The 90,869-nt window shown below is 43.0% G+C and carries 95 protein-coding genes, 2 tRNA genes, 1 other RNA gene, 1 pseudogene and 2 riboswitches; of the genes and pseudogenes, 35 read left to right on the top strand and 64 right to left on the bottom strand.

Annotated features, from left to right (window positions below):
* Positions 1-45: 45 nt before the first annotated feature.
* The 3 genes from HY035_09280 to cobA all read right to left on the bottom strand — a co-directional run bounded on the left by HY035_09280 (position 46) and on the right by cobA (position 2,385).
* Entirely contained in the window at positions 46-480 is a 435-nt protein-coding gene (locus HY035_09280) for a hypothetical protein (protein MBI3378571.1), read from the bottom strand.
* Between the two features lie 11 nt (positions 481-491).
* Positions 492-568, bottom strand: a tRNA-Arg gene (locus HY035_09285).
* A gap of 263 nt (positions 569-831) precedes the next feature.
* Positions 832-2,385: a uroporphyrinogen-III C-methyltransferase gene (gene cobA, locus HY035_09290; protein MBI3378572.1), complete on the bottom strand. Its 1,554-nt coding sequence runs from the start codon at positions 2,383-2,385 to the stop codon at positions 832-834.
* Positions 2,386-2,972: 587 nt separating this feature from the next.
* On the opposite strand from cobA, the gene HY035_09295 reads away from it, so the two are divergent.
* From HY035_09295 to HY035_09335, 9 genes are all read left to right on the top strand, one after another.
* Complete coding sequence (locus tag HY035_09295; protein MBI3378573.1) at positions 2,973-5,213, top strand: vitamin B12-dependent ribonucleotide reductase; 2,241 nt, start codon at positions 2,973-2,975, stop codon at positions 5,211-5,213.
* Between the two features lie 96 nt (positions 5,214-5,309).
* The gene (locus HY035_09300; GenBank protein ID MBI3378574.1) at positions 5,310-5,921 is read left to right on the top strand and encodes a hypothetical protein; all 612 of its coding nucleotides are present in this window, start codon (positions 5,310-5,312) and stop codon (positions 5,919-5,921) included.
* Between the two features lie 3 nt (positions 5,922-5,924).
* The gene (locus HY035_09305) at positions 5,925-6,785 is read left to right on the top strand and encodes a tetratricopeptide repeat protein (protein MBI3378575.1); all 861 of its coding nucleotides are present in this window, start codon (positions 5,925-5,927) and stop codon (positions 6,783-6,785) included.
* A 152-nt stretch (positions 6,786-6,937) separates the two neighbouring features.
* Complete coding sequence (locus HY035_09310) at positions 6,938-8,335, top strand: site-specific DNA-methyltransferase (protein ID MBI3378576.1); 1,398 nt, start codon at positions 6,938-6,940, stop codon at positions 8,333-8,335.
* Positions 8,335-9,291, top strand: a complete 957-nt coding sequence (locus tag HY035_09315) for a restriction endonuclease (protein MBI3378577.1) — start codon at positions 8,335-8,337, stop codon at positions 9,289-9,291. Before HY035_09310 ends, HY035_09315 begins: the two co-directional genes overlap by 1 nt.
* Positions 9,292-9,438: 147 nt before the next feature.
* Positions 9,439-9,750: a hypothetical protein gene (locus tag HY035_09320; GenBank protein ID MBI3378578.1), complete on the top strand. Its 312-nt coding sequence runs from the start codon at positions 9,439-9,441 to the stop codon at positions 9,748-9,750.
* A 58-nt stretch (positions 9,751-9,808) separates the two neighbouring features.
* Positions 9,809-10,378, top strand: coding sequence for a four helix bundle protein (locus HY035_09325; GenBank protein ID MBI3378579.1), 570 nt, complete (start codon positions 9,809-9,811; stop codon positions 10,376-10,378).
* A gap of 67 nt (positions 10,379-10,445) precedes the next feature.
* Positions 10,446-11,048: a tetratricopeptide repeat protein gene (locus HY035_09330; protein ID MBI3378580.1), complete on the top strand. Its 603-nt coding sequence runs from the start codon at positions 10,446-10,448 to the stop codon at positions 11,046-11,048.
* 138 nt (positions 11,049-11,186) lie between these two features.
* Positions 11,187-11,402, top strand: a complete 216-nt coding sequence (locus HY035_09335; GenBank protein ID MBI3378581.1) for a hypothetical protein — start codon at positions 11,187-11,189, stop codon at positions 11,400-11,402.
* A gap of 9 nt (positions 11,403-11,411) precedes the next feature.
* On the opposite strand, the gene HY035_09340 is transcribed toward HY035_09335, so the two are convergent.
* On the bottom strand, positions 11,412-12,248 hold the full coding sequence (locus tag HY035_09340) for a ParB/RepB/Spo0J family partition protein (protein MBI3378582.1): 837 nt from the start codon (positions 12,246-12,248) through the stop codon (positions 11,412-11,414).
* Positions 12,220-12,999: a ParA family protein gene (locus HY035_09345; protein MBI3378583.1), complete on the bottom strand. Its 780-nt coding sequence runs from the start codon at positions 12,997-12,999 to the stop codon at positions 12,220-12,222. Before HY035_09345 ends, HY035_09340 begins: the two co-directional genes overlap by 29 nt.
* A 114-nt stretch (positions 13,000-13,113) precedes the next feature.
* Between HY035_09345 and HY035_09350 the strand changes: the two genes are divergently transcribed.
* The gene (locus HY035_09350; protein ID MBI3378584.1) at positions 13,114-14,448 is read left to right on the top strand and encodes a transglycosylase SLT domain-containing protein; all 1,335 of its coding nucleotides are present in this window, start codon (positions 13,114-13,116) and stop codon (positions 14,446-14,448) included.
* Positions 14,449-14,474: 26 nt separating this feature from the next.
* On the opposite strand, the gene HY035_09355 is transcribed toward HY035_09350, so the two are convergent.
* From HY035_09355 to HY035_09440, 18 genes are all read right to left on the bottom strand, one after another.
* Complete coding sequence (locus tag HY035_09355) at positions 14,475-15,167, bottom strand: tetratricopeptide repeat protein (GenBank protein MBI3378585.1); 693 nt, start codon at positions 15,165-15,167, stop codon at positions 14,475-14,477.
* Positions 15,167-15,823 carry a histidinol phosphate phosphatase domain-containing protein gene (locus HY035_09360; GenBank protein MBI3378586.1) on the bottom strand — a complete coding sequence of 219 codons (657 nt, stop codon included), beginning with the start codon at positions 15,821-15,823 and terminating at the stop codon, positions 15,167-15,169. The genes HY035_09355 and HY035_09360 overlap by 1 nt, the downstream gene beginning before the upstream one ends.
* 18 nt (positions 15,824-15,841) lie before the next feature.
* Positions 15,842-16,567, bottom strand: coding sequence for a ComF family protein (locus tag HY035_09365; protein MBI3378587.1), 726 nt, complete (start codon positions 16,565-16,567; stop codon positions 15,842-15,844).
* A complete protein-coding gene (locus HY035_09370) occupies positions 16,531-17,034 on the bottom strand; it encodes a PilZ domain-containing protein (GenBank protein MBI3378588.1) in 504 nt (167 codons plus the stop codon). The genes HY035_09365 and HY035_09370 overlap by 37 nt, the downstream gene beginning before the upstream one ends.
* Positions 17,034-18,320: an adenylosuccinate synthase gene (locus HY035_09375; GenBank protein MBI3378589.1), complete on the bottom strand. Its 1,287-nt coding sequence runs from the start codon at positions 18,318-18,320 to the stop codon at positions 17,034-17,036. Before HY035_09375 ends, HY035_09370 begins: the two co-directional genes overlap by 1 nt.
* Before the next feature lie 22 nt (positions 18,321-18,342).
* Positions 18,343-19,920, bottom strand: a complete 1,578-nt coding sequence (locus HY035_09380; protein MBI3378590.1) for a phosphoglycerate dehydrogenase — start codon at positions 19,918-19,920, stop codon at positions 18,343-18,345.
* Positions 19,921-20,011: 91 nt separating this feature from the next.
* Entirely contained in the window at positions 20,012-21,103 is a 1,092-nt protein-coding gene (locus HY035_09385; GenBank protein ID MBI3378591.1) for an aminoglycoside phosphotransferase family protein, read from the bottom strand.
* Positions 21,100-22,032, bottom strand: a complete 933-nt coding sequence (locus HY035_09390) for a carbohydrate kinase family protein (GenBank protein MBI3378592.1) — start codon at positions 22,030-22,032, stop codon at positions 21,100-21,102. The genes HY035_09385 and HY035_09390 overlap by 4 nt, the downstream gene beginning before the upstream one ends.
* Positions 22,033-22,060: 28 nt before the next feature.
* Entirely contained in the window at positions 22,061-22,594 is a 534-nt protein-coding gene (locus tag HY035_09395) for a hypothetical protein (protein ID MBI3378593.1), read from the bottom strand.
* The gene (gene uvrC, locus HY035_09400; GenBank protein MBI3378594.1) at positions 22,591-24,366 is read right to left on the bottom strand and encodes an excinuclease ABC subunit UvrC; all 1,776 of its coding nucleotides are present in this window, start codon (positions 24,364-24,366) and stop codon (positions 22,591-22,593) included. The genes HY035_09395 and uvrC overlap by 4 nt, the downstream gene beginning before the upstream one ends.
* A gap of 67 nt (positions 24,367-24,433) precedes the next feature.
* Positions 24,434-25,432 (bottom strand): sodium:calcium antiporter, encoded by a 999-nt coding sequence (locus HY035_09405; protein MBI3378595.1) that lies wholly within the window; start codon positions 25,430-25,432, stop codon positions 24,434-24,436.
* 35 nt (positions 25,433-25,467) lie between these two features.
* Positions 25,468-26,799 (bottom strand): ArsB/NhaD family transporter, encoded by a 1,332-nt coding sequence (locus HY035_09410; GenBank protein MBI3378596.1) that lies wholly within the window; start codon positions 26,797-26,799, stop codon positions 25,468-25,470.
* Positions 26,800-26,834: 35 nt separating this feature from the next.
* Positions 26,835-27,323, bottom strand: a complete 489-nt coding sequence (locus HY035_09415) for a CBS domain-containing protein (GenBank protein ID MBI3378597.1) — start codon at positions 27,321-27,323, stop codon at positions 26,835-26,837.
* 122 nt (positions 27,324-27,445) lie between these two features.
* Positions 27,446-28,300, bottom strand: coding sequence for a universal stress protein (locus HY035_09420; protein ID MBI3378598.1), 855 nt, complete (start codon positions 28,298-28,300; stop codon positions 27,446-27,448).
* A 2-nt stretch (positions 28,301-28,302) separates the two neighbouring features.
* Positions 28,303-29,391, bottom strand: coding sequence for a sulfite exporter TauE/SafE family protein (locus tag HY035_09425; protein MBI3378599.1), 1,089 nt, complete (start codon positions 29,389-29,391; stop codon positions 28,303-28,305).
* Position 29,392: 1 nt separating this feature from the next.
* Complete coding sequence (locus HY035_09430; protein MBI3378600.1) at positions 29,393-29,695, bottom strand: hypothetical protein; 303 nt, start codon at positions 29,693-29,695, stop codon at positions 29,393-29,395.
* Entirely contained in the window at positions 29,676-29,867 is a 192-nt protein-coding gene (locus HY035_09435; GenBank protein ID MBI3378601.1) for a hypothetical protein, read from the bottom strand. The genes HY035_09430 and HY035_09435 overlap by 20 nt, the downstream gene beginning before the upstream one ends.
* 17 nt (positions 29,868-29,884) lie before the next feature.
* Complete coding sequence (locus tag HY035_09440; protein MBI3378602.1) at positions 29,885-30,367, bottom strand: universal stress protein; 483 nt, start codon at positions 30,365-30,367, stop codon at positions 29,885-29,887.
* Between the two features lie 260 nt (positions 30,368-30,627).
* On the opposite strand from HY035_09440, the gene HY035_09445 reads away from it, so the two are divergent.
* Positions 30,628-31,134 carry a DUF4375 domain-containing protein gene (locus HY035_09445; GenBank protein MBI3378603.1) on the top strand — a complete coding sequence of 169 codons (507 nt, stop codon included), beginning with the start codon at positions 30,628-30,630 and terminating at the stop codon, positions 31,132-31,134.
* A gap of 76 nt (positions 31,135-31,210) precedes the next feature.
* Here HY035_09445 and HY035_09450 read toward each other — a convergent pair whose 3' ends face one another.
* The 28 genes from HY035_09450 to HY035_09585 all read right to left on the bottom strand — a co-directional run bounded on the left by HY035_09450 (position 31,211) and on the right by HY035_09585 (position 54,959).
* The gene (locus tag HY035_09450) at positions 31,211-31,633 is read right to left on the bottom strand and encodes a PIN domain nuclease (protein ID MBI3378604.1); all 423 of its coding nucleotides are present in this window, start codon (positions 31,631-31,633) and stop codon (positions 31,211-31,213) included.
* Complete coding sequence (locus HY035_09455; GenBank protein ID MBI3378605.1) at positions 31,590-31,856, bottom strand: hypothetical protein; 267 nt, start codon at positions 31,854-31,856, stop codon at positions 31,590-31,592. Before HY035_09455 ends, HY035_09450 begins: the two co-directional genes overlap by 44 nt.
* A 77-nt stretch (positions 31,857-31,933) precedes the next feature.
* Positions 31,934-33,262 carry a sigma-54-dependent Fis family transcriptional regulator gene (locus HY035_09460; GenBank protein ID MBI3378606.1) on the bottom strand — a complete coding sequence of 443 codons (1,329 nt, stop codon included), beginning with the start codon at positions 33,260-33,262 and terminating at the stop codon, positions 31,934-31,936.
* The gene (locus HY035_09465) at positions 33,259-34,815 is read right to left on the bottom strand and encodes a HAMP domain-containing protein (GenBank protein ID MBI3378607.1); all 1,557 of its coding nucleotides are present in this window, start codon (positions 34,813-34,815) and stop codon (positions 33,259-33,261) included. The genes HY035_09460 and HY035_09465 overlap by 4 nt, the downstream gene beginning before the upstream one ends.
* A gap of 58 nt (positions 34,816-34,873) precedes the next feature.
* On the bottom strand, positions 34,874-35,467 hold the full coding sequence (locus HY035_09470) for a DedA family protein (protein MBI3378608.1): 594 nt from the start codon (positions 35,465-35,467) through the stop codon (positions 34,874-34,876).
* A 17-nt stretch (positions 35,468-35,484) separates the two neighbouring features.
* Positions 35,485-35,799, bottom strand: a complete 315-nt coding sequence (locus HY035_09475) for a hypothetical protein (GenBank protein ID MBI3378609.1) — start codon at positions 35,797-35,799, stop codon at positions 35,485-35,487.
* Positions 35,800-35,812: 13 nt separating this feature from the next.
* On the bottom strand, positions 35,813-36,307 hold the full coding sequence (locus HY035_09480; GenBank protein MBI3378610.1) for an HAD family hydrolase: 495 nt from the start codon (positions 36,305-36,307) through the stop codon (positions 35,813-35,815).
* Positions 36,308-36,432: 125 nt separating this feature from the next.
* Positions 36,433-36,939 (bottom strand): GNAT family N-acetyltransferase, encoded by a 507-nt coding sequence (locus tag HY035_09485; protein ID MBI3378611.1) that lies wholly within the window; start codon positions 36,937-36,939, stop codon positions 36,433-36,435.
* Between the two features lie 3 nt (positions 36,940-36,942).
* Complete coding sequence (locus tag HY035_09490) at positions 36,943-37,392, bottom strand: universal stress protein (protein ID MBI3378612.1); 450 nt, start codon at positions 37,390-37,392, stop codon at positions 36,943-36,945.
* A 10-nt stretch (positions 37,393-37,402) separates the two neighbouring features.
* Positions 37,403-37,987, bottom strand: coding sequence for a rubrerythrin family protein (locus tag HY035_09495; protein ID MBI3378613.1), 585 nt, complete (start codon positions 37,985-37,987; stop codon positions 37,403-37,405).
* 59 nt (positions 37,988-38,046) lie between these two features.
* On the bottom strand, positions 38,047-38,601 hold the full coding sequence (locus HY035_09500; GenBank protein ID MBI3378614.1) for a DsrE family protein: 555 nt from the start codon (positions 38,599-38,601) through the stop codon (positions 38,047-38,049).
* 307 nt (positions 38,602-38,908) lie between these two features.
* Positions 38,909-39,007, bottom strand: coding sequence for a substrate-binding domain-containing protein (locus HY035_09505; protein ID MBI3378615.1), 99 nt, complete (start codon positions 39,005-39,007; stop codon positions 38,909-38,911).
* A 12-nt stretch (positions 39,008-39,019) separates the two neighbouring features.
* A complete protein-coding gene (locus HY035_09510) occupies positions 39,020-39,376 on the bottom strand; it encodes a DsrE family protein (GenBank protein MBI3378616.1) in 357 nt (118 codons plus the stop codon).
* Between the two features lie 110 nt (positions 39,377-39,486).
* Entirely contained in the window at positions 39,487-39,888 is a 402-nt protein-coding gene (locus tag HY035_09515) for a DUF202 domain-containing protein (protein ID MBI3378617.1), read from the bottom strand.
* A gap of 15 nt (positions 39,889-39,903) precedes the next feature.
* Positions 39,904-40,608 (bottom strand): DUF1003 domain-containing protein, encoded by a 705-nt coding sequence (locus HY035_09520; GenBank protein ID MBI3378618.1) that lies wholly within the window; start codon positions 40,606-40,608, stop codon positions 39,904-39,906.
* A gap of 68 nt (positions 40,609-40,676) precedes the next feature.
* Positions 40,677-40,862 (bottom strand): twin-arginine translocase TatA/TatE family subunit, encoded by a 186-nt coding sequence (gene tatA, locus HY035_09525; protein ID MBI3378619.1) that lies wholly within the window; start codon positions 40,860-40,862, stop codon positions 40,677-40,679.
* Between the two features lie 51 nt (positions 40,863-40,913).
* A complete protein-coding gene (locus tag HY035_09530) occupies positions 40,914-42,833 on the bottom strand; it encodes a sulfatase-like hydrolase/transferase (protein MBI3378620.1) in 1,920 nt (639 codons plus the stop codon).
* A gap of 143 nt (positions 42,834-42,976) precedes the next feature.
* Positions 42,977-45,547, bottom strand: a complete 2,571-nt coding sequence (locus HY035_09535) for a hypothetical protein (protein ID MBI3378621.1) — start codon at positions 45,545-45,547, stop codon at positions 42,977-42,979.
* Positions 45,544-45,915 carry a response regulator gene (locus HY035_09540; GenBank protein MBI3378622.1) on the bottom strand — a complete coding sequence of 124 codons (372 nt, stop codon included), beginning with the start codon at positions 45,913-45,915 and terminating at the stop codon, positions 45,544-45,546. Before HY035_09540 ends, HY035_09535 begins: the two co-directional genes overlap by 4 nt.
* Positions 45,912-47,342, bottom strand: a complete 1,431-nt coding sequence (locus HY035_09545; protein ID MBI3378623.1) for a HAMP domain-containing protein — start codon at positions 47,340-47,342, stop codon at positions 45,912-45,914. The genes HY035_09540 and HY035_09545 overlap by 4 nt, the downstream gene beginning before the upstream one ends.
* A 3-nt stretch (positions 47,343-47,345) precedes the next feature.
* Positions 47,346-48,254 carry a sulfite exporter TauE/SafE family protein gene (locus tag HY035_09550; GenBank protein MBI3378624.1) on the bottom strand — a complete coding sequence of 303 codons (909 nt, stop codon included), beginning with the start codon at positions 48,252-48,254 and terminating at the stop codon, positions 47,346-47,348.
* Between the two features lie 24 nt (positions 48,255-48,278).
* A complete protein-coding gene (locus HY035_09555; GenBank protein ID MBI3378625.1) occupies positions 48,279-48,704 on the bottom strand; it encodes a universal stress protein in 426 nt (141 codons plus the stop codon).
* A 5-nt stretch (positions 48,705-48,709) separates the two neighbouring features.
* Complete coding sequence (locus tag HY035_09560) at positions 48,710-49,567, bottom strand: universal stress protein (GenBank protein MBI3378626.1); 858 nt, start codon at positions 49,565-49,567, stop codon at positions 48,710-48,712.
* Between the two features lie 2 nt (positions 49,568-49,569).
* A complete protein-coding gene (locus HY035_09565; GenBank protein MBI3378627.1) occupies positions 49,570-50,394 on the bottom strand; it encodes a TIGR02186 family protein in 825 nt (274 codons plus the stop codon).
* Positions 50,394-51,311, bottom strand: coding sequence for a sulfite exporter TauE/SafE family protein (locus HY035_09570; GenBank protein MBI3378628.1), 918 nt, complete (start codon positions 51,309-51,311; stop codon positions 50,394-50,396). Before HY035_09570 ends, HY035_09565 begins: the two co-directional genes overlap by 1 nt.
* 25 nt (positions 51,312-51,336) lie before the next feature.
* Complete coding sequence (locus tag HY035_09575) at positions 51,337-51,810, bottom strand: hypothetical protein (GenBank protein ID MBI3378629.1); 474 nt, start codon at positions 51,808-51,810, stop codon at positions 51,337-51,339.
* A 223-nt stretch (positions 51,811-52,033) separates the two neighbouring features.
* Complete coding sequence (locus HY035_09580; protein ID MBI3378630.1) at positions 52,034-53,365, bottom strand: sigma-54-dependent Fis family transcriptional regulator; 1,332 nt, start codon at positions 53,363-53,365, stop codon at positions 52,034-52,036.
* 37 nt (positions 53,366-53,402) lie between these two features.
* On the bottom strand, positions 53,403-54,959 hold the full coding sequence (locus tag HY035_09585) for a GHKL domain-containing protein (GenBank protein ID MBI3378631.1): 1,557 nt from the start codon (positions 54,957-54,959) through the stop codon (positions 53,403-53,405).
* 433 nt (positions 54,960-55,392) lie between these two features.
* On the opposite strand from HY035_09585, the gene HY035_09590 reads away from it, so the two are divergent.
* Positions 55,393-57,003, top strand: coding sequence for a helix-turn-helix domain-containing protein (locus tag HY035_09590; protein MBI3378632.1), 1,611 nt, complete (start codon positions 55,393-55,395; stop codon positions 57,001-57,003).
* Positions 57,004-57,012: 9 nt separating this feature from the next.
* Here the strand turns inward: HY035_09590 and HY035_09595 are convergent, their stop codons facing one another.
* The 3 genes from HY035_09595 to HY035_09605 form a co-directional block, all read right to left on the bottom strand.
* Complete coding sequence (locus HY035_09595; GenBank protein ID MBI3378633.1) at positions 57,013-57,759, bottom strand: hypothetical protein; 747 nt, start codon at positions 57,757-57,759, stop codon at positions 57,013-57,015.
* A gap of 183 nt (positions 57,760-57,942) precedes the next feature.
* On the bottom strand, positions 57,943-58,266 hold the full coding sequence (locus HY035_09600) for an HNH nuclease family protein (protein ID MBI3378634.1): 324 nt from the start codon (positions 58,264-58,266) through the stop codon (positions 57,943-57,945).
* Between the two features lie 95 nt (positions 58,267-58,361).
* The gene (locus tag HY035_09605; GenBank protein ID MBI3378635.1) at positions 58,362-58,763 is read right to left on the bottom strand and encodes a hypothetical protein; all 402 of its coding nucleotides are present in this window, start codon (positions 58,761-58,763) and stop codon (positions 58,362-58,364) included.
* Positions 58,764-59,212: 449 nt separating this feature from the next.
* On the opposite strand from HY035_09605, the gene HY035_09610 reads away from it, so the two are divergent.
* The gene (locus HY035_09610) at positions 59,213-59,884 is read left to right on the top strand and encodes a hypothetical protein (GenBank protein ID MBI3378636.1); all 672 of its coding nucleotides are present in this window, start codon (positions 59,213-59,215) and stop codon (positions 59,882-59,884) included.
* Here the strand turns inward: HY035_09610 and HY035_09615 are convergent.
* The 8 genes from HY035_09615 to gatA form a co-directional block, all read right to left on the bottom strand.
* A complete protein-coding gene (locus tag HY035_09615) occupies positions 59,858-60,193 on the bottom strand; it encodes a YbaB/EbfC family nucleoid-associated protein (protein MBI3378637.1) in 336 nt (111 codons plus the stop codon). The genes HY035_09610 and HY035_09615 overlap by 27 nt on opposite strands.
* The gene (gene dnaX / locus HY035_09620) at positions 60,186-61,943 is read right to left on the bottom strand and encodes a DNA polymerase III subunit gamma/tau (GenBank protein ID MBI3378638.1); all 1,758 of its coding nucleotides are present in this window, start codon (positions 61,941-61,943) and stop codon (positions 60,186-60,188) included. Before dnaX ends, HY035_09615 begins: the two co-directional genes overlap by 8 nt.
* 117 nt (positions 61,944-62,060) lie before the next feature.
* Positions 62,061-62,158, bottom strand: an RNA gene (ffs, locus tag HY035_09625) — signal recognition particle sRNA small type.
* A 112-nt stretch (positions 62,159-62,270) separates the two neighbouring features.
* A tRNA-Ser gene (locus HY035_09630) sits at positions 62,271-62,361 on the bottom strand.
* A gap of 95 nt (positions 62,362-62,456) precedes the next feature.
* The gene (locus tag HY035_09635) at positions 62,457-62,825 is read right to left on the bottom strand and encodes a DUF5615 family PIN-like protein (protein MBI3378639.1); all 369 of its coding nucleotides are present in this window, start codon (positions 62,823-62,825) and stop codon (positions 62,457-62,459) included.
* A 5-nt stretch (positions 62,826-62,830) separates the two neighbouring features.
* Positions 62,831-63,070, bottom strand: coding sequence for a DUF433 domain-containing protein (locus HY035_09640; GenBank protein MBI3378640.1), 240 nt, complete (start codon positions 63,068-63,070; stop codon positions 62,831-62,833).
* A 126-nt stretch (positions 63,071-63,196) separates the two neighbouring features.
* Positions 63,197-64,624, bottom strand: a complete 1,428-nt coding sequence (gatB, locus tag HY035_09645; protein ID MBI3378641.1) for an Asp-tRNA(Asn)/Glu-tRNA(Gln) amidotransferase subunit GatB — start codon at positions 64,622-64,624, stop codon at positions 63,197-63,199.
* Entirely contained in the window at positions 64,621-66,075 is a 1,455-nt protein-coding gene (gatA, locus tag HY035_09650; GenBank protein ID MBI3378642.1) for an Asp-tRNA(Asn)/Glu-tRNA(Gln) amidotransferase subunit GatA, read from the bottom strand. The genes gatB and gatA overlap by 4 nt, the downstream gene beginning before the upstream one ends.
* Before the next feature lie 94 nt (positions 66,076-66,169).
* A riboswitch (cobalamin riboswitch) is annotated at positions 66,170-66,377 on the top strand.
* 169 nt (positions 66,378-66,546) lie between these two features.
* On the opposite strand from gatA, the gene cobU reads away from it, so the two are divergent.
* The 22 genes and pseudogenes from cobU (at position 66,547) to HY035_09760 (ending at position 89,287) form a co-directional block, all read left to right on the top strand.
* Positions 66,547-67,101, top strand: a complete 555-nt coding sequence (gene cobU / locus HY035_09655) for a bifunctional adenosylcobinamide kinase/adenosylcobinamide-phosphate guanylyltransferase (protein MBI3378643.1) — start codon at positions 66,547-66,549, stop codon at positions 67,099-67,101.
* A 133-nt stretch (positions 67,102-67,234) separates the two neighbouring features.
* Entirely contained in the window at positions 67,235-68,290 is a 1,056-nt protein-coding gene (gene cobT / locus HY035_09660; GenBank protein ID MBI3378644.1) for a nicotinate-nucleotide--dimethylbenzimidazole phosphoribosyltransferase, read from the top strand.
* A gap of 27 nt (positions 68,291-68,317) precedes the next feature.
* Positions 68,318-69,127, top strand: coding sequence for an adenosylcobinamide-GDP ribazoletransferase (gene cobS / locus HY035_09665; GenBank protein MBI3378645.1), 810 nt, complete (start codon positions 68,318-68,320; stop codon positions 69,125-69,127).
* Entirely contained in the window at positions 69,106-69,762 is a 657-nt protein-coding gene (locus tag HY035_09670) for a histidine phosphatase family protein (protein MBI3378646.1), read from the top strand. Before cobS ends, HY035_09670 begins: the two co-directional genes overlap by 22 nt.
* Positions 69,755-71,278, top strand: coding sequence for a cobyric acid synthase (locus HY035_09675; GenBank protein MBI3378647.1), 1,524 nt, complete (start codon positions 69,755-69,757; stop codon positions 71,276-71,278). Before HY035_09670 ends, HY035_09675 begins: the two co-directional genes overlap by 8 nt.
* On the top strand, positions 71,275-72,303 hold the full coding sequence (gene cobD / locus HY035_09680; protein MBI3378648.1) for a cobalamin biosynthesis protein CobD: 1,029 nt from the start codon (positions 71,275-71,277) through the stop codon (positions 72,301-72,303). Before HY035_09675 ends, cobD begins: the two co-directional genes overlap by 4 nt.
* Positions 72,300-73,424: a threonine-phosphate decarboxylase gene (locus HY035_09685; GenBank protein MBI3378649.1), complete on the top strand. Its 1,125-nt coding sequence runs from the start codon at positions 72,300-72,302 to the stop codon at positions 73,422-73,424. Before cobD ends, HY035_09685 begins: the two co-directional genes overlap by 4 nt.
* Before the next feature lie 30 nt (positions 73,425-73,454).
* On the top strand, positions 73,455-74,999 hold the full coding sequence (locus HY035_09690) for a cobyrinate a,c-diamide synthase (GenBank protein MBI3378650.1): 1,545 nt from the start codon (positions 73,455-73,457) through the stop codon (positions 74,997-74,999).
* Positions 74,999-76,015, top strand: coding sequence for a precorrin-8X methylmutase (locus tag HY035_09695; protein MBI3378651.1), 1,017 nt, complete (start codon positions 74,999-75,001; stop codon positions 76,013-76,015). The genes HY035_09690 and HY035_09695 overlap by 1 nt, the downstream gene beginning before the upstream one ends.
* A gap of 36 nt (positions 76,016-76,051) precedes the next feature.
* Positions 76,052-76,229: riboswitch (cobalamin riboswitch) on the top strand.
* Between the two features lie 11 nt (positions 76,230-76,240).
* Positions 76,241-77,017 carry a transporter gene (locus HY035_09700; GenBank protein ID MBI3378652.1) on the top strand — a complete coding sequence of 259 codons (777 nt, stop codon included), beginning with the start codon at positions 76,241-76,243 and terminating at the stop codon, positions 77,015-77,017.
* A gap of 8 nt (positions 77,018-77,025) precedes the next feature.
* A pseudogene (locus HY035_09705) lies at positions 77,026-78,134 on the top strand (energy-coupling factor ABC transporter permease).
* 97 nt (positions 78,135-78,231) lie between these two features.
* Positions 78,232-78,984, top strand: coding sequence for a cobalt ECF transporter T component CbiQ (gene cbiQ / locus HY035_09710; protein ID MBI3378653.1), 753 nt, complete (start codon positions 78,232-78,234; stop codon positions 78,982-78,984).
* A 26-nt stretch (positions 78,985-79,010) separates the two neighbouring features.
* Positions 79,011-79,841 (top strand): ATP-binding cassette domain-containing protein, encoded by an 831-nt coding sequence (locus HY035_09715; GenBank protein MBI3378654.1) that lies wholly within the window; start codon positions 79,011-79,013, stop codon positions 79,839-79,841.
* A gap of 20 nt (positions 79,842-79,861) precedes the next feature.
* On the top strand, positions 79,862-80,002 hold the full coding sequence (locus HY035_09720; protein MBI3378655.1) for a hypothetical protein: 141 nt from the start codon (positions 79,862-79,864) through the stop codon (positions 80,000-80,002).
* A 95-nt stretch (positions 80,003-80,097) separates the two neighbouring features.
* Positions 80,098-81,435 carry a peptide-modifying radical SAM enzyme CbpB gene (cbpB, locus tag HY035_09725; protein ID MBI3378656.1) on the top strand — a complete coding sequence of 446 codons (1,338 nt, stop codon included), beginning with the start codon at positions 80,098-80,100 and terminating at the stop codon, positions 81,433-81,435.
* On the top strand, positions 81,428-81,946 hold the full coding sequence (gene cobO / locus HY035_09730; GenBank protein ID MBI3378657.1) for a cob(I)yrinic acid a,c-diamide adenosyltransferase: 519 nt from the start codon (positions 81,428-81,430) through the stop codon (positions 81,944-81,946). The genes cbpB and cobO overlap by 8 nt, the downstream gene beginning before the upstream one ends.
* A gap of 41 nt (positions 81,947-81,987) precedes the next feature.
* Positions 81,988-83,202 carry a cobalt-precorrin-5B (C(1))-methyltransferase gene (locus HY035_09735; GenBank protein MBI3378658.1) on the top strand — a complete coding sequence of 405 codons (1,215 nt, stop codon included), beginning with the start codon at positions 81,988-81,990 and terminating at the stop codon, positions 83,200-83,202.
* Positions 83,195-84,532, top strand: coding sequence for a precorrin-6y C5,15-methyltransferase (decarboxylating) subunit CbiE (gene cbiE / locus HY035_09740; protein ID MBI3378659.1), 1,338 nt, complete (start codon positions 83,195-83,197; stop codon positions 84,530-84,532). Before HY035_09735 ends, cbiE begins: the two co-directional genes overlap by 8 nt.
* The gene (gene cobI, locus HY035_09745) at positions 84,532-85,293 is read left to right on the top strand and encodes a precorrin-2 C(20)-methyltransferase (GenBank protein ID MBI3378660.1); all 762 of its coding nucleotides are present in this window, start codon (positions 84,532-84,534) and stop codon (positions 85,291-85,293) included. The genes cbiE and cobI overlap by 1 nt, the downstream gene beginning before the upstream one ends.
* Positions 85,293-86,048 (top strand): precorrin-4 C(11)-methyltransferase, encoded by a 756-nt coding sequence (cobM, locus tag HY035_09750; GenBank protein ID MBI3378661.1) that lies wholly within the window; start codon positions 85,293-85,295, stop codon positions 86,046-86,048. The genes cobI and cobM overlap by 1 nt, the downstream gene beginning before the upstream one ends.
* Positions 86,032-87,909, top strand: coding sequence for a cobalamin biosynthesis protein (locus HY035_09755; protein MBI3378662.1), 1,878 nt, complete (start codon positions 86,032-86,034; stop codon positions 87,907-87,909). Before cobM ends, HY035_09755 begins: the two co-directional genes overlap by 17 nt.
* Before the next feature lie 88 nt (positions 87,910-87,997).
* Positions 87,998-89,287 (top strand): hypothetical protein, encoded by a 1,290-nt coding sequence (locus HY035_09760; protein MBI3378663.1) that lies wholly within the window; start codon positions 87,998-88,000, stop codon positions 89,285-89,287.
* Position 89,288: 1 nt separating this feature from the next.
* On the opposite strand, the gene HY035_09765 is transcribed toward HY035_09760, so the two are convergent.
* Together HY035_09765 and HY035_09770 are read right to left on the bottom strand one after the other, a co-directional pair.
* Complete coding sequence (locus HY035_09765; protein ID MBI3378664.1) at positions 89,289-90,038, bottom strand: RNA methyltransferase; 750 nt, start codon at positions 90,036-90,038, stop codon at positions 89,289-89,291.
* On the bottom strand, positions 90,031-90,869 hold an 839-nt coding region (locus HY035_09770; protein ID MBI3378665.1), incomplete at its 5' end, for an ATP-binding cassette domain-containing protein. The genes HY035_09765 and HY035_09770, both read right to left, overlap by 8 nt.

Consider the following 90,869-nt stretch of genomic DNA (forward strand, 5'->3'; position numbering starts at 1 on the left):
CCATACTGATAGAATGCTATAACATGCCTGCCTAAAAATCAAGGCTCAGGGTTTTATTTTTCTAAAGCTGTCCAGTGAAACTATCTTCCCTTTAGTCACAGCATCTTTTTTGCCGTTCCGGATTTTTTGAGATTCTGACAGAGAATCTTTAGTTTCCATCATATCCCACCTGTCAAATTTTATCTTCGCATCAGGAGAGTATACAGAGATTATATCATCGGAGTGCAGAAAGCAGTTCTCCACTTTATTGGTAGAGCCGAATCCGAGCGTTGTTACTATGCTCCCGTCTTCAGTCCACTGAAGGGTTTTATAGTTTTTGCTGTTAAAAGCCAGTACAAGCCCGTTTTCTTTTTCTTCGTCAGTAAACCCCCTGCTGCCTATCATGGTGCGTTCAGACTGCTTGATTACGACAAAAACCCTGCCGTAGTCATTCATCATGTCATAAAATAAATTCTGGAGATATTTAAGTTGGTTTTTCATTTAAATAAAAATGGTGCCCCCTGCAAGAATCGAACTTGCGACCCCAGGTTTAGGAAACCTGTGCTCTATCCTACTGAGCTAAGGGGGCATTAACAGAAATCCAAAATTCAAAAATCAAAATTAAAAGTGAAAATTACCAGACACAGAAACTGTAGTTGTTATGATACCATTTCATAAAACAGACAGTCCAGTTGCGACGGGAATGTTTATCCCAAATCCCGATTTAGAAATTGTCATTGCGAGTGAAACGAAGCAATCTCAAGCTTTTGCAGAAAGATTGCCACGAACCCTTCGGGTTCTCGCAATGACAGCAAAGACGAGCCGTTAGCAAGTCTAAATCGGGATTTGGGTTTATACAGCAGTTTTCGTCTTTGCCGCCCATTTAATAATATCTTCAACCATTGCCTCAATTGTCGCGGTCTCAGGCATAATCTCAACTTTGAGCCCTGCCTTTTCAACTGCCCCTGCAGTTACAGGCCCGATAACAGCGATCGCAACATCCCTGAGAAGCTCATCAGCATCTTCCCCGATAATCTCCATGAAGTTGTCGAATGTTGACGCGCTTGTGAATGTCGCAACTGATATGCGCCCTTCTTTTAAAAACCGCTTTAACCGTTTGCCGTGCATCTCCGGTTTGACTGCGCGGTAAGTTACAGGGACATCAATCTCTCCGCCTGATTCTCTCACCTTCTCAGGGAAAATCTCTCTTGCCTTCTCAGCGCGCGGCAGTAAGAACTTTATCCCCTTTAAACTTTGAATTTTGAATCTTGAATCTTGAATCTTGATAAATGTTTTTATCAGTCCTTCCGCATTAAATTCCTCAGGTATTAAGTCAACCTTAATTCCGTATTTTTTTATTTCCGCTGCTGTCTTTGTTCCAATGGCGCATATCTTTATGCCCTTCAAATCCCTGATGTCCTTGTCTTTCTCCATCATCCTTTTAAGGAAATACTTCACGCCATTGCCGCTTGTAAAAATAATCCAGTTATACACCTCAATTTTATTTATCGCTCTGTCAAGCTCATCATAGTTTTCCGGCGGCGCTATCTCTATAGTCGGAAATTCGATCATCTCCGCTCCCAGATCTTCAAGAGGCTCAAATCCTCCGGCATGCTCTCTTGTCACAAGCACTCTGTGTCCGAACATAGGTTTCTTCTCATACCACATGAGTCTCTCTCTTAATTTCACGACTTCGCCGATAACCATAACGGCAGGCGGCTTTATATCTTTTTCTTTCACAATGTCGGCAATGTCTCTCAGAGTGCCTGTTATGGTCTTCTGGTCAGGCCTTGTGCCCCACCTTATCACCGCAACAGGCGTGTCCGGGCTTCTGCCGTTTTCCATAAGTTTTTTTATGAGGACATCCATATTTTTCACAGCCATTAAAAAAATCAGAGTGCCGGCTCCTGTTGCAAGCTTTGCCCAGTCTATCGCAGACTCTTCTTTTGTCATGTCCTCATAACCCGGGATTACCGCAAATGAAGATGAATATCCCCTGTGTGTGATAGGTATTCCTGCGTATGCAGGCGCTGCCACAGCAGAACTCACGCCGGGCACAACTTCAAAATCAATATTGTTTTCAGCAAGCGCCTCTGCCTCTTCTCCGCCCCTGCCGAATACAAAGGGGTCGCCGCCTTTAAGCCTGCATACAACTTTTCCTTCTCTTGCCTTTTCAACAAGGACCTTGTTTATTTCATCCTGCGTCATTGTATGGTGTCCGCCTCTCTTGCCGGCGTATATGAATTCAGCATCATGTTTTATGTAATTCAAAACCTGAGCATTTAAATGGAAATCATAAACCACCGCATCTGCTCTCTGGAGGCATTTCATACCTTTGACTGTCAGCAGTCCGATATCGCCGGGGCCTGCGCCAACAAGATAAACTCTGCCTTTTTTCTCTTTCATAGACAGATAATTTTAACACAAACACATTGCCGAATATCTTTGAGCGACATCAGAGAATTTTTGGTAACAAATCTCGGCGAAGTGGAAGATAAGCAATTTCAATTGTTTGAGTTCCGAAAGCCTTCGGAACGAGTTTTGAAATTGCCTGTAACGAGCCATAGATTTGTCAAAAAGTCTCTGCAAAAAGCGAAAATGTTGTTCGGCAATGTGTTTTAATTTTACTTGACAATCTCTCAACACTGATTTCACCGATAAAATCCTTGCAAATCATGCAGTTACAAAAAAACAACTTTCCGCTTGACATACACAAGATATTGTGGTTTAATTACTGAAACTTCATTTAACAACACAAATTATTGTCCCGATAATATCGGGGAAGGAGACTCCTATTCGTGGAGATTTGCAAGGGCTTTGAAGATTGGTTTGCCTGCTTGAAATGCCCTGATATCTGTACAAAAGCCTGTCCTATAGAAAAAGAAAGTGCCGTTGAAGAATTCAGACAGCGGATGAGTTTGCGTGAAAGTTATAACAGCCAGACGGAATTTAAAGAAATACTATAAATAATATAATTTTACGGGGAGGAATTTATGAAGGTCTTAAATGGTCTCAGCCTTACACAGAATGCGATGAAAGTCCTTGAGAAAAGGTATCTCAAAAAAAATGAGGAAGGGAAGATTGTAGAGACGCCTCATGAGCTTTTCAAAAGGGTTGCGCGGAGTGTTGCAGCTGCCGACCTTCACTATGGAAAGACAGAGGCGGAAGTCAATGCATTAGAGTCATCTTTTTATGAGATGACAACCTCTCTGGATTTCCTCCCTAACAGCCCCACACTGATGAATGCTGGAAGAAGGCTGGGACAGCTCTCTGCATGTTTTGTGCTTCCTGTTGATGATTCAATGGAATCCATATTTGATGCGGTGAAGAACGCCGCAATAATACATAAATCAGGCGGAGGAACAGGATTCAGCTTTTCAAGGCTCAGGCCCAACGGAGATGTCGTGGGTTCAACCAAAGGCGTATCATCAGGCCCGATATCGTTCATGACAGTCTTTGATACAGCAACAGAGGCGGTAAAGCAGGGCGGGACAAGAAGAGGCGCAAATATGGGCCTTTTGAGAGTTGACCATCCTGATATCATAAGCTTCATCACATGCAAGGATGAAAATACAAAGCTTACCAATTTTAATATCTCGGTCGGGCTCACGGAAGAATTCATGAAGGCCCTGTCAGAAGACAGGCAGTATGACCTTTTAAACCCGCGCGCGCAGAAGGTTACTCAAAGGCTCAAGGCAAAAGAAGTTTTTGACCTGATAGTAAACCATGCATGGAAAAACGGAGAGCCGGGCATTGTGTTCCTTGACAGGGTAAATGAATCAAACCCCACTCCGCATATAGGTTCGATAGAATCAACAAACCCGTGCGGAGAACAGCCATTGCTTCCATTCGAATCATGCAATCTCGGTTCAATCAATCTGGCAACCCATGTCAGGCATGACAGTGAAGCGCAGGTGGACTGGCAGAAACTAAAAGACACCGCATGGAAAGCAGTGCATTTTCTTGACAACGTCATAGACGTAAACAAATATCCGTTGAAAAAAATAGAGGAGATGACAAAGGCAAACAGAAAGATAGGGCTCGGCGTTATGGGATGGTCAGACATGCTGATTCAGATGAACATACCTTACAACTCCGAACGCGCAGTAGAGCTTGCCGGGGAGGTTATGGGATTTATACAAGCAGAGGGCAAAAAGGCATCATCAGCGCTCGCGGAAGAAAGGGGAGTTTTCGAAAATTACGAAGGAAGCATCTATGACGGAAAACTCAGGGTAAGAAACGCAACAGTTACAACCATTGCGCCGACAGGCACATTATCCATAATCTCAGGATGCTCATCAGGCATAGAGCCTCTCTTTGCAGTCTCCTATGTAAGGACTGTTATGGAAGGCACAAAACTTATAGAGGTAAATCCTCATTTTGAAAAAGTCGCCAAAGAGCGGGGCTTCTGGAACAGGGAATTGATGGAGCAAATCGCTGAGAAAGGGACGATAAAAGATTTTAAGGAAATTCCTGATGATGTTAAGGCTGTGTTTGTCACGGCGCATGACATAACGCCTGAAGAGCATATAGTGATGCAGGCTGCCTTCCAGAAATATGTTGACAATGCAGTATCAAAGACAGTCAACTTCTCACATGAGGCAACGCCAAAGGATGTTGAAGATGTATACCTGCTTGCATACAAACTCGGCTGCAAGGGGGTCACTGTTTATCGCGACGGCTCAAGGGAAGAACAGGTGCTTACAACAGGCAAGTCAAAGGAAAAACCTCAGGCAGCGGATGCAGCGCACACACAGAAGATAATTCCGAGGAAAAGGCCGGAGATGATTAAAGGCTCCACGCGCCTTATGAAAACAGGATGCGGACATCTATATATAACAATCAACGAGGATGACAAAGGACAGCTCTTTGAACTCTTTACGTCAATGGGCAAGGCAGGCGGGTGCGCTTCAAGCCAGGCAGAGGCAATCGGCAGGCTCATTTCACTTGCTTTGAGGTCGAATATTGAGCCTGAAGTAATAACAAGTCAACTTAAAGGCGTGCGCTGCCACCAGCCGGCATGGCATAGCGGAGGGCAGATCCTCTCATGTGCTGACGCAATTGCAATGGCTATCGAAAAACATAAGACAGACGGCAAGAAAGGAAACGGCAACGGACACAAGGACGTTTCGGCAATCATGCTGATAGGCGCATGCCCTGAATGCGGCGGCGCAGTTGAGCACGAAAGCGGCTGCGCAGTCTGCCACAACTGCGGATTTACAAAATGCGGGTAAAAGGAGAAGTTGAGCTTAGTTATTTTATCATCATCTTTTTAATCTATAATAAGTTTTTACGTACTTAAACAAAAATACGCAAGGCGGCGTTGCTTAATGGGAAACACAGAAAATGAACAGACAATCACCAAAATTAAAAGATTAGGCTTGTTTTTTACAAATACTAAGACAAAATTACGTCCAATATTTAGTGTTTTAGCATATATCTTGCCTTTTATAGTTGCAGGGGTAGTAATTCATAGCAATTTTTTTACTGAACCAGGAAATGGTGATATTGAAACCAAATTCGCAAAATATGAAACAGGTAGCATCGTTGCATATCATGGCGAATTGCAAAACAAATCAGCTTACCATGCAAAAGAGTTCGTACTTAAAGGAAGATTCAACTCAAAAATACTTGATTCACGCATAAATACAAGTGATAGTCTTGAGAAAAAAGAAAGCAATCATAGTGGTTCTTTTGAGTTTTCTTTAAAGCATCTCTCAGGGAAAAATAGATGTGATTTTTATATCATAGTCGATAAAAATAGTTTAATTACAGAGAAATTTAAAGTCTCGTGGGGCAAAAAAGGAACGTTGGAATTAAATCTTCAAGAGCCAAATGAATATATAAAACGAGGCATTGAGTTAAGAGAAAGAGCATCAGACTTATCTCACAAAGCAAGGCAGAAGTGGTTTGAAGATAATGCAAAAAATATTAGGAAATAGAATATGAAACCAATAAAAATAAGATACTCTTTAATAATAATAGTATCATCATTAATAATTCTATATCTTGGTGGAAATGTTCTCATCAATAAATTTTATGATAGAAATCATAAAGACGACTTCACTATTATTACAGTAGACGAAGACAAGAATTTTTCCTCAAATTTAAATTATAGAAATGCAACAGATGCCTTCAACAAAAAAGATTACGAGTTAGCAATTGAGGAACTAAAAGAAGAAATCAATAAATATCCCAGCCATGCTCAAGCTTATTTTTTATTGGGTAGAATATATGAAGACATAGAGTTTCAGGGAGGAAAATATTATTCAAGGATGTTAAATAATTATGAAAGATATATAGAGCTTAAGCCAAAAGGTAAAAGAATAGAGCATGTAAAACTTAGGGTTGCACAATACTATATCAAGGAGGGATTAGCACAACAAAATACAAATTATTTAAATAAAGCTGAGAAACATTTAAAGTCTTTAGATCAAAATAATGGTGACGTCAAAATGGCACTTGGTGCTATTTATCTGGACTATCAAAATTATGATCAAGCGATAGCTCAATTCGAAAAATCTGCTAACTTGAGCCTCAGTGAATTAAAACTAAAATATAACAGCTTGGGATTGGCTTATATAAAAAAAGGGATGTATGCTAAAGCAGAAAAAATCCTTGAGATTGCAGTTAAAATTGACCCAAAAGACAAATATGCACATAACAACTTAGGATTTGTTTATGCTCAACAGGGAAAACTAAATAATGCTAAGGTTCATTTTGAAGAGGCATTAAAACTTGATCCTACTTATAGGAATGCAGAAAAAAACTTGCAATGGGTTAAAGATGAAATAACTAAAAAATGAATCTGGGTGCACATAATTGAACAATGATATGAATCCTAAACCCTTCATAATCATCGGAGGCAGGCGTGACTAACATTACCAGTCCATATCTTTTTGAGAGAGCATCAGTTGATTTGCTTGATGAGAAGCTTGATGACAAAACACATTATTCTATTAAACAGCAGACCGCTTTAACCGAAATAGAAACTCTCGACAATAAATTGATGCAGCGCTTTCATAATAAAATCAAGCTTCAGCCGGAATTAACACGGCAGCTTGTAAGTTTTCAAGCCAATAAACCAAGACCGACCTACCGCTGGTATAAATACAAAGAGGCGTTTTCCGCATCTCTTATTGAACTTCTGTTGTCAAAATATGGAATTACATCCGGTAAAGTGCTCGACCCGTTTGCAGGCAGCGGCACTGCCTTGTTTGCGACAAGCGATGCAGGAATTGATGGTGATGGCATTGAACTGCTTCCTATCGGACAGCAGATTATCCTTGCAAGGAAATGTTTAGAGAGAGAATTTACAAAAGATGATTTTGCTTGCCTTAAACGCTGGGAGATTGAGCGGCCTTGGTCTCAATCACAACTCAGAATATCTCTTTCTGAGTTACGCATTACAGCAGGCGCATATCCTAAGAAAACTTTTGAATTAATCGAGAAATATATGGGTGCTTTGCAGAGAGAAAATAAACAGGTTCAGTCTGTTTTAAGATTTGCCTTGTTATGTGTGTTGGAATCGGTCAGCTTTACGCGAAAGGATGGGCAATATCTCCGTTGGGATTATCGTTCAGGCCGCAGGCAAAGCGCAAAACCATTCGATAAAGGGGAAATACTCAATTTTGATAAGGCAATCTGCGCCAAAATAAATGAGATTTGCGATGATTTAGAGGCAGGCAAGGATACCTCTAAACTATTTTCCACAAAAGTTTTACAGGGAGATATAAATCTTTTTTGCGGTTCATGCCTTGATATAATGCCTACCTTGCCAGAGAACTTATATAACGCAGTGGTGACATCCCCGCCTTATTGTAACCGCTATGATTATACAAGAACGTACGCATTAGAATTAGCGCTTCTTGGCATAGGAGAAGAGGAAATAAGCAGGCTTAGACAGGAAATGTTAAGTTGTACGGTTGAAAACAGGGCAAAAGATTTATTGAAAATTAATCCGAAATGGCGAGACGCCATAGTAGCCGCAGACAATCAGAGATTGTTACAGGCTATCTTGCGTTATCTTGAGGCAGAAAAAGAAGAAGGCCGCTTAAATAACAACGGCATTCCGAGGATGGTGCACGGCTATTTTTATGAAATGGCGTGCGTCATTGGCGAGTGCGCACGTGTCTTGAAACCAAATGCCCTTTTATTTATGGTAAATGACAATGTGCGTTATGCAGGCGCAAGCATTTCAGTTGATATGATCCTTTCTGACATAGCCGAAAATCTGGGATTCCATGTAGAAAATATTCTTGTTTTGCCAAACGGCAAGGGCAACAGCAGCCAGCAAATGGGTAAACATGGACGTGATCCATTAAGAAAATGTGTTTATGTCTGGAGGAAGATATGATGATTAAAAACAAACCGCATCATAAACATCTGTCCAGTAGTTCAGACCTTGTAACTACGTATGAAGAAGTTAGAGCCGGGTTTGTCGCTCTGGCTCTTGAAAAAAACCGTAGAGCAACCCCTTTTGTGGAGCAAGCGCGTTCTTTAAAAGCAGCAGCATCTCAAGCCGCAACTCCTGTTGATTTGCTTAACATTGAAACCATACAACCTGCCCTATTGACAGCATCGGGCGTGTCAGACAAAGCAGTTAATTATCTCCTGCCTGAAGACAAGATAGAGGCAATCCATGGATTGATTGCAAAATACCTTGAACCAGCGGGGCCTGCTTTTGTTGAAGAACTGGTTTTTAGGTTTCTGTTAACAAGGGGCGATACCTTGGGTGGTTCAATGCGAAATATCGGCGGAGTCATGGGAGAGCGCAAACTGACTCGTGCGACTCTTGCGAACCTTGCGCTTGCTAAAATCCCTTATCAATGGCTTCACTCTGACAGTAAGGAATGGATAATCGGTAAAGATGACGATGCTGACATAGAACTGTATCTTACCGCACTCAGTTGGTCATTCAAAGACAGAACTCGCACTATGATTTATAACCGGACGGTGCCTTTTATAAAGAAAAATATAGATTTGTGCCTTCTTGATTGTAAGCCTCAAGAATTGAAAACCGCCTTTACTATGCCATCTCGTTACGTTGCTCTCGGAGAACTCAAAGGCGGTATTGATCCTGCCGGAGCAGATGAACATTGGAAAACAGCAAGAACATCTTTAACCCGTATACGCAAAGCGTTTTCTAATAAGCGGCTTTCTCCTTATATATTTTTTGTTGGTGCAGCAATTGAAAACAGCATGGCCGAGGAAATATGGAATCAGTTGGAAGATGGGACATTGGCTAATGCTGCCAATTTGACCAATGCGGATCAAGTTGCATCCTTATGTGGATGGTTGTGTAGTTTATAAAACCATAATCACCGGTGACAGCCTCGAAATGAGAAAGGGTTAGCTTGGAAGAATACGAATGTATCCATTGTGAAGGTATCAGTCAAATTCTGATACTTAAAGACACCGAAAAGGCAACAGAGCCGACGATAGAGTTTTGCCCTTTCTGTGGAATGTCAAACGAATATCCAAAAGAAATTGAAAGCGAAGACTGAGAAAAATAAAAAACTCTATCTCGCCACTTTTGAATTCATCAGCGGTGAATATGAGCAAAGTTTTCACAGGCTTTTATATGCAAAAAATGCAAAAGATCTGTATAAGCAAATTCACAGATATTTAAAAGACTATTACGGTCTGGGGAATACCTCAGAGATTGATGATGATGTTTATTATTACTGGCATGGTGAAATCGCGGTTAGGTATTGCGGCTGGGAAGAAATCACGGACTCTAAGCAAATTATTGATAGGCTTCTTTGGTAAGAAGCAAGACTACCGGGAGTCTTGGGACTGATAAGACGCATAGGACAAATGGGACAATATGATAAATAAGAAAGATGAAAAACCTGCCCTAATCCCTCCTCACGGCGGATACCGCAACCTAAAATCCTATCAGACTACAGAAATCATTTATGACGCCACAGTTGTATTCTGCGATAGATTTATCGGCAAGCGGTCGCGCACGCATGACCAGATGGTGCAGGCAGCGCGCAGCGGCAAGCAGAATATTGCAGAAGGCAGCATGGCTTCAGGCACTTCAAAAAAGACCGAGCTGAAACTTATCGGAGTAGCCCGCGCAAGCCTTGAAGAGCTGCTGCTTGACTACCATGATTTTCTGCGGCAAAAGGGGTTACTGCTCTGGGAGAAAAACAATCCAGAGGCACAAGCCATTCGAAAGCTTGCTTGGGAAGAGAATAGGTCGTATAAGACCTATAGGACATATATCGAGCAAAGCTCACCTGAAGTCGCTGCCAACACCCTTATTTGCCTGATTCATCAGGCAAATTACCTGCTTGACCAACAGCTGCGGCAACTTGAGAAACAATTCCTCGAAGAAGGGGGATTCACGGAAAAACTTTATCAGGCGCGGCTGCAGGTCAGGAGAAAATAAAAGCGGAAGGATTGACTAAAAGGATAACGGTTAATTAATATTTGAGAGGATTGAAAAGGAGCTGAATATGAAAATCAGGATTATTCTTTTAGGAATTTGCCTCATCATTGCATGGAACTCCCATACGGCGATGGGGGCTGACGCCCAGATTTATTTCGACAGGGGCAACAACTTTTACAACGAAGGTGATTTTGACAAGGCTATTGCAGATTATACAAAAGCCATCTCAATAGACCCTAAATACGCTGAGGCTTACTATAACCGCGGACAGGCATATTACAGAAAAGAAAAATATGAGGAGGCAATTAAGGATTACACCAAGGGCATTGAGTTACAGCCCAATGATGCCGAGATATACCACCGCCGGGGGCTTGCCTACTTCAACAGAGGCCAATACAACAATGCCATTGAGGACGCAACCAAGGCCATCTCCCTGAGCCCGAATTTTGCCCTGGCCTATTACAACCGCGGGCTTGCACACGCCAAAAAAGGACGCTATGACGAAGCGATTGAAGACTATAACAAGGCTCTCACTATAATCCCAAGCTACGGCGAGGCTTATTTCTTCCGCGGCGTTGCTTATACAAGGAAAGCTGCCGCTGATTTTAAAAAGGCATGCGACAAAGGGAATAAATATGCGTGCGATAACTATAAACAGCTTTCTGAGTAATCTGTATCTATGAGTTAAGCAGGGGACACTAAAGAACCTTATCGGCCCTGACTGCGCATATCACCTTTATAAAAAATTTGACACAGCTGTTGAAAGTGATACAATTTATTTAAAGACTGCTAAAAAAGGAGGAATGTCATGGCAAGATTCATAAGGTATGAGTGTGATGAATGCGGCTGCGAAGTCACTGTTAGAGAGATGCCTGAAACACAGCTGCGCCCCATCTATTGCTGCGGAGTGGAGGTGGAAGAAATCTCCACTGCCAAGCAGAAGGCTGTAAAGACAAAGAAAATAGCAGCCAAAAAGAAGGTTGCAAAGAAGAAAAAGGCAGTTTCAAAGAAAAAGAAGAGATAACGCCTCTTTTTAGATCATCAGTATATCAAGCAAGCGGTCAAGTTCATCGAGGGAATAATATTCTATCTCTATCCTGCCGCCCTTTTTGCCTTTATGATGAATCCTTACCTTTGTGCCAAGACTCTTTATAAGCTTGTCTTCGAGGGATGCTATCTGCGGGTCTTTAGGCCCTTTGTGTGTTTTTGATTTTTTTGTCCCTGAAAGAGTGATGCTTTTAGCCAGCGTTTCTGTTTCCCTGACGCTTAACCCCTTCTTTATAATCTTTCTTGCGGCATCTGTCTGATTGGCCCTTCCTTCGATAGAGAGGATGGCCCTTGCATGTCCCATGCTCAAAGAGCCGTCAGAGATTAAGGATTTTATTTCTTCGGGCAGTTTCAGAAGCCTGAGGTAATTGGCAACAGTAGCCCTCTCCTTCCCGACCTTCTCCGAGAGAGCTTCCTGAGTAAGGTTGAAATCCCTCATTAGTTTATGGAATGCCTCTGCTGTTTCAACAGGATTAAGGTCCTCCCTCTGTATGTTCTCTATGAGCGCTATCTCCAGAGAGTCTCTTGATGCAACATTCTTTACGATTGCGGGAATCTTTTTAAGCCCCGCAAGCTGCGAAGCGCGCCATCTCCGTTCGCCTGCGATGAGCCTGAACGAACCGTCTCCTGCCCTTGAGACTATAATCGGCTGAAGCACGCCCCTTTCCTTTATTGAGGCCGCAAGTTCCTTGAGAGAGCCATCCCTGAAGACCTTTCGCGGCTGTTCTCCGCCGGCAGATATACGGGTGACTTCCAGATGAAGTATTTCTTCGCCCTTCTCAGGAATTAATGCGTCAAGTCCTCTGCCTAATGCCGTTTTCATTCAGTATCTCCTTTGCCAGTGATACATAACTCTGCGCGCCCTTAGACCTTGCATCATAAAGCAAGGCAGGCTTTCCGTGGCTCGGCGCTTCAGCAAGCGCTACATTTCTCGGAATTACAGTATTATATACCTTGCTGCTGAAATGTTTTCTGACCTCTTCCGCAACCTCATTTGCAAGCGTATTTCTTGAATCAAACATTGTAAGGACTATGCCTTCAATATCAAGGCCTGAGTTAAAAGAATTTCTCACAAGCCTGATGGTGTTTGACAGAAGGCCGAGCCCTTCAAGCGCATAGTATTCGCACTGCACAGGAATAAGAACAGAATCAGCGGCTACAAGCGCATTCAGCGTCAAAAGACCGAGAGAAGGCGGACAGTCGATAAATATATACCGGTATTTATCGCGTATGGCAGCTATCGCATGAGAAAGAATATGCTCCCTGCCTTCGCGTCCGACAAGTTCCACCTCAACGCCGAGGAGATCTACGGTTGAAGGGATAATGCCGAGATGATCTACTTCTGTTTCCCTTATCGTTTCTCGTATCTTGCACTTTTCGGAATAAAAATCATAAAGAGTCTTCTCCGTATTGTCTCTTGATATGCCAAGTCCGCTGGTAGAATTTCCCTGAGGGTCAGTGTCTATTATGAGGATATCTTTTTCTGCAAGGGCAAGAGAAGCAGCAAGATTTACAGCAGTTGTGGTCTTGCCGACACCGCCTTTCTGATTGGCTATTGCGATTATTTTACCCATAATACGGAAGCTTTCGTATTATACCAGTTTCACTATGAGATTTTGGAGAAGAATATGGATGAATAAAAACTTTTACTTGACAAAAACATCAGGTTAGGTAAAAATTAACCAATTATGGGCAAATTGCGTTTGTTTTCTGTTTTATGCTTTATATTGTTTTTGTTTGCGCCGCTTTATGCCTCCGGGACTCCGGAGGAAAAATCTGCGGACGGTCAGCCTCCGCCTGTAATCTCGGAGAAGCCTGCTGAAAAAACAGAACCGGCCATAAAAGCAGAATCCGTAACAAAGGCAGAACCCGTAATAGAAGCAGCGCCTGAGGCAAGACCCACTGTAGCAGAAACTGAAACCGTCCCGTACAAATCAAACCCCATGGCAGTAAAGGCAGTAGAGAAGAGCACTGCTCTCTTTGCCGAGAGGATAAGGGAAAGATTTGCCATGTGGCTGAGCCGTTCAGGGAAATATGTGGAACTGATGAAGGAGATATTGAAAAACAAAAATGTCCCTGAGGATATAGTATTCCTTTCCTTAATAGAGAGCGGTTTTAATCCCTATGCATATTCGGTTGCAAGGGCGGCAGGGCCCTGGCAGTTTATTTCCGCAACCGCAAAGAGATACGGGCTTGTAATAGACTGGTGGAGAGATGAAAGAAGAGATCCTGTAAAATCAACAACTGCGGCGGCAAATTATCTCAGTGACCTTTATGAAATGTTCGGTTCATGGAACCTTGCAATGGCTGCATACAATGCAGGCGAGGGCAAGATACTCAAGGCATTAAAACGCTCCAAGAGCGATGATTACTGGCCATTGCTTAATACCCGCCATATAAAAAGCGAGACGAAAAACTATGTCCCGAGATTTATAGCAGCAAGCAATATTGCCGCTAACCCTGAAGAATTCGGATTCAGAAATATTGTATATCATCAGCCGCTGAATTACGATGAGGTCAAGGTAAACGGGCCGATTGACCTTGAGGTTGCGGCAAAGTGCGCTGATACTACAGTAGAGACAATAAAAGAGTTGAACCCTGAACTCAGAAGATGGTGTACGCCTCCCGGCATGCCTGTTTACATCCTCAGGATTCCATCTGGGACAAAGGAAATTTTCCAGAAAAACCTTTCTGAAATTCCTGAAGATGAAAGATTCACTGTTGCTGCATATACTGTCAAAAAGGGTGACACCATAGAGAAGATTGCCAAGAAATCAGGCCTGTCTGTAAAGGCAGTCCTTGCGCTAAATTCAATGGAGAGAGTAAAACCCCTCCAGCCCGGAACCGAAATAAATCTCCCTCCAAAAGAAAAATTCCAGCCTGACAGGGAAGACAGGTATGACAACAGAAAGGCATCCTATAAAAAATCAAATAAAACCAAGACTGTAAAAACCAAGAAGCCAAATAATAAAAAGGTGCTGGTTACAGCCTTGAATAAGAAAAAGAATATCGCTAACGAGTAGTTGTGTCTCCTATCGTAAACAAACCTCTAACCCTTCTTCCTTTCAACCCTCGCCTTTGCCTCTTCGGAGAATGGAGACTGAGGGAAATCTTTTATAAGCTCTTCGTATTTCTTCTTTGCCTCTTCGATATTACCCTGAGCTTCAAGTATCTTGCCTGACTCTATGAGAGAGAGGTCTTTGTATGTTCCTGTCTTATAATTGTAAAGCACGGCGAAAGATTTAAGAGCTTCTTCGGCGCTGCCTTTCTTCAGGCTGATCATAGCCATCTTATAATATGAAAGCGGGACAAACTTCTCATCATCAGGGAATTTCCGGTTCAATTCTTTCAGAGCATTTAATGAATCTTCGTATTTCCCAAGTTCATAATAGCAGTTCGCAATATAATACAGGGATACAGGTGATTTTCTTACATCGTATGCCTTTTTGAATATCTCCGCTGCCTTTTTATAACGCTCCTCGCCTGCAGCAGGCTGTTTTTGATAAAGCCCGTAGTATATTTTATATGCCTCGTATTCAAGCTTCTGAGCTTTGTTTTTCTGGGTATTGCTGTAAAGGAAAAAGCCTCCGATTGCAATAACTGACAAAACAACGGCAGCAAGTGCAGTTATTAAAAAACGCTTTCTCTCCTCTGCGGATTTCTTAAATCTTGAAAGAGTTCCGTTTGCCTCTGTCCCGGATGTTGTTTTCTTTGCAATCTTTTTCTTTATAGGCTTTGGCATTAATCCCTCCTGAGCGCCTTTTCCACAAGAGCCTTGGAATTTTCAAAGACATATTCTATCCTATTTACATCTATTCCTGCAGAAAGCAGTATCTTTTTCGCAGTCTCACCGGTTATTAAATCAGCGGGGCCGTGGGCATCTGTATTTATTACAAGGTGAACGCCAAATTTTATTGCCTCTTTTGCAACATGCCCATTGGAAAGCGAATGCCCTTTCCTCGATGTAATCTCGAGGGCGACGCCTTTCTCTTTTGCAAGGAGCAGGTCTTCTGTTGAGATAATGCCTGGATGCGAAACTATGTCCGCGCCTGCCTCTATTGCCGCCCTGTTTGTCCCCTCTGCAACAGGCTCTGCTATTGTCTCTCCGTGAACAACAACTATCCTTGCGCCAAGCTGCCTTGCCTCTTTAACCATGGAAGGAATCAGCGCAGGCGGAACATGTGTAATTTCAGCGCCGGGGATTGCTATGATTGAGACAAAATCTTTTAAAGCTTTAAGCGCCTTTACAACCCTCGGTATCACAATATCAATATTTGACTGGTCCACATGGTCTGTAATAGCAATAGCCTTGTAACCCATTACCGATGCCCTTTGTATCAATTCAGCGGGCAATAGTTCTCCGTCGCTGAATAAACTATGTGTATGCAGATCAATCATAACTGAAACAATATGATACTACATCATGCCTGCCCGTGCAAGAGTAATAACAATAACCTCTTTTGCTCCGGCGCTCATTAATGTCTTTGAGCACTCTCTTGCTGTCGCGCCTGTTGTCATTACATCATCAAGAAGAAGCAGTCTCAGGTTGTTTATTTTTCCGTTGGTTTTAAATGCTCCCCTGAGATTTTTCATCCTCTCCTTGGCGCCCAAACCTACCTGAGGCAGAGTATCCCTTACTTTTAAGAGCATATCCATATAAAGAGGCGTCTTTATATTTTTTGAGATTACCCTTGCCATGAGAAGCGACTGGTTAAAACCCCTTGCTCTAAGAGCATTTTTGCTGAGAGGAACAGGGATTATGCCGTCGCATTCAGGCATTTCAAGATTCAGAAGCAATTTCCCCAGAGGATTGGTAAATCTTCTCAGTCCTGAGAATTTCATCAGATTAATTGCCTCTGCCAGCGCATCGGAGTAAATGCCATAATTTAAGACCACTGAAAATGAAGGCAAATGTGTGAGGCATTCCTTGCAGACAGCGGCATACACCGACACCAAGGGAACAGCGCATATCCTGCATGAAGGCCCTGAATAACGCTTAATCCCGCGCCAGCAATTTGTGCATATCGGTGAATGCTGAAAACTGTCAGAGAGGTTGCTGCACAACGGGCATATTGAAGGATAGATTAAGTTCACCAGCCGTGAGGCTACAGCGTATCCTCTGCTCTTAAGAATGTCCCGCACTTCCCGCACCTCGGGTTTAATGAAAGTTTTTCCCTTGCCACTTTATTTTTAACATTACAATCCGAGCAGGTTATTATCAGGTATTCAGGCGGTGGTGATGCGCTGGAATTCTCCTGTGGGGCAGAAGGATTATCTTTATTGCCTTCATCCATTGCATTTAAAAAAATTGTATAGCTTGAATCCTTTTCTATTATCTCAATCCCCATACCATTTTTTAAAGATACAATTGGAGTTCTTATGGACCTTTTCACCTTCCCCTTGAGTTTTGAAATTTTGTTATCAGGCAGATAGAGTTCTATTTTTATTACTGTCCCCGGCACAAGCCCATAGCGGGTTCTTATAAATATGCCTCTCTCAGAAATATCGCTTGTTATCCCTGTATATACCACCGAATCCGCTGCCATCGAATCCACTTCAAATTTAGTCTCAAGTCTCTTCCTGTGACGGGTAAGTTGTCTTTTTGACATCAGAACACCTCCTTGAGAATTATTAGTTCGTCTCTTTTCTGGCCTGAAGAGATGATCCGGACTTTGACATTAAGCATGCTCTCTATCTTTTTAACATACGACTGCGCTGCTGATGGAAGTTTCTCAAAACTTTTTACGCCGCCTGTATTTTCCTTCCAGCCGCGAACCTCTCCATAGACAGGTTCGCACTTTTCCAAAATGTTCAGTTCCTTCGGGAATTCTTCATAGAGCTTTCCTTCACACCTGTAAGCAGTGCATATCTTAATATTCTCAAGGCCGTCAAGTATATCAAGCTTTGTCAGCACAATCCCGCTGAACCCGTTTACCCTTACAGCATACCTCAACGCCACCATATCAAGCCAGCCGCATCTCCTCGGCCTTCCTGTGGTGGCTCCGTATTCGCCGCCCTTTTCCCGTATCTTTTCTCCGAGGGAATCTTTTATCTCTGTGGGGAAGGGACCTTCACCCACCCTTGTAGTGTAAGCCTTAACAATACCGATAACGCTGGAAATCTTTGTTGGGCTGACGCCAAGCCCTGTACATGCTCCTCCTGCGGCAGCGCTTGAAGATGTGACATACGGATACGTTCCGTGATCAACATCAAGGAGCGTTCCCTGCGCGCCTTCAAAAAGCAGGTTTTTATTTTCATCAATCATCCTGTTGACGATTACATCCGTGTCAGCAATACAGCCTGCAAGCCTCTCTGCGTATCTCATGTATTCGCTGTATATATCATCAACATCAAATGAAGGGGCATTATAGAGAACCTTAAGGAGATGGTTAACGCCGGCAAGATTGTTTTTAAGTTTTTCTTTGAAAATCTCAGGATAAAGCAGTTCGCCTGCTCTTATTCCTGTCCTTGCTGTCTTATCAACATAGGCAGGCCCTATTCCTTTGCCTGTTGTCCCGATTTTTTTTGAGCCCTTAAGCCTTTCCTGCTCTCTTTCAATCGCGGCATGATACGGCATTATCAGGTGAGAGCTTTTGCTCAGGAAAAGATTTTTTCCTATATCAATCCCGCGTTTTATCAACCCGTCCATTTCTTCAATCAGGGATTTCGGCTCAACAACCACTCCGTTGCCGATTATGCAGGTTTTTCCTTTATGAAGAATTCCGGAAGGGATGATATGAAGAACAAATTTTTCATTGTTTATTACAACGGTGTGCCCTGCATTGTGCCCTCCCTGATACCGGGCCACTGCATCGGCTTTCTCCGTGAGCACATCAACAATCTTTCCCTTGCCTTCATCGCCCCACTGGGCGCCAACTATCACTACAACAGACATTTTATCCTCTTCATATTAAATTTTAGAGATTCAGCACCTTTACAGAAAGGATATTCGGCATCTTTTTTATCTCATCAAGCTGACAGGATGTCACGGGAGAATCAATGCTCATTACAGATATCGCCGTGCCTCCTGCGCTCTCCCTTCCAAAATGCATACGGGCTATATTGATATTGTTCTTGCCGAAGAATGAGCCCAGATTCCCGATTACTCCGGGTTTGTCCACATTATATATAAACAGCATTATCCCTTCAGGCGCTATCTCCACTGCAAAGTTGTCTATCTGAACAATCCTCGGGTCTTTTTTGCTGAATAATGTTCCGGCGAAATACCTCTCCTTATCTTTTGCTTTAATTCTTAAGGCAAGCATGCTCTGGTAATCGCCTGCCCCGGCAGTCTTCGTCTCTTTAACCTCTATGCCGCGCTCCTTTGCAATAAAAGGAGCATTAACAAAATTCACTGTCTCTTCCAGTATCGGCGTGAGCAAGCCTTTTAATGCCGCTATTGTGACAGGAGCAGTGTTAAGCTCCGAAACATCTCCCATATATTCTACCGTAACTCCAGTAATGCCGCCTTCGAACACCTGCGCTGCAAAACTCCCGAGTTTCTCCGCAAGATTCAGATAGGGCTGAAGCCTTGCCACCTGATCCGCAGGGATTGAAGGGAAATTTACAGCGTTTCTTATTGTGCCGCGCACAAGGTAGTCTGCAATCTGTTCCGCAACTGCGATTGCAACATTTTCCTGAGCCTCTTCTGTAGCTGCGCCGAGATGCGGCGTGCATATTACATTATCAAGCCCTATCAGTGAAAAATCCTCAGGAGGCTCGTTTTCAAAGACATCAAGCGCAGCGCCTGCAACCTTGCCGCTTTTCAATGCCTCATACAGATCCTTCTCGTTTATTATCCCTCCCCTTGCGCAGTTGATAATCCTGACCCCGTTTTTCATTTTTCCGAGGGTCTCTGAATTTATGAGGTTCCTTGTTTCAGGGGTCAGAGGCGTATGTATCGTAATGAAATCCGACCTGCTGAAAAGCTCATCAAGCGAGACTTTTTCTATGCCCAAAGCCTTTGCCCTGTCATCGCTGAGAAACGGGTCATAGGCTATCACAACCATCTCAAGCCCCTGCGCCTTTTTAGCAACCTGATTGCCGATGCTGCCGAGGCCCATAATACCGAGAGTTTTGTTGAAGAGCTCAACCCCCATAAATTTTTTCTTTTCCCATTGCCCTGCCTTCATAGAAGCAGTCGCCTGCGGGACCAGTCTCGCAAGTGAAAATAAAAGGGCAATTGTATGCTCTGCTGTTGTAATCGTATTGCCTCCCGGCGTGTTCATTACAACAATACCTTTTTTTGATGCGGCAGCTTTGTCTACATTATCAAGCCCCGAACCTGCCCTGCCTATTACCTTAAGGTTTTTTGCAGCCTCAATAATCTCTGCCGTGGCCTTTGTAGCGCTCCTTATGACAAGGCCGTGATATTCACTGATGCATGCCTTAAGCTCATCAGGCTTCATGCCTGTTTTGACATCAACATCAAGACCTGCTTTCTTAAGTATCTCAACTCCTTTGTCTGAGATCTTGTCGCTTACCAGAACCTTCATCTTTCCTCCGAAAATTTATAACTTTTTGAACTCTTAAGGATAACACAGCCGTAAAAACCTTGACAAGAGCAGGATTCTGTGCGCTTATAGGCTAAATAAGATCCCTGGCCTTTTCAGGATTAAATCTCTCAGAGTCTAAGACGCCGTGGACAAATCTGAATATCATCTTACGCTGTTTAGGTGTCACTTCGGGGTAGAACACAGGGTTTGCAACAACAGCGCCCCTGAACGCAAAAAACGGCGCAAGCATTTCATAAATCTCATCGTCTCCGGATAATCTCACATATTCATTAAAAAATAACTTTAGCCCTTCAAGATACGGCCCCGCAATGTCATTGTGTTTTTTGATGGAGAAGAAGATATAGTTTATTGCAAGGGCGGTCACATCATCCGCAGGCTCGCCCCACGGTCCGCGGCTCCGGTCAAGCAAGATAAAATCAAGTTCGGAGTTTATTGCCCGAAGTTTTGAGTTTTGAATTTTGAATTTTGAATTTTCAGTTCTAAACCATATATTCCCCGGATGGAAGTCTCCGTGAATCTGTGAAAGCCGTTTATATCCCGGCTTCAACTTATAAATCCAGTCAACTGATTTTTTGATTATATCCGTCATCTCACGATATGAGACAACCCCATCGGGATATGTATCAAAAACACCCATAAGGCACTCGCCGTGTCCCACGGTATCCCGCAACTTTCTCCAATAGAGTGTTTTTGAATCTTTTTTTATTGAATGGATATTTGCGAGATAAGACGCCATTGCCTTTATCTTTTTTATGTCAATCTCATTGAGTCTTTCTTTGCCTGCAAATTCATTAAGGTCATTGAAATAATGCCTGCCCTCTCCCTTTTCCATCAGGAGGTAATACTCCTTTCCGCCTCCGATTGATTTAATTGAACCGTCTTTCAATTCAGAAAGCACATCAACAGCTTTCACATGTTTTGAAAGGTTATTGAATTCATCAAGGTCCAGGAGGAATATGCCTGCCCTGTCCGAGGGATACTCATGCCCAAAACCTTCAGGAGCGAGGGTCTTAACCACATAGGATTTAATCCCTTTATTTGTTGTAATCTCTATGAGGAAACCAGAACCGTGGACACCTGAGCCGAGCTTTTTGATTTTTATCCGCGAGACATTCCTGAATTTCTTCTTAAGATATGCCTTTAATGCCTTTTCGTTAATCACATCTCTCCAAAATTACTCCTATACCTCTCGTTAAACTCTTCATAAGTATAGCCATGCTCCTGAGTTCCGTATTTCTCTATGGCATATACCGCTGCAACAGCGCCCATTTTAGCTCCTGTTTCGAGGTCTTTCCCTATTGCAATTCCCTTAAGCAAACCTGCCCTGAATGCATCGCCTGCGCCCGTAGGGTCAACAACATCACCCGCCTTTGCCGGAGGGATTTTGATATCGGACTCGCCTGTGCTGATTAAAGCGCCTTTTTCTCCCAGTGTTGTGATAATAGTCTTTGTCAGGCGCAAAAGTTCCTTTTTATTCATTCCTGTCATCTTCATTACCATCTCAAGCTCATAATCATTGGAGACAAGCATCATTGAGCCGTCAATCCATTCTTTCAGCGGTTCCTTTTCCCATGCGGTCAAAGACTGTCCTGGATCGCAGATATATCTGATTCCTTTCTCTTTACATTCCCTTGCATATTCAGCCATGTCCTGAAGATTTCCCGGCGCGATAAGTGCAATTGAATCACGAGGAGCAGCGCTGTTGAATTTATATCCCGACTGATATTTCATTGCTCCGGGATTAAACCCTGTTATCTGGTTGTCTGCCCTGTCAGTAGTGATATATGCGCCTGCAGTGAACTCCTCATCTATTATTTTTATGCCTTCCAGCGAGATCTTATTCTTCTTTAGCCATTCAAAATAATTTGCATAGTCTTTGCCTATTGTCGCAAGAATAACCGGCTTCTCATTGAGCAGGTTCAGCGAATAGGCAACATTGCCTGCCGTGCCTCCGAATTTTTCCCGCATCCCGTTAACCGTAAAACACACATTCAATATGTGTATCTTGTCAGGTAGAATATGGTCTGAAAATCTCCCCGGAAAATCCATAATCCTGTCATAAGCCATTGAGCCTGAGATGTAAATATTCATAGTGCTTTTGCAATTCCTTTCTGTTTAATTATTGTTTTTCACGCAGCAATTTCAACTCTTCTATCAGTATATCCCTCTGCCTTTCAAGTTCCCTTCTCTGCTTGATAAGCTCCTTGTATTTTGCCCGCTTCAGATCCTGCTCAATCTTCTTAAGTTCTGCTTCTTTCTGGGTTATCTCATCGGATTTCTTATCTCCATCGTCTGCCTGTTTTTTGACATCGGCAGTCTCTGCAGGCGTCTCATCCGGCCTCTCAACCTTTGGCGGTTCAACTGATTTTTCGGTTACCGAAGGTTTTGCCTTTTCTTCATCGAGAGTTTCCTTGCTCGTTTCTATCTTGAGTATGTCAGTTTCCGGTATGCCTATGACGCCGCCTTCAAAATAAAACTTAATCTCTCCGCCTGTTTTTTCATAATGGCTGACTCCTTTTATCACAGAGCCGTTTTTGAGATAAATTTTATAAGCGGCATCAGCGCTTGAGACAGATGCAAGATACAGGATGCAAAATGCAAGAAAAAAGGATACGTTAATTTTGAATTTTAAATTTTGAATTTTAAATTTCATTCTCTTTCCATTAGGGCATTGAGCAGCTTTTCTGCAATTTTTTTATTAAACCCTTTTATCCCTGCAATCTCATCAATGCCTGCTCCTCTTATACCTTCTATACTACCAAAATGCCTTAAAAGAGCAAGCCTCTTTTTTTCTCCTATGCCCGGAATTTTCTTGAGCGGGGATTCCATGAGCCTTTTATCCCTCAATTTTCTGTGGAAACTTACAGCGAATCTGTGCGCCTCGTCCCTTATTTTTTTAAGGAGCAGTGCTGATGGAGTTTTATCCTCAAGGCCAACGGGCTTATCAAGAGACACGGCAAAGGCCCTGTCAGGTTTTTTTGCCATGGAGATTATTGCTGTGTTCTTAATGCCGGATTCGTCAACTGCCTTTTTTGCAGCTTCAAGCTGTCCTCTGCCGCCGTCAATTATTACGAGTGACGGAAGTTTTTCGCCGAGATTTTTTATAACCCTTCCTGTTATCTCTTCAATCATTGCGTAATCATCCATGCCTTCAACTGTCCTGATTTTCATATGCCTGTACATATCTTTTTTGAACCCGCCTTCCGCCCAGTATACAAATGCGCCGACCGATTCGCTCCCTGAGATTGTTGATACGTCAATAGCGCCGATGCTGCGAGGGACATTTTTAAGAACAAGTCTTTCTTTCAATGTTTTTAGAATCTCTTTAATATCTGTCTTTTCTCTGCTATTAAATATTATCCCCGCATTCTCCTCCGCCATTTTGAGGAGTTCAAGTTTTTTGCCTTCAGCCGGCATTGTAATCTTTACTTTCCTGCCTTTTTTATCTTTAAGCCACGCTGTCAGCGTCCTCATCTCATCAGGACGCTGCTTGAGCACAATCTCATCAGGAGGAATTATCTCCTTTGCATAAAACTGCTCTATGAAATTGTGAAAAAATTCTCCTGTTGGAATTCCTGCTGTCTCCTTCAAGTGAAAATCCTTTGTCCCAATCATAACCCCGTTCCTTATGAAAAAAATCAGCGCTACAGTCTCTTTGCCCTCTCCATAAAAACCTATAACATCAATATCCCCGAGTTCAGGAGCTATGACCTTCTGTGATTCCCATGCACGCTTAAGATTATTTATGCTGTCCCTTATCTTTGCAGCGTCTTCAAATCTTAATTCCTCTGAAAACCTTTCCATCCTCTTTTCAAGCTCATCAAGAAGCTCCTTTTTCTCGCCCTGAAGAAAAAGCCTCACATCCTCTACAATCCTCATATAGTCTTTCTTGCTTATAAGCCCGTTGCATGGCGCCGGGCATTTTCCCATCTGATACTGGATGCACGGCCGCATATGTTTGTCGAGGGAATATTTGCACGGCCTAACCGGGAAATTCCTCCTTATGAATGCAACTGCCTCCCACATGCCACGCGCAGGGACATAAGGCCCGAAATAGAGCGCTCCGTCCTTTTTAATCCTTCTCACAACTTCAAGCCTTGGCCATTCCTCATTAACTGTGAGTTTCAGATAAGGGTAGTTCTTGTCGTCTCTCAGGATTACGTTAAAGCGGGGTTTGTACTGCTTTATCATATTTGCTTCAAGTACAAGCGCCTCAAGTTCGTTGCCTGTTACGACATAAGAGAAGTCCTTTATGTTTTTAACCATTGATGTTTTTCTCGCATCAAGTTCAGCAGACTTCTGGAAATAACTTCTCAGCCGGCTGCGGAGGTTTTTTGCCTTGCCTACGTAGAGGACATCCTCTTTAGCGCCTTTGAGCAGATAGACTCCGGGCCTTGGAGGGATAAGTGAGAGTTTCTCAATCATAATAAATACTAACTATGGATAGTATGACACGTCAAGAACGGAAGAGACTGAATGAATGCCCCTGATACTATCTGAGCATATAAAGCAGCATTATATTTGCGATATAAACTAACAATATCCCTACCGAATCCCATGCAAGCAATAATGTTTTTTTCTCGGCACGGTAGGTCAAGCCGATAATCGCAATGGCTGTCATCAATATAGCAGATAAAGCAGAGATTATATGGCTTGCATTGACGAATGACAGAATCGGGCCTTTCACAAAAAATATATCATCAACAGCGAGTATGAGTATATTGAAAATATTGCTTCCAAATAAATTTCCGACTGCAAGGTCTATCGCGCCCATCTTTACCGCTGAAATGGAAACTACCACCTCCGGAAGCGATGTGGAAAGCGCTATAAAAATGTTGCCTACAAATGTCTGGCCAAGTCCTGTTGTTTCGGCAATCCCCTCGCCTATCTTAGGGAGAAAAATGGCGGCAATAATAACAACCATCGCATTGATTCCATAATTGATAACCGCAGTCCTTGTGGAAATCTTTTCGTATCTCAATTCCTCAACCCTCTCTTTTACAAATTCCGCAATTCTCTTTCTCTCATAAACAAACAGCAGTCTCATCGCCACGAAATAAATAACCGGAACTATCAAACTATAAGGCCCAATCCACCCGAGAGGAGCAATACGATTTCCAGAAAACAGGCCTATGCTGATAATGCTCAAAAGAAGGATTCCAAATCCCGCAGAAAGGATATGCCCATGATGGGCTTTGGCTGATATTGGCATCGGCTTGTAAATAGCATCAAGAAAGGCAAGAATAAGCATATTAAAAACACAGCTTCCAAGCACATCTCCTGCCGCAATATCAGGCACACCCGCATATGTGACCGAGCTTATCCCTGTAACAAGTTCCGGAAGCGATGTAACAGACGCCATGAGAACAATACCTATCCACGTCCTGCCCAACCCTGTTTTTTCAGCGATAATATCGCCGTATTTCGCAAGCTTTGTGCCGGAATAGACAATTAAAGACGTACATGCTATAAACCCAGTCCAGAGAACCATTAAAACTCCCTCCAAATATTTTCGCCAGTCCAAATCTATATCTTCAACACATAATATCTAAGCCAGACATATATCGTAGCAATAACAACAGTCATTATCATAATCGGCATTCCGTATGCCATGAACTTCATGAAAGAAATTCTTTTGCCTGCCTTTTCAGACATACCCACAACAATAACATTCGCCGATGCGCCGATTGCAGTGCCGTTGCCGCCAAGGCATGCGCCTAATGCCAGAGACCACCAGAGGGGCATTAAATCAGGATGGTGCAGAAGCTGAATTCCTGACACATTGGGCCAGAGCTGTTTTGCCATGTCAATTATCAACGGGTTCATTGTTGCAACATAAGGGATGTTATCAATAAAGGCTGATGCAAATGCAGAAAACCACATGACAACCATGCTTGTTGCAAAGAGGTTGCCTTGTGTTATCTCGAGCACTTTTATAGACATCCATTTTATGAGCCCTACTTTCACAACCCCGCCAATGATGATGAAAAGCCCTATGAAGAAAAATATTGTAGGCCATTCAACTTCTGCAAGAATATGGTGAGGCTCGCCTGTCTTTGAAAGCAGCAGCAAAAGCCCTGCTCCGAATAAAGCGATTGTTGCGGGCTGGAAATGGAGAACGCCGTGAAAAACAAAACCTGTCAGAACTATTCCCAGAACTACGAGCGATTTTGTAAGCATGACAGGGTCTTTTATCGCCTCATTCTCGTCCATGGACATAATCCTCTGCTTGAGCTCTTCTCTTGTCTTGAGCTTTTTACCCCAGATAAGTTTTATTGCGAAGAGATAGAAAACCATTGTTATAACAATTACCGGAGACAGATGGTATATAAAATCCATAAAATCGAGCTGAGCCTTTGAGGCGATCATTATGTTCGGTGGGTCGCCGATAAGGGTTGCAGTGCCTCCGATATTGGATGCGAATGCGCATGAAATCAGATAAGGCAATGGATCAACCTCAAGAGCGTCTGCAATAAGAATTGTAACAGGCACAATTAAAAGCACAGTAGTTACATTGTCAAGAAAGGCGCTCACTGCTGCTGTTACGATTGCGAATATCACCAGTATCCTGAACGGCTCTCCCTTGCCCCATTTTGCGCTCTTGATAGCAATAAATTCAAAAACTCCTGTAGGCCGCATAAGATTGATTATTACCATCATTGAAATGAGAAGGAATATGACGTTCCAGTCCACGCCAAATTCTTCTAAATGGAAGGCCTCATGCTGTTGTAGTATCTTTAGAACAAGCATAAGACCTGCGCCGAACAAAGCAATTATTGTCTTATGAATCTTCTCAGACACTATTACTGCATAGGCGAGCAAAAATATTGTCGTGGCTGTCCAGAAGGCTGCATCCATAACAAACGGCTGTATCTGAACTGCTGCTTCCTGTGTCATGTATTACCCCCGCTGCTTTCATTAAGCATTGCCTTTGTAATGGCAAAGAATACTTCCCTTTCATAAAGTATCCCTGAAACCTTGCCGTCTTTGCTTATGACAGGAAGTTTTCTGACATTGTTTTTAATCATATGGTCAACACACTCCATCAAAGGCGCATCCTCGTTTACGCTGATTACCTTCTTTGTCATAAGCTCTGAAACTTTTTTCCCCCCTGCCTTTTTTGCCAAATCCTCTACCATACCGTCCCATGTGAAATCTCCAAGATTCATCAAAGACATATACGAAGGGAATACTGCCTTTAAAATATCACCTATAGAGAGAAACCCTACCATCTTGCCCTTTTCGTCAAGGACTGGCAACCCCTTAACTCCCATCCGCTCCTCATCCCTTTTTGCAGTCCTCAGAATATTCGCTGCTTCTTTCAAAGTCGTGTCTGGCTTCAGATATTCTTGAAGCGGTATCATCAAATCTTTTGCTTTCATTTTACCTCCCGGCAGCCTATCTGATATTTTGCTATTTAGTATAGAATATTTGCCTCAAATTACAAATAAAAAAGCCCCTGAAAAATTTTCAAGGGCTTTTCATAAAACACTCTGTATTTAGATTACGCTTTAACAACAAGCACAGGGCACGGAGAATAGCCGATGACCTTTTCGGTGACACTGCCCATGAGAAGCCTTTTCAGCCCTGTCCTGCCGTGAGAACCCATGATGATAACATCTGATTTTTCTTTTTTGGCGAGGTCTGTTATTACCTCATAAGATTCGCCTTCGCCTGTAAAAGTTGATGTTTTGATATTAAATGTCTCTGCTTTTTTCTTAATTTCCGCAACAAATTCTTTTGCCTTTTTGGACATATCATCAACAACCTGCGGAGCCTCTGCATAGAACTCTGAAGGCACATCCACTACGGAAATAACGAGCAGTTCGCCACCGTATGATTTTGCAAAATCTATGGCTTTATTTGCCGCAATATCGCTGTGTTTTGAACCGTCTGTTGCAAGGAGGATATTCTTCCATCCAACTGTAGTTCCTCCGGGCACGACAAGGATATCCTTTTTAGTATGCCCTATAACTCTTGCTGTTACGCTTCCTACAAAAACCCTTTCAATTCTCCTGAGTCCTCTTCTGCCCATCACTATTAAATCGCAGTTCTCCGCATCGGCAAGGTCTACAATCCTTTCATGCGCCTCGCCTTCTTCACACACCGTCTTAAGCAAAACTTTTGCTTCCTTTGCCATTTTATCAGCCACTAAAAGAGCTTCATCGCATGGCTTTCTCATGGATGCCATGATATTACCAACTGCTACAAGGTCAAGGTCTCCCTGATATGGCGGGATAACGGAAACGGCTGTTATCCAACTCCCCTCATTCTGAGCAAGTTTAAATGCCTCTTTCAAGGCATGCATACTGCTTGCAGAGCCGTCAACTGCAGCTAAAATCTTTCTGTATCTTCCCACAGCTACGCCTCCCCGTGTTTCAGAACTTCTTTAGACATTTTACGCTCTGCCATAAGACCACTCCATATGGATTTTATAACAATGAATGCCCCGCTAAACAGCGCTAATATCATTATAATAAAACTTGTGTTTTTGAGTAATGTTATAATGCCTTCGCTTAAAGGCTGAATCAGACCGAGCTGCGATAGATATACAGGCACCATTAAGGCACGGCTGAAAAGCACGATGACCATAATAACGCCCATGACCATCTTTATCATAAACGGCTTTACATATGTTGTGCCTATTGCTCCAAGCTGGATTCCAAATAACGAGCCGGCAAGTATTATCATCGCAAGGCGGATGTCAACCAGACCATGAAGGGCAAATTTAAAAGAGCCTCCCATCCCCATAACAAACGCAATAACAAGCTCTGATGCAGATGCCATAAGGCTCGGCGCCCCAAGGACATATATCATAGCCGGCACTCCAATAAAACCTCCAACTGCAATCGTTGCAGCAAGCATGCCTGTTGCAAATCCAAGAGGTATTGTGAAAAGCACTGAAATACGGGCATCCAAGCTCTTGAAATAGACCATTGTGCCCGGAATGTTGACGGACTGCACCCATTTTGCGAGTTTCGTTACCTTTTCCTCTTCACTGGTATTGCCGGATTTATATGTCTTCAATGCATCACGAAGGACAAAACCGCCCACTATCGCCAATATTACAACAAAGGCTGCGCTGACATAAAGATTTGAACCGGCATCTCCAAATGCCTTTTTGATATTTTCCTGTATGTGCGCTCCATAAAGAACGCCTGCCTCGGCTGATATTCCAAGCACTATGCCAATCTTCACATCCACCTGCCCGTATTTTGCCCGCTTGATTGCGCCAACTAATGCCTTCGGAAACTTATGGCACATATTGCTTGCAACAGCAACAAGCCCCGGAACTCCGAGGCTCATCATGGCAGGTGTAAGGACGAAGGCGCCTCCGGAACCTATGAATCCGCTTACAAGCCCCCCCACAAATCCGACAAAAAACAGATATGCAATCTTCATTGCATCAAGGTCAACAAAATTAGTTAATGCTCCAACCACATCATGCATATTATTTCACCTCCTTTTTCTTCTTTGCGGCCTTGATACCCAGCACTGTCCAGAAGCTTCCTGTAAACGCGCCGTGAAAATATGAGAAGACAAATGCCGTTATAATAGGAAGAAATGCGTACATGCCGCCCTTCCCAAAATTGCTGTTAATAACATCCTGATTAAGCAAAAGCTCTGCATAAAGCGCTATTGAAACAATCCCCATGAAGATCATCTTCCCGATGGGTTTCTTCCTGACATTTTTGTTGTATCCTGACGCCATCTCTCCTCCGTTAATCTTTAAGTTATTTGCTGCCTGCAGCATTCACTGCGAGATCAGCCGTATAGTCTCTGCCGGGCCTCCCGGCTGTTTTCTCCGCGGACTGTGCATCTTCCTTGAGTATCTCCCTTGCCGTTTCAAACTCTCCTGCCTCTGCAAATGTTGTTGCAGTCATGAGCGTCTCAAATCTTTTTGTGAGTTTCTTCAGTCCTTTCATTTTCCCCTCCTTTTTTGTTACGCCTCAGCCTTTGCAGCCATCATCGTAACGATTGGTTTTGTTATGTTTTTGAGCATCTTTCTGCTGTCCAATGCTTTTTTATCACCTGAAAGATTAGGGCTTAATAGAATCATGTCAATGCAGGGCTTGTCTTTGAGGAAGTCTTTCATAACCTGTATTGCTTCGCCTGTTTTAACCTCAGATGAGAAATCAATGCCTGCATCCCTGCATTTTTCGGAAAACTCGTTTATCTTTTCCTCTGCTGTTTCTTTTATCTCTTTCTCCTGTCCATGCATAAGCTCCCTCATTGTTTCAACATCTCCAGCCTCTGCAAATGCTGCCGCTGCCATTACATCTTCAAAAGTCTCCATTGCGCGCTTGCCGTAAACCATCAGCACAGCCACCCCTGCATTCAGAGCCTTTGCAAGTTCAAGCACGTACGAGAAGCCCTCATCACAGTCTTCACCGCCTTTTGTTACAAATAAAAGTTTTTCCTTCATTTCCATTGACTCCATTTGATGCCTATTCGCTGATTCTGATAGACATATACCAAGAGGCGTGCCAGAAGGAAATGTGTTGAAATAAAAGGATTATTTATTGGGGATGGAACAACTTACTGTTTCAGGTTTAAACAGAGATGAACGCTTTAAGGCAGTGGTTAGAAAGTGAGATTTCGCTTGACACGTTTTTAAAATTTACCTAAAGTATCACAAAAAGACACATGCAGCATAAAAAATAATGTTAGCTGGAGATAAATAGAATGAAGAAAGATTATAGAATTTCAAAGGCCTCCGTTGAGGGAATGAGCGACGCGGACTATTTTGGGGCTTTAATCGAACCGATATGGCCCGATAGTTCAGTGGAAGATGAACTTGAACACATTTCCTACGGCACACCTGGTCAGCGCGCACTTTATGCTACAACTCTATTTATGCGCGAGGCTGACAATGGCGGCATAGAACAATTCTTTTGGAACAGCAGCAGTCTTTATTCCAACGAAGTATTGGAAGGATTTAAACTTCTCGGCATGACGGAATATTATGAAACGCCGAATAAGGCTCTAACTTTCTTCCCTGACAGCAAGGGCCCATCTGACTGGATAGAGCGGCAAAAATATATAGATAACAGAAAAGCTGAAATCAAGTCATTTTTTGAACCTCTGAATGATGTCATTTACGACGAGGAAAGGCTATATCCGTATTTCCACAAGTATGTCGACACTCATCCCGAGGATTTCTTTATTGAAAATGAAAACAACAGCAGCTAACACTATGCTTCACTTGGCCGGGAATAGCCTCTGTTTGAAATTCAAGGCTGGTTGGCCCGGCAAGTGAGCCATCTCGTTATGCCTTAAGAATTTTCAAAAGTTTTGCAGTTGTATACAATTCAACTCCTGAGCCTTTGAAATCGCCGTCGTTGCTCCAGACCGGCACATTCAATTTCATTGCAAGGGCAAGAAGTTCCACATCATCTTCATCCCTTCCAGACATCTTTTTTGCAGCCTTAGGAATAAAATCTTCATAGAAATGCTTAGGATAAATTTTCAGCGGAAGCAGTTTTAATTGTGATTCAAGGATTTCTTCGCTCAGACTGTATTGCTCCGCAATAACACCCAGATATTCTCTCACTTCATCAATATTGAACTGTGCAGTTACTACCTCTATTTCTTCTATGAGGAATATACGGAGCGCTGCCTTGCCTGCAACAGCCGACAAGATTACATTAGCGTCTGCGGCGAGTTTTCTTAAATGAGCCGAAGCCTGCAAGAAGTTTTTCCTCGCTTATCCCCTTTTTTGCAAAGGACCGGCTTATGGATTCGCCAAGGCGGATAAGCAGTTCTTTTCTGAGTTCCAAAGGAAAGCTTTCAGGATGTTCTATCGGCAGGTAAAGCCCCGTCACCTTCCCGTGTCTTGTAACAAGGATAGGTTCTTCATCCTTAAAATAACTTGTTGCCTTATCCCTGAATTCCCTTACCGTTGCTACTTTCATTGTGTCCCTCTCCTGCAATAATTATAGCAACCGAAGTTAAATTGTGTCAACAATTGTGACCACAAATATGCAAACTATTACTCCTTCAGCACCCTCCACAAACTCGTCCTTGAAATCCCCAAAAGCTCCGCTGCCTTGGATTTGTTGCCGCCCACAAATTCGAGAACCTTCTCTGCATACTCCCTGTTAAGCTCATCTATTGTCTTAATCCTGTTCGGGTCTATCGCCTTTACCTGAAAGAGCTTTATGGATTGCGGCAGGCTTTCGGCTCTGATGAGTGATGTGTTTTCGAGAATTATCGCCCTTTCGATTATGTTTTCAAGCTCTCTCACGTTTCCCGGAAAACCGTATGAGAGAAGCATGTCCATTGCATCCGTTGTGAATCCTTCAATTTTCTTGTTCGCCTTCCTTGAATATTTCTCGAGGAAATGCTTTGCAAGCGGCACAATGTCTTCTTTGCGCTCCCTTAGCGGAGATATATGAATGTCCATCACATTAAGCCTGTAATACAAATCTTCCCTGAATCTTCCGTTAGATATAAGCTGTTTTATATTCTGGTTTGTCGCGGCAATGAACCTTACATCAACCCTTATTGTCCTTGTGCCGCCGACCCGCAGAAATTCCTTGTCTTCTATGACCTTTAAAAGTTTTGCCTGAAGATTGGGTGACATCTCTGCAATCTCATCAAGGAAAAGCGTGCCGTTATTTGCAACCTCAACCAGTCCCTGCTTTGCGGCCACTGCTCCGGTAAATGCTCCTCTTTCATGTCCGAAAAGTTCGCTTGCGAGGAGTTCCTCTGTGAATGTTGCGCAGTTTAATGCAAGGAAAGGCTTATCCTTCCTCAGCCCGGTGTTATGGGTGAGCTTTGCAACAAGGCCTTTTCCTACGCCGCTTTCTCCTGTGAGCAGAACATTGCAGTCAGAGTTTCTTATCCCGGATATGACGTCAACGATCCTCTTCATCGCCTTGCTCCTTGCTATGAGAGGCGTGTCCTTATCAAGGCCAAGGGATATTTTAAGGGCTGTGTTTTCCTTCTCTAACCTTTTTTTTTCCTGAAGCTTTTTTATCTTGAGAATTAGTTCACCGAGATTGAACGGCTTGGTTATATAATCAGAGGCTCCCCTTTTCATCGCATCAACAGCAGACTCTATGCTTCCGAATCCTGTGATTATCATCACATCCATGTCGGGGTATTTCCCCCTCACTTCTTTAAGGAGTGTCAGCCCGTCCATCCCCGGCATTTTTATATCAGCAATGAGAAAATCAAACGCCTCTTTCTCGAGATGTTTTAAGGCGTCAAGCCCGTTCTTTACGCCTGTGACAGCATAGCCCTCTTTATCAAGGGCGTAGCTCAGGTGCTTCAGCGTTATCTCTTCATCTTCTGCAATTAAAACCTTGAATGTCATGACCCTTTTGGCAGGGTTATTGTAAATACAGTGCCCTTGCCGTCCTCGCTTTTCACGTCGATCCTTCCATTATGTTTTTTTATTATACTGTAAACAATCGCAAGTCCCAAACCCGTGCCCCTGTCCTTTGTCGTAAAGAACGGGTCGAATATGCGCGGGATATCAGACATGGGAATGCCCTTGCCGGTATCAGATACCACAATTCTGACATCGTTATCCTGAGAATGAACATCTATATTAAGCATCCCTTTAGCCTCCATCGCATCCCTTGCATTAGTGAAGAGATTTATAAAGAGCTGTTCCATCAGATGGCTGTCGGCTGACAGCTCTATTATATCCTCTGAAATAAAATCGCACTTCATCCCGTCAATTTCTCCTGATGCCTTCATCTGCTCAATCACATCTCTTATAATTTCTATGATATTAATCCTCTTGCGCTCAGGCGCCTTCTCCCTCGCAAATTCAAGAAGGTCGCTGACAATCCTTTTTACTCTGAGCGTCTGCGAAGATATATCGCCAACAGTCTCTTTAACTACCGCCGGACATATCTCATGGCCTATCTCCTCTGAGAGTATCTGGGCGGCAAGATAGATGTTGTTCAGCGGATTATTGAGCTCATGCGCGACGCCTGATGCAAGGGTTCCAATTGACGCGAGCTTCCTGCTCTGGAGAAGCTCTTCATTCTTCCTGTTCAGTTCCTCGTCCCTTGCAATAAGGTCAGATTCCATCTTATTGAATGTCTTTATGAGCACGCCTACCTCATCCTGTTTTTCAGGAACAGGAAGGGCTAAAAAATCTCCTTTGCCTGTCTTTTCAATCGCTGCTGTAAGGATCTTAAGTCGCTTGACAATGCTGTGGCTTATCGCAAAAAGCGCCGCAAGTCCGACAATCAAAAACAGCGGGAATAATACCAGCGCAGCTGTCTGGGAAAGGCTTATTGCCCTTTCTGCTTTCTCCCTTGCCGACTTGTCGAGGTCTTTTGAGAGCGTTAATATCTCCTCGCCGTTTTTCCTAAGACTGGCAATCTCATCGTTCAATTCCATTAATTCCGTTATAACAGGGCTGCTTACTTTTGGAGAGAATATCTTTTTAATTAGTTCTGCATTTACAAGCGGCCTTTCGAGGAATGTGGATTCTATCAAGGGGAAGAACAAAGAATATTCCTTTCCCAGCGGTTTAAGCCCTGCGAAATCCTTCAAAAAATCCCGATAAATAACCTCTATCCTGTTGAACCTCCGGCTGTATTCATCAATCTTGTTTTCGAGGCCGAGGGGTTTTTCCGTGTTATAACTCTTTCTCCCCTGTTCGAGGGTCGTCTTCAGGTCTCTGAGATATGTATGCACCTCTTCAATCTCTTTTGAATCTCCATAAAGGAAAAAGTTCTTCTCATGCCTTCTCAACTGAAGGGATTTGCTCCGGACAGTATCAGCAAGTTCAAGATAGCGGATCTCCTTTCTCACTTCCAGAAAATTCACATATGATGAGACCGTAAAAATGGCAATAATCGTTGCGCTTATGACAAAACTGAGAATTATCTTTCGTTCAAGGGACATACTGTCCTATATTATCACCAACAGGCAAAAAAATAAAAATGCTCTATCAGCAGGGCTTCTAATTATTCCTGCCCTTGAAATATCTGTAAGTCATATATATGGCAAAAAAAACAACAGCTCCAAGCATTGCAATATGCTCAACCCTCGCAAATTCTTTTCTTATGACCTGAAGGCTGTTCCCTCCTGCATAACCTGCCCCGACCATTATCGCCATTGTAAAAATTGAGGATATAGCATCTGCCATCAGAAATTTTAACGCAGACATCCTCATAACACCTGCAACAAGAAATATCTGCGCCCTCAGGCCGATCAGATGTCTTCCCAGCAATATAATGAGAGTCCCCTTTTTGTTAAATTTGTCCTCAAGCATGGAAAGCCTTTCAGGAGATATAATTTTATGAAACCTTTTGTGGGTAACAATCTGGCGACCGTATTTCTTTCCGACAAAATATAAGGAAAGATCTGCAATCAACAATCCTGAGTAAACAGCAAATAAAGCAGGGATAGGCTTCACAACTTTCGTGGAGATTAAGAATCCGCATAATATAAGTGTTGCATCCTCTGGAAATGGAAAGCCGATGCCTCCGAGGATGAGGAGGATAAAGAGTCCGAAATATGGGAAATGTTCAACGAGCGTTGAAATGTTAGACATTTAATGCATATTCCTTCTTACAGCACCTCAAAGGCTATCAGCAATGAAATGATCGTTATAAAGAACAACCCAATCAGAAAAACAATGTCCGCAATTCTTTCATAAAATACTGCCTTCTTCCTGGCACGCATGGACATATAAGAGAATACACTGGCGACAAGAAACAGGATTATTGATATTCCAACAAACTTATCAATGATGATATAAACCTTGCTATCAAGTTTCCATAACTTCAAAAAACTAATCAATACGAAGCATAATCCAAGCAAGTTTGAGGCTGTTGGCAGAATATGCTTTGATACATTTTTTCTATCATCGGAAATTTCAGGCATTTTAAAGTCCTCCTTATAATGCAAATTTTCTGAATAAATAATACTTTGGAAAATCTATGCAAAGCGTAAAAAGCGCCGAGAATCCCAGAACCATAAGAACCTGATGCAATGTCAGTGACGGGACAAAGACGCCGTATATGCCCAACAATGCAAACCCGTCGCTTTCTCCGACAACCTTCATCTGCTCATCGTCGGTCAAGCCCTTGATATCTGCCATCCGGATAATGTTGCCGCCGATCCCCGCCTGAAGGGCTATCTCTTGAGCTATGGCCATGCTGTCGCCGGTAAGCAGTATCGGCTTTATTCCCAGCTTTCTTGCCTGTTCTATCATGCTTTTTGAGTCCGGCCTGGGTGGATCAGCCAATGACAGCAATCCTGCAAGTTTAAGATTATCCAAGTCGTTGCCTGCCGAACGGGCAACTGCTATCGTTCTGTATACTTTCCGGGAGAACTCCTCTATTGTCCCGTTCGCCTTCTCAGTATCCTCTTTATCCAATCCCCTGCACATTGATATTACTATCTGGGCTGCGCCTTTTTTGTCACCTTATCTGATGAAAATGTCATTCCTGCGGAAGCAGGAATCTATTCTCTTTTTCTGGATTCCCACTTTCGTGGGAATGACAAAAAGTATTTTCACGGTAAATGATAACTATCTAAACCAATAGACATATTGATTATATCATTCAAAGTTTTTATTTCAACGAAACCAGCTTTCCTCCAGAATGAGAGAGCGCCATGGTTGCCTACCGTAACCTTTGCGCGTATCTCCTTCACAAGAGAATGCCTTTGCAAACATTGCGCAAGGAGCTTAAATGCCATGGTTCCATAACCCATTCGTCTGTTATTTCTGTCGAATATCACCAGGGTCATCTCAGCAGATTTACCGAGTATCAGGTTATACAGGCCGATAAACCCTATCCGTCCTGAAGCACACTCTATACAGTAGGCAGGCATAAAGGTCTTTTTCATCCACCACCAGGCGAAAAACCATGATGAAGCTATGTGTTTGTTCAGGCCGTTTGCCGATAGGATGTCTTCATCCTTTAATCCGCCCATTAAAAATGGACCATCAAAAACCCTCAGTGGTCTCAGCCTGATACGTCCATCTTCTATAAATCTCGGGGTTTTAGCACAGAACATTCGTCACCTTCTTACCACGAGCACAGGAACCTTCGTCTCCTTATGAATGACTCCGTAGGTAACGCTGCCGAGGACTGCGGCTGCTAAAGCGCTTCTGCCATGGGAACCCATAACAATAAGATTTGCCTTCGACCTCTCAGCCTCTTTCACAATATCCTCAACAGGATGCCCTGTTGTTATGATGGTCTTTGACTGAACACTATTCTTATCGCAGAGTTTCTTTACTTCACCGTCATACCTCTGGGCAGCCTCACGTAGATAATCCTCCATAGGCTCTATTACATGCATTGCAGTCTCACGTGCAGGAACTGTCTGGCTTATAAGTGAGCGATTATCGATAACGCTCATGATAATTACTGAGGCATTCAACTGTTTTGCAAGGTCAATTGCATACCTTGCTGCCTTTTGAGCTGTCTCTGAACCGTCTGTTGGCACAAGAATCTTTGAAATCATAAGTCCTCCTTTAATATTCTTCGCATTTAATCTGAAAATAATTTGACTCATGATCGCACGAAGGACATTTCTTAGGGGGGGCTTCGCCTTCATGGATATAGCCGCATTTCCTGCAGACCCAGTAGACCTTTCCGTCTTTCTTGAACACTGTGCTTCCTTCGACTTCCTTCAATAATTTTTTATATCGTTCTTCGTGATGTTCCTCTGCCTTAGCGATTGCCCTTAAGCGTCTGGCAATTTCAGGGAATCCCTCTTTCTCGGCAATATCCGCAAATTCAGGATACATTTTGGCATATTCATAATGTTCTCCTGCAATTGCTGCCTTTAGATTCTCGGCAGTATCTCCAAGCACTGTGGGCGCCGCTGCTCCAACAATTATTTCGCTTAAGTCCTCATTGCTTTTTTTCTTCAGCTCATTGATTAACCTGAACAACCAATTGGCATGCTCCCTTTCATTATCTGCTGTTATGAGAAAAATCTCCGAAATCTGGTCGAAGCCCTCTTTTTGCGCGATTTTTGAATAAAATGTGTAACGATTTCTTGCCTGACTTTCACCGATAAACGCCTTTGCGAGATTTTCAATCGTCTTTTGCACAAATCCTCCTCATTTTTTAAAAGTCTGTTAACCTGAAAATACCTGCAGTTTACTCCTTATCACGGAGTTATCGGCAGGTAGCCGGATTTTTCGAAATCAACTACGGCCCCGATGCCGGTCACCACGATGCGGCTAAAAGGAAATATGTCTTCCGGTTTATAGCCCTTCAATTTCATGGCCACATGACACTCGTACATTTTCACCCTGCCTTTGTACATGGTTTCAATCATTGCCTTGTTGGGATTGCCTTTAGGATGAGGCTGTTTCACTTTGAGGTCATACGCCTCGTCGGTCAATAGAAACTGCGCCCCGTCGGCCCTGAAGACCATAATAATCTCATAGTCTTTTCCGGGTTTCATGCCAAGGTCTGTATACTGATCGTAAAGGTTTTTAACAGCCATGACCTGCTTGCTTATACCATTCGGCATGGTGTCTGAATAATTGATTTGAGCAACCACTCTAATCCCTGTTTGATTCGTAATCTGTAATGGCGGCTTGGTATTTTCTGTTGTTCCATTTCCGGTTTCAGCCCAAACAACTGGTTGAATGCCTGTAAGTAAAAGGGCAAAAAATCCAAAGACCGCCATTGCAACAAAGCTCATTTTTATATTCATAATTCTCCTCCCTTGTTTGTCTGACATTCCGTGAAATTCAAATAATAAAAAGTATATCTCACCTCCAATTGTAAAACAACAGAGACATGCTCATTTTACACGTTGCGCACGTTTGATAAGCCGCTGCAGAATCTCATTGGTCAGACGGGATCCATTTGACGTGCGGAATATCTCCTGTGCATGAGCAGAACCCTTAAATATAAGAACTTCATTTTGTTTCCCCTGTGCTTCCTTTGCCATACGCTCCTTTGCCCCGGAGCAGTCCGTGAACCGTCTTCCCATAGCCATAATAGGTTGCTCGATAATTTTAATTCGCACTGCTAAAGCCGTAGCCTGCATATATGTCTTGAGCCTTCCTGCTCCTCATGAATTCGAGAAATGCCTCTGCCGCGACCCTGTGCTGCACGGTTTTCTCTGTTCATGGTTTCACATACGCATAGCCTTCATGCTGTTTCTTTATGATCTCGGTTATCCCGGCAGGTACTACCGAGACAAAGGCGGGCAGGTTCTCCTCGCTTATACAGACTGCGCCTCCTGAACACAACTTTTTTAATGAATTCCTGCATGCAAGGAATTTTACGCCCTTTTCAGAAAGGTCTTTCATCTTCTCAATCTTATCAGCATCGGCATAAACAGCAACAGCGTGTCCATTGGCAAGCACTGCCACATCCACACTACCCTCTCCAACATCCTTTATAAGATTTGTTATATTCCCGAGGGCAACATTCCATCTGTCAATTTCATTTACATGAAATAAGACTTTTAATCTATCCATAATAACCTCCTCTAAATATTTTGTTTTTTGTAATTTCAGAATAGATTAGGCAGCATAAACTATACAAATTTATTTTTTAAATACTTATATCAAGTTCTGGCTCTTTTGGCTCATGTGCTATGAATTAAATATATTACAAGAAAGATCCCGATTGTAAGGACGGATATGGTAAGGAGTATGTCGAGTATTAAAGATGGCTGGTAGGTATCATCATCTATCTCTTTTTCAACTTTCTTATATCTGATAAATGCAAGCACACCCATCAGAGCTCCGAGGGCTACAAGGAATATTCCGAAGATTGAAGAATACCCAGGAGATGGAGGCGTGACCTCTTTCCCTAAAAAATATGATATCTGTTTCACGAACAGGGCAAACTTCTCCACAACAAAACCAAAGGCCATTATGCCGATGCTTGTCCTTATCCAAGCAAGGAAGGTCCGCTCATTTGCCATGTGCACACGGCGGTTGCGGACTTTTGGAGATTTTTGATTCTCTGCCGTGTTCTTATCCATTGACATAGGGACGGATCATTTGTTATCACGCGACAATTCGTTCATAATGTCTTCCATCATCTCTATCTGAATCTGCTGGATTTCAAGGAGTTTCTGCTGCTGGTTCAGGATCAGGTGGTCAACTTTCTCATTCAACATTCTTATTTCCAGTTCGGCTTTCAGATTTACTTTGTAATCATGTTTAGATCGCTCTCTGTCTTTTTCCTCAAGTCTGTTCTGACTCATCATAATGACTGGAGCCTGCATTGCCGCCAGACAGGACAAGATAAGATTCAAAAAGATAAACGGATATGGGTCAAAAGGTTTTTGTACCAGAACATAAACATTGATGGATATCCATGCAAAAAGGAATATCATGAAAAGTGAGATAAAAGACCAGCTTCCACCAAAATTACCAATTTTATCAGCGAGTCTTTGGCCGAAAGTCAGTTTTTGCTTGAATGTCTCATCTATATTTTCTGCAATCAGCTCGCCTTCTTTGAAACTCTCCAAAACTTCATGCTCCAAATTGGTAAGGGAACCCAATTCCTCTTTCATGGTGTTTTCAATGTATCTCTGTCTGTAAAAATTCAATTCGGAAAGAGATACATATTGGTCTTCAGTAAAGTCAGGGTGGTCCTTTTTTATCTCGTTCAGAATACCTATACGAATTGATTTGCCACTGATTAATTCATTTTTAGGATATTCCTTTTTTGAAATACTGCTTATTAAAGTTTCCATAAGCCCAGCCTCATCATTTCCAGATATTAGAGACGGTTAACAGCCAACACCATAGCTTTATAACGGATTTATTTATTCAACTGATTCTTTTCTTCTGGTTTCTTTTCTTCTGGTGATTCACTTTCAAGTCCCTTCTTAAACCCCTTTATTGCCTCACCGAGGCTCTTGCCGAGGGCCGGAAGCTTGCTTGGACCGAACAGCACAAGTGCGATAACAAGAACAACCATTACTTCAGGCAAACCAAGACCAAACATAGTTTTTACCTCCTTCCATTTAGATTATAGTCACAGTACAGCGCTATATCTTCAAAATCTGTTTAACCCATGCTCAAATAAATAGTTGGCGGTTTGATAATAGCTGATAGCCTCATCCAGCAGGTTCTGGTCGGGTGGTATTTCTTTTATCTCACCGCTGCGCCTGTCGAATTGATACACTGTTCCTTTTTTCTTTATATCAAGTACCGCAAGCATGTTATTCTTTACATAGCCGAGTTTCTGATACGTTCCAATGAGCGCCCTTTCCTGTTCCGGCTGCATCTTCAGAATATCCTTGCCGAAAAATTTAGTCTTATAACTGAAGTTTAGAAGTCCTAAAACAGTAGGAGCAATATCTATCTGGCTCGCCAGCTTATCTATCCTCTGCGGTTTAAAATGTGACGGGGAATAGATGAGAAGTGGGATTTCATACCGGTTAACAGGCAGTGACGCCTTTCCCGCGGAGCCGGCGCAGTGGTCGGCTACTATGACAAAGACTGTATCTTTAAACCACGCTTCTTCCTTTGCGTCGTTGAGGAACTTCCCGATGGCATAGTCTGAATATTTTACCGCGCCATTTCTTCCGGAATGGGATGGGATATCTATCCTGCCTTCAGGATATGTATAGGGCCTGTGGTTGGAGGTTGTCATGATGAGCGCAAAGAAGGGTTTGTTGTTTTTGTAAGACTTGCTGAACTCTTTGATGGATTTATTAAACAGATCCTCGTCGCTTACTCCCCATGCATTCTCAAAAACAATTTCGTTCTTGGCAAGGTCTGTCCTGTCGATTACATCGAATCCATTATGACTGAAAAAGTAATTCATGTTGTCGAAATATCCGTAACCACCGTAAATAAACATAGTATCATAGCCCCTGTTCTTCATAATCGAGCCCCACGAGAACATGTTCTCGTTGTTGGGCCGTTTTACGATAGACCTGCCGGGAGTCGGCGGAACCGACAGGGTAACGGCTTCAAGCCCCCGGTCTGTCCTTGTTCCTGTGGCATGCATGTTAGTAAATAAGAGGCTTTCCTTTGCAAGCCTGTCGAGGGCCGGGGTAAGATTATTCTTGTTGCCGAAAACTCCGAGAAATTCTGAGCTCAGGCTTTCCTCAACTATTACCACCACATTGAGTCTTTTTTCTTCGCCTGCATTTTTAATCTCTCTTGTAACATCGAAAATGTTGTCATTGACAAAATAGTTGTTACTCTCCTTCAGGAGGAATCTTGCTTTTTGGAAGACTGTCCTGTTGTCTCTTATTGCATAAAATGTCTCGTAGTTTATCTTGTTGTTCTTAAATGCCGCAAAGAGGCTGTAGATGCCGTTGGCAGAGATCTCATTTGCATAGTTGTTGGCGGATATTTTGGCGAAACCCAGATCGACAAAGGCATATGAAAGTATCGGAACAGCCATAAATACTAACCCGCTCTTTACCCTCTGTTTTAAGCTGCTCTTTACCGATATAGACAAATCAAGCAGTTTCCTGAGAGACATAAAGGCCGTCAGCGATATAACTGCGATTGCGGTCAATATAGCAGGCATGGGATAAGATTCCGTAATATTTTTCACGACTTCCCGCGTATAGATGAGATAGTCCACAGCAATGAAATTGAACCTTACGCCGAATTCATCAAAGAAAAAGTATTCTGAAACGCTGTTGAAAAAAAGCAAATACAGAATAACGAAAAATGAAAAATGGATAAAAGGCTTATGAAACCTGCTTTGGTAAATTTTGTCGGGGACAACAGTAAGGTAAAAAACCAGAGGAAGTGAAAAATAGGCCGCGGCAACAATATCAAAGAAGAGGCCTACACCATAAATCTTAATTAAAAGCCATGGCGTCAGATCGATAACAGGCAGCGATTTAGCAAGCAGAATCGTCCTCGTTATAAAGGACAGCGCTGCGAATACGGCAAAGAACAAATACACGCCGGCAAAGCGGCTCTTAGAAAAAAATTGCTTTAAAAATATAGCGTTCAAAGCTTACTTAACCTTCATTTTTCTTGCTTGTTAAAGTTTAACTGAAATATAAGAAATCTGTCCACCTTATATATGGAGATTAAGTTCCAACCACCAACACAGGGCAGGGGATTTTATCTATACCACCCCTCCAGCTATAGTTTATAATTCTCCTCCAGAAAATTCTCCGTATACCGCTTAACAGCGCTGTCATCATGAAGCAATGCATCCATTTGCCTTGTATAGGCAATGAGCCTTCCCAGCTGGTCAAGTATGTTCACCATCTCGTCCCTTCCTATATTGGCGAGTCTTGCGATTATGAGATCGCCTTTAGTTTTTATACTAAAACCGTATTCCTTCAAAATATCCGCTATAAGCTGGATCCTTCTTGACCTCTTCGTGATATCTGTTGCGCCTCCGGCAAAGCGGAAGTATATGTGATTGTTCCTCTGATTCTCACTGCAATAGGAATCTATCAGATTGAAATGATACCCGAATCTCAGACCCATATTCAGATATTCCTTCGATGCGATTGCGATGTGCTGGCTGCTGAAATTCGCACTCCCCGAGACTATATCATCCATCCTCATCATGCTTGTAAAGAAATCCCCTACCTTTAGCGGGATAGGATCAGAATGCCATACCCCGGGATGCAGCATTCCTTTTATAATTGCCCTGAGCGGAATGGATGTAATCTCCTCGTATGTGGCATTTCTCTTGTCCGGCTTTATGTCCAGCCCTCCGCCAATGTCAATCACCACAATCCCTGTGGGTATCGGCAGGTCTAACTTCACAGGATGGCGGCCCTTTAATCCATACCTCGCACCCTCGACAAGTTCTGTAACAGCTTTTTCGTGTATAAATCTCAAGATGTCATGCATGGTCTTACATCCCTCAATTGTAAAACTATCCATCATAGGGTCAACGAGATTCAAAGGTGAAATGTACCTGAGGATATAGCGTTTTTTACGGAATTCATAGATGTCCTCCATGCGCCTGAAAGTTAAATCGGCATACTCAAGAAGTTCACCGATAATGCCTTCGTATATCACATTCTTTCCATCATCGTCTATATACAGTGTGATTTCCTGACCGTGTTTGAGAATACCGGTTGCATTCCCTGTATTAACGATTGTCGGGATTCTGAATTCCCTGCATAGAGATGCCATGTGGCTTGTGGGTGTCCCCGTATCAGTTACGATTGCAGATATATAAGGCATAACCTTAACAAAATTTGAGGAGTCATGTTTCGACACAAGGACAGCCGCTTTTGGAACTCTGTCCAATTCATCTGCCTGTTTTAAGATGAAGACCCTGCCGGCGGCAACGCCCTTCTGTATTGCGATACCTTTGTCCTTCATTAGCACTTTGTCATTGCGAGATGGAGGCGAAGCAATCTCTGTTGATTGCAAAGATTGCTTCGTTGCTTCGCTCCTCGCAATGACATCGCGTGTTTCTACCACCTTCAATGGTCTTGATTGAAGGATGGATATCCTTCCACCCTTGTCAATTGCCCATTCAATATCCTGAGGTCCCCTGAAGTGTTTCTCTGTAAGCATTGCCAGTCTTGCAAGTTCCAAAACCTGTTCTTCGGAAAGACAGGGTTTGTCCCTTATTGCATCTGGAGTCTTAACCTTCTTTGTCCCTCCATCTTTTTGATTGATGATCATGGATTCCTTTCTGCCCGTTTTCTCATCAATTATTTCAGGAGTGAGTACCTTCCTTACCGCATAAAAATCTGCATCCACTTCACCCTCAACTATGGATCTACCGAGTCCCCATGTTGCATTTATTATCATGGCATCATCTCTGTGTGGATTGGTTGAATAAATAATTCCACTGGACACTGCATCCACCATAACCATACATCCGACTGCCATTTTGAAATTGCTGATGTCATAGCCAAGTTGCTTCATATAAATCACTGCTTTTTCTGAAAACAGGCTGGCAATGACCTTCTTGTATGCCTCCTCAACAGCGCCGCCTTCCAAAGGCACATTCAAAACGGTCTCGAATTGTCCTGCAAAGGAAAACTCTCTGTCTTCTTCCTCTGCACTGCTCCTCACGGCAAGGAAACAGTCTCCTCCGCATCTCTTTCTTATCTCCTCAAGGGCTTTACCAATAGCAATCTCAAGGTCAGGTAGAATCTCTGAGTTGATAATTGAATCCTGCAATTCCTTGAGTTTTGATTCTGCTGTATTAACATCAATGGCATTTATGCTTTCTTGTAGATTATTGTGTTTTATAAATTCATCAAAGGCATGAGTTGTTACGGAAAAGGCTTCAGGCACATTGAGTTTCAGATAATTCTTTAACTCGGATAGGTTTGCGTTCTTGCCACCGACAACGGGATATTTATCCCACGGGATATTCTCATAGAAAATGACCATCTCATCTGTTGATTGGATTCTGCCGTTAAGCGCTCCTCTTATCTGCCCGTCAATGCGGTTGAATGTTTCATGCAGTTGTGAGTAACTATTTTGTGTAAGCATGTCAAAGCCCTGCAGCGAATCTTTGACGGCAGCTGTCAACTCTGAATATGCTCCCTTAATGTAGTTGATGTCAAAGAGGTAATCTCCGCTGAGCTTTTCCCCCATATCGGTAATAATCTCCAGCGCCCTCGTGTTATTTTTAAGCACGTCCTTGAAGCGTTCAAAAAGAACATTAAAGGGCAGTCCCCTTTTATGTCCGAAAAGGGATTTTAAATCCTCTATAACCTTTATCATTTCTTCTTGCTCAATGCCCGCTGTATGGATGTCTTCAATTCCTTTATCTTCACAGGCTTTGGGAAAAAATCATGCACCTTTCCCCTCAGCGCCTCTATAGCTGTATCAAGATTGGCAAAAGCAGTAATCATTATGACATCGGTTTCCGGATACAAATTCTTTACAGTTCTTAAGACATCCATGCCGTCTATGCCCTTCATCTTGTAGTCTGTAACAACCACATCAAACCTTCCCTCTTTCAATCTCGCAAGGGCAGGTTCTGCATTCAGGAATGTCTCCACAATATAGCCTTCCTGTTCGAGGGACATCTTTGCCATATCGCAGACTATCTTTTCATCGTCTATAACCATAACCCTATACTGGTTCATTTGACCTCCTCGCGGATTAGTGCATCGCCGACTTCAGTGTAAACAGGCAACTCTATGGTAAAGGTTGTGCCTTCGCCGATCCAGCTTTCGACCCTGATATCGCCCTTATGGTTTTTGATTATGCCGTAACTGACCGATAAACCGAGTCCTGTCCCGCCTTCCCCCTTTGTTGTGAAAAACGGATCGAAGACATGCGGCAGAAATTCCGGGGGTATCCCTTTCCCGTTATCCGTAACGTCAACCTCTACAAATCCCTTTCGAACTCCTTTCCGCGAGAATATGAACAGACTGCCGCCGTGTGGCATTGCATGAAGCGCATTTGTGATGAGGTTTACAAGCACCTGCTGTATCTGATGCGCATCGATGAAAACAGACGGGAGCCCGTCTTCAAGGTTTGTCTTTGCATCGACGTTGGCGACATCTATCATGTTCTGCATAAGATTCAAAGTCTTCCGTACCACGACGTTGATGTCCGCCTGCTTCAGGTTAGCCTCTTTAGGCCGTGAGAAATCCAGCAGGTTCCTGACGATTTTTTTTATCCTTTCGGTCTCTGCATCAATCTTTTTCATGAAGTCGATTCTCTGATCTTCCGTCAGGGACCGATAAAGCTCGTCGTATGTCTGGGCGATCATGGATATGTTGTTCAGGGGGTTGGTAAGTTCATGCGCCACGCCCGCGGTAAGGACGCCGAGGGAGGCGAGTTTTTTTGATTGGATTATCTGTTCCTCGCGGTTTCTAAGTTCCTCAGACATGGTGTTAATAGCGCTGATAACCGAGCCGAACTCATCCTTGCTCCTTATCCCCGGTATTGTCGCAAATTTGCCCTCGGTTATCGACGCCGCCAGAGTTTCTATCTTCTTTAGCGACTTCAGTATCCGCTGTGAAATAAAATGGCTTACGGCTATTGCAAAGGCAAGCACAACCCAGAAAGAGGAAAACAGAATTTTCTTTGAACCCTCAATAATCTCGTTAACACGCTTCCTTTCAAGTTTCGTCATGGATTCTGAGAATTCCCTGAGTTTCTTGCCGGCGTCCCTGAGCCTCAGTTCCATCTGTACGTCCCTGTTATTGCCGTTCTGTCGGACCTCACCGATCAATGCGGAATATCTATTCAGATGTGACTTCAGAGTATTAATATCTGCCTCTCCAATCGCCTTGACGATATCTGCTTTTACCTGCTCTATGGAAGCCGTGGTTTGATCTATCTTCTCTTTGATCTCGTCAAGCGCAGTCCTGTCATTATAAAGAAAGTAGTTCTTCTCGGAAAGTCGCATCTCCAGAAATGCCGTATTCATATCGTCGGCTATTTCGACAAACTTGAGCTTTGTAAGAATGAGATTCAGGTTCTGGAATGCAAAAAATCCTATCAGTAAAATCAGGGCGACATTAAAAATATTGTAAAGTATGATTTTTCGTTCTATCTTCATGCATCAATTACCGCCTAAAAGTATGGACGGTCTCAGGACAAGCTGAAGGGTCATCTGAACAGCCACCAAGAGGAGTATGAATGCAAGAAACAGTTTCAGATGTTCTCCCTTCAATTTCCTTCCAAAGACCACACCTATCTGGGTTCCGATTGTGGACCCCATGAGCAGGAGCACAGCAAGTATAAAGTCCACCGAATGGTTGGTATATGCCTGAAGAAAAGTGACCTCTATGGATGTAAATAAAATTATGAATAGACTTGTCCCTATCACAACGTGCAAGGGCATTCTCAACATATATACCATCACGGGAATCATCAGGAATCCGCCGCCAACACCCATTATGCCGGCCAAGATTCCTACAACCACTCCGAGCAAGATGGGAACCAGCAGAGAATGACTAATGCCTGACTTTTCAAAATATGTCTGGAGCGGAAGGTTTTTAAGAAAAACCGCCAATCCTGACTCTTTTTCTACATGTTCTACGGCCATTTTTTTTCTCTTTAGCTTTGAAAGGGTTTCAGAGAGCATGTATATGCCCACGATCCCGAGTAAAAGCACGTAGGTTACTTTTATCACAAAGTCCGCATTGCCCAGTATATTCAGGATGTTAAGGGCTTCTGCCCCTATAAACCCTCCAAAGAAACTTCCACCGAGAAGACACCATCCCATCTTGAGATCCACATTGCCGAGCTTATGGTGTGCATAGGCGCCGGAGGTCGCCGACCCCACCATCATATTAGTACCTGTGGCGACAGAAACAGTGGGTGATATGCCCAGCATCATAAGCAGCGGTGTAATTAACCATCCGCCGCCTACACCAAACAATCCGGTAAGTATTCCCACAATCAACCCAATCCCTATTGTGATAAGACTGTTGACGCTGGTTAAAGCAACGGGTAAGTAGAGATGCATTATTTCCCTCCTGCAAGAATCTAACTAATTATGACTGACCACCAACACAGGGCAGGGGGCATTGTGGATGACCTTTTCAATTGTATTGCCGCCGAAAATCTTTAACAGGCGCTTTTTCTTTTTCTGAGAGCCGAGAATAATGAGGTCGCATCTTTCCTCTTCAGCGACTTCTATAATATTTTTAGGCGCATCTCCTTCTTCAAGCCTCGTTTTGATGAGCGTTCTTTCAGCCTCCGCAATATCCTGAAACTCTGATACCGCTCTATTACCCCCGCTGTCAAGGACATCTCCGATATTCCTGATGCCGGTAAGGTTAAGCTCTCCCTCATTCGGAGGGATGACTTTAACGACTGTCACCCAGCATTGCTCGTCTCCGGCAAGTTTCAGCCCCTCGGCAAGAACATTCTTTGATCCGTTTACCGCTATCAGTATTTTTCTATATCCTTTCATCTGTTTTATTTCACCGCAAGCACCGGACATTTGGCATTCATTATTACCCTTTCCGTTGTGCTCCCCATAATCGCCTTGCTCACCCCGCGCCATCCGTACGTTCCGATGACAATGAGGTCGTTTTTCAGGCCTGATGATACCTTGACTATCTCTTCAGAAGGGCTGCCCTCCCTGATTTCTGTTTTGACGGTAATGCCCTGCGCAGATGCAATAGACTGAGCGGTATTGAGTATCTTTTCCGCTTCCTGCATCATGCTTTTTCGTATTGATGAGGTCATGAAAAACTCCACCATCTCCTCATACCGGGGCATTGAATAGAGGACTGTAACCTCAGAAGAGTCTATTGCCGATAACTGACAGGCTCTTGTGAGTGCGGTCTTGCTGAATTCCGAGCCGTCAAAAGGGACGAGAATAGATTTATAGGTGCCTGTACATTCTGTGCATGGTTTCTTCACCACTAAGACATCAACTTTTGAATTCACTATCACCCGTGAGGTCACACTCCCCATAAGCAGCCTGTTGAGTCCCCGCCTGCCATATGTCCCCATGACGATGAGGTCTGCGTTCTTCCCTTCAGCAACATCAAGAATAACCTCAGGCGCTTCTCCTTCGCAGAGGAGCGAATCAGCTTCTATGCCGAACTCCGAAACTATTTTCTCTTTTGTCTCCTGACAGAGTTTCCCTCCGATTTTCAGGCGCTTCTCCTGCTGTTCCGGAGCAATGCCGAATTCTTCGGTATCGAAGAAGACAGCGCGGGCAAGGAATAGTTTTCCGCCGTGCCTTTTAACCCAATTAGCAGCCTCAATTAGCGCTGCCTTGCTGTATTTCGAATCGTCATAGCCGACTAATAGTGTTTTATACATGATTAATGCGCGCCTCCGCCTTTTCTGAAGACCATGCCGACACCGAAGCCTGCACCCAGCGCCGCAACTATGGATATGATTCCGTATAAAACGCCGTTGTTTTTCGCCATACCTGCTAAACTCTTTACAATGCCTACCTGTTCTACAAGCACGCTTGATTGTGCAGTCTCAGCAACTTTCCCATTTTTTACTGCATACACAGTAACCGTATAAGTCCCAGGAGGCGCCTGATAAGGCCACTGGGTAAGGATGTAGTATTTCCTTTTTCCGCCCTCATGGCTGAATGATATTTTCCCTGAAGACATTGCGTAGAGTTTTGAATCCTCTTTAAACTTCACAAACTCTTCAAACCATTTTGTTTTATCCGACTCATTGGCAACAGGGCTCATTCCCACATGTTTTTCGAGCGCAGGATACCCGATAACATACTTCTCCATTTCATCCTTGTTTAATATATCCTCGATTTTTTTAGTACTGTGAAGGGCATAGAAGTTCGGTACATGCTCAAGATTCAATGTCCCTACATTCATCCACAAGAACCCTGCCGCTTTGCCTTTTTCCTTCATCACTTGATGCCCTTCCGGAGAGGTGATTTTAACGATTAGGTCAACATCCTGATTAGATATTCCGCTCGCACTTACCGTACTGCCATGATAGAAGAAGTCTATTGTGATATGGTCGTGATTTGCGTTAATCGTAAGTTCTGCCGATGCATTATCTGCAAATGTAAAATTAAAAATTAAAAATTCAAAAATAAGGAATACCAAAATTTTGAATTTTGCACTTTGCATTTTGAATCTTGAATTTTGAATCTTGAATTTTTTCATTAGTGTCCTCCAGCCTGAGACAAAAGCAGGGAAGGCGCCATAGTAAGTTCAAAGATTATCTTTACGGTAACAACAAGTACAATAACCGCAAGGATAATCTTGAGCTGCTCGCCTTTAAGCTTTCTTCCGAAAACAGCGCCGACCTGCGCCCCTATGGTAGAGCCAAGGAGTAAAAGCACTGCAAGCACGAAATCAACATTGTGGTTTGTGTATGCCTGAAGAAAGGTGACCTCTATACAATTAAAAAGAATCTGGAAAAGGCTCGTGCCTACGACAACGTGCATCGGCATCCTCAGAATATAGACCATGACCGGCACCATCAGAAAGCCGCCGCCAACGCCCATGATAGCGGCAAGCACCCCAACAAAGCCTCCAAAGACAATCGGTATTAAAGCAGAATGGGTAACTCCTGATTTTTCATAACGTGTCTTAAGCGGCAAAGACTTGAGTAAACGGGCAACGCCCGATTCTTTCTCGGATTTTGCGTCTTCAGCCTTGTTTTTCTTCATGCTCTGAATGCTCTCAACAAACATGTATGCTCCTGCAATGCCAAGCATCAGGACATAGGTCATTTTTATAACAAAGTCGGCATTCCCCATCTCCTTGAGTATCTTTATTGCCTGAACGCCAAAGAGACCGCCGATGAAACCGCCGATGAGTAAGTGAAAACCCATTTTAAAATCCACGTTGCCGACCTTCCAGTGGGCGTATGTGCCTGATGTGGAAGCGGCGACAATCTGGTTTGAGTCTGTAGCCGCTGCAACTGTTGCAGGAATGCCTAACATAATAAGGAGCGGGGTCATCAGAAAGCCGCCGCCAACACCAAACAGCCCTGATAGCAGACCTACCACCAATCCAAGCCCGATAGGGATGATAATGTTAATACTTGTTAATGCTACGGGTAAATACAGATACATTCAGACAACCTCCCTTTATTAAATTTCATGCGTGCTGCAATTCCTGTTTTGCTATAGTCACTACAGGCCGTGAAGCAGTTTTTACAAGTCTTTGCAGTTCTCTTGCAGACATATTTCCGTTTTTCGTAATGCTCGGGCTTAAAAGCACCATGTCAACAGCAGTTTTGTTCTTAAGAAAACCGCTTATAGCCCCGACAATGCCGTCTTGTGCTGTTTGCAGATTCGCCTCAATGCCCGATGTTTTACACTGATCAATCATGCGGTTTGATTGTCCTTCCGGATTTTCTCTCCGCATAACTTCCCTTGCAGTCTCATACTCGCTTTCCTCTGCAAAGGCTACAGCAGTCATGATGTCTTCGAACCTTTCTTCAAGCCTCTCCTTGTTGACCAGCAGTATCGTAATGCCGTCCTCAAGGGTCTGTGCGAGGTCAATTGCATAGGTCAAACCCTCATCACGATCCTCATTTTGATAGGTAACGAATAAAAGCTGTTTTTTCACCGCGGCTCCCTCCTTCTATTGATTCTCGGGGATTATTAAGCATAAGGGATGCCAGATGTAACACTTTGATAAATAAGGATAAATTAATGAGGCAAATGATTGTGTTTAGAATATGAACAGATGGGATGATGCAGATACTAAAAGATAACTCCTTGAATTAAAAAGATATTTCTGACAGGAATGGAAACGAGGCTATGTGTTTAGAATATGAACAGTGTAAACACTATTCTTCCTTCAATATCTTCCAGAGACTCGTTCTTGATATGCCAAGCGCTTCAGCAGCCTTTGAGCGGTTCCCTCCGAGCATCTTCACGACCTTTTCAACATACTCTTTAACAAGCTCGTCGATAGTCAGTACCTTGTCGGGATCAATAGTGTCGATCTGGAGAACACGGATAGCTCTCGGCAGGCTTTCAGGTGTGATAAGCCCGGTTTTTTCAAGTATGATTGCCCTCTCAATAATATTTTCAAGCTCCCTTACATTGCCGGGGAAACTGTAGTTTATGAGAATATGCATCGCATCATCAGTAAATCCGGCAATCTTTTTGCTGGACTTCGGAAGATGTTTTTTGAGAAAGAAATAACTGAGAGGCTTGATATCATCTATCCTCTCTCTCAAAGGAGGTATATATATTTCCATTATGTTGAGCCGATAATAAAGGTCTTCCCGGAATCTGCCTTCCGAGATAAGCCTTTTAACATTCTGGTTAGTGGCCGCAATAAACCTCGCATCAACTTTAATCGGTCTTGTTCCTCCAACCCGATAGAACTCTCCTTCTTCAACGACTTTAAGAAGCTTTGCCTGCAGGTTCGTCGGCAGCTCGGCAATCTCGTCAAGAAAAAGAGTGCCCGTGTCCGCAATCTCGACAAGCCCCTGCTTTGTTGAAACCGCGCCTGTAAAAGCGCCCCTTTCGTAACCAAATAGCTCGCTCGCAAGCAGTTCTTCCGTGAAAGTCGCGCAGTTAATAGATAGGAAGGGCATATTCTGCCGCTTGCCGGTAAAGTGGATTGCTTTTGCAATGAGGCTTTTGCCCACGCCTGTCTCACCGGTCAGCAGAATATTGACATCTGAACCTTTCAGTTCCTCAACCCTCTCAAGAATGCGTCTCATGCCTTCGCTCCTGGCAATAATAGATATCTTTTTATCCATGCCTACAAAGGTGCGTAAGGCGATGTTTTCTTTTTTGAGGCTCCTCTGCTGAAAGATCTTTCCGGCTTTCAGCAGAAGTTCGTCAAGGTCAAAAGGCTTGGTAATATAATCAACAGCGCCTTTTTTCATAGCTTCGACAGCTGAACTGATACTGCCGAATCCGGTAATGATAATCACTTCTGTTTCAGGATGATGGACTCTTACTTTATCAAGCAACTCTATCCCGCTCATGCCAGGCATTTTAATATCGGTGATAAGGACATCAAAATGGTCTTTCTCTATCACCTGAAGGGCCTCGGTTCCATTTCTGGAATAAGCGACTTTATAACCCTCTTCCTGAAGGGTGTCAACAATATTGTTGAGCGTAATCTCTTCGTCTTCAGCTACGAGTATTTTAAACGCCATAATCAATAATTCCTTTCATGCTGTAAAACAAACCCAATCATACTTTACCTGCTGATTTGGGCAGTGTGATGATGAATGTCGTTCCACTGCCTTCTTCGCTTTCAACTGTTATCTCTCCTTTATGTTTCTGAATAATATTGAAAACTATTGCAAGTCCTAATCCGGTGCCTTTGTCTTTTGTTGTATAGAAGGGCTCGAAAATTTTCTCTACTGCTTCTTGTGAAATGCCGCGCCCTGTATCAGACAGTCTAATCCTGATATTTGCATCTTCTTCAACGGCTCTCACAATGATACTCCCCTCGCCTGAAACAGCATCTATGGCGTTGGATATGAGATTGATAAAAACCCTCTCCATCTGCTCCTGATCTGCGTAGATGACAATTTCTTCGGGATGGAACTCAAGATGAAACCTGATGCTGTCAATAGACCTTGAACCCCCGATGTGCTTATAGACCCCGTTTACAAGGCTGCGCAATTCAACCGGCCTGAGATTGGGCTCTCTTCCCCTTGCAAATTCAAGGAGGTCGCTCACAATGCTTTTAACCCGCATGGTCTGCCCGAATATATCATCAAGCCCCTTCTTAATAAATGCAGGGCACTCATCTTCTGATTTCTTCAATAGCCTCTGCGCGGTCGTATAAATGTTATTCAACGGGTTGTTGAGCTCATGTGCAACGCCGGATGCAAGAGTGCCAATCGCCGCAAGCTTTTTGCTCTGGAGGAGTTCTTTTTCCCTCTGAATTAATTGCTCCTCCATCGAGTTAAATTTTTGTATGAGCACACCGACTTCATCATTGTCACCCCACCTCAGCCTGCCGACTGACATCTTTGAGAAATCGCCGCCGCCGGTTCTTTCAACAACTGTGGTTAACAAGTTTAGTCTTTTGACTACATTGCCTGTCACATACAGGAACGCCCCTCCTCCCGCAATAAGAAACACTGTGAAAAATATCAGTATGGCTATCTGTGATCTGCGGATAAAGCCATCAACCTTTTCTCTCGCTATCTTGTCCAGTTCCTTTGACATTACAAGAATTTCTTCACCATCCTTCCTGAGTGTGCGTATCTCGGAATCAAGCTCATAAAGGTTTCTGATTGCCGGGTTATTTTTTTTGAGGTGAAAAATGTTTTCAATGAGTTCTGCATTGACAAGCGGCCTTTCGAGAAATGTAGTCTCGATTATCCTGAAAAAAATGGAGTATTGCATGTGAAAGGGCTTAATTCTGCCGAACTCGTTCCTGAAATCATAAACAATCTTTTCTATATGATTAAACCTCCGGCTGTATTCATCAATTTTTTTCCTGAGGCTTAAAAGGCCTCCGGTGCTGTCCGGATACCTGTTTTCCGCCAAAATATCGTCCAATTGTTTCAGGTAATCACGAACACTTTTGACTTCATTCAGATCACCAGTAAGAAAAAAGTTCTTTTCGTGCCTCCTTAACTGAAGCGACTTGCTACTGATTGTATCAGTGGTCTCAAGAAAGACTATCTCTTTCTTTATCTGTATGAAGTTTATATACTCAAAAGCCGCAAGCACGGCAATTATAAAGGCGCTTGTCAAAAAGCTCAGGATTATCTTCTTTTTCAGGGACATACTGCCCTATATTATCACCAATGAATTGAAAAATGAAAATGCCCTCTGCGGACAGTCGGGCATATAAGTATTCTTTCAGAAAAATGGGGAAACTGGAAACACTACAGAAAGATTAAAGGGTTAGTCTTCTTCGGCTCGAAAATAAATCTGCAAAAGTAAACTGCTAAGCGCTTCCACTACTTTGAACTATTTGCCTTAACCCATTCACCTATTCACCTGTCTTTCTTCCCTTCCGAAGTTCTCGCAGCATCAGCAAAGAGCCGCCCCAGCACTTTTCGAAGCGTAAGAGAAGAGTCGCCCGTGGCGACTGCACTTCTGAACTTTTTAATTGTTGCTAATGTGGGAAGTGGCGTTTGACTATACCCCAATCTATTTCGGGCATATGAGTTGACTAATATTGTCCAATGATGTATAGTTTATGGTGAGGTCCGGTATGAACAAACCAACAACGATTGAAATGCTCAATACAAAACAAACAGCCTTGCTTTTAGGGGTTAGTCCTAAAACAATTTACCGCATGGAAGAAAAAGGGCTGATTCAATCTATTAGAACGCCAGGCGGTCAGCGCAGATTCAATAGGGAAGATTTACAGAATTATTTAAACGCAAGCAAATCATTTACTGCCCCTCAAAATCCGAGCAAATATAAAACTTCCGCCAATCTGTCCCCTTCTTTTGTAAAAGAAAAAGCTGCTGGATACTCTCTTTTTGAGCCATCTGAAATTGATATATCATCATCTGTCTCAAGATTACAGCAGCAAATAGCATTGAAAAATATCAGAAGCCACAAACAGCATTACGACACCGGCACGGATATATTCAGATGGATAGAGGAATGGGACTTTAAAAGCTACCGAACTAAAACCTATACGCATGGATTCCACACTTATCCCGCAATGTTCATACCGCAGGTCGCCCGAAAGCTGATAGAAGTCTTTTCATCCGAGCATGATACTGTTTGCGACATATTCTGCGGTTCCGGCACCACCCTTGTTGAAAGCAGCCTTTTGAACAGAAATTCCATAGGCATTGAATTAAACCCTTTAGCTGTTCTGATTGCAAAGGTCAAAACCACGCCTATCGACCCACAGACCCTAACTAACAATCTAAAAACAATTTTAACTGGCTATGAAAATGTAAAAAATATTGCACCTCCAAAATTTAATAATATAGACTTCTGGTTTTCTGAAGCAGTCATTAAAGACCTTGCAAAACTCAAGCAGGCAATATGGAATATCTCAGAAGAAAATATCAGGAATTTCTTTGCAGTATGTTTCAGTGAAGTTGTAAGGATTGTTTCTTTTACGAGGCATAAGGAATTTAAACTATTCAGGGATAAAGCTAAATTAGAAAAATCTTTTAAGCCGGATGTTCTGGGCGAGTTTATAAGGATGTGTGAAAATAACATTTTGGGAATGAAGGAATACATCCATGATGTTATGCCTAATACCAATGTAAAAATCATACTCGGCGACTCAACAAAAGATAACGGCATTCCTCCGGAATCTGTAGATTTCATCATAACTTCACCGCCATATGGCGACAGTAGAACCACCGTAGCTTATGGACAATTTTCGCGGCTGCCAGCCCAATGGCTGGATTTATTGCCTCCGCAGGTCAAAGATATTGACAAAGAATTGCTTGGAGGCAAAAACAATGTGAGCATAAATGACCCTGCAATTGATTTATCAGACACTTTAAAATTTACTATAAAATTTATTTCAGAGAGAGATTCGGAGAGGGCAAAAGATGTTTTAAGTTTTTACAGGGACTTATATAAGGCGCTTATTCAGGCGCACAAGATTTTACGCCCTAAAAAATATTTTTGCCTAATTGTCGGCAACAGAACCGTAAAAGAACTGGTATTAAAGACCGATGGGATAATCTGTGAGTTCGGAGAAAAAATCGGTTTTGTTTCTCAGGGCATTCTTTATAGAAATATCCCTAACAAGAGGATGCCCCTTAAAAACAGTCCTACAAATGTGCCAGGCAAAACCGGATTTACAATGCAGAAAGAAAGTATCGTCTTGCTTAAAAAACTTTAACATTCAAATTCAGCCATATACAGACTTCAAATCGTCTAAAATTTTTGAAAATTCATATACTGGCTTCTCCCACTCCCCTGGTTTGGTAATATAGACAAAATCAAAAAACTTTAACATCCCCTTCTGCTGTGGCTTCGTGATTTCGTTATAAAAATTAGTGGTGATAAAGCCGACTTTGAAGTTATCCATAGCCTTATAAGTTAAGCCGTATTTCTCTTTTATGGTTTTGCAGTCATTAGAAGAGACAATATCCATCAGCAGTTTCCATCTATATGTTTGCCCTGCTCTTTCCCTTAAAGATGTCTTAATTGAGTATATTATCACAGGATATTTTTCGGCGTCTGGATGGTAATAAATAAGCAAATCAATATCCGGCTTTTGGACATCATCGCCTACTTTTATGGTGGCATATTTTTCTATCAATGGATGTTTTTTAGGTTTTAAGGTAATTGCAAGATTAGGGTTAAGCAGATTTTTTTCTTGAAGCTTAATTAAAGAATAAGCGACTAACCCCTGAAAGCCATTACCTGCAATAGTTTTTCTTGCCTGATCAGCGTTTGAAATTATGCCGTTCTTTATCCTATCTTGAATAAGTATCTCCACTTTTGCAGTTGCGTTTTGCATTATTTCAGTCAGATAGTTCATGGCCTTTATATCCCCGATTACTTTGGCTTTTTCCTCAAGCCTTTCTTTTATCGGCGTGAAATAATACCTGCTTTCAATCTCTGATATGGTTTTTATATTTATATTAAGCATATAAGTTTTTCCTCAAAGCAAAATCGTTTGTTGCTTAATAGTTACAAGAATACATGTTCACGTACCCCCTCGTCAAATACCTACCAAAGAAAACAAGAGATTCTATCCATGAAATGTGCAAAAGCGCACACAAACGCAAACCACTGAAAGCTGAACAGATGCAAGTCTCGCACAACACAGCCTTTAGTCTCTTGTGTCCCCCTTAAGATAATCTCCAAGCAGCCCTCTGCTGTGCTCGTCGTCATGGCAATAGGCGCAGAGGTTCTCCCAGTTGGAGCCGTCAGGAGGATTGTTCCTGTTGTTGCCGTCTTTATGATGCACTGTGAGGAGTTGCCGGTCTTTGAAGTCAAACTCCCTTCCGCATTTGGCGCATATCAGGCCGTGGATTTTCAGGGATTGCTCCCTGTAATCGGAGACAGGGGCCTTGCCCTTTTTTAATTCCCTGACGATTTCAGCGGCGGTTTTGCCTGCTGCAGGCTTTTGCGGCAAGGGTTTTCTGAATTTCATTCGTTGTCTGCTTCCCAAAAACTTACCTCCTGTCCCGCCTCTCTGCGGAATTAAAACATAAAAATCGCCGGCTCATGCGATTACCCATGAAGGACTTACCGTAATACCCTCACTAAAAGCTCTATCGCAACCCCGATATATCTCTGCACATCGAGCGAGGGGCCGAGCAGCTGTACCTGGCCCGCCCTTGTGGTAAGCCGGTCGTCAAAGCGCGCCTGAGAAGAGCGGCGGCGCAGTTCGGCAAGCAGCGCAGTGAAATTGGCTGTCCGTGAAGGCTGAAGAGCCGGTCCGAGGGAACTATAGTCCAGCGCCCCTTCTCTAAATACGAGCGGCAGTACCCCTTCGGCATAGACGAAAAGAAACCCCTCCCGTTCTTCTGTTATCTTCTGCTCGGTAGTCTTCACGGTTTTGGATATTACCAGCCCGCCTGTGAGAACAGCTTTTCCAATATCGAACTTCCGCTCTTTCGTGGTCTCGGTGGATGTTTCCTGTTTCATGCCCATGCCCCGGATTATCAGAAAGATCTTCTGATAATCAACGGCGAGCGTCTCCTTCTGCCGTGACTCCGCATGGAGCGTATGGCCGTTGAATCTGAACATCCGCACAGGAAATCCCTTTTGGCTGCTCGCGGCCTCTTCGTCTGAGATCATGATCGTGGTGAGTCCTGAGGCTTTGAGTTTGCAACTGGCCTCGTCGGCTGCAACCTGCTCTCCGAAGGTGGCGATCACGAGTGGCCCGCTCCCTGAAACCCGCAGGCGAACGCTTGCCTCATAGGAGGTGATTCCCAAAGCGGACGCCAGCGCCGGCGCGAAAGCTGCCCTGTCTTCAGGGAGATTATGGATCGCAAGGAAATACATTACTTATATTATACAGAAGCGCGGCAGGCTGAAGGCAATTCCCCCTTCCCCTTGTAAAGATTACCGAATTTCTTTAAAATTAAAGCACTATGACTATTGAAACAGGGCTTCTTGTACTTGAATCAGTGCTGCTTCTTGCCACAATCATACTTTTGCTTTTCGGCCTAAAGGAAGGCAGGGGCAGGAAAAAACTTCTGCTTGAGGTTGAGCGGGCAACAAAGGTGCTGACAAGGCAGGAATACTTTCTGACAGTCACAGATACAATGATGGAAGCCAAGACTGAAGTAATAGGGGCAATAACAGGCAGATTGCCTATAGGAGAAGACAAAAAGAGAACGAGGGATATTATAGATACGATTGAAAAATTGACAAAGGAAGGGGTTCGTGTCAGATACCTCATGCCTAAATTCTCTGACAGACTGCATATTGGTTATTTGTATATGAAAGCCGGCGCTGAGATTCGGTACAGCAGTTGTCTCATGGTACATAACATCCGCTTTATAATTGTGGATGATAGGATTGTTGTAATAGGTATCCCTGAGAGCATAGGTGAAAAGGAAGCAACAAAGAAGGGCTATAGAATACCATCAGAAGGTCTTGCATTAATACTTAAAGACTACTTCAATGAGTGCGGCAACCAGATAAGCTTTGTGGAGTATCTGAAAGAGGTAATCAAGCAGACCGGCACAACGCCCAAACTCCTTGCGCGTGAACTTCAGATAGATGAAACTGAATTAGAAAAGTTTACCCAGGCCGCCTAATCCCGGTATCTGCATTCCTCCGGTAAGCTTTGACATCCCTTCATTGGCCATTTCCTGCGCCCGTCTCAGCGCCTCATTGGCTGCGGCAAGTATAAGGTCCTGCAGCATCTCAACATCATCAGGATTTACAACATCCTTTTCTATTTTTATGGAGATGATTTCTCCTCCGCCATTGGCAATGACGGTAACCATGCCTCCGCCTGCTGTTGCTTCAACCGTCTTCTTCTTTGACTCTTCCTGCATCCTCTGCATCTCTGTCTGAAGCTTTTGAGCCTCACGCATAATATCACCGAGCATCTTCTTAGACATCTTTGTTTCCACCCCCTGTATTTTCCTTTAGTTTAACATCAATTATCCTTCCGTCAAAAAGTTCAATCACCTCTTTTACGGCAGGGTCTGTCAGAACTTTATCCTTCAGGTCTTTTTTACGGATTATTTTCTTTGTCAGAATATCTATTTTAAGTTTTACGGGAGACTTAAGAATATCCGAGGCTGTCTGCTCTATCAAATTAGAATTCTTCCTTATAGGCTCTGCAAAAAGCTCTGCCTCATTGCTGTTAAAGGCCAGCGTCAGGACATTTTCTTTAAGTAAAGGCATTGCCTGTGAAAGCTTTGATGTAATCCTCGGGTCATCAATCTTTTCTCTAATCGCAGTCAGCAAAGAACTGCCGTCAAGCAGCGTTGGAGATTGAACGTCTTTTTGAGAAGTGTCATTTCCCCGAGCTGCTCGGGAAAATGACACTTCTTTTGTCATGCCGGCTTGTCCGGCATCTTTCTCATCCTGTATCGTGTGCCCTGTCGCCTCATTCTCCTCAGCGAACCCGCCTGAGTGCGGGGGCGGCCCGCCGAGGCTGGCATCCTGCATCTTGCCTTGGCTTCTGACTTCTGACTGTTCTGCTTTACGCGCCGAAGGCAACGGCATCCCCTTCAGGAGCGCATCTATATTCTCTATTGCCTCCTGCACAGGTTTAAGCGTGCTTAAAAAGCTTATTTTTATCAGCGACATCTCAAGACTGAGCCGCGGCGAGAATGAAGAACGGACATCCAGTTCAGCCTTGGCCATTTCTGAAAGCATAAGGGTAAGCAGGTCAGGCGAGATCTTCGGCAGTATCCTGCTGACTATTTTTATCTCATCCTCGCTGAGTTCAAGTATCTCTTCGGGCTTCTTTACAAACTTTGCGATAAGGAGATTTCTGAAAAATTCCACAAGGTCTTTTGCAAAAGACTTGAGGTCAGCCCCCTTATCCACAAGTTCGGATATAACGTTGATAATTTTTTCTCTGTCGGCGGCAATAACAGCAGATGAAACTTCTGCAAGCATCCCGATATCTGCTATGCCGAGAAGGTCTTTTACTCCGTCTGCATCTATTTCCGAAGAAAACGCTGTCACCTGATCAAGGATTGTAAGGGAATCCCTCATGCTTCCGTCAGCGGCACGTGCCACCATTTCTATAGCGGAATCAGAGATTTTTATGTCTTCCGATGATGCTATATGCCTTACCCTTTCTTTTATTTTTTGAGCTGATATGCGCCTGAAAGGAAGATGCTGGCATCTTGAAAAAATGGTCGCAGGTATTTTTCTTGGGGCTGTTGTCGCCAATACAAAGATGGCGTGTGGAGGCGGTTCCTCAAGTGTCTTTAAAAGAGCGTTGAATGCAGAGGTTGAAAGCATGTGCGCTTCATCTATGATATAAATCTTGTATCTGCCGCCAAGCGGGGTATATTTAACGCCTTCCCTCAAATCCCTTATGTCATCAACGCTGTTATTTGATGCGCCGTCTATTTCAAGGACATCAATTGATGTGCCGTCTTTAACAGCCGTGCATGATGCGCATGTGCCGCATGGTGACGGTGTCGGCCCGTTTTCGCAGTTAAGCGCCTTTGCAAGTATCCTTGCAGTGGATGTTTTCCCCACGCCTCTCGGCCCTGAGAATATGTAGGCATGCGCAATCTTTTTCTGTGCGATGGAGTTTTGCAGGATTCGGATAATAGGCTCCTGCCCTACGAGGTCGTCAAACCCCTGAGGCCTCCATTTTCTTGCAAGTACAAGGTAGCTCATAATATTTTAAGTTTAAAGTTGAAAGTGAAAAGTTGAAAGTTCAATTGAATTCAAATTTTAACTCTTAACTCCTAACTTTTAATTTCTAACTCTTAACTGCTTTTGTCTTTCTGCAGGCAGGGGACAACTTGCTGCGGCACCCAGAGTAAATGCTTACCATTGCTTCCTTCCGGATCTGGTGGGGTTCACATCCCTCTGCTGCGCAGGGCCATCCCCTGCCTGCAAAACCCAAACAATGTTTGGAGTTAAAAGTTTAAAGTGAAAAGTTAAAAGTTTGCTAGGTTTTCAACTTGTAACTCTTAACTTTCAACTCTCAACTGTTGTTAATGGCGGAGAGGCAGGGATTTGAACCCTGGGTGCGGGATTAGCGCACACACGATTTCCAGTCGTGCACCTTCGGCCTCTCGGTCACCTCTCCTCTTTGAGTCTGCAACAACAAAAAATGTATCTGAAATGTTAACCGATGAAATAGGGTTAAATCAAATTTTACCGCCTAAAATTTTAGATCAATCTTTAAAATGCTCTATGGATTCTGTATCCGGATTCTGATAATACGATAACCAATGAAGTTTTATCTCTAAGGGATTCTTTTTCATTCAAAAGAACTTCAATGATATCTTCTACCATCCGCTTAATATTGATTAATCTGTGCCGAAGCAGTATGACCTTTCCCTGTCCCCACAGTGTTCCAAACTCGATAAGTCCTCCGAAGTCTTTGTCTCCTGATAGCAATATCAACCCATGTTTTTCTGAGTATTTTAAAATCGTTTGGTCATCATGTCCTGCAAGACCGATTTCAGGGACATAAAGAATATCGTAGCCTGCTTTGCGAATCCCTCTCACTATGTCACTATGGACATTTTCATCTGCGAGAAGTTTCATTATTATTAGCGGCCGGCAAAGACCCTTACTTCTTCACCCTGAAATTGTCTGGCAGCAAAATCTAATGCCGCCTCCAAGCCGTTTGTAGTCAGTGTTGGATAACCTCGGAGTATCTCCTCCTTTGTCATGCCAGAAGCAATATTCTGGAGTATCAGGGCAACAGATATTCTTGTGCCTTTTACAATCGGTTTGCCGCCGAGAATTTTTGGGTCACACACAATCAGGTTTTTCTTGAAAGTAGCCATAAACCCGTCCTCCTTCTATACAGCCATATTATATTGAAGTATACCACACAGAAAACTTATTTTATGCGCAATCTATATTCAAAGATGAGGACTTCCAGAAAGAAATATTGTGGCGTGATATTATTGCTATGTAAGTTTCTTTTTCACAATCTCATTCACAATCTGGGGATTTGCCTTGCCTTTTGTGAGCTTCATAATCTGACCTACAAAAAAGCCTAAGAGTTTTTCATCCCCTGCCTTAAATCGTTCAACTTCTTTGGGATTTTTTGCAACTACCTCATCAACAGCCTTTTCTATTTCTGATGTATCGCTTATCTGAATGAGTCCTTTTTCTTTTACAATAGTTTCTGCGTCTTTGCACGTTTTATACATCTCTTCAAACACAGTCTTTGCAATCTTTCCGCTGATTGTGCCGTTGTCCATGAGCTTTAGCATCTCAGTAAGCTGTTTTGGTTTTAACTGGCATTCCTCTATGGATTTATTCTCTTCATTCAGGAGTTTTGCCAGCTCGCCCATCATCCAGTTTGCCACTGCCTTTGGCTGTCCGCCTGACCTTACTGCTTCTTCAAACCACTCAGCAAGAGTTTTCTCAGATGTCAATAAATCCGCATCGTATTCAGACAATCCATATTCAGATGCAAATCTTTTCCTCTTGGCATCAGGAAGTTCAGGCAAAGACGCCTTAAGCCCATCAATCCATTTCTGCTCAACTGTTATCGGCACAAGGTCCGGCTCAGGGAAATAATGGTAGTCATGCGCCTCTTCCTTGCCGCGCATGGATTCTGTAATTCCTTTGTTTGAATCCCATAACCTTGTTTCCTGAATAATTTTCCTGCCTTCTTCAATAACTTTAATCTGACGTTTTATCTCATATTCAAGCGCCTTTTCAACAAATTTAAATGAATTGATGTTCTTGACCTCTGCTCTTGTGCCGTATTCTTTTTGTCCGACAGGCCTGATGGATACATTTGCATCGCATCTTAAGGAGCCCTGCTCCATGTTCCCATCGCATACTCCGAGATACCTCAGGATTGCCCTGAGTTTTTTCATGTATTCCGCTGCCTCTCTCGGACTTCTTATATCAGGCTCGGATACAATCTCCATCAATGGCACTCCAGCCCTGTTGAGGTCAACGAAGCTGTAGTTCCCTGCACCCTCGTGGATGTTCTTTCCGGCATCCTCTTCCATGTGAATCCTTGTTATGCCGATTCTTTTAATCTCAGCGTCAACAACAATCTCAATAAAACCATGCTCGCATATCGGAAGTTCATACTGGCTTATCTGATAGCCTTTTGGAAGGTCTGGATAAAAATAATTCTTTCGCGCAAACCTGCTGTAAGAAGAAATCTTGCAGTTAGTTGCCAAGCCTGTCTTTGTTGCGAACTCTATTGCTTTTTTATTTAAAACAGGAAGCACACCCGGCATGCCTATGCACACAGGGCATGTCTGTGTGTTTGGCTCCGAGCCGAATCTTGTGGAGCAGCCGCAGAATATTTTGCTGTCCGTCAGCATCTGAGCATGAACTTCAAGGCCTATCACCGCTTCGTATTTCATAAATTCGGCTTCCTCTTATGCCAGTCTGTTGATTGTTCATAAGCGTATGCTGCTTTCAGAATGCTCTCCTCGTCAAAGTGCTTCCCGATAATCTGCAAACCAATTGGAAGATTGTTTGATGTGAATCCGCACGGGATTGAGATTGCAGGTATTCCTGCAAGGTTTACAGAGATTGTGAATATGTCAGAGAGATACATCTGCAGCGGGTCGTCTGTCTTTTCTCCTGATTTAAACGCCGCTGTCGGAGATGTGGGTGTGACAATCATATCAACGCTATTAAACACCTTTTCAAAATCCGCTTTTATCAAGGTCCTTGCCTGCTGCGCCTTTTTGTAATAAGCATCGTAATAGCCTGACGAGAGCGCATAAGTCCCAAGCATTATCCTTCTTTTCACCTCAGCCCCAAATCCCTGAGCCCGTGTGTTCATATACATTTCCATCAGGTCTTTGCCTGCTGCCCTGAAACCGTATTTAACGCCGTCATATCTCGCGAGATTGGATGAAGCCTCTGATGTTGCAAGCACATAGTAAGCTGCAACCGCATATTCTGTGTGCGGTAAAGATATCTCAACAGGTATTGCGCCGAGGGATTCAAGCTTCTTGATGGCAGTTTTAACGGATTCTTCTATTTCCCTGTCCATTCCTTTAATAAAATATTCCTTTGGAATACCTATCTTTAACCCTTTAATTTCGCTTCCCAGTACTTTCGTGAAATCAGGAACAGCAACAGGCGCAGATGTGGAATCAAAAGGGTCTTTCCCTGAAATTATATTCAGCAGTATGGCTGAGTCTTTTACATTTTTTGTGATGGGCCCTATCTGGTCTAATGATGATGCAAATGCAACAAGTCCGTATCTTGAAACCCTTCCGTAAGTAGGCTTTAACCCTACTACGCCGCACAATGCCGCCGGCTGTCTTATTGAGCCGCCTGTGTCGGAACCGAGAGCGGCAATACATTCATCTGCAGCAACCGCTGCTGCAGAGCCTCCGCTTGAACCGCCCGGAATTCTTTCAATATCCCATGGATTTCTTGTTGTGAAGAAACCCGAATTCTCAGTTGACGACCCCATTGCAAATTCATCGAGATTTGTCTTTCCGATTAGTACATACCCATTTTCACTTAGCCTTGACGTTACAGCGCTCTCATAAGGCGGGATAAAGTTTTCGAGGATTTTTGACGAACAGGTAGTGCGTATGCCTTTTGTGCACATGTTATCCTTAATTCCAACCGGAATGCCCTGAACAGTCAAAGGCCCGCCTTCCTTTATCTGCTTTTGAGCAGCATCAGCCATCCCATAAGCCTGCTCTTTTGACAAGGTGACAAATGCCTTTACTTTACTGTCAACAGATTCAATCCTCTGATATATGGAATCCAGAAGTTCCTTTGCAGTGATTTTCCTTTTATCAAGCAGTTCCCTTGCTTCAGAAATGTTAAGCCTGTAAAGTTCCAATTTCCCCCTCTTGGCAATTAGTTTTATAAGTTTAGCATAGAGAACTGAAAGACATCCAGAACATAACCCCTTGCTTTTTTGATTCGTTTGCTGTAACACTATAAATAGTTCAGGTGCTAAAAAGGCTTAATAGGGAATCCTGTTAAATTCAGGAGCGGTCCCGCCGCTGTAATCCCGATTCCGATTGTTTGGTTGGAATTAAAGCCTTTGCCGGTAATATGCCACTGTTCCGATATATGGGGATGGGAAGGCTGGCAAAGGTCGGGAGAGTCAGAAAACCTGCCTGTGAACTACAGTGAATAGTCGTTAGTGAACAGTGAATAGTTTTTGATGTTTGCTATTCACTAAATACTATTCACTATTCACTGAAAAGCCTTTCCGTGGAGGAAGGTGAGGATGAAGTAAATCAGGGTGCAATCCTCTCGTCAGCAGAAATGCGGCGAGAGGATTTTTTATTTTTGGGGGAGTGAATTGATAACATTCATCATCGGCGGAGCAAGAAGCGGAAAAAGTTCGTTTGCCCTGAATCTTGCAAATAATTACACCTCTGCTAAAGAGGGGGTTCGTGGTAGAGACGAAATCTCCTCCACGCCCAAGAAGGCATATATTGCAACTGCACAGGCGCTGGATGATGAGATGAGAGAGAGAATTGAAAAACATAAAAAAGAGCGGCCAGAAGAGTGGATGACATTTGAAGAACCGTTGAATATCACCACATTAATAAAGGATATCCAGGACCAATACGAAGTGATTCTTCTTGACTGCCTGACATTGTGGTTATCTAACCTGATGCTAAACAATTTTGATACCAATAAAGAAATTGAAAGTTTGATTAACGCATTACGCTTAACACCTAACGCTCCACGCATGTTTATTGTCTCAAATGAAGTCGGGATGGGTATTGTCCCTGAAAATGAACTGTCAAGGAGATTCAGGGATTTAGCAGGCTATTTAAACCGGAAGGTTGCTGAGATTGCTGATGAGGCGTATCTTGTGACTGCGGGAATACCGATAAAAATAAAATAACCGTTTTTTGTCATTCCCGCCCCGTATCAAGTACGGGGTAAACTCCGGCGGGAATCCAGAGTTTTTAAATAAGGTGTTGGATTCCGCATCAAGTGCGGAATGACAAATTAAAAAACCTTACAAGGAGGCGCGAATGGAGTTACTAAATACAACCTTAAGCAGCATCAAACTAATAAACAGAGAGTGGTCTGACATTGCGCAAAAACATCTCGACAACCTCACAAAACCGCTCGGCAGCCTCGGAAGGCTTGAGGAGTTTGCAAGAAAATTTGTTGCCATAACAGAAAATAAAAATCCGATACTTGATAAAAAAGTTGTCTTTACCTTTGCCGGCGACCACGGCGTAACAGAGGAAGGAGTTTCTGCTTTTCCAAAAGAAGTAACACAGCAGATGGTATTTAATTTTCTGAGGGGCGGCGCAGGGATAAATGTGCTTGCGCGTCACGCAGGCGCTGATGTTGTCGTTGTGGATATCGGTGTGGACCATGATTTCGGGGAGATTGAGGGGCTTATAAATCTAAAGGTAATAAACGGCACAAAAAACTTCGCAAAAGAACCTGCCATGACAAGAGAGGAAGCAATAAAGTGCATGGAAACAGGAATTGAGCTTGCTGATGGATATGCAAAGAAAGGTTATAAGATATTCGGCACAGGCGATATGGGAATCGGCAACACAACACCGTCAAGCGCCATTGCAGCAGTGCTTACAGGCAGGCCTGTTTCAGAAGTAACCGGCAAAGGCACCGGAATAACTGGTGAATCACTTCAAAACAAGATTAAGGTCATTGAAAAAGGTATTAATCTAAACAAGCCAAACTCTAATGATGCGATAGATGTGCTTTCAAAGGTTGGCGGCGCAGAGATTGGCGGCATCGCAGGGTTAATACTCGGCGCAGCATCAAACAGGATTCCGGTTGTGATTGACGGATTCATATCAACTGCAGGCGCATTAATCGCATATTGCATTGACCCAAAAGTTAAGGATTACATATTTGCAGCGCATAATTCCGTTGAAATAGGGCATAAGGCAATGCTTGATAAAATGGGGCTAATGCCGATACTTGATTTGAATTTAAGGCTCGGTGAAGGAACAGGAGCAGCGCTTGCAATGCTCATGATAGAGGCCGGACTAAAGATATATAAAGAAATGGCGACATTCGGCGAGGCAGGGGTTTCAGAAAAGGCTTAGAGTCCAGAGTTAGGAGTTGCGGGCAAAATGATAAAACAGATGTTACTTGCATTTCAGTTTCTGACGCTAATACCAGTTAAGTCACGCATGACGGTTAATGAGGATGATATTGCAAAAAGCGCATCGGTCTTTGTTATAGTCGGTTTCATTCAGGGAATATTGTTGATAACTGCGGACTATGTATCAGGCATATTTTTCCATCAGGATCTTGTTATTGCAATAGTATTGCTCATGCTTGTGCTGTCAAATGGAGGATTTCATCTTGACGGGCTTGCGGACACGTTTGACGCCATTGCCGTTAAGTCATCAGGTGATTTTGAGAAGGATAAAGAAAAAAGGCTCTCTGTGATGAAAGACAGTTCAACGGGCCCTGCCGGCGTGACAGCGATAGTTTTTATACTGCTGCTGAAGTATTCGGCTCTCAAAAACCTGTCACATTTTCTGCCGTTTACTTATTATTCATCACTGCTTCTTATGCCGGTATTTTCAAAGTGGGCAATGGTTGTGTCAATGCTTCACGGCAAGGCTGCGCGGGAAGATGGTTTGGGGAAAATCTTTATGAACAAAACCGGCTTTAAAGAGACTGCAATTTCTACTTTGCTTCTTATTCTGATATTAATATTAATACAGGCGCTCTCAAGCCGTTATGCTCTTGGAAATCAGCATGTTTTTTATGCGATTCTCTTTGGAGTATTGTATTCTTTCTGCCGCATATCAGTTCATTTCTTTAACAAAAAATTTGGCGGGCTGACAGGGGATACGCTTGGCGCAATAAGCGAGCTTACGGAAATAGCCTTTTTGTTTATGGTGATAATATGGTCACGACTCTCTATTTAATCAGGCACGGCGCAACAGAAGGAAGCGAGACAAAGCGCTATAAAGGAAGTATTGACGTGCCTATGTCTGAAAAGGGAATTGAGCAGATTAAAGGGACATCGGTATTTATACAGAATATGATACAGGATAAAAAAAATCATGAATCGTGCATCCTGCATAGCGCATCTTCTAAGTTATCTGCTGTTTACTGTTCTCCCCTAAGCAGGGCATTAAAAAGTGCTGAGATAATAGCAGAACCATACGATTTAAAGCCCATTGCAATAGAAGACCTGAGAGAAAGAAGCTTTGGTATATGGGAGGGCATGACCTTCACAGAAATAAAAGAGAACTACCCTCAGGAGTTTGAGGCGTGGGCAGGAAATCCCCTCACATACAGCCCTGTTGATGGAGAAAGCACTGTTGAGGTAAGAGAGAGGACAGTAAAGGCGGTGGACAGCCTATTAAGCAATCACAACAGCGAGCATATAGCAATTGTTGCGCATGGCGGCGTGAATAGGATAATCCTCTGCCATATAATGGGAATCCCTCTGGAAAACATATTCAGAATTGAACAGGATTTTGCAGCAGTGAACATAATAGAGTTCTGGGAAAAATATCCGGTTGTAAAACTTTTAAATGGAGCCGCTTGTGGCTAAATCACTGATGATTCAGGGTACAGGCTCCGGCGCAGGGAAAAGCCTGCTCGTTGCCGCCCTATGCAGAATTTTTAAAGACAGCGGAGTAAATGCGGCGCCGTTTAAAGCTCAGAACATGGCATTGAATTCTTATATAACACTTGAGGGCGGAGAGATAGGAAGGGCGCAGGCGCTTCAGGCAGAGGCAGCAAAGATAGAGCCGACAGTTGATATGAATCCCATTCTGCTCAAGGCATCCGGTGAGGCGGGCTCGCAGGTTATTATTCACGGCAAGGTTAACAGCACGATGAAGGCGCGGGAATACTATGCCTTCAAAAAAGAGGCGTGGAAAGCGGTAACAAAATCATTCAACAGGCTTTCCAAAAAACATGAACTGATAATAATGGAAGGCGCGGGAAGCCCTGCGGAAATAAATCTCATGGATGTTGACATTGTGAATATGTCTATTGCGAAACACGCAAAAGCTCCTGTGATTTTAGTCGGTGATATAGATAAGGGCGGTGTGTTTGCATCGCTTTATGGAACCGTTAAACTCCTCGGTAAAGACAGCAGACACATTAAGGCATATGTGATAAATAAATTCCGCGGAGACCTGTCAATTCTCAAGCCCGGGCTTGAAATGATTAACGAAAAGACTGGAAAACCAGTGATAGGCGTATTGCCTTACATTAACAATATAGATTTGCCTGAAGAGGATGGATTATCGCTGCAAAGCAGCAATTCAAAATTTAAAATTCAAAATTTAAAATCAGAAAAGATAAAAATCAAGATAGTTATATTGCACCTTCAATATATTTCCAATTTCACTGATTTTGATCCTTTCATGCATGAGCCTGATGTTGAGATTGTTTATTCCAGAAACCCGGCAGAGATAGAGAATGCTGACATGGTAATTATTCCCGGCTCAAAAAATACCGTAAAAGACCTTATGTTTCTAAAGGAGAGCCGTCTTGATGAAAGCATTAAACAAGCTTTTTCAAAAGGCATACAGATTATGGGCATGTGCGGCGGATACCAGATGCTCGGGAAAAAGATATACGACCCTCACAGCATTGAAAGTCCTCATAAAGAAGCGGATGGATTAGGGCTTCTGAATATAGAGACAACATTTGGAAAAGAAAAGACGACCTGCCAAATAGAGGGAGAATTAGTTAGAAGTTCAGAGTTAGGAGTTAAGAGTTCAGAAAATACAAAAATAACAGGCTATGAGATTCATCTGGGCATCAGCAGAGGAGATATTGGATTATTTAAACTCAGAAGGCTTTCCTCAAACTCGTCACTCATTCTTGATGGTTCGATGAACGGCAACTGCTGGGGGACATATATCCATGGAATCTTTGAGAACGATTCATTCAGAAGGGGGATAATAAATTCTATCAGAGAACAAAGGGGGCTTTCTCCCATTGATTCAACTATAAAGTATTCTGAAATGAAGGAAAAGGCGATTGACAACCTCGCTGATATTGTGAAACAGAATTTAGATATGGCTTTTATAAACAGGATTATCGGGCTATGACAGATTTTCTTCAATATGCCCCAATAATTCTTCTTTTTTCGGCGTTAAGTATTTCTCCTGCCCTTCTGATACTGGCTTTTCTGCTTGACTTTGTCATTGGCGACCCGCGCTGGCTGCCGCATCCTGTAAGAATGATGGGAGGAACAATAAGCAGAACAGAAATATATCTGAGAAAATTAAAAGTGAGTGAAAAACTTAAAGGCATCCTTTTAGTAACCACAATTGTTGGAATGACTTTTATTATTACGTGGTTCACAGTTAATATTTTATCGCGTATGTCTTTGACTTCTCACTTCCTGCTTCTCACTTCTTACTTGTTGCTTATTTATCTTACTTCAACCACAATCGCTGTCCGTGAATTAATTAACTCTGCAGGAGCAGTGATTGAAGCTGTAACAAACAGCAGTATTGAATTTGCAAGGGAAAGGCTCTCAATAATTGTTGGACGTGACACCCATGCCCTCACAGAAAAAGAGATACTTAAGGCAACAATGGAGAGCCTCGCTGAAAACCTCTCGGACGGCGTTATAGCTCCTATATTTTATCTCGTTGTCGGAGGGCTTCCGCTTGCCATGGCATATAAGGCGATAAATACGCTTGATTCGATGGTTGGGTATAGGAATGACAAGTATATTCATTTCGGATGGGCTGCAGCCAGACTGGATGATATTGCCAATTATATACCCGCAAGGATAACAGGCCTATTAATTGTTGTGGTATCTTTTTTCGTTTCCCGTTCACTGTTCACTGTTCACTGTTCACTAAAAACAATGCTCCGTGACGGCAGGAAACACTTGAGCCCGAACAGCGGAATGCCTGAGGCTGCGATGGCAGGCGCACTCGGAATCAGAATGGGAGGCCCAGCTGCATACGGAGGTATTGTTATTGAAAAACCATACATCGGCAATGTAAGGACAGAGGACTACAGCAGGGCATCCGCGCAGGCTATAACTATTGTAAAGGCATCCTCTGTTTTAGGCATCGCGACAGCTATCGCAGTCTTACTCTTAAAAGGAGGGGCATGATGCAGGAAACTCACGGAGGGAACATCTATGCCCTTTCAGAAAAATTCCGTCTGAATGAAAAGAACATAATAGATTTCAGCGCTTCTATTAATCCTCTCGGCGTTCCTGAAAGCGTAATTTCAGCGATAAAAGACAATATAAAGTATCTGCATAATTACCCTGATCCAGATGCGAAAAGATTAAGGCTGCAGATAGCAAAGCAACACAAGATAAATCCTGAATCCATCATATGCGGAAACGGCAGCACAGAGCTGATCTACCTTGTGGCCCGTGCATTGAGGCCTGAGAGGGTTCTTATCCCTGCGCCGACATTTTCTGAATATGAGAGGGCATGCGAAATAAGTTGCAAGTTAAAAGTTGAAAGTTACCGGTTGAAACAAGAAAATGACTTTGATATAGATACTGATAAATTTATACAAAAAATGAAAGGCTGCGATGTGGCTTTCCTCTGCAATCCCAACAACCCTACAGGCAGGGTGCTTAAAAAAGCTGATGTAATAAAAATTGCAGATGCTTCAAAAAAACTTAAATGTTATCTCGTCGTTGATGAGGCGTTTATAGATTTTGTGCCGGAAGAAAGCGTAATCAAAGAGGTTGCAAAAAATCCCTCTCTGATTGTGCTGAGATCACTAACAAAATTTTATGCCTTGTCCGGCTTAAGAATTGGATACGGAGTATTTCCATTAAATATTACTGAAACCATAAAAAAGCATAAAGAGCCGTGGACAGTGAACACCCTCGCACAAACAGCGGGGATTGCAGCTTTCAAAGATACTGCATTCAAAAAAAAGACCTTCAGGGTAATCAAGCGGGAAAAAGATTTTCTGGAAAAGGAATTCAAAAGACTGGAGATTAGCTATATCCCGTCACAAGCAAATTATTATTTATTAAGGATAAACCATGCAAAAGAAATAATATCGGCATTGAGGAATAAGGGCATCCTTGTGAGGGATTGTTCCAATTTCAAAGGACTGGACGGGAAACACATAAGAATTGCGGTTAAATCAAGGAAGGACAATATGCGATTACTAAAAGAACTGTCTAATTTTTTAGATGTCATTCCCGCGAAAGCGGGAATCCAGAAAACAAATAAACTGGATTCCGCATCAAGTGCGGAATGACAGAAACGGCGAATTATTGAAAGGCGAATTATGCGGGGTTTTGTAATAGCAGGCACTCACAGCGGGTGCGGAAAAACGACCATAACGCTTGGACTTATGGCTGCCTTGAAGAAAAGGGGGCTGAAAGTCCAGCCGTTCAAGGCAGGCCCTGACTTTATAGACACAGGACTTCACAGGCTTGTTACAGGCAGACATTCAAGAAACCTGGATGTGTGGATGTGCGGTGAGGAATATGTCAAAGAGTGTTTTCATAAATATTCAGCAGATGCAGATATATCAATTATTGAAGGCGTTATGGGAATGTATGATGGTGAACACAGCACAGCAAAGCTGGCAGGACTGCTTAACCTGCCTGTAATTTTAGTTGTTGACGCCTATGGCATGGCCGAGAGCGCAGGAGCGGTTGTGAAAGGGTTCATAGAATACAGAGCAGCAGAACAGCAGAGCAGCAGAGCAACAGGGGTAGAACCTTTTGCTACTGCGCTACTGCGCTACTGCGCTACTGCACTTATTAACGGTGTTATCTTCAACCGAGCAGCATCAGATAATCATTTCAAACGACTGAAAGACAGCGTGCGGGATGTAACAGTATTAGGGTATCTGCCGAGAAACTTGGATTTTGAGATACCACACAGGCACCTTGGGCTGACAGTCGCTGAAGAAACACCTATTGCTAAAGAGAATATTGATAAACTTGCGGATTCCGTGCTGGAGCATATTGATGTGGATACACTAGTACAGAGAGCAAGTCTTTCGAAGAGTGGAATTGGAGTAACCCCACCTATCCTCCCCTTATCTAAGGGGAGGAGCAAGGAAGGGTTATCCGTTCTTCGCGCTTGCCGGATCGCCGTTGTATACGATAAAGCCTTCTGTTTTTACTATGAAGACAATATGGATTTATTGAAAAATGCGGGGGCAGAGATAGTTACATTCAGCCCCCTATCTGATTCAGCAATCCCTGATAAAGCAGATGCGATATATATCGGCGGAGGCTATCCAGAGCTTTATGCAGAGGAATTAGCAAAAAATAAATCTATGATTGAAGATATTTATAACTGGGCAAATTCAGGCAATCCTATATATGCTGAATGCGGCGGGCTGATGTATCTGTCAAAAGGCATTTATGATTTTGACAGAAAGTTCTTTGAAATGGCCGGGGTCTTTCCATTTGAAACAGAGATGAAAAAAGGGAAATCGCATCTTGGCTACAGAGAGATTATATTAAAAGAAGACTGCATTCTCGGCAAAGAAGGAGATAAATTTAAAGGGCACGAGTTTCATTATTCGGCGATTAAAGATAGAAGACAGAACACAGAACACAGGGAACAAAACACAGCATGTCATTCCGTGCTTGACACGGAATCCAGAAAAGGCATGGATTCCCGCTTAAGAACTGCGGGAATGACAGAATACGGAATACAGACAAGAATTTATTTTATAAAAGAGAATAATGGCCATAATCTCCCTGATGAAGGATATAGATTCAAAAATACCCTTGCAAGTTATATTCACATACACTTTGGAAGTGACTCTGAAATTGCACGGAATTTCCTAAATCACATAAAGGAGCAGTAATGGAAAGCATAATACTCATAGGACACGGCAGCCCCAAGAAAGATGCGAACAATATAGAAACAATGGGAAGGCTTTTGCACAGCATGATTCACCCTGCTTGCAGCAAAGGATGTGTAAGGGTTGCATATCTGCAGTTTGCAAAGCCTGAGTTATCGGATACGATTAAGGAGAGTGTTCGCAATGGAGCTAAAAAAATAATAATTCATCCCTATTTCCTTATCAGTGGAATGCATGTAACAAAAGACATCCCTGAAATGATAAAGGAAGCTGAAAGAATATATCCTGATGTTGAATTTATTTATACGGAGCCTCTCGGTATTCACGAAAAACTGGTTCAGGTAATAATGGAAAGAATAGCTTCCGCTCGCGGCTTGCTGCCTCAGGACATAGAAAAGAAGAGCTTTGAGATAATCTCAGAGGAGATTGATTTAAGCGATATTCCTCAGGAACAAGCGCCAATTATAAAGCGTGTGATACATACTACCGCTGACTTCGAATTTAAGAGGACTCTTATTTTCCATCCTGATGCCGTAACCACAGGAATAAATGCGATAAGGGCAGGCAAAAATATTCTTACCGACGTTGAAATGGTGAAAGCAGGAATAAATAAAAAACTGCTAAAAAAATGGGGCGGAGAAGTCATTTGTAAAATTCAAAACTCAAAATTCAAAACTCAAAATTCAGAAAATAAGACAAAGGCTGAGATGGGAATTGAATCAGCATTAAAAGAAAATAACAACATCGGAATTATTGCTATCGGCAATGCACCAACCGCGCTTTTGAAAATAATTGATTTACTCAATAATCCGCATTACGCATCACGCATTACGCATCACGGTCTTTTAGTTATCGGCGTTCCCGTCGGCTTCGTTAAGGCGCTTGAATCAAAGGCATTGCTCTCAGCGCAAAATTTCCCGTTTATCACTAATTTGAGCAGAAAGGGTGGAAGCCCCATAGCTGCAGCTATAGTTAATGCATTATTAAAAATAGCAGAGGGAGGTGATATTATGAGATAAACAGATTTCAAGCCTTATAGAGAATTGGGGTTAGAGGTAAGTAGTAAAAACAATGGAATTGAAAACGAGGAAAGGGGTTAAAATCCCCTGCTGTCCCGCAGCCGTGAAGGGAACGAAAACCCAATAGAAGTCACTGTGCCGATGCTTCGGCATGGGAAGACGGGTTAGTAGGTTGCCCTGAGCCGGAAGACCGTTCATTCCAAAACTTCGTGGAAAGGAGAAAAAATGTTTAAAAAAATCTTTATAGTTGTTATTGCAGTTTTGTGGTATGGCTCTGCATTTGCAGCCCATCCATTGATAACAGATGACACAGGCACTCAGGGGAAGGGGAAATATCAGCTTGAGGTCAATGGAGAATATGGAAATGAGAAATATGGTGTTGACGGTGAAAAAAATACTACCAAGATGGCAACAACACTAACATACGGAGCATCAGAGAACGCGGACATCATTCTTGGCATCCCGTATCAGTATATACGGACAAAGACCTCTGCTACAGACACAGAATCAGAGTCAACAAAAGCAGAGGATGGAATCTCTGATATATCCATAGAGTCAAAGTGGAGATTTTTTGAAAAAAACGGCTTAAGCCTTGCCTTAAAACCTGGAATCACTCTTCCCACAGGCAACAGGAAAAGGGGATTGGGCACAGGCAGAGCAGCATACAGCCTCTTTTTTATTACAACAAAGGAGGTAGAGCCGTGGGCCTTTCATTTCAACTTGGGATACAAGAGAAATGAAAACAGGAATAACGAGAGGATAGAGATATGGCATGTATCCCTTGCATCAGAGGTTGAGGTTGTTAAGGACCTCAAAGCAGTTGCGAATATAGGCATGGAGAGGAATCCTGATAAGACATCAAACATAGACCCTGCATTTATTTTGGGCGGTTTGATTTATTCCATATCTAAGAACTTTGATGTAGATTTTGGTATCAGGGGAGGCCTTAATAAACCAGAAACAGATTATGCGATCCTTGCAGGCATTGCATGGAGATTTTAGGAGGCGGCATGAGAATTCAAAATTCAAAGTTAAAAGTTTTTATTCTTTCACTGTTCACTGTTCACTGTTCACTGTTCACTGCCTCTGATGCTCATGCCATGCATATCTCAGAGGGGATATTGCCACTCAACTGGGCATTGTTCTGGTCGGTTATTGCAGTGCCCTTTGTGGCATGGGGATTGTATAAGCTGAAGAAACTCTCTTCGGTTGATCTTTCATTTAAGCCCCTCGTCGGGTTAATGGCTGCTGTTGTATTCATAATCTCATGTATGCCGATACCGGTGCCGACTGCAGGCACGTGCTCTCATCCTGCAGGAACAGGAATATCCGGAATACTTGTTGGACCTGCAATAAGCATACTTGTTACAGCAGTTGCTCTGTTGATTCAGGCCCTTTTCCTTGCCCACGGCGGATTAAGCACATGGGGGGCAGACATAGTATCCATGGGAGTGATGGGCTCATTTGCAGGGTTCTTGACTTTTAGGGTCTTACGCTCAATAAAAGTGAATATTGCGGTTTCAGGATTCATGGCAGGCCTCCTTGCGGACTGGGCAACATATATCACGACATCCGTTGAACTCGCATCAGGCATAAAAGGCGATTCGGCATTCATGCCCCTTTTCTGGAAAATCCTGATAGCCTTCATACCAACCCAGCTTCCGCTCGGAATCGTTGAAGGCGCAATGACATCAGGAATGGTTGTTCTGCTTTATAAAAGGAGACCTGATTTGCTGGTGAGGATGAGGGTGATTAAACAGGAGGAGGCTATATGAAAATTCAAAATTCAAAATTCAAAATTAAAAGTTATAGAGTAATTTTCTTGCTGCTCTGCTGCTCTGCTGCTCTGCTGTTCCTTTTCAGCCTTCAGCCTTCAGCCTTTGCCTCTGAGAAATGGCAGGGTGTTGACGAATCGGTAATTGAAAAGGTTGCAAAAGAGCACGGCAGAGAGGCAAGGGAACCATTCATTAATACAGATCAGGGTGATTTGCTTCTATTTGTCTTTCTCCTCGCAGGTACAATCGGAGGCTTTGCAGCAGGATATTACTGGAAGGAATTAATGCAGAACAAAAAAGAGCAGAAAATTACTGCTACGCAAGAAAGGGTGCACAAAGAATAATAATATATGTCATTGCGAGGAGCGGAGCAACGAAGCAATCTTAAAAAATCGAGATTGCTTCGCCTTCGGCTCGCAATGACATATAAAGGGCTACATAATGGAAATCTTTAGCGAATACTTCAAAAAAGACCACTTGCTTTCGCAGGTTGACGCGAGGCTAAAACTCGGCGTCAGCCTCTTTGTTTTAGCAATGGTATTGAGCTATAAAGGGCTTGTGTTCCCTTTATTCATACTGGGCATAAGCCTTTGCCTCTGTATAAGGATGAAGATCCCTTTTAAGGTATTTCTTCTGAGATTTTCAGAGCCTGTTTTTATTGCGTCTGTTGTGATATTGCTCAAATTCCTATTTTCAGGACAGGAGGCTATGTTTTCCGTAAAGATGTGGGGCATCACAATAACAGGACACAAAGACGGGCTTACGGACGGACTGCAAATCGGCAGCAGGATTTTAGGGGCCGTCTCTGTTGTTGCTTTATTGGGCTTTTCTACCCCTTTCACAGAGATAATGGCTGGGTTGTCGTGGCTTAAAATCCCAAAGGGCCTTATAGAGATATCGCTGTTTGCCTACAGATATATCTTTGTGCTTCTTGAAGATGCGATGGTCATATATAACGCACAAAAAAACCGTCTTGGTTATTCCAATATTAAGCGGGGATTAAGCTCATTCGGAACCTTGACAGGCTCACTGACACTCAAGGCGTTTGAGCACAGCCAGAACACAACAACTGCGATGCTTCAACGCGGATATGACGGCAACATCCCGATGTTGAAACACAGGCCATTCAAGCTGTCAGAAATTGCCGTCTCAGTTCTATTGATAATCACGCTGGGGGTTGTATGGAAAATGTAGCAAGGGCGCAGATAAAAAGTAAGGACATAAGATTGTCTGTTCAAATAAATTCATTCAAATATCCTGACGGGACTCAGGCATTGTCTGATATGGCTGTTGATGTATCGCATGGAGAATTTATCGGCATACTCGGCTCAAACGGCTCGGGAAAGACAACACTGCTAAAAATACTGGACGGCTTAATAAAAAACTTTGAAGGCAGCGCTTATCTTGACGGAACGGACATAAAAAAACTTTCCCCAAAGGAGATTTACAAAAAGGTCGGACTCGTCTTTCAAAATCCGGATGACCAGCTTTTCGCTCCTACTGTATTTGAGGATGTGGCATTCGGCCCGATAAACATGGGCTTCAAGGAAGATGAGGTCATCACCCGTATAAACAACGCCCTTAAGGATGTTGATATGCAAGAATACGCAAAAAAGTCTATACATAATCTGAGTTTTGGCCAGAAGAAAAGGATTTGTATTGCAGGCCTTCTGGCAATGGGGCATGAGATACTGCTGCTTGACGAGCCTACAGCCGGATTAGATCCAATGGGAGAATATAAAATGATGAATCTGCTGACAAAGCTCAATAAGGAAAAACGCGTAACTGTTGTCATGGCCACACACAGCGTCGACCTTGTTCCCTTGTTTCTTGACAGGCTCTATATATTAAGCAAGGGCAGTATTGTCAGAAGCGGTATCCCTGAGGATGTTTTTACAGCGCCTGAAGATATGTCAAACGTTAAACTCAGGCTTCCTCAGATTGCAGAATTGATATACAGGCTGAAACATGAGGATAACTTACCATTCGAAAAAATTCCCCTCACCATCGGTGAGGCGAGAAGAGAGATATTAAAAACTCTCAGCTCGTAAGTGAAAGGAGGTGAAGAAATTTGAATAGTCCCAAAAACAGGGCTAAAAAGAAGGCAAAGGCCAGCGTCATATCGTACCATCTCAAATGCACAAAGACAGCTAACGGTTTGACACACTTTGTGATGTATGGAGATGTTCCGAACAAGAAAATGCCGTTATAAAATGATGCTGCCTCAGAGGCAAAACAACCCCCGCATCAATCAGTCATTGCAGGGTTGTTTTGCCTCACTAAAAAATTAAAAGGAGATATATACATATGAAGGAAAATCAAAGAGGTCTTTCTTTTTCTGATATTAACACTGACTGGAAGCTTGTCCTCGACGCTGACAATGTATTCTGGGGACTTGCGCCAAAAAATGATAATGGTGACTTCCTGCTGCCGGAAGACCTGATAACGCTGTACAAAAGTAAAAGCGCCCATCTCGATAAAGAGCTTCACGATTTTAGGTTCAATACGGATTTAAACTGTGTATACATAGACCCCACTGACAGATGTAATGCTAACTGCACATACTGTTACATCCCTGCTGAGATAAGAAAACATGGCAGCCAGATGACAGGGAAAGAACTCAATACAGTACTGGAAAAGATTGCAGTACATTTCAAGGATTTAAGAAAAAAACCTGTAATCGTCTTTCACGCTGCTGAACCGCTGTTGGTAAAAGATATACTGTTTGACTCCATAAAAAAATTCAGCAGTAAATTCGTTTTTGGTATTCAGACAAATGCACTCCTTCTCGAAAAAGGGGATGTGGAGTTTATGAAAAAATATAAGGTTGGCGTAGGCATATCGCTTGACGCGCCCGATGCCCATACAAACAATCTCTCAAGAGTAACGGCAAAAGGCGGGGGCAATTTTGAGAAGGCTGTTCAGGCATTAGAGTGGTTTAAAGGCTATGAAGGGTTAAATGTAATCTCGACTGTAACAAAATTCAATGTCAAAAAGCTTTCAGAGCATGTAAGATTCCTCCATAAAAAAGGAGTGCCGTGCATACTTTTAAATCCTGTCCGGGTGACACAAAAACAGGCATTAAAACAGAAGCCGGATGAAAAGGAGTTTGCAAAAGAATTAATAAAGGCCGTTGAGACAGCGATAGAGCTTACAAAAAAATCCGGCAGGCAGATCGTTGTGGGCAATTTTGCAAATGTCATCCTGGCAATAATATCGCCTGCTGCCAGACGCATGATGTGTGACATCTCTCCTTGCGGCGGAGGCAGGACATTTCTTACAATCACTGCAAGCGGCGATATGGTTCCTTGCGGCGAGTTTATCAGCTTCAAAGAATTCTCAGGAGGAAATATCTTCAAGACATCAATTGAAAAGGCGATGAACTCAAAGCCATTTAAAACAATCAGAGCAAGGACTGTGGAGAAGATCGATGAATGCAGCACATGCGACTTCAGGCATATATGCGGCTCGCCATGCCCTGCTGAGATGTATGCCAGAGGCAATATGTACAGAAAGGCAGAGTTTTGCGAGTTTTACAAAGAGATGATAAGATATGCCTTTAAACTGATATCCGAAGATAAAGTTCCATATCTTCTAAGAGAAGGCTCTTTACAGCAGATGCAGTATGAGTACCGCTATGCGTAAAGGATATATACATATTTATACAGGAAACAGCAAAGGCAAAACCACTGCTGCATTAGGGCTTGCGCTAAGGGCAATGGGTGCAGGCCTTAAGGTATTCGTAGGACAGTTCGTAAAAAAAAGAATATGCAGCGAACATAAGGCGCTGAAAAGATTTAAAGACCTTATAACCATAAGGCAGTACGGAACCGGTTTTCTGAGAGCAAAAGTCCTTACCCCATCCGAAAAGGCATCTGCGAAAAAAGGGTTTGAAGATGTAAAAAAAGCGCTCCTGTCAGGACAGTATGATATGGTGATACTGGATGAGGTAAATATTGCTGTTCACTACGGACTTATTAGCGCAGATGATGTGCTGAAACTGCTTGATAGAAAGCCTCCGGAGACCGAGGTGATTATAACAGGCAGATATGCGGATGAAAAACTTATCAAAAAGGCAGACCTTGTAACAGAGATGAGGGAGATCAAGCATTACTTCAAGCAAGGCGTCAAGGCAAGGAAGGGGATTGAATACTGATCTGTTCAATATTGTTCAAGACTTTTAACCCTAATTAAAAAATGAAAAGAAGGCAACTGCGATCAGGATATACAACAGGCGCATGCGCTGCAGCAGCTGCGAAGGCAGCGGCAATGCTCTTGATAAGAGCAGAACAGCAGAGCAGCAGAACAGCAGAGCAGCAGTTTAAAATGAAAGAACATCCTACTGTGCTACTGCGCTACTGCGCTACTGCTCCAATAGAAGAAGTCGAGATTCCCTTTCCGGACAGCAGCAGAGTGAAGTTCAAGATTCAAGATTCAAGAGTTAAAATTCAAGACGGACATTTAACAGCAACTGCATCTGTGATTAAAGATGCCGGCGATGACCCTGATGTTACGAATGGAGCAGAGATAGTCGCAGAAGCGAGATTTTTAGAGCAACAGAGCAGTCCCGATTTAATCGGGACGCTACTGCACTACTGCGCTACTGGGCTTGCCATTAAAGGCGGCAAAGGCGTTGGCGTAGTTACAAAACCGGGGCTGCCAATACCTGTTGGTGAAGCGGCTATAAATCCGGTGCCGAGGAGAATGATAAAAGAGGCTGTATCAGAGGCGGTTCAAGGGTTCAAGGGTTCAAGGGTTCAAGGGTTAGAAGTAACTATTTCAGTCACTAACGGCGAAAAGCTTGCGAAAAAGACGCTGAATCAAAGACTGGGGATTATCGGCGGCATTTCCATACTCGGGACAACAGGCATTGTGAAGCCAATTTCCGCAGAGGCATGGACCGCCACTATCATATCGTCAATGGATGTCGCTAAGGCAATGGGACGCAGTGAGATAGTATTGTCCGCAGGGAGGTCCTCAGAAAAAGCTCATATGGAGAAATTCGATCTCCCTCAGGAATCGTATGTAATGATGGGAGATTATCTCGAATTTGCCTTGTTTGAGGCAAAAAAACATGCATTCAAAAAAATACATCTCTGCGCTCAGTGGGCTAAGATGCTGAAGATCGCCATGGCAACGCCGCAAACCCATGTGAGACATGGGTCGATCGATATAAAAAAAGCTATTGAATTTTTAAAGAATATAGATTCTGAATTCTGTGCTCTTGGTTCTGAATATAATACGGCAATGGAAATTTTTAATTTTATTGTTTCATCTTCCCATTCACCCATTCACCGATTCACCAATGTTTGTGTTGCTGCTAAAAAATATGCAGAAGGCATCGCCTCAGAAATACCTGTTATTTCATATCTTGTATCGTACGAAGGGAAGATAATTGCAAACAGTGAATAAAATCTACATCATAGGAATCGGCTACAAGCCCCTTGATAAAAGGGCACGGGAGATTATTTTGAATTCCGAAATCATCCTTGCTTCAAAAAGGCTCTCGGAGGTTTTTAAGAGATATGAAGAATATGGGGCAGTCAAGGATAAAGTCAAGGTAATCAACAATGTGGATGAAACCATTGCGTTTATCAAATCCCTAATCCCTAATCCCCAATCCCCTAATATCGTCCTTCTTGCCTCAGGCGATCCCACATTTTTTGGAATCGGCAGAAGGGCTGTCAGGGAATTTGGAAAAGAAATTGTAGAGATACTTCCTGATTTATCAAGCATACAAATTGCGTTTTCACGGATAAAAGAATCATGGGATGACGCATTTTTAATGAGCCTTCACGGCGGGCCTGATCCTGAAAAAAGAAGAAGGTTGCCGTATGAGCTGGACGATATTCCGTATTTACTTCAAAGGCATAACAAAATCCTAATCCTCACTGACAAAGAAAACAACCCTGCAATAATAGCAAAGTTTTTAAACTCGTCACTTATCACTCGTCACTCGTCACTTAAAATACATGTCTGTGAGAAGCTCGGCTATCCAGATGAAAAAATAACAGAGGGCACACCTGAAGAGATTGCAGAGATGTTGTTTGCAACTCCGAATGTGGTGATTGTTATTAAGGAAAATTCACTTTTGTCATTCCCGCTTGTCGGGAATCCTTCCGAGCTGTCCGGAAACGCAAAGAAAGATTGCGGACAAGCCGCAATGACAGATAAGATCAAATTCGGTTTATCAGAAACCGAAATCATTCATTCCAGAGGGCTCATAACTAAAAATGAAGTTAGGGCAGTGACCATTCACAAGTTGAGCCTTCCTCAAAGAGGTGTGCTATGGGACATAGGCGCAGGCTCAGGTTCTGTATCAATAGAAGCTGCAAGGCTGTATCCTGAATTAAAGGTTTTTGCCGTTGAAAAAGACGAGGAGCAGATTAAAAACATCAAGGAGAACAGGATTAAATTTGACGCTGTCAATATTGAAATAATAAAAGGACAGGCGCCTGATGTTTTGATAAACCTTCCTGTTCCTGACAGGGTTTTTATTGGCGGCAGTGGAGGAGCGATTAAAGAGATTATTGAATTTGTGAGCAGCAAAATATCATCCGGTATTGTTGTGATAAATGCAATAACGATAGAAACCCTGAATGAAGCAATTAAATCGCTTGAGAATAAAGGCTTCGTTGTAGAAGTATCTGAAATCTCTGTATCGCGCTCAAAAACTGTATCGGGCAAACGGCACATGAGCGCCTTAAATCCTGTATTTATAATCACAGGGATAAAACAGTAATGCGAGGGAAACTTTATGCCATAGGCGTAGGTCCCGGAGACCCGGAATTATTAACCCTGAAGGCATTAAAAATCCTAAGGGGTGTCCCCTGCATCTGCGTTCCAAAAGGCAGAGAGGAAGGAAGCAGCCTTGCCTTGTCTATCGTACAAAAGGCATTGAGCCTTGAGGGGAAAGAGATTATAGAAACGCATTTCCCGATGAGAAAGACAAAAAGTATCAAAGCATCAAAGTATCAAAGTATCAAAGGCTCTGACCCTTTTATTGATTCCGAACTTGACAACAAATGGGCTGAGACTGTAAAAAATATCCTGAGCAGGCTTACCAAAGGGATTGATGTCGCATTTATCACATTAGGAGACCCTGCTATCTACAGCACTTTTTTTTATTTATATGACAGGCTGCTCGAATCAAACCCTGAATTAAAGATAGATATAATACCCGGCGTATCCTCCATAAACGCCTCTGCGGCAAAGGCAAAGATATCTCTGGGGCTTGCTGACGAAAAGATCGCAATCCTGCCCGCAAATTATATTGAGAACCTGAATGAAACGCTGGAAAAATTCGACACTGTAGTGCTTATGAAGGTTAATAAAGTCTTTGAAGGAATAATGCATACCCTCACTGAAATGAATTTACTGAACAATGCAATATATATATCAAGGGCATGCATGGAAGATGAAAAGGTATTTAAGGACATAAAAGATGTCAAAGAAGAAGACCTTAATTATTTCTCTATGGTAATAGTTAAAAAGGGGCGGTAATGAGCAAAGTATATTTCATAGGAGCAGGGCCCGGCGACCCTGAACTGATAACAGTTAAAGGCAAAAAACTGCTTGACAGCGCTGACGTTGTTATTTACGCAGGAAGCCTTGTTAATCCTGACCTCTTGAAAGGCATAAAAGCAGAGATATATAATTCCGCATCCATGACGCTTGATGAAACAATGAATGTTATTAAAGAGTCAATTGCAACCAAGAAAATAGTTGTAAGGTTGCATACAGGCGATACATCATTTTACAGCGCAATATCAGAGCAGATAGAAAAGCTACGGGAGTTAAACATTGAATATGAAGTTATCCCGGGCGTTTCATCGGCAATGGCAGGAGCCGCAATACTCGGACAGGAACTCACAATACCCGAAATAAGCCAGACCGTAATATTTACTCGTATTGAAGGAAAAACGCCTGTGCCGGAAACTGAAAAGCTCAGCGAACTTGCAAAACATAAAACTACAATGGTCATATTTTTAAGTGCGGGGATGATTGAAAAAGTTAAGGGTGAACTTTTGCAGGGCTATTCCGAAGACACACCTGTTGTAATCATTGAAAAGGCTACATGGAAGGAACAGAAAGTCGTAAGAGGACAGTTAAAAGACATTGTAAGATTAGTTAAGGATGCAGGGATAAAAAAGACTGCGCTTATTTATGTCGGCGAATCATTAAGGGCATCCGAAAAATCTTTAGGCAAAGAATCAAAACTGTATCACAGGGATTTCAAGCATGGCTACAGAAAATAATACAGCCATTCTCTACATCACAGACAACGGCTTTGGCCTTGCCAGAAAACTAAACAGCCTTTATCCTGATGCAAAGGCCTTTAAGTTTAAACCTGATACTCTCTCCAAATTCTGGGGCAAGCACAAAAGGTTCATCTTCATCATGGCATCAGGCATTGTTGTGCGGACTATCGCGCCTCTGATAAAAAACAAAAAGACAGACCCGGCTGTTGTTGTGCTTGACGAAAAAGGAAGATTTGCCGTCAGTCTTTTGAGCGGGCATCTCGGAGGCGCAAATAAACTTGCAAAAGAGATTGCAGATTTCCTCGGCGGGCAAGCTGTTATTACAACCGCATCAGATACTAACAACCTGCCTGCAATAGATTTATGGGCTAAAGAAAATGACTTAGCTATAGAGAATTGGGATACTGTTCCTGAGATATCAACAAGGTTTTTAAACAGCGGCGAATTGAGGGTTTATTCGGAAGTTGAGATAAAGATACCTGAGGGGTTTTTGAGAGTAGATAAGCCAAGTTCCGCTGATGTGCTGATTACAAACAAGCAATTCAAAATTCAAAATTCAAAATTCAAAAATAAAATTTATCTGCGCCCCAAGAATCTCATTATCGGCATCGGCTGTAATAGAGGGACCTCTGCAGATGAGATTGAAGATGCTGTCAAAAGAGCGCTGGTTGAAAAAAAATTGTCTTTCCTCTCAATTCATGGTGTCGCAACAATTGACATCAAGGCAGATGAGAAAGGCCTTAATGAATTTGTCCGGGAATATGGATTCCCCATAAAGACATTTACTGCCAATGAATTGAATGCCTTAAACGCCATTCAAAAATCAGCGTTAGTCTTTAAGGCCACAGGCGCTTATGCAGTTGCAGAGCCCGCGGCATTGCTTGCATCAGGAGCAGAGAAATTGCTTGTGAAAAAGCAAAAGGTCGGGAATGTAACAGTGGCAGTGTCAGAAATAAGAGCAGCAGAGCAGCAGACCAGCAGACCAGTAGCTGGTGAGAATACTGCTGCACTACTGCGCTACTGCGCTACTGCTCAAAACAGAGGGAAAATATTTATCGTCGGTACTGGTCCCGGAAGTGTTGAACATATCACTCCGTACGCGCAGAAGGCAATAAGAAACTCTGATGTAATAGTCGGATACGGAACATACATTGAGTTGATAAAGGAATTGATAAAGGACAAGGAGATTGTTTCTACAGGAATGACGCAGGAGATAGAAAGATGCAAAAAGGCTGTTGAGCTTGCAATGAACGGCAAAACCGTTTCCGTAATCAGCGGCGGCGACCCCGGAATATACGCCATGGCAGGGCTGATGTTTGAAATGCTCAGAGCAGAGCAGCAGAGCAGCAGAGCAACAGAGCAACAGTTAGAAGAAGAAAATCCTGCTGCGCTATTGCGCTACTGTTCTGCTGCGCTTAATGTTGAAGTCATCCCCGGCGTCTCTGCCTTGAATGCATGCGCCGCAAGGCTTGGAGCGCCGCTAATGCATGATTTTGCCTCAATCAGTTTATCGGACAGGCTTACGCCCTGGGAGCTGATAGAAAAAAGACTTGATGCGGCAGCCAAGGCTGATTTTGTCATCATCCTCTACAATCCCAAAAGTAAAGGAAGGGCCGAACATATAGACAAGGCAAGGGGAATTATTTTGAAATGCCGGAAACCTGAAACACCCGTCGGCATAGTAAAAGGCGCAATGAGAGAGGATGAAAGGATAATCATAACTGATTTAAAAAACATGCCTGAACATGATATTGATATGCAGACAACCGTAATAATCGGCAATTCTCAGACATTCGTGTGGGATAACAGAATGATAACGCCAAGAGGATATGAAGGAAAGTTAAAAGTTGAAAGTTAAAAGTTTAAAATTAATCAAATCCCCAATCCCAAATCTCCAATCCCCAAATGTAGCCTTTCTCTGGGATGAATCATTTTTGTGGGGGCTGATGGCTTATAAAGCCATGAAAGCAAATGGACTGTCTTTTGAACTCATCCGCGCAGAGGACATAAAAAAAGGACGCCTTAAAAATTATGCCATGCTCTTTGTTCCCGGAGGCTGGGCTTCAAATAAATTAAAGGCGCTCGGTGATAAAGGCACAGCCGAAATAAAAAAGTTTGTGCGTAACGGCGGAAATTATCTCGGATTCTGCGGAGGCGCAGGGCTTGCAACACTTGACGGCATAGGGCTTTTGAATATCAAAAGAAAGCCGACAAAGGAGAGAGTCCCCAGCTTCAGCGGAAGGATTCATCTGAATATCAACAAACATCCCATATTCACCGATTCACCCATTCACTCTCCTCGGCGCGTCGCCTGTGGCGACCAGTTCACCCATTCACCTGTTTTTCACGCCTGGTGGCCCTCTCAGTTTTTAATCGAAGACAGCAGCTTAGAAATACTCGCAACTTACGGCGATGCACTGCCTGACTCTTTCAGCTCTGATTTGAATGTCGGAGATGTAGAAATGAACAGCAACTGGACAGAGCTTGAAGAGATTTATGGAATTAATCTCAACCCAATGAGGCTGAAAAATGAGCCTGCTGTAATAGAGGGGACTTTCGGCAAAGGCAGGGTAATATTATCGCTTATTCATTTTGACACGCCGGATGATGAAAACGGCGCAAAGGTTTTGAGGAATTTATGGGAATATCTGGTGGGAAAACAGTCAGCGGTCAACAGTCAGCATTCAGCCAAAAACTCCAAACTATTGATTCATTCAAATATAATGTCCAATAACTACCGTAGGGGACTGTCCCTATTTACGGACGAAGCGCAACGGAGTCGTAGAATAGGGACTGTCCCCGATGCCCCTTCTCTTGAAGAGCTTGAATCAGCAGTTACCGATTTAATTAGTCTCGGCATTCGCAATTTTCTCTGGTTCTGGAGAAATCCAATGCTTTTGCAGTGGCGCAGGGGAGTGAGAGGGCTTGAATACTGCACCTTGTATGTGATGGTGACAGCTCTCAGCGGTCAGCTATCAGCCAGAGATAAAGAGAAACTACATAGAGTAAAAAAACTGCTTATGCCATTTACAGAAAAAGCAAAACAGCTTCTTATTTTAGAGAGGCGTGCCCTGCAGAACTGGCATATTACATACGAAAGATGCAATGACCCTGAGATTCAAAAATTAAGAACAGAACTTTTTTCCTCTTCAAAAAGCCACGGAGGGTTGTTTAAGGAACTGATAGATGAAACAGATAAACTTTTATATGCTTTGATAAAAATGCAAGCAATCTGATTCATCCAATCTTCTTCTCCACCTGTGAACACATGCCATGAAACATCTTTAGCTCCCAGTCTGTAAGCCCTGCCCTGCCGATAAGGCGTTTAAGGTTCCTCATTATCTTCATTTCAAGATCACTGCTTCCTCTTGGAATATATTCAAGAAGCCTGAGAGTGGAGCGGATTCGCCTGTAAAGGCCGTCAATCTCTTTGTGTTTGGCCAATTCCGGAAATTCTGTCTTGTATGTCTTCCGGCTCAACTCATAGGCAACAAGCAAAATACTCTGGCTGAGGTTCAGAGAAGCCGATAAGGGATTCGCAGGTATTGTTATCAGGAATCCGCATTCCTCAACCTCCCTGTTGTTTAATCCCTTATCCTCCCTGCCAAAAACTATTGCAATTTTATTTTTCTTTGAAGCAGAAACAGCTTTCTTTATCCCCTCTTTCAGCGGAAGTATAAGCCCGCGGCGTTTCCCTATCCTTCTCGTTGCGCCGATAATTATATTTTTGCCTCTTATTGCATCTTTCAAGCTTGCATGGACAACTGCGCTTTCAAGCACATCAACAGCCTTGCATGCCATCCGCCTGCTTTCATCTGTAAGAAAATTCCTACGGCTTACCCCGTTAGAAATATTTTTTCTAACGGGGCTTACAACTTCAAGGTTTTTGAACCCCATATTCTTCATTGCCCTTGCAGAGGCGCCGATATTGCCTGCTTCTTTCGGTTCTACAAGGACAAAGAAAACATTGTCCTTCCAGTCATTCATAGGGATTCCAGAGATGGCATGAAACAAGCCTGCCCTTTGCTTCTTGATCCTGAACTTGCTTCAGGACAGGAACTATATTATCGCAAGGCTTGAATCTCTTCGGGCATCTTGGATGAAACGGGCATCCTGAAGGGATATGTATAGGGCTTGGAACTTCACCAATCTCTTTTGGTGAATGGGTGGATTGGTGAATGGGTAAATGGGAAATGCGGGGAGCTGATGCAAGCAGTATGTCTGTATATGGGTGCATTGGTTTGTTAAACAGCTCTTCTGTTTTTGCATATTCAACTATCTTGCCGAGGTACATTACAGCTACGGTATCGCTGAAATAATTGACAATCTTAAGGTCATGGCTTATAAACAGAAACGTTATTTTTGTTTCTTCCCTGAGCTTCTGAAGCAGGTTGAGTATCTGCGCCTGTATCGAAACATCAAGCGCTGAGAGCGGTTCATCTGCAACTATAAGTTTCGGATTCACGGCAAGCGCCCTTGCGATGCATATCCTCTGCCTCTGGCCGCCGCTGAATTCGTGAGGATAGCGGTTCATCACATCAGCTCCGAGGCCGACTTTTTTCAGGAGTTCTGCGCTTGCGTCTCTGAAGTATTTTTTGTCAACAATCCCGTGTATCTTCAGCGGCTCTGAAATCGTATCAAAAACAGTCCTCCTTGGATTAAGCGAGGCAAAGGGATCCTGAAATATTATCTGCACAGATTTTCTGAATGCCTTCAGGGAATCGCCTTTAAGCGCAAATATATCCCTGCCCTCAAAAAACACTTCTCCTGCCGTAGGCTTCATAAGTTTCAAAACAAGACGCGCAACAGTTGATTTGC

The organism is Nitrospirota bacterium (genome assembly GCA_016195565.1).
Taxonomy (GTDB): Bacteria; Nitrospirota; Thermodesulfovibrionia; order Thermodesulfovibrionales; family UBA1546; genus UBA1546.

What these genes read in the sequence shown, in the direction of transcription:
- HY035_09425 (MBI3378599.1), bottom strand. Translation starts at nt 29,391, where the DNA reads ATGCATGATGTGGTTGGAGCATTAACTAATTTTGTTGACCTTGATGCA.
- HY035_09485 (MBI3378611.1), bottom strand. Translation starts at nt 36,939, where the DNA reads ATGTTCTGTGCTAAAACCCCGAGATTTATAGAAGATGGACGTATCAGG.
- HY035_09390 (MBI3378592.1), bottom strand. Translation starts at nt 22,032, where the DNA reads ATGAATATTTACATCTCAGGCTCAATGGCTTATGACAGGATTATGGAT.
- HY035_09535 (MBI3378621.1), bottom strand. Translation starts at nt 45,547, where the DNA reads ATGATAAAGGTTATAGAGGATTTAAAATCCCTTTTCGGACATAAAAGG.
- cobD (MBI3378648.1), top strand. Translation starts at nt 71,275, where the DNA reads ATGACAGATTTTCTTCAATATGCCCCAATAATTCTTCTTTTTTCGGCG.
- tatA (MBI3378619.1), bottom strand. Translation starts at nt 40,862, where the DNA reads ATGTTTGGTCTTGGTTTGCCTGAAGTAATGGTTGTTCTTGTTATCGCA.
- HY035_09615 (MBI3378637.1), bottom strand. Translation starts at nt 60,193, where the DNA reads ATGTCTAAGAAGATGCTCGGTGATATTATGCGTGAGGCTCAAAAGCTT.
- HY035_09435 (MBI3378601.1), bottom strand. Translation starts at nt 29,867, where the DNA reads ATGAAAGGACTGAAGAAACTCACAAAAAGATTTGAGACGCTCATGACT.
- HY035_09540 (MBI3378622.1), bottom strand. Translation starts at nt 45,915, where the DNA reads ATGAACCAGTATAGGGTTATGGTTATAGACGATGAAAAGATAGTCTGC.
- HY035_09355 (MBI3378585.1), bottom strand. Translation starts at nt 15,167, where the DNA reads ATGCCAAAGCCTATAAAGAAAAAGATTGCAAAGAAAACAACATCCGGG.
- HY035_09510 (MBI3378616.1), bottom strand. Translation starts at nt 39,376, where the DNA reads ATGGATAGATTAAAAGTCTTATTTCATGTAAATGAAATTGACAGATGG.
- cobM (MBI3378661.1), top strand. Translation starts at nt 85,293, where the DNA reads ATGAGCAAAGTATATTTCATAGGAGCAGGGCCCGGCGACCCTGAACTG.
- HY035_09755 (MBI3378662.1), top strand. Translation starts at nt 86,032, where the DNA reads ATGGCTACAGAAAATAATACAGCCATTCTCTACATCACAGACAACGGC.
- HY035_09330 (MBI3378580.1), top strand. Translation starts at nt 10,446, where the DNA reads ATGAAAATCAGGATTATTCTTTTAGGAATTTGCCTCATCATTGCATGG.
- HY035_09515 (MBI3378617.1), bottom strand. Translation starts at nt 39,888, where the DNA reads ATGGATAAGAACACGGCAGAGAATCAAAAATCTCCAAAAGTCCGCAAC.
- HY035_09440 (MBI3378602.1), bottom strand. Translation starts at nt 30,367, where the DNA reads ATGAAGGAAAAACTTTTATTTGTAACAAAAGGCGGTGAAGACTGTGAT.
- HY035_09760 (MBI3378663.1), top strand. Translation starts at nt 87,998, where the DNA reads ATGGCTTATAAAGCCATGAAAGCAAATGGACTGTCTTTTGAACTCATC.
- HY035_09690 (MBI3378650.1), top strand. Translation starts at nt 73,455, where the DNA reads ATGCGGGGTTTTGTAATAGCAGGCACTCACAGCGGGTGCGGAAAAACG.
- HY035_09640 (MBI3378640.1), bottom strand. Translation starts at nt 63,070, where the DNA reads ATGGCTACTTTCAAGAAAAACCTGATTGTGTGTGACCCAAAAATTCTC.
- HY035_09470 (MBI3378608.1), bottom strand. Translation starts at nt 35,467, where the DNA reads ATGTCTAACATTTCAACGCTCGTTGAACATTTCCCATATTTCGGACTC.
- HY035_09545 (MBI3378623.1), bottom strand. Translation starts at nt 47,342, where the DNA reads ATGAAGATAGAACGAAAAATCATACTTTACAATATTTTTAATGTCGCC.
- HY035_09500 (MBI3378614.1), bottom strand. Translation starts at nt 38,601, where the DNA reads ATGAATATAAAAATGAGCTTTGTTGCAATGGCGGTCTTTGGATTTTTT.
- HY035_09325 (MBI3378579.1), top strand. Translation starts at nt 9,809, where the DNA reads ATGATAAATAAGAAAGATGAAAAACCTGCCCTAATCCCTCCTCACGGC.
- cbpB (MBI3378656.1), top strand. Translation starts at nt 80,098, where the DNA reads ATGAAGGAAAATCAAAGAGGTCTTTCTTTTTCTGATATTAACACTGAC.
- HY035_09305 (MBI3378575.1), top strand. Translation starts at nt 5,925, where the DNA reads ATGAAACCAATAAAAATAAGATACTCTTTAATAATAATAGTATCATCA.
- uvrC (MBI3378594.1), bottom strand. Translation starts at nt 24,366, where the DNA reads ATGATTGAGAAACTCTCACTTATCCCTCCAAGGCCCGGAGTCTATCTG.
- HY035_09300 (MBI3378574.1), top strand. Translation starts at nt 5,310, where the DNA reads ATGGGAAACACAGAAAATGAACAGACAATCACCAAAATTAAAAGATTA.
- HY035_09375 (MBI3378589.1), bottom strand. Translation starts at nt 18,320, where the DNA reads ATGTCTGTTGTAGTGATAGTTGGCGCCCAGTGGGGCGATGAAGGCAAG.
- HY035_09475 (MBI3378609.1), bottom strand. Translation starts at nt 35,799, where the DNA reads ATGCCTGAAATTTCCGATGATAGAAAAAATGTATCAAAGCATATTCTG.
- cobA (MBI3378572.1), bottom strand. Translation starts at nt 2,385, where the DNA reads ATGAAAGAGAAAAAAGGCAGAGTTTATCTTGTTGGCGCAGGCCCCGGC.
- HY035_09585 (MBI3378631.1), bottom strand. Translation starts at nt 54,959, where the DNA reads ATGTCCCTGAAAAAGAAGATAATCCTGAGCTTTTTGACAAGCGCCTTT.
- cobI (MBI3378660.1), top strand. Translation starts at nt 84,532, where the DNA reads ATGCGAGGGAAACTTTATGCCATAGGCGTAGGTCCCGGAGACCCGGAA.
- HY035_09570 (MBI3378628.1), bottom strand. Translation starts at nt 51,311, where the DNA reads ATGTATCTGTATTTACCCGTAGCATTAACAAGTATTAACATTATCATC.
- HY035_09490 (MBI3378612.1), bottom strand. Translation starts at nt 37,392, where the DNA reads ATGATTTCAAAGATTCTTGTGCCAACAGACGGTTCAGAGACAGCTCAA.
- cobS (MBI3378645.1), top strand. Translation starts at nt 68,318, where the DNA reads ATGATAAAACAGATGTTACTTGCATTTCAGTTTCTGACGCTAATACCA.
- HY035_09635 (MBI3378639.1), bottom strand. Translation starts at nt 62,825, where the DNA reads ATGAAACTTCTCGCAGATGAAAATGTCCATAGTGACATAGTGAGAGGG.
- HY035_09405 (MBI3378595.1), bottom strand. Translation starts at nt 25,432, where the DNA reads ATGGTTCTCTGGACTGGGTTTATAGCATGTACGTCTTTAATTGTCTAT.
- HY035_09580 (MBI3378630.1), bottom strand. Translation starts at nt 53,365, where the DNA reads ATGGCGTTTAAAATACTCGTAGCTGAAGACGAAGAGATTACGCTCAAC.
- HY035_09480 (MBI3378610.1), bottom strand. Translation starts at nt 36,307, where the DNA reads ATGTGCAGGGGATTGGATAAAGAGGATACTGAGAAGGCGAACGGGACA.
- HY035_09315 (MBI3378577.1), top strand. Translation starts at nt 8,335, where the DNA reads ATGATTAAAAACAAACCGCATCATAAACATCTGTCCAGTAGTTCAGAC.
- HY035_09565 (MBI3378627.1), bottom strand. Translation starts at nt 50,394, where the DNA reads ATGAAAAAATTCAAGATTCAAAATTCAAGATTCAAAATGCAAAGTGCA.
- cbiQ (MBI3378653.1), top strand. Translation starts at nt 78,232, where the DNA reads ATGGAAATCTTTAGCGAATACTTCAAAAAAGACCACTTGCTTTCGCAG.
- cobO (MBI3378657.1), top strand. Translation starts at nt 81,428, where the DNA reads ATGCGTAAAGGATATATACATATTTATACAGGAAACAGCAAAGGCAAA.
- HY035_09595 (MBI3378633.1), bottom strand. Translation starts at nt 57,759, where the DNA reads ATGCTTAATATAAATATAAAAACCATATCAGAGATTGAAAGCAGGTAT.
- HY035_09370 (MBI3378588.1), bottom strand. Translation starts at nt 17,034, where the DNA reads ATGTCAAAAAGACAACTTACCCGTCACAGGAAGAGACTTGAGACTAAA.
- HY035_09765 (MBI3378664.1), bottom strand. Translation starts at nt 90,038, where the DNA reads ATGAATGACTGGAAGGACAATGTTTTCTTTGTCCTTGTAGAACCGAAA.
- HY035_09410 (MBI3378596.1), bottom strand. Translation starts at nt 26,799, where the DNA reads ATGGATGCAGCCTTCTGGACAGCCACGACAATATTTTTGCTCGCCTAT.
- HY035_09695 (MBI3378651.1), top strand. Translation starts at nt 74,999, where the DNA reads ATGGAAAGCATAATACTCATAGGACACGGCAGCCCCAAGAAAGATGCG.
- HY035_09560 (MBI3378626.1), bottom strand. Translation starts at nt 49,567, where the DNA reads ATGTATAAAACACTATTAGTCGGCTATGACGATTCGAAATACAGCAAG.
- gatB (MBI3378641.1), bottom strand. Translation starts at nt 64,624, where the DNA reads ATGAAATACGAAGCGGTGATAGGCCTTGAAGTTCATGCTCAGATGCTG.
- HY035_09550 (MBI3378624.1), bottom strand. Translation starts at nt 48,254, where the DNA reads ATGCATCTCTACTTACCCGTTGCTTTAACCAGCGTCAACAGTCTTATC.
- HY035_09430 (MBI3378600.1), bottom strand. Translation starts at nt 29,695, where the DNA reads ATGCTGCAGGCAGCAAATAACTTAAAGATTAACGGAGGAGAGATGGCG.
- HY035_09735 (MBI3378658.1), top strand. Translation starts at nt 81,988, where the DNA reads ATGAAAAGAAGGCAACTGCGATCAGGATATACAACAGGCGCATGCGCT.
- HY035_09380 (MBI3378590.1), bottom strand. Translation starts at nt 19,920, where the DNA reads ATGAAGGTTCTGGTAAGCGACAAGATCTCAGACAAAGGAGTTGAGATA.
- HY035_09350 (MBI3378584.1), top strand. Translation starts at nt 13,114, where the DNA reads ATGGGCAAATTGCGTTTGTTTTCTGTTTTATGCTTTATATTGTTTTTG.
- HY035_09345 (MBI3378583.1), bottom strand. Translation starts at nt 12,999, where the DNA reads ATGGGTAAAATAATCGCAATAGCCAATCAGAAAGGCGGTGTCGGCAAG.
- HY035_09465 (MBI3378607.1), bottom strand. Translation starts at nt 34,815, where the DNA reads ATGTCCCTTGAACGAAAGATAATTCTCAGTTTTGTCATAAGCGCAACG.
- HY035_09520 (MBI3378618.1), bottom strand. Translation starts at nt 40,608, where the DNA reads ATGGAAACTTTAATAAGCAGTATTTCAAAAAAGGAATATCCTAAAAAT.
- HY035_09700 (MBI3378652.1), top strand. Translation starts at nt 76,241, where the DNA reads ATGTTTAAAAAAATCTTTATAGTTGTTATTGCAGTTTTGTGGTATGGC.
- HY035_09670 (MBI3378646.1), top strand. Translation starts at nt 69,106, where the DNA reads ATGGTCACGACTCTCTATTTAATCAGGCACGGCGCAACAGAAGGAAGC.
- HY035_09295 (MBI3378573.1), top strand. Translation starts at nt 2,973, where the DNA reads ATGAAGGTCTTAAATGGTCTCAGCCTTACACAGAATGCGATGAAAGTC.
- HY035_09605 (MBI3378635.1), bottom strand. Translation starts at nt 58,763, where the DNA reads ATGAAACAGGAAACATCCACCGAGACCACGAAAGAGCGGAAGTTCGAT.
- HY035_09600 (MBI3378634.1), bottom strand. Translation starts at nt 58,266, where the DNA reads ATGAAATTCAGAAAACCCTTGCCGCAAAAGCCTGCAGCAGGCAAAACC.
- HY035_09455 (MBI3378605.1), bottom strand. Translation starts at nt 31,856, where the DNA reads ATGAAAGTAGCAACGGTAAGGGAATTCAGGGATAAGGCAACAAGTTAT.
- HY035_09395 (MBI3378593.1), bottom strand. Translation starts at nt 22,594, where the DNA reads ATGAAATTTAAAATTCAAAATTTAAAATTCAAAATTAACGTATCCTTT.
- HY035_09280 (MBI3378571.1), bottom strand. Translation starts at nt 480, where the DNA reads ATGAAAAACCAACTTAAATATCTCCAGAATTTATTTTATGACATGATG.
- HY035_09685 (MBI3378649.1), top strand. Translation starts at nt 72,300, where the DNA reads ATGATGCAGGAAACTCACGGAGGGAACATCTATGCCCTTTCAGAAAAA.
- HY035_09460 (MBI3378606.1), bottom strand. Translation starts at nt 33,262, where the DNA reads ATGACATTCAAGGTTTTAATTGCAGAAGATGAAGAGATAACGCTGAAG.
- HY035_09415 (MBI3378597.1), bottom strand. Translation starts at nt 27,323, where the DNA reads ATGAAAGCAAAAGATTTGATGATACCGCTTCAAGAATATCTGAAGCCA.
- cobT (MBI3378644.1), top strand. Translation starts at nt 67,235, where the DNA reads ATGGAGTTACTAAATACAACCTTAAGCAGCATCAAACTAATAAACAGA.
- HY035_09335 (MBI3378581.1), top strand. Translation starts at nt 11,187, where the DNA reads ATGGCAAGATTCATAAGGTATGAGTGTGATGAATGCGGCTGCGAAGTC.
- HY035_09610 (MBI3378636.1), top strand. Translation starts at nt 59,213, where the DNA reads ATGACTATTGAAACAGGGCTTCTTGTACTTGAATCAGTGCTGCTTCTT.
- dnaX (MBI3378638.1), bottom strand. Translation starts at nt 61,943, where the DNA reads ATGAGCTACCTTGTACTTGCAAGAAAATGGAGGCCTCAGGGGTTTGAC.
- HY035_09445 (MBI3378603.1), top strand. Translation starts at nt 30,628, where the DNA reads ATGAAGAAAGATTATAGAATTTCAAAGGCCTCCGTTGAGGGAATGAGC.
- HY035_09590 (MBI3378632.1), top strand. Translation starts at nt 55,393, where the DNA reads ATGAACAAACCAACAACGATTGAAATGCTCAATACAAAACAAACAGCC.
- HY035_09340 (MBI3378582.1), bottom strand. Translation starts at nt 12,248, where the DNA reads ATGAAAACGGCATTAGGCAGAGGACTTGACGCATTAATTCCTGAGAAG.
- HY035_09360 (MBI3378586.1), bottom strand. Translation starts at nt 15,823, where the DNA reads ATGATTGATCTGCATACACATAGTTTATTCAGCGACGGAGAACTATTG.
- HY035_09555 (MBI3378625.1), bottom strand. Translation starts at nt 48,704, where the DNA reads ATGAAAGGATATAGAAAAATACTGATAGCGGTAAACGGATCAAAGAAT.